Source organism: Mycobacterium sp. NGS29 (assembly GCF_059812965.1).
On record NZ_JCALDR010000001.1, the window covers coordinates 340856 to 456198 of the forward strand.

Annotated in this window: 110 protein-coding genes, 1 tRNA gene and 2 pseudogenes (2 of these 113 running past the window's edge); 83 read left to right on the forward strand and 30 right to left on the reverse strand. The window is 66.0% G+C overall.

Annotation, left to right across the window (positions count from 1 at the left end; translation table 11 throughout):
• Positions 1–342 carry the 5' portion of an alpha-(1->6)-mannopyranosyltransferase A gene (locus AC5Y5Z_RS01590; protein ID WP_499923053.1) on the reverse strand. Its footprint begins 1206 nt before the window's first position, so 342 of the gene's 1548 nt are visible here — the first part of the coding sequence; the start codon lies at positions 340–342; its stop codon lies beyond the left edge, outside the window.
• Positions 343–346: 4 nt separating this feature from the next.
• Positions 347–1408, reverse strand: a complete 1062-nt coding sequence (locus AC5Y5Z_RS01595; protein WP_463824464.1) for a polyprenyl synthetase family protein — start codon at positions 1406–1408, stop codon at positions 347–349.
• A gap of 233 nt (positions 1409–1641) precedes the next feature.
• Between AC5Y5Z_RS01595 and AC5Y5Z_RS01600 the strand changes: the two genes are divergently transcribed.
• The gene (locus tag AC5Y5Z_RS01600) at positions 1642–2550 is read left to right on the forward strand and encodes a mycobacterial-type methylenetetrahydrofolate reductase (RefSeq protein WP_499923055.1); all 909 of its coding nucleotides are present in this window, start codon (positions 1642–1644) and stop codon (positions 2548–2550) included.
• A 1-nt stretch (position 2551) separates the two neighbouring features.
• Here AC5Y5Z_RS01600 and lppM read toward each other — a convergent pair whose 3' ends face one another.
• A complete protein-coding gene (gene lppM / locus AC5Y5Z_RS01605; protein WP_463824914.1) occupies positions 2552–3199 on the reverse strand; it encodes a lipoprotein LppM in 648 nt (215 codons plus the stop codon).
• Positions 3200–3315: 116 nt separating this feature from the next.
• A complete protein-coding gene (locus AC5Y5Z_RS01610) occupies positions 3316–3921 on the reverse strand; it encodes a GNAT family N-acetyltransferase (protein WP_499923056.1) in 606 nt (201 codons plus the stop codon).
• Positions 3922–4204: 283 nt separating this feature from the next.
• Between AC5Y5Z_RS01610 and AC5Y5Z_RS01615 the strand changes: the two genes are divergently transcribed.
• The 20 genes from AC5Y5Z_RS01615 (at position 4205) to AC5Y5Z_RS01710 (ending at position 26774) form a co-directional block, all read left to right on the forward strand.
• Positions 4205–4609 (forward strand): SCO2097 family morphological protein, encoded by a 405-nt coding sequence (locus AC5Y5Z_RS01615; RefSeq protein ID WP_463824461.1) that lies wholly within the window; start codon positions 4205–4207, stop codon positions 4607–4609.
• 423 nt (positions 4610–5032) lie between these two features.
• On the forward strand, positions 5033–5464 hold the full coding sequence (gene mraZ, locus AC5Y5Z_RS01620; protein WP_463824460.1) for a division/cell wall cluster transcriptional repressor MraZ: 432 nt from the start codon (positions 5033–5035) through the stop codon (positions 5462–5464).
• A gap of 1 nt (position 5465) precedes the next feature.
• A complete protein-coding gene (rsmH, locus tag AC5Y5Z_RS01625; protein ID WP_499923176.1) occupies positions 5466–6638 on the forward strand; it encodes a 16S rRNA (cytosine(1402)-N(4))-methyltransferase RsmH in 1173 nt (390 codons plus the stop codon).
• Entirely contained in the window at positions 6635–7732 is a 1098-nt protein-coding gene (ftsL, locus tag AC5Y5Z_RS01630) for a cell division protein FtsL (RefSeq protein WP_499923059.1), read from the forward strand. The genes rsmH and ftsL overlap by 4 nt, the downstream gene beginning before the upstream one ends.
• Entirely contained in the window at positions 7729–9717 is a 1989-nt protein-coding gene (locus tag AC5Y5Z_RS01635) for a peptidoglycan D,D-transpeptidase FtsI family protein (RefSeq protein ID WP_463824457.1), read from the forward strand. Before ftsL ends, AC5Y5Z_RS01635 begins: the two co-directional genes overlap by 4 nt.
• Positions 9718–9767: 50 nt before the next feature.
• Complete coding sequence (locus AC5Y5Z_RS01640; protein WP_463824913.1) at positions 9768–11345, forward strand: UDP-N-acetylmuramoyl-L-alanyl-D-glutamate--2,6-diaminopimelate ligase; 1578 nt, start codon at positions 9768–9770, stop codon at positions 11343–11345.
• Complete coding sequence (locus tag AC5Y5Z_RS01645) at positions 11342–12841, forward strand: UDP-N-acetylmuramoyl-tripeptide--D-alanyl-D-alanine ligase (protein WP_499923060.1); 1500 nt, start codon at positions 11342–11344, stop codon at positions 12839–12841. The genes AC5Y5Z_RS01640 and AC5Y5Z_RS01645 overlap by 4 nt, the downstream gene beginning before the upstream one ends.
• Positions 12838–13938 (forward strand): phospho-N-acetylmuramoyl-pentapeptide-transferase, encoded by a 1101-nt coding sequence (gene mraY, locus AC5Y5Z_RS01650; RefSeq protein WP_499923061.1) that lies wholly within the window; start codon positions 12838–12840, stop codon positions 13936–13938. Before AC5Y5Z_RS01645 ends, mraY begins: the two co-directional genes overlap by 4 nt.
• Position 13939: 1 nt before the next feature.
• Complete coding sequence (murD, locus tag AC5Y5Z_RS01655; RefSeq protein ID WP_499923063.1) at positions 13940–15385, forward strand: UDP-N-acetylmuramoyl-L-alanine--D-glutamate ligase; 1446 nt, start codon at positions 13940–13942, stop codon at positions 15383–15385.
• Between the two features lie 5 nt (positions 15386–15390).
• The gene (ftsW, locus tag AC5Y5Z_RS01660) at positions 15391–16968 is read left to right on the forward strand and encodes a putative lipid II flippase FtsW (protein WP_499923064.1); all 1578 of its coding nucleotides are present in this window, start codon (positions 15391–15393) and stop codon (positions 16966–16968) included.
• Positions 16965–18167, forward strand: coding sequence for an undecaprenyldiphospho-muramoylpentapeptide beta-N-acetylglucosaminyltransferase (gene murG, locus AC5Y5Z_RS01665; protein WP_499923066.1), 1203 nt, complete (start codon positions 16965–16967; stop codon positions 18165–18167). Before ftsW ends, murG begins: the two co-directional genes overlap by 4 nt.
• A complete protein-coding gene (gene murC / locus AC5Y5Z_RS01670) occupies positions 18164–19621 on the forward strand; it encodes a UDP-N-acetylmuramate--L-alanine ligase (RefSeq protein WP_463824451.1) in 1458 nt (485 codons plus the stop codon). The genes murG and murC overlap by 4 nt, the downstream gene beginning before the upstream one ends.
• Positions 19622–19662: 41 nt before the next feature.
• On the forward strand, positions 19663–20580 hold the full coding sequence (locus AC5Y5Z_RS01675) for a cell division protein FtsQ/DivIB (protein WP_499923178.1): 918 nt from the start codon (positions 19663–19665) through the stop codon (positions 20578–20580).
• Positions 20581–21344: 764 nt separating this feature from the next.
• Complete coding sequence (gene ftsZ, locus AC5Y5Z_RS01680; RefSeq protein ID WP_463824450.1) at positions 21345–22487, forward strand: cell division protein FtsZ; 1143 nt, start codon at positions 21345–21347, stop codon at positions 22485–22487.
• A 100-nt stretch (positions 22488–22587) separates the two neighbouring features.
• Positions 22588–23295, forward strand: a complete 708-nt coding sequence (gene pgeF / locus AC5Y5Z_RS01685; RefSeq protein ID WP_499923067.1) for a peptidoglycan editing factor PgeF — start codon at positions 22588–22590, stop codon at positions 23293–23295.
• A 5-nt stretch (positions 23296–23300) separates the two neighbouring features.
• Complete coding sequence (locus AC5Y5Z_RS01690) at positions 23301–24089, forward strand: YggS family pyridoxal phosphate-dependent enzyme (protein WP_499923069.1); 789 nt, start codon at positions 23301–23303, stop codon at positions 24087–24089.
• Positions 24090–24153: 64 nt separating this feature from the next.
• Positions 24154–24837 (forward strand): cell division protein SepF, encoded by a 684-nt coding sequence (locus AC5Y5Z_RS01695; RefSeq protein ID WP_463824447.1) that lies wholly within the window; start codon positions 24154–24156, stop codon positions 24835–24837.
• 192 nt (positions 24838–25029) lie between these two features.
• Positions 25030–25323, forward strand: a complete 294-nt coding sequence (locus tag AC5Y5Z_RS01700; protein WP_499919284.1) for a YggT family protein — start codon at positions 25030–25032, stop codon at positions 25321–25323.
• A gap of 254 nt (positions 25324–25577) precedes the next feature.
• Entirely contained in the window at positions 25578–26381 is an 804-nt protein-coding gene (gene wag31, locus AC5Y5Z_RS01705; RefSeq protein WP_463824445.1) for a DivIVA-like cell division protein Wag31, read from the forward strand.
• Positions 26382–26495: 114 nt separating this feature from the next.
• A complete protein-coding gene (locus AC5Y5Z_RS01710) occupies positions 26496–26774 on the forward strand; it encodes a hypothetical protein (protein WP_499923070.1) in 279 nt (92 codons plus the stop codon).
• 8 nt (positions 26775–26782) lie between these two features.
• Here AC5Y5Z_RS01710 and AC5Y5Z_RS01715 read toward each other — a convergent pair.
• Positions 26783–27496: pseudogene (locus tag AC5Y5Z_RS01715) on the reverse strand (phosphoribosyltransferase); the annotation flags it as partial.
• A gap of 205 nt (positions 27497–27701) precedes the next feature.
• Between AC5Y5Z_RS01715 and AC5Y5Z_RS01720 the strand changes: the two are divergent.
• Both AC5Y5Z_RS01720 and AC5Y5Z_RS01725 read left to right on the forward strand, forming a co-directional pair.
• Positions 27702–28526, forward strand: coding sequence for a PPE family protein, SVP subgroup (locus tag AC5Y5Z_RS01720; protein ID WP_499923071.1), 825 nt, complete (start codon positions 27702–27704; stop codon positions 28524–28526).
• A 26-nt stretch (positions 28527–28552) separates the two neighbouring features.
• Positions 28553–29698 carry a PPE family protein gene (locus AC5Y5Z_RS01725; protein WP_499923073.1) on the forward strand — a complete coding sequence of 382 codons (1146 nt, stop codon included), beginning with the start codon at positions 28553–28555 and terminating at the stop codon, positions 29696–29698.
• A 409-nt stretch (positions 29699–30107) separates the two neighbouring features.
• Here AC5Y5Z_RS01725 and AC5Y5Z_RS01730 read toward each other — a convergent pair whose 3' ends face one another.
• Genes AC5Y5Z_RS01730 through AC5Y5Z_RS01740 form a run of 3 tightly spaced genes read right to left on the reverse strand, consistent with a single transcriptional unit; the run spans position 30108 to position 33312 of the window.
• Positions 30108–30686, reverse strand: coding sequence for a carboxymuconolactone decarboxylase family protein (locus AC5Y5Z_RS01730; protein ID WP_014382408.1), 579 nt, complete (start codon positions 30684–30686; stop codon positions 30108–30110).
• Between the two features lie 35 nt (positions 30687–30721).
• Positions 30722–31822, reverse strand: coding sequence for a zinc-dependent alcohol dehydrogenase (locus AC5Y5Z_RS01735; protein ID WP_017205332.1), 1101 nt, complete (start codon positions 31820–31822; stop codon positions 30722–30724).
• The gene (locus AC5Y5Z_RS01740) at positions 31819–33312 is read right to left on the reverse strand and encodes an acetyl-CoA acetyltransferase (RefSeq protein WP_024445489.1); all 1494 of its coding nucleotides are present in this window, start codon (positions 33310–33312) and stop codon (positions 31819–31821) included. The genes AC5Y5Z_RS01735 and AC5Y5Z_RS01740 overlap by 4 nt, the downstream gene beginning before the upstream one ends.
• A 51-nt stretch (positions 33313–33363) precedes the next feature.
• Between AC5Y5Z_RS01740 and AC5Y5Z_RS01745 the strand changes: the two genes are divergently transcribed.
• From AC5Y5Z_RS01745 to AC5Y5Z_RS01760, 4 genes are all read left to right on the forward strand, one after another.
• Positions 33364–34050: a TetR/AcrR family transcriptional regulator gene (locus AC5Y5Z_RS01745; RefSeq protein ID WP_011560606.1), complete on the forward strand. Its 687-nt coding sequence runs from the start codon at positions 33364–33366 to the stop codon at positions 34048–34050.
• A gap of 45 nt (positions 34051–34095) precedes the next feature.
• Complete coding sequence (locus tag AC5Y5Z_RS01750; protein WP_011560605.1) at positions 34096–34533, forward strand: PaaI family thioesterase; 438 nt, start codon at positions 34096–34098, stop codon at positions 34531–34533.
• Positions 34533–35444: an alpha/beta fold hydrolase gene (locus tag AC5Y5Z_RS01755; protein ID WP_011560604.1), complete on the forward strand. Its 912-nt coding sequence runs from the start codon at positions 34533–34535 to the stop codon at positions 35442–35444. Before AC5Y5Z_RS01750 ends, AC5Y5Z_RS01755 begins: the two co-directional genes overlap by 1 nt.
• A gap of 90 nt (positions 35445–35534) precedes the next feature.
• Positions 35535–36116, forward strand: a complete 582-nt coding sequence (locus AC5Y5Z_RS01760; protein WP_005110548.1) for a TetR/AcrR family transcriptional regulator — start codon at positions 35535–35537, stop codon at positions 36114–36116.
• 16 nt (positions 36117–36132) lie between these two features.
• On the opposite strand, the gene AC5Y5Z_RS01765 is transcribed toward AC5Y5Z_RS01760, so the two are convergent.
• The 3 genes from AC5Y5Z_RS01765 to AC5Y5Z_RS01775 are packed head-to-tail and all read right to left on the reverse strand — an operon-like array spanning position 36133 to position 39068.
• Positions 36133–37332, reverse strand: coding sequence for an NAD(P)/FAD-dependent oxidoreductase (locus AC5Y5Z_RS01765; RefSeq protein ID WP_011560602.1), 1200 nt, complete (start codon positions 37330–37332; stop codon positions 36133–36135).
• Entirely contained in the window at positions 37329–38717 is a 1389-nt protein-coding gene (locus tag AC5Y5Z_RS01770; RefSeq protein WP_011560601.1) for a cytochrome P450, read from the reverse strand. Before AC5Y5Z_RS01770 ends, AC5Y5Z_RS01765 begins: the two co-directional genes overlap by 4 nt.
• A gap of 30 nt (positions 38718–38747) precedes the next feature.
• A complete protein-coding gene (locus AC5Y5Z_RS01775) occupies positions 38748–39068 on the reverse strand; it encodes a 2Fe-2S iron-sulfur cluster-binding protein (protein ID WP_011560600.1) in 321 nt (106 codons plus the stop codon).
• Positions 39069–39182: 114 nt separating this feature from the next.
• Between AC5Y5Z_RS01775 and AC5Y5Z_RS01780 the strand changes: the two genes are divergently transcribed.
• The 11 genes from AC5Y5Z_RS01780 (at position 39183) to AC5Y5Z_RS01830 (ending at position 48318) form a co-directional block, all read left to right on the forward strand.
• Entirely contained in the window at positions 39183–40187 is a 1005-nt protein-coding gene (locus tag AC5Y5Z_RS01780) for a helix-turn-helix domain-containing protein (protein WP_011560599.1), read from the forward strand.
• 280 nt (positions 40188–40467) lie between these two features.
• Entirely contained in the window at positions 40468–41634 is a 1167-nt protein-coding gene (locus tag AC5Y5Z_RS01785) for a thiolase family protein (protein ID WP_011560598.1), read from the forward strand.
• Positions 41631–42068 carry a Zn-ribbon domain-containing OB-fold protein gene (locus AC5Y5Z_RS01790; RefSeq protein ID WP_011560597.1) on the forward strand — a complete coding sequence of 146 codons (438 nt, stop codon included), beginning with the start codon at positions 41631–41633 and terminating at the stop codon, positions 42066–42068. Before AC5Y5Z_RS01785 ends, AC5Y5Z_RS01790 begins: the two co-directional genes overlap by 4 nt.
• Entirely contained in the window at positions 42065–43108 is a 1044-nt protein-coding gene (locus AC5Y5Z_RS01795) for an LLM class flavin-dependent oxidoreductase (protein WP_014382413.1), read from the forward strand. The genes AC5Y5Z_RS01790 and AC5Y5Z_RS01795 overlap by 4 nt, the downstream gene beginning before the upstream one ends.
• A complete protein-coding gene (locus AC5Y5Z_RS01800) occupies positions 43101–43559 on the forward strand; it encodes an FAS1-like dehydratase domain-containing protein (RefSeq protein WP_011560595.1) in 459 nt (152 codons plus the stop codon). Before AC5Y5Z_RS01795 ends, AC5Y5Z_RS01800 begins: the two co-directional genes overlap by 8 nt.
• Positions 43556–43981: a dihydroxy-acid dehydratase gene (locus AC5Y5Z_RS01805; protein ID WP_011560594.1), complete on the forward strand. Its 426-nt coding sequence runs from the start codon at positions 43556–43558 to the stop codon at positions 43979–43981. Before AC5Y5Z_RS01800 ends, AC5Y5Z_RS01805 begins: the two co-directional genes overlap by 4 nt.
• Before the next feature lie 32 nt (positions 43982–44013).
• Positions 44014–44505, forward strand: coding sequence for an FAS1-like dehydratase domain-containing protein (locus AC5Y5Z_RS01810; protein ID WP_017205330.1), 492 nt, complete (start codon positions 44014–44016; stop codon positions 44503–44505).
• Positions 44502–44972 (forward strand): hotdog family protein, encoded by a 471-nt coding sequence (locus AC5Y5Z_RS01815; RefSeq protein ID WP_011560592.1) that lies wholly within the window; start codon positions 44502–44504, stop codon positions 44970–44972. The genes AC5Y5Z_RS01810 and AC5Y5Z_RS01815 overlap by 4 nt, the downstream gene beginning before the upstream one ends.
• 43 nt (positions 44973–45015) lie before the next feature.
• Entirely contained in the window at positions 45016–45783 is a 768-nt protein-coding gene (locus tag AC5Y5Z_RS01820; protein ID WP_011560591.1) for an enoyl-CoA hydratase/isomerase family protein, read from the forward strand.
• Position 45784: 1 nt separating this feature from the next.
• Entirely contained in the window at positions 45785–46597 is an 813-nt protein-coding gene (locus AC5Y5Z_RS01825; protein WP_011560590.1) for a TIGR03084 family metal-binding protein, read from the forward strand.
• Positions 46594–48318 (forward strand): acyclic terpene utilization AtuA family protein, encoded by a 1725-nt coding sequence (locus tag AC5Y5Z_RS01830; RefSeq protein WP_011560589.1) that lies wholly within the window; start codon positions 46594–46596, stop codon positions 48316–48318. Before AC5Y5Z_RS01825 ends, AC5Y5Z_RS01830 begins: the two co-directional genes overlap by 4 nt.
• Here AC5Y5Z_RS01830 and AC5Y5Z_RS01835 read toward each other — a convergent pair.
• The 6 genes from AC5Y5Z_RS01835 to AC5Y5Z_RS01860 all read right to left on the reverse strand — a co-directional run bounded on the left by AC5Y5Z_RS01835 (position 48315) and on the right by AC5Y5Z_RS01860 (position 56575).
• Positions 48315–48908, reverse strand: a complete 594-nt coding sequence (locus AC5Y5Z_RS01835; protein WP_011560588.1) for a TetR/AcrR family transcriptional regulator — start codon at positions 48906–48908, stop codon at positions 48315–48317. The two genes, AC5Y5Z_RS01830 and AC5Y5Z_RS01835, sit on opposite strands and share 4 nt — an antisense overlap.
• Positions 48909–49127: 219 nt before the next feature.
• The gene (locus AC5Y5Z_RS01840) at positions 49128–50681 is read right to left on the reverse strand and encodes an acyl-CoA synthetase (RefSeq protein ID WP_011560587.1); all 1554 of its coding nucleotides are present in this window, start codon (positions 50679–50681) and stop codon (positions 49128–49130) included.
• Between the two features lie 26 nt (positions 50682–50707).
• Positions 50708–51862 carry an acyl-CoA dehydrogenase family protein gene (locus tag AC5Y5Z_RS01845; RefSeq protein WP_011560586.1) on the reverse strand — a complete coding sequence of 385 codons (1155 nt, stop codon included), beginning with the start codon at positions 51860–51862 and terminating at the stop codon, positions 50708–50710.
• A 54-nt stretch (positions 51863–51916) separates the two neighbouring features.
• On the reverse strand, positions 51917–53950 hold the full coding sequence (locus tag AC5Y5Z_RS01850) for an ATP-binding protein (RefSeq protein ID WP_005116476.1): 2034 nt from the start codon (positions 53948–53950) through the stop codon (positions 51917–51919).
• 5 nt (positions 53951–53955) lie between these two features.
• Complete coding sequence (locus AC5Y5Z_RS01855) at positions 53956–55557, reverse strand: acyl-CoA carboxylase subunit beta (RefSeq protein ID WP_011560585.1); 1602 nt, start codon at positions 55555–55557, stop codon at positions 53956–53958.
• Between the two features lie 343 nt (positions 55558–55900).
• On the reverse strand, positions 55901–56575 hold the full coding sequence (locus AC5Y5Z_RS01860; protein WP_011560584.1) for a TetR/AcrR family transcriptional regulator: 675 nt from the start codon (positions 56573–56575) through the stop codon (positions 55901–55903).
• A gap of 69 nt (positions 56576–56644) precedes the next feature.
• Between AC5Y5Z_RS01860 and AC5Y5Z_RS01865 the strand changes: the two genes are divergently transcribed.
• A complete protein-coding gene (locus tag AC5Y5Z_RS01865) occupies positions 56645–57514 on the forward strand; it encodes a metal-dependent hydrolase (RefSeq protein WP_011560583.1) in 870 nt (289 codons plus the stop codon).
• A 181-nt stretch (positions 57515–57695) separates the two neighbouring features.
• Here AC5Y5Z_RS01865 and AC5Y5Z_RS01870 read toward each other — a convergent pair whose 3' ends face one another.
• Positions 57696–58328, reverse strand: coding sequence for a TetR/AcrR family transcriptional regulator (locus AC5Y5Z_RS01870; RefSeq protein WP_005086596.1), 633 nt, complete (start codon positions 58326–58328; stop codon positions 57696–57698).
• A 128-nt stretch (positions 58329–58456) separates the two neighbouring features.
• Between AC5Y5Z_RS01870 and AC5Y5Z_RS01875 the strand changes: the two genes are divergently transcribed.
• The 14 genes from AC5Y5Z_RS01875 (at position 58457) to AC5Y5Z_RS01940 (ending at position 75146) form a co-directional block, all read left to right on the forward strand.
• Positions 58457–59311, forward strand: a complete 855-nt coding sequence (locus tag AC5Y5Z_RS01875) for an SDR family NAD(P)-dependent oxidoreductase (RefSeq protein ID WP_011560581.1) — start codon at positions 58457–58459, stop codon at positions 59309–59311.
• Positions 59312–59324: 13 nt separating this feature from the next.
• Entirely contained in the window at positions 59325–60248 is a 924-nt protein-coding gene (locus AC5Y5Z_RS01880) for a hypothetical protein (RefSeq protein ID WP_005086594.1), read from the forward strand.
• Positions 60245–61738, forward strand: a complete 1494-nt coding sequence (locus AC5Y5Z_RS01885; RefSeq protein WP_011560580.1) for a flavin-containing monooxygenase — start codon at positions 60245–60247, stop codon at positions 61736–61738. Before AC5Y5Z_RS01880 ends, AC5Y5Z_RS01885 begins: the two co-directional genes overlap by 4 nt.
• A 44-nt stretch (positions 61739–61782) precedes the next feature.
• Complete coding sequence (locus AC5Y5Z_RS01890; protein WP_011560579.1) at positions 61783–63300, forward strand: flavin-containing monooxygenase; 1518 nt, start codon at positions 61783–61785, stop codon at positions 63298–63300.
• On the forward strand, positions 63297–64262 hold the full coding sequence (locus AC5Y5Z_RS01895) for an alpha/beta hydrolase (protein ID WP_012296509.1): 966 nt from the start codon (positions 63297–63299) through the stop codon (positions 64260–64262). The genes AC5Y5Z_RS01890 and AC5Y5Z_RS01895 overlap by 4 nt, the downstream gene beginning before the upstream one ends.
• Before the next feature lie 76 nt (positions 64263–64338).
• On the forward strand, positions 64339–65838 hold the full coding sequence (locus tag AC5Y5Z_RS01900) for a flavin-containing monooxygenase (protein ID WP_017205328.1): 1500 nt from the start codon (positions 64339–64341) through the stop codon (positions 65836–65838).
• A 145-nt stretch (positions 65839–65983) separates the two neighbouring features.
• Entirely contained in the window at positions 65984–67441 is a 1458-nt protein-coding gene (locus AC5Y5Z_RS01905) for a cytochrome P450 (protein ID WP_011560575.1), read from the forward strand.
• Positions 67438–68091: a transglutaminase-like domain-containing protein gene (locus AC5Y5Z_RS01910; RefSeq protein WP_011560574.1), complete on the forward strand. Its 654-nt coding sequence runs from the start codon at positions 67438–67440 to the stop codon at positions 68089–68091. Before AC5Y5Z_RS01905 ends, AC5Y5Z_RS01910 begins: the two co-directional genes overlap by 4 nt.
• A gap of 26 nt (positions 68092–68117) precedes the next feature.
• Positions 68118–69737: a fatty acid--CoA ligase gene (locus tag AC5Y5Z_RS01915; protein WP_017205326.1), complete on the forward strand. Its 1620-nt coding sequence runs from the start codon at positions 68118–68120 to the stop codon at positions 69735–69737.
• Between the two features lie 38 nt (positions 69738–69775).
• Positions 69776–70921 (forward strand): acyl-CoA dehydrogenase family protein, encoded by a 1146-nt coding sequence (locus AC5Y5Z_RS01920; protein WP_005086582.1) that lies wholly within the window; start codon positions 69776–69778, stop codon positions 70919–70921.
• A gap of 49 nt (positions 70922–70970) precedes the next feature.
• Positions 70971–72029: a BtrH N-terminal domain-containing protein gene (locus tag AC5Y5Z_RS01925; protein ID WP_005086581.1), complete on the forward strand. Its 1059-nt coding sequence runs from the start codon at positions 70971–70973 to the stop codon at positions 72027–72029.
• A 91-nt stretch (positions 72030–72120) separates the two neighbouring features.
• Positions 72121–72531 carry an SCP2 sterol-binding domain-containing protein gene (locus tag AC5Y5Z_RS01930; RefSeq protein ID WP_005110592.1) on the forward strand — a complete coding sequence of 137 codons (411 nt, stop codon included), beginning with the start codon at positions 72121–72123 and terminating at the stop codon, positions 72529–72531.
• A gap of 148 nt (positions 72532–72679) precedes the next feature.
• Positions 72680–73786, forward strand: coding sequence for an NDMA-dependent alcohol dehydrogenase (locus tag AC5Y5Z_RS01935; protein WP_011560572.1), 1107 nt, complete (start codon positions 72680–72682; stop codon positions 73784–73786).
• 160 nt (positions 73787–73946) lie between these two features.
• Entirely contained in the window at positions 73947–75146 is a 1200-nt protein-coding gene (locus tag AC5Y5Z_RS01940; protein ID WP_011856018.1) for an acyl-CoA dehydrogenase family protein, read from the forward strand.
• A gap of 40 nt (positions 75147–75186) precedes the next feature.
• Here the strand turns inward: AC5Y5Z_RS01940 and AC5Y5Z_RS01945 are convergent.
• A pseudogene (locus tag AC5Y5Z_RS01945) lies at positions 75187–75630 on the reverse strand (DDE-type integrase/transposase/recombinase); the annotation flags it as partial.
• A gap of 68 nt (positions 75631–75698) precedes the next feature.
• Here AC5Y5Z_RS01945 and AC5Y5Z_RS01950 point away from each other — a divergent pair.
• From AC5Y5Z_RS01950 to AC5Y5Z_RS01985, 8 genes are all read left to right on the forward strand, one after another.
• Positions 75699–76861, forward strand: a protein-coding gene (locus tag AC5Y5Z_RS01950) for an IS3 family transposase (protein WP_225323256.1) whose coding sequence is annotated in 2 segments (ribosomal slippage) — positions 75699–75983 and positions 75986–76861 — 1161 coding nt in all. Because the reading frame shifts where the segments join, the coding sequence is not laid out codon by codon here.
• A gap of 614 nt (positions 76862–77475) precedes the next feature.
• The gene (locus tag AC5Y5Z_RS01955; protein WP_017205323.1) at positions 77476–78387 is read left to right on the forward strand and encodes a hypothetical protein; all 912 of its coding nucleotides are present in this window, start codon (positions 77476–77478) and stop codon (positions 78385–78387) included.
• On the forward strand, positions 78384–79127 hold the full coding sequence (locus AC5Y5Z_RS01960; protein ID WP_011560566.1) for a nucleotidyl transferase AbiEii/AbiGii toxin family protein: 744 nt from the start codon (positions 78384–78386) through the stop codon (positions 79125–79127). Before AC5Y5Z_RS01955 ends, AC5Y5Z_RS01960 begins: the two co-directional genes overlap by 4 nt.
• A gap of 177 nt (positions 79128–79304) precedes the next feature.
• On the forward strand, positions 79305–80420 hold the full coding sequence (locus AC5Y5Z_RS01965) for a CBASS cGAMP-activated phospholipase (RefSeq protein ID WP_011560565.1): 1116 nt from the start codon (positions 79305–79307) through the stop codon (positions 80418–80420).
• The gene (locus AC5Y5Z_RS01970) at positions 80407–81420 is read left to right on the forward strand and encodes an SMODS domain-containing nucleotidyltransferase (protein ID WP_005110610.1); all 1014 of its coding nucleotides are present in this window, start codon (positions 80407–80409) and stop codon (positions 81418–81420) included. Before AC5Y5Z_RS01965 ends, AC5Y5Z_RS01970 begins: the two co-directional genes overlap by 14 nt.
• Positions 81417–83192, forward strand: coding sequence for a ThiF family adenylyltransferase (locus AC5Y5Z_RS01975; protein ID WP_011768281.1), 1776 nt, complete (start codon positions 81417–81419; stop codon positions 83190–83192). The genes AC5Y5Z_RS01970 and AC5Y5Z_RS01975 overlap by 4 nt, the downstream gene beginning before the upstream one ends.
• Positions 83189–83431, forward strand: a complete 243-nt coding sequence (locus tag AC5Y5Z_RS01980; protein WP_005110614.1) for a hypothetical protein — start codon at positions 83189–83191, stop codon at positions 83429–83431. The genes AC5Y5Z_RS01975 and AC5Y5Z_RS01980 overlap by 4 nt, the downstream gene beginning before the upstream one ends.
• A 349-nt stretch (positions 83432–83780) precedes the next feature.
• A complete protein-coding gene (locus tag AC5Y5Z_RS01985; protein ID WP_005110615.1) occupies positions 83781–84317 on the forward strand; it encodes an HD domain-containing protein in 537 nt (178 codons plus the stop codon).
• Positions 84318–84325: 8 nt separating this feature from the next.
• Here AC5Y5Z_RS01985 and AC5Y5Z_RS01990 read toward each other — a convergent pair whose 3' ends face one another.
• Both AC5Y5Z_RS01990 and AC5Y5Z_RS01995 read right to left on the reverse strand, forming a co-directional pair.
• Entirely contained in the window at positions 84326–84793 is a 468-nt protein-coding gene (locus tag AC5Y5Z_RS01990) for an NUDIX hydrolase (RefSeq protein ID WP_005110618.1), read from the reverse strand.
• A gap of 6 nt (positions 84794–84799) precedes the next feature.
• Positions 84800–85600: a hypothetical protein gene (locus AC5Y5Z_RS01995; RefSeq protein ID WP_011560562.1), complete on the reverse strand. Its 801-nt coding sequence runs from the start codon at positions 85598–85600 to the stop codon at positions 84800–84802.
• A 253-nt stretch (positions 85601–85853) separates the two neighbouring features.
• On the opposite strand from AC5Y5Z_RS01995, the gene AC5Y5Z_RS02000 reads away from it, so the two are divergent.
• The 4 genes from AC5Y5Z_RS02000 (at position 85854) to AC5Y5Z_RS02015 (ending at position 91076) form a co-directional block, all read left to right on the forward strand.
• Entirely contained in the window at positions 85854–86198 is a 345-nt protein-coding gene (locus tag AC5Y5Z_RS02000; protein WP_011560561.1) for an SCO3933 family regulatory protein, read from the forward strand.
• A 92-nt stretch (positions 86199–86290) separates the two neighbouring features.
• Entirely contained in the window at positions 86291–87736 is a 1446-nt protein-coding gene (locus AC5Y5Z_RS02005) for an FtsK/SpoIIIE domain-containing protein (RefSeq protein WP_017205322.1), read from the forward strand.
• Between the two features lie 4 nt (positions 87737–87740).
• Positions 87741–89240, forward strand: coding sequence for a replication initiator (locus AC5Y5Z_RS02010; protein WP_011560559.1), 1500 nt, complete (start codon positions 87741–87743; stop codon positions 89238–89240).
• A gap of 189 nt (positions 89241–89429) precedes the next feature.
• On the forward strand, positions 89430–91076 hold the full coding sequence (locus AC5Y5Z_RS02015; protein ID WP_011560558.1) for a recombinase family protein: 1647 nt from the start codon (positions 89430–89432) through the stop codon (positions 91074–91076).
• Here AC5Y5Z_RS02015 and AC5Y5Z_RS02020 read toward each other — a convergent pair.
• A tRNA-Leu gene (locus AC5Y5Z_RS02020) sits at positions 91058–91143 on the reverse strand. The genes AC5Y5Z_RS02015 and AC5Y5Z_RS02020 overlap by 19 nt on opposite strands.
• 110 nt (positions 91144–91253) lie before the next feature.
• On the opposite strand from AC5Y5Z_RS02020, the gene AC5Y5Z_RS02025 reads away from it, so the two are divergent.
• The 3 genes from AC5Y5Z_RS02025 to AC5Y5Z_RS02035 are packed head-to-tail and all read left to right on the forward strand — an operon-like array spanning position 91254 to position 93730.
• A complete protein-coding gene (locus AC5Y5Z_RS02025; protein ID WP_499923084.1) occupies positions 91254–92594 on the forward strand; it encodes a M20/M25/M40 family metallo-hydrolase in 1341 nt (446 codons plus the stop codon).
• A 19-nt stretch (positions 92595–92613) separates the two neighbouring features.
• The gene (locus AC5Y5Z_RS02030; protein WP_463824435.1) at positions 92614–93141 is read left to right on the forward strand and encodes a YbhB/YbcL family Raf kinase inhibitor-like protein; all 528 of its coding nucleotides are present in this window, start codon (positions 92614–92616) and stop codon (positions 93139–93141) included.
• 28 nt (positions 93142–93169) lie between these two features.
• Entirely contained in the window at positions 93170–93730 is a 561-nt protein-coding gene (locus tag AC5Y5Z_RS02035) for an alpha/beta hydrolase (RefSeq protein WP_463824434.1), read from the forward strand.
• Here AC5Y5Z_RS02035 and AC5Y5Z_RS02040 read toward each other — a convergent pair.
• The 3 genes from AC5Y5Z_RS02040 to AC5Y5Z_RS02050 are packed head-to-tail and all read right to left on the reverse strand — an operon-like array spanning position 93727 to position 96019.
• A complete protein-coding gene (locus AC5Y5Z_RS02040) occupies positions 93727–94803 on the reverse strand; it encodes a quinone-dependent dihydroorotate dehydrogenase (protein ID WP_499923182.1) in 1077 nt (358 codons plus the stop codon). The genes AC5Y5Z_RS02035 and AC5Y5Z_RS02040 overlap by 4 nt on opposite strands.
• 2 nt (positions 94804–94805) lie before the next feature.
• Complete coding sequence (locus tag AC5Y5Z_RS02045) at positions 94806–95048, reverse strand: DUF5703 family protein (protein WP_463824433.1); 243 nt, start codon at positions 95046–95048, stop codon at positions 94806–94808.
• On the reverse strand, positions 95045–96019 hold the full coding sequence (locus tag AC5Y5Z_RS02050) for a YncE family protein (protein WP_499923183.1): 975 nt from the start codon (positions 96017–96019) through the stop codon (positions 95045–95047). The genes AC5Y5Z_RS02045 and AC5Y5Z_RS02050 overlap by 4 nt, the downstream gene beginning before the upstream one ends.
• A 157-nt stretch (positions 96020–96176) precedes the next feature.
• Between AC5Y5Z_RS02050 and AC5Y5Z_RS02055 the strand changes: the two genes are divergently transcribed.
• The 9 genes from AC5Y5Z_RS02055 (at position 96177) to AC5Y5Z_RS02095 (ending at position 104015) form a co-directional block, all read left to right on the forward strand.
• Complete coding sequence (locus AC5Y5Z_RS02055) at positions 96177–96479, forward strand: hypothetical protein (protein ID WP_463824432.1); 303 nt, start codon at positions 96177–96179, stop codon at positions 96477–96479.
• A gap of 63 nt (positions 96480–96542) precedes the next feature.
• Positions 96543–97373 (forward strand): undecaprenyl-diphosphate phosphatase, encoded by an 831-nt coding sequence (locus tag AC5Y5Z_RS02060; protein ID WP_499923185.1) that lies wholly within the window; start codon positions 96543–96545, stop codon positions 97371–97373.
• Positions 97370–98092: a histidine phosphatase family protein gene (locus AC5Y5Z_RS02065; protein ID WP_463824431.1), complete on the forward strand. Its 723-nt coding sequence runs from the start codon at positions 97370–97372 to the stop codon at positions 98090–98092. Before AC5Y5Z_RS02060 ends, AC5Y5Z_RS02065 begins: the two co-directional genes overlap by 4 nt.
• Positions 98093–98156: 64 nt before the next feature.
• Positions 98157–98744 carry a DUF3090 domain-containing protein gene (locus tag AC5Y5Z_RS02070; protein ID WP_463824430.1) on the forward strand — a complete coding sequence of 196 codons (588 nt, stop codon included), beginning with the start codon at positions 98157–98159 and terminating at the stop codon, positions 98742–98744.
• The gene (locus tag AC5Y5Z_RS02075) at positions 98728–99543 is read left to right on the forward strand and encodes an SCO1664 family protein (RefSeq protein WP_463824429.1); all 816 of its coding nucleotides are present in this window, start codon (positions 98728–98730) and stop codon (positions 99541–99543) included. The genes AC5Y5Z_RS02070 and AC5Y5Z_RS02075 overlap by 17 nt, the downstream gene beginning before the upstream one ends.
• Before the next feature lie 17 nt (positions 99544–99560).
• Positions 99561–100349 carry a 3'(2'),5'-bisphosphate nucleotidase CysQ gene (locus tag AC5Y5Z_RS02080; RefSeq protein ID WP_463824428.1) on the forward strand — a complete coding sequence of 263 codons (789 nt, stop codon included), beginning with the start codon at positions 99561–99563 and terminating at the stop codon, positions 100347–100349.
• A gap of 320 nt (positions 100350–100669) precedes the next feature.
• A complete protein-coding gene (mshC, locus tag AC5Y5Z_RS02085) occupies positions 100670–101905 on the forward strand; it encodes a cysteine--1-D-myo-inosityl 2-amino-2-deoxy-alpha-D-glucopyranoside ligase (protein ID WP_499923086.1) in 1236 nt (411 codons plus the stop codon).
• Between the two features lie 24 nt (positions 101906–101929).
• The gene (locus AC5Y5Z_RS02090; protein ID WP_499923088.1) at positions 101930–102832 is read left to right on the forward strand and encodes an SDR family oxidoreductase; all 903 of its coding nucleotides are present in this window, start codon (positions 101930–101932) and stop codon (positions 102830–102832) included.
• 4 nt (positions 102833–102836) lie between these two features.
• Complete coding sequence (locus AC5Y5Z_RS02095) at positions 102837–104015, forward strand: FAD-dependent monooxygenase (RefSeq protein WP_499923089.1); 1179 nt, start codon at positions 102837–102839, stop codon at positions 104013–104015.
• A 12-nt stretch (positions 104016–104027) separates the two neighbouring features.
• Here AC5Y5Z_RS02095 and AC5Y5Z_RS02100 read toward each other — a convergent pair whose 3' ends face one another.
• The gene (locus AC5Y5Z_RS02100; RefSeq protein WP_499923091.1) at positions 104028–104918 is read right to left on the reverse strand and encodes a PAC2 family protein; all 891 of its coding nucleotides are present in this window, start codon (positions 104916–104918) and stop codon (positions 104028–104030) included.
• Positions 104919–105268: 350 nt separating this feature from the next.
• Between AC5Y5Z_RS02100 and metH the strand changes: the two genes are divergently transcribed.
• The 5 genes from metH to AC5Y5Z_RS02125 all read left to right on the forward strand — a co-directional run bounded on the left by metH (position 105269) and on the right by AC5Y5Z_RS02125 (position 112219).
• Positions 105269–109060: a methionine synthase gene (gene metH / locus AC5Y5Z_RS02105; protein WP_499923092.1), complete on the forward strand. Its 3792-nt coding sequence runs from the start codon at positions 105269–105271 to the stop codon at positions 109058–109060.
• A 73-nt stretch (positions 109061–109133) separates the two neighbouring features.
• On the forward strand, positions 109134–109415 hold the full coding sequence (locus AC5Y5Z_RS02110) for a phosphoribosyl-ATP diphosphatase (protein ID WP_463824908.1): 282 nt from the start codon (positions 109134–109136) through the stop codon (positions 109413–109415).
• A gap of 2 nt (positions 109416–109417) precedes the next feature.
• Entirely contained in the window at positions 109418–110263 is an 846-nt protein-coding gene (hisG, locus tag AC5Y5Z_RS02115; RefSeq protein ID WP_463824422.1) for an ATP phosphoribosyltransferase, read from the forward strand.
• A gap of 106 nt (positions 110264–110369) precedes the next feature.
• A complete protein-coding gene (locus tag AC5Y5Z_RS02120; RefSeq protein ID WP_499923094.1) occupies positions 110370–110852 on the forward strand; it encodes a DUF4126 domain-containing protein in 483 nt (160 codons plus the stop codon).
• Entirely contained in the window at positions 110849–112219 is a 1371-nt protein-coding gene (locus AC5Y5Z_RS02125) for an FAD-containing oxidoreductase (RefSeq protein WP_499923095.1), read from the forward strand. Before AC5Y5Z_RS02120 ends, AC5Y5Z_RS02125 begins: the two co-directional genes overlap by 4 nt.
• A 79-nt stretch (positions 112220–112298) precedes the next feature.
• On the opposite strand, the gene AC5Y5Z_RS02130 is transcribed toward AC5Y5Z_RS02125, so the two are convergent.
• Both AC5Y5Z_RS02130 and AC5Y5Z_RS02135 read right to left on the reverse strand, forming a co-directional pair.
• A complete protein-coding gene (locus AC5Y5Z_RS02130) occupies positions 112299–113096 on the reverse strand; it encodes a thioesterase family protein (protein WP_499923096.1) in 798 nt (265 codons plus the stop codon).
• Positions 113093–113944, reverse strand: a complete 852-nt coding sequence (locus tag AC5Y5Z_RS02135) for a RecB family exonuclease (protein ID WP_463824418.1) — start codon at positions 113942–113944, stop codon at positions 113093–113095. The genes AC5Y5Z_RS02130 and AC5Y5Z_RS02135 overlap by 4 nt, the downstream gene beginning before the upstream one ends.
• An 84-nt stretch (positions 113945–114028) precedes the next feature.
• On the opposite strand from AC5Y5Z_RS02135, the gene trmI reads away from it, so the two are divergent.
• Positions 114029–114871, forward strand: a complete 843-nt coding sequence (gene trmI / locus AC5Y5Z_RS02140; protein ID WP_499923098.1) for a tRNA (adenine(58)-N(1))-methyltransferase TrmI — start codon at positions 114029–114031, stop codon at positions 114869–114871.
• 21 nt (positions 114872–114892) lie between these two features.
• On the opposite strand, the gene AC5Y5Z_RS02145 is transcribed toward trmI, so the two are convergent.
• Positions 114893–115189, reverse strand: coding sequence for a DUF503 domain-containing protein (locus AC5Y5Z_RS02145; protein ID WP_463824416.1), 297 nt, complete (start codon positions 115187–115189; stop codon positions 114893–114895).
• 6 nt (positions 115190–115195) lie between these two features.
• Positions 115196–115343: the 3' end of a lipoprotein LppK gene (gene lppK / locus AC5Y5Z_RS02150; RefSeq protein ID WP_499923099.1), read on the reverse strand. It continues 467 nt past the right edge of the window; only the last 148 of its 615 coding nucleotides appear in the window; the start codon falls outside the window, past its right edge; the stop codon is at positions 115196–115198.

Sequence of the window (115343 nt, forward strand, 5' to 3'; positions counted from 1 at the left end):
CATGGTGAACTCGTCGGCCGCGCCGGCGAGCACCCGTCGACCCAGCCGCACCCAGGCGATCAGCATCAGACCCACGCCGACCCACAGCACGATCGACGAGAGCACCAGCCCATGGCCGAACCGCAGCCAGGACATGTGGATCGCCTCCAGCAGCGGGTCGTGCTGGCGGGTGCTGCCCGCACCCAGGCCGCCCAGGGTGATCAGCACGGACCCCACGAACCCCAGTCGCGCCGGCCCGCCCTCGGAGCCGGTAGCGACCGTGCGGAAGCGGGAAAAGCGTTGACCCACGGTTACTTTCAGAGCCGTGGTGTCGGCGGCCGGGGTCGGCGTCGGAGCGCTCATCGATTCAGGCGGACCGGTCGGTGGCCACTCGGGCCAGGTCGGTCAACCCTGCTTTGGCGCTCGCGCTGATCGGCGCCGAGGCCAGCGTGGTCAGCGCACGTTCGGTGAGTTCGGTGATCCGGTTCTCCGCGGCGGCCAGCGCGCCCACCCCCTCGATCAATTGCCGTAGTTCGCGCACCTGGGCGTCGGTCAGGTCGGTGCCGATCGATTCGCGCAACAGCCGGGCCGCCGCCGGATCGGACGTCTCGGCCAGGCGGGTGGTCTCGGCCAGCAGCACGGTGCGCTTACCCGACCGCAGATCGTCCCCGGACGGCTTGCCCGTGACCTCGGGGTCACCGAACACCCCGAGCACGTCGTCACGCAGCTGGAACGCCACCCCCAGATCGGTGCCGAACGCCTCGAAGACGGCGGCCACCTCCGGACGGTCGGCGGCGGCGGCCGCCCCGAGCTGCAGTGGACGGGTCACCGTGTAGCAGGCGGTCTTGAAGGTGGCGACGGTCATCGCGGCGGCCAGCGATTCGTCAGCCGAAGCCGATACCGAGGCTTCGGCGACCACGTCGAGGTACTGGCCGCCGAGCACCTCGGTGCGGATCGCCGTCCAGACCCGCTCGACCCGGTCCCGGGCCTCGGCGGTCAGCGGCGCACGGGACACCACATCGTTTGCCCACGTGTGGGTGATGTCGCCGAGCAGGATCGCCGCCGAGATGCCGAACTGGTCGGCGGACCCGCGCCACCGGCGCGCGCGGTGCAGCGCTGCGAAGTGCATGTGGGCGGTCGGCTTGCCGCGGCGGGTGGCCGATGCGTCGATCACGTCGTCGTGGATCAGGGCGAAGGCGTGCAGCAGTTCCAGCGCGGAGAACAGCAGCAGCGCATCGGGATCGGGCGCCCGGCCGGCGACCGCGTCCCACCCCCAGTAAGCGAACACCGGCCGCAGGCGCTTGCCGCCGGTGAGGACGAAGTCCGCCAGCCAATCGGTCAGGGAGTCGAACTCGGCTCCGAGGTAACCGGATTCACCGCGCCGGTCGTCCAGGTACCGCCGCAGTTGTTCGGTGACAGCGCCGGCCACCTCGACGGTCGCCGACGTTGCCGATGCTTCCAGACTCAGCGCGGCGCCCCTTTCCGATTCGGTGTGCCTCTGGCCCGACAGTGTATGCCGCCGCGGTGTTTGCCGGAGTACGCGGAGCCGCAGCCACCGGCGGCTCGGAGCCGCTGACTACGCGCCCCTATGCTGTCGTGGGGTCTGTCCAAGCTTTGCGCGACGGAGCGCGAGAACAACTTGTCTGCAGAATGAGGGGCCGCGTGACGCTCAACACCATCGCGCTGGAATTGGTGCCACCGAATGTGGACGACGGCCGCGAGCGGGCTTTGGAGGACGCGCACAAGGTGGTGCGGTACGCCGCCGAGTCGGGCCTGGACGGGCGGCTGCGGCACGTGATGATCCCCGGCATGATCGCCGAGGACGACGACCGTCCGGTGCCGATGAAGCCCAAGCTCGACGTGCTGGACTTCTGGTCGATCATCAAGCCGGAGCTGCCCGGGTTGTACGGCCTGTGCACCCAGGTGACCGCGTTCCTGGACCAGCACACCCTGGGCGAGCGCCTGGCTGCACTGACGGCGGCCGGCATGCAGGGCGTGGTTTTCGTCGGGGTGCCGCGCACCATGAACGACGGCGAGGGCTCGGGCGTGGCGCCCACCGACGCGTTGTCGATCTATCGCGACGCGGTGACCAATCGCGGCGTGATCGTGATTCCGACCCGGGACGGCGAACACGGCCGGCTGAACTTCAAATGCAACCAGGGCGCGACCTACGGCATGACCCAGTTGCTCTACTCCGACGCCATCGTCGGGTTCCTGACCGATTTCGCCAAGGAGACCGACCACCGGCCGGAAATCCTGCTGTCGTTCGGCTTCGTGCCCAAAGTGGAGAGCCGGGTCGGGCTGATCAACTGGCTGATCCAGGATCCGGGTAACTCCGCGGTGGCCGAGGAGCAAAAGTTCGTCAAGAAGCTGGCGGCCAGCGAGCCCGCGGACAAACGCGCTCAACTCGTCGACCTGTACAAGCGGGTGGTCGACGGGGTCGCCGACCTCGGTTTTCCGCTGAGCATCCACCTGGAGGCCACCTACGGGGTTTCCGGGCCGGCTTTCGACACCTTCGCCGAGATGCTCGCCTACTGGGCGCCCTCGCCGGAGACAGTGGGCGGGCAGTAACTCAGGCCGACGACGACTGGTCGGTGGGCGCGGTGAACCGCGGCGAGCGGTCCCGGCTGACCCACGCCAGCATCGCCACCACCCCGGCGACCGCGAATGATGCGATGCCCAGCCAGATGCCGGCCCCGGTGAACGAGCGGGTGTTGGGGTCGGTGTAGCGGGCCGTCGCGGTCATGGTGCTGACCACTCCCGGTTTGAGTTTCCACTGCACGACTTCGGGCTCGATCCGGTCACCGTTGGTGGAGGTGACGGTGCCCGGGAAGGCGACGGTCAACCCGACTTCGGCGTCGGGGTCGGTCACCGAGGTCAGATCGGCGCGACCTTCCAGGATCACCAGGTTGCCGTTGCGGCGCATCGACAGGTTGACCCCCGCGGCGTCGGGGTTCATGTGGGCGAGCTGGGGCAACTCGGCGAAGGTCAGATCGGAGAACACCGCCTGTGAGCCGACGTAGCCGTCGCTGTCGTAGTTCGAGATCGCGACTTTCTGACCGAACGGCAGGTTCGAGTCCAGTTGCGGCCCGGTGTCCTTGTTGTTCTTCGGTTTGGCGGCCGCGATGATTTCGCCGGACACCAAATCGTCGGGCGAGACGGTCAGCGAGGCCCGGACCCGCAGGCATCCGGTGGCCAGCGGCACCACCATCAGCAGCATGACGATGGCCAGCAGCTTGCGGCTCCGGCGGGAGCGCAGCGGGGAAAGTGGGGGAGAGCTGGCGCGCACCAGGTCATCGTGCCAGACCCGGTGTGCCGCACAGCTGCGCCATCCGGTCATAGCGGCAGGGCGCGTCCGAGAATGGCGAACGCGCGCGGATCACCGGCGAAGTAGTAGCTGCGGATGACGTCGGTGAAGCCCAGCCGTCGGTACAGCCGCCAGGCCCGGTTGGACTCGCCGTTGGTCTCCGGCGTGGACAGCAGGACGTTCGCCTCGTGGCGACCCGCCAGCAGCCGGCGGGCCAGCGCCTCGCCGAGTCCCCGGCCCTGGGCGCGGGGGTGAATGTGCAGTTCGGTCAGTTCGAAGTAACTGGTCATCAGCCGGTCGATGGCCGCCGGCGCCAGACAGCTGCGCTGCAACCCCAGGATGACCTGCTGTTGCCACCACTGGCCAGGGGCGCCCGGGTATCCGTAGGCGATGCCCACCAGCGGTGCGTTGCGGAGTTCGGCCGCCGGGGGTGGCGGGCCGTCCGCGGCCCGCTTGCCCACCTCGACCGCGGCCACCGCCTGCCAGCCGGGCCGGCGGGTGTGTTCCAACCACATCGCGGCACGCTGGTTCTCGGTGCCGCGCGGGTAGCGCATCGCGTCGACATACACCCGCAGCGCGTCGGTGAGGCGGCGCTCCATTTCGGCAGCCGGCAGGTCGACGAGGAAGATCGCCACGTCGCGGTGTCCTCCTCAGCGTGGTCGGGGTCGGATCGGTGGGTCCAGTATCGGACGCGGGCTCGGCTGCGCGACAAGCAGTCTTGCCGAGCCAGGATGTGCGGCGTGGCACCCGGTGCTGTCGCGGGCCGTATCGCGGCGGCGGTCGTAGCCGGGATAGAATCGCGGGCGAATCAGTGGTACCGCACTAAATGACCTCGTATCATCGGAGTTAATTGCCCCGCAACGGGCTATATGTGTGCTATCGGTGATGACGTCACAATCTTTCGGCAAGGAGGGACGAATGCCACTCTCCGATCATGAGCAGCGAATGCTCGATCAGATCGAGAGCGCCCTCTACGCCGAGGATCCCAAGTTCGCGTCGAGTGTCCGCGGGGGTGGCTTTCGTGCCCCGACCGCGCGGCGCCGTCTGCAGGGCACCGCGTTGTTCGTGGTCGGCCTGGCCATGCTGGTCTCCGGGGTGGCATTCAAAGCCACGATGATCGGGACCTTCCCGGTGTTGAGCGTGCTGGGATTCGTGGTGATGTTCGCCGGTGTGGTGTACGCGGTCACCGGTCGGCCGTTGCCCGGCAAAGCGGATCACGGGGTGTCGCCGCCGAGTGCGTCGCGCTCGCGTCGCGCCAAGGGCGGCGGTGGTTCGTTCACCAGCCGCATGGAGGACCGGTTCCGGCGTCGCTTCGACGAGTAGTCCTGCGCGCCAACACATGACGGGGTAGCCGAGCGGCTGCCCCGTTTCTGTTCGCCGGCCTGCCCGTGCCGGTCGGTGCCGGAGCGTCCCGCGCCGGGTCGACGGACACAGTGGCAGATTCCGGACCGCCGGACACCCACAACGCGGCGTACGAAGCCATTCCGTGCCGAACTCGTAGCGAACTTGTGTCCAGTGCCCCCCACCTCGCCCCACCACCGTTTCGGCGCCACCAAATAGGCTCTGAAATGCGCTTTTCTGGGTCTTCGAACCCTGTCTGCGGCAGTCTTGCGCACCCCGATGGCGACCCGGTTCGGTGATTCGCCGCTTCGACACTCGCGGAAGGGGTGTTTATGGGGAGAAGTGGGGGATTGTGGGGTATGGTGGCCGAAGTGTTTGGGTGAGAAGCAAGTTGGAGGTGCCGCCGTGTTTCTCGGCACCTACACGCCCAAGCTCGACGACAAGTGGCGGCTCACGCTGCCGGCCAAGTTTCGCGACGCGTTGGCAGGGGGGTTGATGGTCACCAAGAGCCAGGACCACAGCCTCGCCGTCTACCCGCGCTCGGAGTTCGAGCAGCTGGCACGACGGGCCAGCAAGGCGCCCCGCAGCAACCCCGAGGCACGGGCCTTCCTGCGTAATCTCGCCGCCGGCACCGATGAGCAGCACCCCGACGCGCAGGGCCGCATCACGTTGTCGGCCGACCACCGTCGTTACGCCGGGCTGTCCAAGGACTGCGTGGTGATCGGTGCGGTCGACTTCATCGAGATCTGGGATGCGCAGGCCTGGAACAACTACCAGCAAATCCACGAAGAGAACTTCTCCGCGGCCAGCGATGAAGCACTCGGCGACATCTTCTGAGGTGCATGCCGGTGCACCGTGGTCTCTGCCCGAACCGACCCTGGCGTACTTCCCCAACGTCAGGTGCGTGCTTTCGGTCAGAGACCACGGTGCACGGGCGACCAGGCCGGTAATTCGGTGCGGCCCGAACCGGGGAGGTGTCCAAGTGCCTGACCCGGATTCCGGCGAATCAGGAAGCAGCGCAGGTGATTTCGGACATGTGCCGGTGCTGGCGCAGCGGTGCATCGAATTGCTCGACCCGGCGCTGACCCGACACCACTCCGACGGTTCCGGTGCCGTCCTGGTCGACGCGACGCTCGGGGCCGGTGGGCATGCCGAACGGTTCCTCACCGCCCTGCCGGGGCTGCGACTGATCGGGCTCGACCGCGACCCGACCGCGCTCGACATCGCCGGCGCCCGGCTGGCCCGCTTCGCCGACCGGATCACGCTGGTCCACACCCGCTACGACGGCATCGACGCCGCTCTCGATGAAACCGGTTGTGGCGCAACAGACTCCATCGACGGAGTGCTGTTCGATCTGGGCGTGTCCTCGATGCAGCTCGATCGGGCCGAGCGGGGCTTCGCCTACGCCAAAGAGGCACCGCTGGACATGCGGATGGACCCGTCGTCGCCGCTGACGGCAGCCGACGTGGTGAACACCTACCCCGAAGCGGAGCTGGCCGGCATTCTGCACCGCTACGGCGAGGAGCGCTTTGCCCGGCGCATCGCGGCCCAGATCGTACGGCGACGCGCCCGCACCCCGTTCACCTCCACCGCCGACCTGGTCGCGCTGCTCTACGAGGCGATTCCGGCGCCGGCCCGGCGGACCGGCGGACACCCGGCCAAACGGACCTTCCAGGCGCTGCGCATCGCGGTCAACGACGAACTGGGGTCGTTGCGCAGCGCCATTCCCGCCGCACTGGACGCACTCGCGGTGGGTGGCCGGATCGTGGTGCTGGCCTACCAGTCGCTGGAGGACCGGATCGTCAAACGCGCCTTCGCCGACGCGACGGCCTCCCGGACACCACCGGGGTTGCCGGTCGAACTTCCCGGCCACGAGCCGCGATTCCGGTCGCTGACGCACGGCGCCGAACGTGCCGATGCGGCCGAGATGGAGCGCAACCCCCGCAGCACCCCGGTGCGGTTGCGGGCACTGCAACGAGTAGAGCGGGCAAGCGGGAAGGGCTATGCATGAGCACACAGCGCGAGGCGTCGAAACGTCACGACACCGATCGTCGCGGTCGACGTGCGGCCCGGACCAGTGCCCGCAACGCGGCTGACGCGTCGCAGCGCCGCAATCCGTCGCGCACGCCGGCGGGTGCCAACCGCGAAGCCCGGGTGCCCAGATCGGGGCCGCAGACCAGCCCGATAACCCGACCCGCGGAACGGCCGGGCCGGGCGAAGAACACCAGCCAGGCCAAGGCTCGGGCCAAGGCCCGGAAAGCCAAGGCGCCCAAGGTGGTACGGCCCAAACTCACCGAACGGCTGGCCGCCCGGCTGGCCGAGATCGACCTGCGGCCACACACGCTGCTCAGCCGTATTCCGTTCGTGGTGCTGGTCATCGGTTCGCTCGGAGTGGGGCTGGGACTGACGCTGTGGTTGTCCACCGACGCGGCTGAGCGCTCCTATCAGCTCAGCGATGCCCGGGAGCGGACCCGGATGCTGCAACAGCAGAAGGAGTCGCTGGAGCGCGACGTGCGGGAGGCGGAATCGGCGCCGGCGCTGGCCGAGGCGGCGCGCAAGCAGGGCATGATCCCCACCAGGGACACCGCCCACCTGGTTCAGGCACCGGACGGCACCTGGGTGGTGGTGGGCACACCGCGGCCCGCCGACGGCGTGCCGCCGCCGCCGTTGAACGCCAAACTGCCCGACGCGGCGCCCCCGCCACCCCCGCCACCGCCGGTGGTGAGCCCACCTGAGGTTGCGGTCCGGGTCGCACCGGGCACCGGGGACCCGACGCCGCCGCAGGTCTTGCAGCGCGGGCCGAACGGCGCAACCACCCTGGACGGCCCCCACCTTCCCGGTATGACACCGGGGGCTCCGACGACCGTGCCGGGTGGTCCGCTACCCGTGCCGGGATCGGCAGTGCCCACCCCGGCGCCCAACTCCGTGCACGCCGACCTGCTGCCGTCCAACGGGTTCGCGCTCCCGGCGCCCGCCGCGCAGCCGCCGGTGCTGGTGCCCACACCGCAGCCACCGGGCCTGGTGACCACCCCGCTGCCGGCCAACCCCGAACAGTTCGGGCCCGTCATACCGACGGCGCCCGCGGCCCCCGGGGCCACCCGATGAACCGCGGCGAGGAGCGGCGCACTCCCCGCAAAGCCCGCGACGCCCAGGCGGTGCGGCAACCCAAGCGATCACGGAAAGCCGCCGACGCCAAGCGATCCCGGGCGACCGCCCGGCCCGAGGCAGCGCCGGCAGGACACTCGGCGCGCGCTCGACGCACCCGCCAGGCGGCCGAAGTCACCACCCGGGGCGCCTCGTTCATCTTCCGGCATCGCGCGGGCAACGGCATCATCTTCGTACTGATGCTGGTCGCCATCGCTCAGCTGTTCTACCTGCAGGTGTCCAACGCCTCGCAGCTCAACGCCCAGGCCGCCGGCCAGCTCAAGGTCACCGACGTCGAACGGGCGATCCGCGGCGCCATCGTGGACCGCCACAACGACCGGCTCGCGTTCACCATCGAGGCCCGCGCGCTGACCTTCCAGCCCAACCGGGTCCGCCAGCAGCTGGAAGAGGCCAAGAAGAAGTCGTCGCGCGCACCGGACCCCCAGGAGCGGCTCGCCGCCATCGCCAAAGAGGTGGCCGGCCGACTGAACAACAAGCCCGACGCGGCGACCATCCTGAAGAAGCTGCAGAGCAACGAGTCGTTCGTCTACCTGGCCCGCGCAGTGGATCCCGCTGTCGCACACGCGATCTCGGCGAAGTTCCCCGAGGTCGGCTCCGAGCGCCAGGACCTGCGTCAGTACCCCGGCGGGTCGCTGGCAGCCAACATCGTCGGCGGCATCGACTGGGACGGCCACGGTCTGCTGGGTCTGGAAGATGCGCTGGACGCCATGCTGGCCGGCACCGACGGTGCGGTCACCTACGACCGCGGGTCCGACGGCGTCGTGATCCCCGGCAGCTATCGCAACCGGCACAAGGCGGTGCACGGCTCGACCATCCAGCTCACCCTCGACGACGATATCCAGTTCTACGTCCAGCAGCAGGTGCAGCAGGCCAAGAACGCGTCCGGCGCCCACACCGTCTCGGCGGTCGTGCTGGACGCCAGGACCGGCGAAGTGCTGGCCATGGCCAACGACAACACCTTCGACCCGTCCCAGGACCTCGGGCGGCAGGGGGAGCGGCAACTGGGCAACCTGCCGGTGTCCTCGCCATTCGAACCGGGCTCGGTGAACAAGATCATCACCGCGTCCTCGGTCATCGAGTACGGCCTGTCCAACCCCGACGAGGTGCTGCAGGTGCCCGGCACCATCTCGATGGGCGGGGTCACCATCCACGACGCCTGGGAACACGGCGTGATGCCCTACACCACGACCGGCGTCTTCGGGAAGTCGTCCAACGTCGGCACGTTGATGCTGGCGCAGCGCGTCGGTCCGGAGCGCTTCTACGACATGGTGCGCAAGTTCGGCCTCGGTCAACGCACCGGCGTCGGGTTGCCCGGCGAGAGCGCGGGCCTGGTGCCCCCGATCGACCAGTGGTCGGGCAGCACCTTCTCCAATCTCCCGATCGGACAGGGTGTTTCGATGACCCTGCTGCAGATGGCCGGCATGTACCAGGCCATCGCCAACGACGGGGTGCGCATCCCGCCGCGCATCCTGAAGGCCACCGTCGCACCGGACGGCACGCGAACCGAGGAACCCCGCCCGGACGGCATCCGGGTGGTGTCGGCGCAGACCGCGCAGACGGTGCGCAACATGTTGCGCGCGGTGGTGCAGCAGGACCCGATGGGTTACCAGCAGGGCACCGGACCCGCAGCGTCGGTGCCCGGCTACCAGATGGCCGGCAAGACCGGCACCGCGCAGCAGATCAACCCGAGTTGCGGGTGCTATTTCGACGACGTCTACTGGATCACCTTTGCGGGCATGGCCACCGTCGACAACCCGCGCTACGTCATCGGCATCATGATGGACAACCCGCAGCGCAACGCCGACGGCACCCCGGGGCACTCCGCCGCGCCGCTGTTCCACAACATCGCCGGCTGGCTGATGCAACGCGAGAACGTGCCGCTGTCACCGGATCCGGGCCCACCGCTCACCTTGCAGGCGATGTAGCCGACTTCCGCACCCGCACCCGAGGGGTGTGGCTAGGTAGGGTGTCATGGCTGATCATCGCGATCACGCGACGTCGTACGGAGGTGGTGACTGTGGCGTTGGCCCCCACGGACCTGCGTCCCAGCACCGGCGCCGGGATCCCGCTGGATGTGTTGGCCGCCCAGGTCGGCGCGGTGCTGCCGACGGGCCCCGATCGACCAGATTGCGTCCCAGACCTGCCGGTCACCGGGGTGACGTTGCGTGGTCAGGACGTGCGGCCCGGTGACCTGTTCGCGGCCCTGCCCGGTTCGGTCACCCACGGCGCCCGGCACGCCGGTCAGGCGATCGAACGCGGCGCGGTCGCGCTGCTCACCGACGCCGCCGGCCTGGCCGAGATGGGTGCTGTCGAGATCCCGGTGCTGGTGCATCCGGCGCCCCGCAGCGTGCTCGGCGGCCTGGCAGCCACCGTCTACGGGCGGCCGTCGGCGCGGATGGCGGTGGTCGGCATCACCGGTACGTCCGGCAAGACCACCACGACCTATCTGGTCGAGGCCGGGCTGCGGGCGGCCGGTCGGATCGCCGGGCTGATCGGCACCATCGGCATCCGGATCGACGGCACCGACATCCCCAGCGCGCTGACCACGCCGGAGGCACCCGCCCTGCAGGCCTTGTATGCGGCGATGGCCGAGCGCGGGGTGGACACCGTGGTGATGGAGGTGTCCAGTCACGCGCTGAGCCTCGGCCGGGTGGACGGCACCGAGTTCGCGATCGGGGCGTTCACCAACCTCTCGCGGGACCATCTGGATTTCCACCAGACCATGCAGGAGTACTTCGAAGCCAAGGCACTGCTCTTCGACCCGGCCTCGGCGCTGCACGCCCGCCGCGCCGTGGTGTGCATCGACGACGACGCCGGACGCGCGATGGCCGGGCGGGCAACCGATCCGATCACCGTCAGCGTCACCGGCCGGCCCGCGCACTGGCGCGCCGCCGACGTCACGCCAGTGGGACCGGCCGGGCAGGAGTTCACCGCCATCGACCCCGCCGGCGCGCAGCACCGCGTCGGGATCGACTTGCCGGGCCACTACAACATCGCGAATTGTCTTGTCGCACTGGCGATTCTGGATGCGATCGGGGTGCGGCCGGAACAGGCGGCGCCGGGGTTGCGCCTTACCCGGGTACCCGGGCGGCTCGAGTTGGTCGACCGCGGCCAGGATTTCGTCGCCCTGGTCGACTACGCCCACAAACCCGAAGCGCTGCGTGCGGTGCTGAGCACCCTGCGGCACCCGGATCGGCGATTGGCGGTGGTGTTCGGCGCCGGGGGCGACCGCGACCCCGGCAAGCGGGCGCCGATGGGCGAAATCGCCGCCGAACTGGCCGATCTGGTGATCGTCACCGACGACAACCCGCGCAGTGAGGATCCCGCCGCGATCCGCCGCGAGATCCTGGCCGGCGCCGCCGGCGGTAAGGCCCAGGTGCTGGAGCTCGGCGACCGGCGCGCGGCGATCCGGCGCGCGGTGGCCTGGGCAGCGCCCGGTGACGTGGTGCTGATCGCCGGCAAAGGACACGAAACCGGTCAGCGCGGTGCCAGCGAGGTGCGCCCGTTCGACGACCGCGTCGAACTGGCCGACGCGCTGCAGGACCGCGTGTGATCGACCTGACCGTCGCCCGCATCGCCGAGATCGTCGGCGGCACCCTGGCCGACATCTCCGCCGAGCAGGCCGCGGCCACCCACGTCACCGGGACGGTGGAATTCGACTCGCGTGCCGTCGGCCCCGGCGGACTGTTCCTCGCCCTGCCCGGGGCGCGCGCCGACGGTCACGACCATGCCGGGGCGGCCGTGGCCGCCGGCGCGGCGGTGGTGCTGGCCGCCCGCCCGGTGGGCGTACCGGCCATCGTGGTGGCGCCGCGTCCGGCGCCGGACGGCCGGGCCGGCGTCCTCGAGCACGACGTGGACGGTTCCGGCGCGGCGGTGCTGGCCGCGCTGGCCAACCTCGCCGCTGCAGTAGCTGCCGAGCTGGTGGCCGGCAAGCTGCGGATCATCGGCATCACCGGATCGTCGGGCAAGACCTCGACCAAGGATCTGGTGGCCGCCGTTCTGCAGCCACTCGGCGAGGTCGTCGCTCCGCCGGGATCGTTCAACAACGAACTGGGCCATCCCTGGACGGTGCTGCGGGCCACCCGCGACACCGACTTCCTGGTGCTGGAGATGTCCGCGCGCCACCCCGGCAACATCGCCGCCCTGGCCGAGATCGCCCCGCCGTCGATCGGCGTGGTCCTCAACGTCGGCACCGCGCACCTAGGCGAGTTCGGCTCACGCGAGATCATCGCGCAAACCAAATCGGAGCTGCCGCAAGCAGTTTCGCCCGACGGGGTGGTCATCCTCAACGCGGACGACCCGATGGTCGCCGCGATGGCGCACGTGACCGCGGCCCGCGTGGTCCGGGTGAGCCGGCACCGCGACGCCGACGTGTGGGCTGGCCCGGTCGCCCTCGACGAACTGGCGCGTCCCCGCTTCACCCTGCACGCCGGCGGCGCGCACGCCGAGATCCAGCTCGACGTCTCGGGCGATCATCAGGTGGGCAACGCCCTGTGCGCGGCTGCCGTCGCCCTCGAATGCGGCGCCGACGTCGCACAGGTGGCCGCGGTGCTCGCCGGTGCCGGGCCGGTGTCGCGGCACCGCATGCAGGTCAGCACCCGCTCTGACGGGGTGACCGTGATCGACGACGCGTACAACGCCAACCCCGACTCGATGCGGGCCGGACTGCAGGCGTTGGCGTGGATGGCGCACGGCGCGGCCGATCAGACCGGTGATCGGCGGCGCAGCTGGGCGGTGCTGGGGGAGATGGCCGAACTCGGCGACGACGCGATAACCGAGCACGATCGCATCGGCCGGCTCGCGGTGCGATTAGATGTGTCTCGACTTGTAGTCGTGGGAACCGGGAGGTCGATGAGCGCCATGCACCAGGGTGCGGTGATGGAGGGCTCGTGGGGATCGGAGGCCGTCCAGGTACCCGACCGGGACGCCGCCCTGGCGCTGCTGCGCGCCGAGCTGCGAGCCGGCGACGTGGTGCTGGTCAAGGCGTCCAACTCGGCCGGTCTGGGCGCGATGGCCGACGCGCTCGTCGCCGAAGGTGACCCCGCGTGAGACAGATCCTGATCGCCGTCGCCATTGCGGTGACCGTGTCCATCCTGCTCACCCCGGCGTTGATCCGGCTGTTCACCCGGCAGGGTTTCGGTCACCAGATCCGCGAGGACGGCCCGCCCACCCACCAGAGCAAACGGGGCACGCCGTCGATGGGTGGGGTGGCGATCCTAGCCGGTATCTGGGCCGGCTACCTGGGCACGCACCTGTTCGGCCTGCTCTTCGACGGCGACGGCGTGACCGCCTCCGGCCTGCTGGTGCTGGGGCTGGCCACCGCGCTGGGCGGCGTCGGTTTCCTGGACGACCTGATCAAGATCCGCCGTTCGCGCAACCTGGGGCTGAACAAGACGGCCAAGACCGTCGGGCAGATCACCGCCGCCGTGCTGTTCGCGGTGCTGGTGCTGCAGTTCCGCAACGCTGCCGGCCTGACGCCGGGCAGCACGGATCTGTCCTATGTCCGTGACATCGCCACCATCACCTTCACCCCGGCCATGTTCGTGCTGTTCTGCGTGGTAATGGTCAGCGCCTGGTCCAATGCGGTCAATTTCACCGACGGGCTGGACGGGCTGGCCGCGGGCTGCATGGCGATGGTCGCGGGCGCCTACGTGCTGATCACCTTCTGGCAGTTCCGCAACGCGTGCGCGTCGATGGCGTTGCTGGGGCCGCAGACCTGGCTGCAGGGCTGTTACAACGTGCGCGACCCGCTGGACCTGGCATTGGTGGCGGCGGCCACCGCCGGAGCCTGCATCGGTTTTCTGTGGTGGAACGCCGCCCCGGCCAAGATCTTCATGGGCGACACCGGGTCGCTGGCGCTGGGCGGCATCATCGCCGGGCTGTCGGTGACCAGCCGCACCGAAATCCTCGCTGTGGTGCTCGGTTCGTTGTTCGTCGCCGAAGTCACCTCGGTGGTCCTGCAGATCCTGGCCTTCCGCACGACCGGGCGCCGCGTCTTCCGGATGGCGCCGTTCCATCATCATTTCGAGTTGTCCGGCTGGGCGGAAACCACAGTGATCATCCGGTTCTGGCTGCTCACGGCGATCACCTGCGGGTTGGGCGTGGCCCTGTTCTACGGCGAGTACCTCTCCACGATCGGTGCGTGACGTGCTGGGCCCCTTGACGGCGGGCGCGCCCGTCCTGATCGCCGGTGCGCGGGTGACCGGTCGGGCGGTGTTGGCGGCGCTGCACGGGTTCGGCGCCGCCCCGACCCTCTGCGACGACGACCCCGCCATGCTGCGCCCGTACGCCGACCGGGGCGTGGCCACTGTGGCTCCGGCGGCCGCGATCCGGCAGATCGCCGACTACGCGCTGGTCGTCACCAGTCCCGGTTTCCAGCCGAGTACTCCGGTGCTGGCGGCTGCCGCGGCGGCCGGTGTGCCCATCTGGGGTGACGTGGAACTGGCCTGGCGGCTGGACGCATCAGGCCACTACGGGCCGCCGCGGCGCTGGCTGGTGGTGACCGGCACCAACGGCAAGACCACCACCACCTCGATGCTGCACGCCATGGTGACCGCCGGCGGGCTGCACAGCGCCCTGTGCGGCAACATCGGCGACCCGGTGCTGGACGTGCTCGACAAGCCGTCGGACGTGTTGGCTGTCGAGTTGTCCAGCTTCCAGCTGTTCTGGGCGCCGTCGCTGCGGCCCGAGGCGGGCGCGGTGCTCAATGTCGCCGAGGACCATCTGGACTGGCACGGCACCATGGCCGACTACGCCGCGGCCAAGGCGCGGGTGCTCACCGGCCGGGTGGCGGTGGTCGGCCTCGACGACGCCCGCGCCGCGGCATTGGTCGACACCGCGTCGCAGCGGGTGGGTTTCCGCCTCGGCGAACCCGCTGCCGGGGAGTTGGGCGTGCGCGGCGGGTTCCTGGTGGACCGCGCTTTTGCCGACGACCTGCCGTTGCTGGCGGTCAGCGCGATACCGGTGCCCGGCCCGGTCGGCGTGCTCGACGCGCTGGCGGCGGCCGCGCTGGCCCGCGCGGTGGGCGTTGCGGCCCCGGCCATCGAGTCGGCGATCTCGGCGTTCCAGCCCGGCCGGCACCGCTCGGAGGTGGTCGCGGTGGTCGACGGCATCACCTACGTCGACGATTCCAAAGCCACCAACCCGCACGCCGCCGAGGCGTCGGTGCTCGCCTACCCCCGGGTGGTCTGGTTGGCCGGCGGACTGCTCAAGGGCGCGTCGGTGGACGCCGAGGTCGCCCGCATCGCATCCCGGCTGGTCGGGGCGGTCCTGATCGGCCGGGATCGCGGCGAGGTTGCCGACGCGTTATCGCGACACGCGCCCGATGTCCCCGTCGTACACGTCGTCACAGGCGAGGATGATGTGATGCATGAGACTGGTGGGGCATTTGTTACTAATGTGACGCAAGTTAATAACGACGACGAGACCATCGGCACCCGGGTGATGACCGCAGCGGTGGCCGCGGCCCGCGAACTCGCCACACCCGGCGACACCGTGCTGCTGGCCCCGGCCGGCGCCTCATTCGACCAGTTCAGCGGCTACGCCGCCCGCGGTGACGCCTTTGCCGCCGCCGTCCGCGCCGCGGTCCGGTAGGCGGCGTGGCTATCGCGCTGACCCGGCTGCTGCGCCGGGACAAGACCGTCGGCGACGAGAACTCCGATGCCGAAGGCGCGGCCGAGGCGGCCGAGCAGGATCCGGCCGGCGCTGACCAGCCCACCAAGAGCCCCGCGCCGCCGTCGGGCCCACGCACCCGGTTCGGCACCTGGCTGGGGCGGCCGATGACCTCGTTTCACCTGATCATCGCCGTCGCGGCATTGCTGACGAGCCTGGGCCTGATCATGGTGCTGTCCGCCTCCGGCGTCGAGTCCTACGGCAACGACGGGTCGGCGTGGATCATCTTCGGCAAACAGGTGATGTGGACGATCGTCGGCCTGGTCGCCTGCTACGCCGGACTGCGGATGTCGGTGCGCTTCATCCGCCGGATCGCCTTCACCAGCTACGCCGTCACCTGCATCCTGCTGGTCCTGGTGCTCGTTCCTGGCATCGGCAACCTCGTCAACGGGTCGCGGAAGTGGTTCGTGATCGCCGGCTTCTCGATGCAGCCGTCGGAGTTGGCCAAGATCGCGTTCGCAATCTGGGGGGCCCACCTGTTGGCGGCGCGCCGCGCCGAGCGGGCCGGGCTGCGCGACATCCTGGTGCCGCTGGTACCGGCCTCGCTGATCGCGCTGGGGCTGATCATGGCCCAGCCCGACCTCGGACAGACCGTCTCGCTCGGCATCATCCTGCTGGGCCTGCTGTGGTACGCCGGCCTGGACCTGCGGGTGTTCATCAGCGGTCTGGTCATGGTGGTCATCGCCGGGGCGATCTTCTCGATGTCGGCGGGCTACCGCTCCGACCGGGTGCGGTCCTGGCTGGACCCGGAGAACGACCCGATGGACACCGGTTACCAGGCGCGCCAGGCCAAGTACGCGCTCGCCCACGGCGGCATCTTCGGCGACGGGCTGGGCCAGGGCGTGGCCAAATGGAACTATCTGCCCAATGCCCACAACGACTTCATCTTCGCCATCATCGGCGAGGAACTCGGACTGATCGGCGCGGTCGGATTGCTGGGCCTGTTCGGACTGTTCGCCTACACCGGGATGCGGATCGCGCGCCGCTCGGCCGACCCGTTCCTCCGGTTGCTGACCGCGACCACCACGCTGTGGATCCTGGGCCAGGCGTTCATCAACATCGGCTATGTAATCGGTCTGCTGCCGGTCACCGGATTGCAGCTGCCGCTCATCTCAGCTGGTGGAACATCAACGGCAACAACGCTTTTCATGATCGGCATCATGGCCAACGCAGCTCGCAACGAGCCCGAAGCGGTGGCCGCGCTGCGCGCCGGGCGCGACGACAAGGTCAACCGGCTGCTGCGGCTGCCGGTGCCCGAGCCGTACGCACCCACCCGTCTGGAAACATTCCGCGACCGCAAACGCGCCAAACCGCAGCCCAAGCCGCCGGTCCGCCGCGCCGCCACCCCGCCGCGGCAGGCGTCGGCGCGCACCGCGGAACGGTCGGGTCGCCGGTCTGCGGGCAACGCGCACTTGCAGAAGAGGCATCATGGATCTGGCCAGCAATACGCCGGCCGGCGCCGCACGGGGCGCGCTCCCGCATTGGAAGGTCAGCGTTACGGGTGAACGACATGGTCAGCGAGTCCACCGGCGGGTTGGGGGCAGCGCCCCTGCCCGCCGGTAGCGCGTTGCCGTCCTTATCGGTCGTGTTGGCCGGAGGCGGGACCGCCGGGCATGTGGAACCCGCGATGGCCGTCGCCGACGCGCTGACCTCGCTGGACCCCCAGATCCGGATCACCGCGTTGGGCACCGCGCGCGGGCTGGAGACCCGGCTGGTGCCCGCCCGCGGCTACCACCTCGAACTGATCACCCCGGTGCCGCTGCCCCGCAAACCCAGCGGTGACCTGGCCCGGCTGCCACCGCGGGTGTGGCGCGCGGTCCGAGAGGCCAGGGCGGTGCTCGACGACGTGCGCGCCGACGTCGTCATCGGCTTCGGCGGCTACGTCGCGCTACCGGCCTACCTGGCCGCCCGCGGCAGCCGGGTCTCGGGACGCCGACGCCATCGCGTCCCGGTGGTGATCCACGAAGCCAACGCCCGGGCGGGACTGGCCAACCGGGTCGGTGCCCGCTCGGCCGACCGGGTGCTGGCCGCGGTGCCGGGGTCGGGTCTGCACGGTGCCGAGGTGGTCGGGGTGCCGGTGCGGGCGGCGATCACCGCACTGGACCGGGCCGCGCTGCGCAGCGAGGCGCGCGCCTACTTCGGTTTCCCCGAGGACGCGCGGGTGCTGCTGGTCTTCGGCGGTTCCCAGGGCGCGGTCTCGCTCAACCGGGCGGTGTCGGCGGCGGCCGCCGGGCTGGCCGGCGCGGGGGTCTCGGTGCTGCACGCGCACGGCCCCAAGAACACCCTGGACCTGCGCACCCCCGAACCGGGGGACCCGCCCTACGTCGCATTGCCCTACCTGGACCGGATGGATCTGGCGTACGCCGCGGCCGACATGGCGATCTGCCGGTCCGGGGCGATGACGGTGGCCGAGGTGTCGGCCGTCGGGCTGCCGGCCATCTACGTGCCGCTGCCGATCGGCAACGGCGAACAACGGCTCAACGCGCTGCCAGTGGTCAACGCCGGCGGCGGCATGGTGGTCGCCGACGCGGCCCTGACGCCGGATCTGGTGGTACGGGAAGTCGCCGGGCTGCTCAACGACCCCACGAGGCTGGCGGCCATGACGGCGGCGGCTGCGCTCGTCGGGCATCGCGACGCCGCGCTGCGGGTGGCGCAGGCGGCGCTGGATCTCGCGCGCTCGGCCTCCTCCGGAGGACGGCGGTGAGCGCCGAACAGCTGCCCCCGGAGCTGCACCGGGTGCACATGGTCGGCATCGGCGGCGCCGGCATGTCGGGCATCGCCCGCATCCTGCTGGACCGCGGCGGGCTGGTCTCGGGGTCCGATGCCAAGGAGTCGCGGGGTCTGCATGCGCTGCTGGCCCGCGGCGCCAAGATCCGCATCGGGCACGACGCGTCCTCGCTGGATCTGCTGCCTGGCGGGCTCACCGCCGTCATCACCACCCACGCCGCCATCCCGAAAACCAACCCCGAGCTGGTCGAGGCCCGACGGCGTGGCATCCCGGTCGTGCTGCGGCCGGTGGTGCTGGCCAAGCTGATGGCCGGGCGCACCACGCTGATGGTCACCGGCACGCACGGCAAAACCACCACCACGTCGATGTTGATCGTGGCGCTGCAGCACTGCGGGCGCGACCCGTCATTCGCGGTCGGTGGCGAACTGGGGGAGGCCGGCACCAACGCCCACCACGGCAGCGGTCACTACTTCGTCGCCGAAGCCGACGAAAGCGACGGCACGCTGCTGGAGTACACACCCAACGTCGCGGTGGTCACCAACATCGAGTCCGACCACCTGGACTTCTACGGCAGCACTGACGCCTATGTCGGGGTATTCGACGCGTTCGTCGAGCGGCTGGCGCCGGGCGGCGCGCTGGTGGTGTGCACCGATGACCCGGGGGCGGCGGCGCTGGCCCAGCGCACCGCGGCGCTGGGTATCCGGGTGCTGCGGTACGGGTCCACCGGCGACGACCTGGCCGCGACCCTGTTGTCCTGGGAGCAGCACGGCACCGAGGCGGTGGCCCACCTGCAACTTCGCGGCGAGGCGCAGCAGCGGGTGATGCGGCTGTCGGTGCCGGGACGGCACATGGCGCTCAATGCGTTGGGGGCGCTGCTGGCGGCGACCGAGATCGGCGCGCCGGTCGAGGAGGTGCTCGACGGGCTGGCCGGTTTCGAGGGGGTGCGGCGCCGCTTCGAACTGGTCGGCACCGCCGACTCGGTGCAGGTGTTCGACGACTACGCCCACCACCCAACCGAGGTCGCGGCCACCCTGGCCGCGGTGCGGTCGGTGGTCGAGCAGCGCGGCGGCGGGCGCTCGTTGGTCGTGTTCCAGCCGCACTTGTATTCGCGGACAAAGGCTTTTGCCCACGAATTCGGTCGGGCACTGGATGCCGCCGACGAAGTGTTCGTGCTCGACGTCTACGGTGCCCGCGAGCAACCCTTGGCCGGGGTGAGCGGAGCCAGCGTCGCCGAGCACGTGAGTGTGCCGGTGCGCTACCTGCCGGATTTCTCGATGGTGGCCGGCGAGGTGGCGGCCGCAGCCGGTCCGGGTGACCTCATCGTCACCATGGGCGCCGGTGACGTGACGCTGCTGGGGCCCGAGATCGTGGCGGCGTTGCGCTCCCGGTCGAACCGCAGCGCGCCGGGTCGCCCGGGAGTGTTGCAGTGAGCGAGCCCGACTCCGAGGAGTCCGCGTCCCGCGGAGCCGACCTGGTCGACGGTCCGGCCGAAGCGGTACCTGAGTCCGGCGCCACCGAACCTGTTGCGACCGAACAACCCGCGCTGCCGGAGGAAACCTCCGAGCCGGACGATTTCGAAGGTCCACGCCGGCGCGAGCGCCGGGAACGCGCCGAGCGGCGCGCCGCCCAGGCCCGGGCCGTCGCGATCGAACAGGCCCGCCGGGAGGCCAAGCGGCGCGCCCGCGGCAACGTCCTGCCCGAGCCCAAACCTGTTGCGCGCGGCGTGGTCCGCGGGCTCAAGATGCTGCTCGCGACGGTGATCATGGTGGTCGTTGGCGTCGGGCTGGGGCTGATCCTGTACTTCACGCCGGCGATGTCGGCCCGCAATATCGTGGTCACCGGGACCGGAGTGGTGACCCGCGAGGACGTCCTGAACGCGGCGCAGGTGCGAGTCGGGACGCCGTTGCTGCAGATCAACACCAGCCAGGTCGCCGAGCGGGTGGCCGCGATCCGGCGGGTGGCCAGCGCCCGGGTGCAGCGCGAGTACCCGTCGGCGCTGCGCGTCACCATCGTCGAGCGAATCCCGGTGGTGGTGAAGGATTTCCCGGACGGACCCCATCTGTTCGACCGCGATGGCGTCGATTTCGCGAACGACCCGCCGCCGCCGGCGCTGCCGTACATCGACGTCGAGAACCCCGGCCCTACGGATCCGCCTACGCTGGCGGCGCTCAAGGTGCTGATGGCCCTGCGACCCGAGGTCGCCGGGGAGGTGGGCCGTATCGCGGCCCCGTCGGTGTCCTCGATCACGCTGACACTCTCCGACGGCCGGGTGGTGATCTGGGGGACCACCGACCGTGCGGAGGAGAAGGCGGAGAAGCTCGCGGCGCTGCTGACCCAGCCCGGCCGCACCTATGACGTGTCCAGCCCTGACCTGCCGACCGTCAAGTAGCCGCCGGGTCCACCCCGGGATTGCCACGCCCGCGTGACGCTCGGCGCGCGGTCCCCGCGTTTGTCACGCTGGTGTGATGCTCGGCGTCGAACGTTGCGCTGGCGTGACGCTGGGTGGGGCGCTGGCCGGGGCGGGTGCCAAATCAGTCGCGGGTGTCACGCTGGTGTGACGCTGGGCGTCGAACGTTGCGCTGGCGTGACGCTGGGTGGGGCGCCGGCCGGGGCGGGTGCCAAATCAGTCGCGGGTGTCACGCTGGTGTGACGCTGGGCGTCGAACGTTGCGCTGGCGTGACGCTGGGTGGGGCGCCGGCCGGGGCGGGCGCCAAATCAGTCGCGGGTGTCACGCTGGTGTGACGCTGGGCGTCGAACGTTGCGCTGGCGTGACGCTGGGTGGGGCGCCGGCTGGGGCGGGCGCCTAATCAATCGTGGGTGTCACGCTGGCGTGACGCTGGGCGTCGAACGCTGCGCTGGCGTGACGCACGGTGGGACGCCGCCCCAGGCTCGGCGGCCAGGCCTACCGCGGGTGTCGCGCTGGCGTGACGCTCGGCGACCACGCTCACGCTCGGCGAAGACACAGCACAAAAATCACCCGCGGCGCGTCGGCGCGCCTGCGGCGTTAGTGCCCGTCGTACCCATACGGTTCTGGTTACGCGGAACTACTTGACATAACTCTAACTCTATGGTTGAGGTTGAGACTTTTGCAAGTAGACACACCGCACCGAAGACATTCAGGGGAACGTGAGCCCTCAGGGAGGAAGACGAATGATGACCCCCCCACATAACTATCTGGCCGTCATCAAGGTCGTGGGCATTGGTGGTGGCGGCGTCAACGCCGTCAACCGGATGATCGAACAAGGCCTCAAAGGCGTGGAGTTCATCGCGATCAACACCGATGCGCAGGCCCTGTTGATGAGCGACGCCGACGTCAAGCTCGACGTCGGCCGCGACTCGACGCGTGGCCTGGGCGCCGGTGCCGACCCCGAGGTCGGCAAGAAGGCCGCCGAGGACGCCAAGGAGGAGATCGAGGAGCTGCTGCGCGGCGCCGACATGGTCTTCGTCACCGCGGGTGAGGGTGGTGGCACCGGCACCGGCGGCGCGCCCGTCGTGGCCAACATCGCGCGCAAACTCGGCGCGCTGACCGTCGGTGTGGTCACCCGGCCCTTCTCCTTCGAGGGCAAACGGCGCAGCAATCAGGCCGAAAACGGCATCTCGGCGCTGCGGGAGAGCTGCGACACGCTGATCGTGATCCCCAACGACCGGCTGCTGCAGATGGGTGACGCCGCCGTGTCGCTGATGGACGCCTTCCGCAGCGCCGACGAGGTGCTGCTCAACGGCGTGCAGGGCATCACCGATCTGATCACCACACCGGGCCTGATCAACGTCGACTTCGCCGACGTCAAGGGCATCATGTCCGGCGCGGGCACCGCGCTGATGGGCATCGGCTCGGCTCGCGGCGAGGGCCGCTCGCTCAAGGCCGCCGAGATCGCGATCAACTCACCGCTGCTGGAAGCGTCGATGGAAGGTGCGCAGGGCGTGCTGATGTCGATCGCCGGCGGCAGTGACCTGGGGCTCTTCGAGATCAACGAGGCAGCCTCGTTGGTGCAGGACGCCGCGCATCAGGACGCGAACATCATCTTCGGTACCGTGATCGACGACTCGCTCGGCGACGAGGTGCGCGTCACCGTCATCGCGGCCGGCTTCGATGCCGGGCCGGGCCGCAAGCCGGTCACCAGCGCCACCGAGACCGGCGGCGCCCACCGGATCGAGACCGCCAAGGCCGGCAAGCTCACCTCCACGTTGTTCGAGCCGGTCGACGCCGTCAGCGTGCCGGTGCACACCAACGGTGCGACGCTGAGCATCGGCGGTGACGACGATGACGTCGACGTGCCGCCCTTCATGCGCCGCTGAGGTCTCGATTTGCTTGCCACTGCGCGACGAACCGGCCTCGAAACATAATGGCCTCACGTCGAAGCACTCTGGCGGGCAACCGATTCCAGATACTGGGCAGGTGAGCGTTCGCATCCGTCGGGTGACCACCACGCGGACGGGCGGTGTGTCGAAGCCGCCGTTCGACAGCTTCAATCTCGGCGACCACGTCGGTGACGACCCGTCGGCCGTCGCTGCCAACCGTGCCCGGCTGGCTGCGGCCGTCGGCCTGCCCGACGAGCGGCTGGTGTGGATGAACCAGGTGCACGGTGACCGCATCGCGGTGGTCGACGAGCCGCGACACGCGGCGATCGACGACACCGACGGGGTCGTGACCGGCACGCCGGGCCTGGCGCTGGTGGTACTGACCGCCGACTGCGTGCCGGTCCTGCTCGCCGACGCGCGCGCCGGTGTGGTCGGGGCGGTGCACGCCGGTCGGGTCGGGGCCCAACATGGCGTGGTGACCCGCGCGGTAGAGGCCATGGTGAGCCGGGGTGCGCGGCCCGGCGACATTTCCGCACTGCTCGGCCCGGCGGCCAGCGGCAGTCGCTATGAAGTGCCCGCCGCGATGGCCGACGAGGTCGAGACGACGCTGCCGGGCAGTCGAACCACGACCGCCGCCGGAACGCCCGGACTGGACCTGCGTGCCGGAATCGCTTGCCAGCTCCGCGATTTGGGAGTGACTTCGATCGAGGTCGATCCGCGCTGCACCATTTCCGACGCGACGCTGTTCAGCCACCGGCGCGGTGCGCCGACCGGACGGCTGGCGTCGTTGGTGTGGATGGAATGAGTGTGATGGCCACGGAGAACCCGGTGCGGGGAGGCGGCGGCGACCGCCAGACGGAATTGACCACGGCCCTGGGGGCGGTGCGATCCCGGCTGGCTGCGGCCGCCGCGGCCGCCGGCCGCAATGTCGCAGAAATTGAGCTGCTCCCAATTACCAAATTCTTCCCAGCAACCGACGTAGCGATTTTGTCCCGATTAGGTTGTCGGGCCGTTGGCGAATCGCGCGAACAGGAAGCTGCGGCGAAGGTGAGTGAAGTCACCCGGCTGTTGACGGCCGCTGCACAACACACCGGATTGCGGGATTTGCATTGGCACATGGTCGGTCAGATTCAGCGCAAAAAAGCCCGGTCCCTGGCGCGCTGGGCGCACACCGTCCACTCCGTCGACAGCATGCAGTTGGTGACCGCGCTCGACCGGGCGGTGACCGGTGCGCTGGCCGGGCACGAGCGGGAGAACCGGCTGCGGGTCTACGTCCAGGTCAGCCTCGACGGCGATGTGTCGCGCGGTGGCGTCGACATGGACGAACCCGGTGCGGTGGACCGGATCTGCGCCCAGGTGCAGGACTCGCGCAGCCTGGAACTGGTCGGTCTGATGGGCATCCCGCCCGTGGAATGGGACCCGGAACAGGCCTTTGACCGGCTGCAATCCGAGCACCAGCGGGTGCGCGCGGCGTTCCCGACGGCGGTCGGGCTGTCGGCCGGCATGTCGGGTGACTTCGAAATCGCCGTCAAACATGGTTCGACGTGTGTGCGTGTCGGTACCGCGCTATTGGGTCAACGGCGGTTACGGTCACCGTGAATAGTCACTGTAGTCACATCTTCATCACAGGCAACAGATATCCCAGGCTAGAAGGGGTCGTACGATGAGCACACTGCATAAGGTCAAGGCCTACTTCGGGATGGCTCCGATGGAGGATTACGACGACGAGTATTACGACGACCGCGCGCCATCGCGCGGTTATTCGCGGCCGCGATTCGACGATGAATACGGTCGTTATGAGGACCGTGACCGCGATTACGACGATCCGCGCAGAGACCCCCGCGCCGACCCGCGCGGCGACCTGCGCGGTGAGCCGGCCGACTACCCGCCGCCCAGCAGTTACCGCGGCGGCTATGCCGACGAGCCGCGCTTCCCGACGGGCGGGTTCGACCGTGCCGACCTGGCTCGGCCGCGGCTGGGTTCGTGGCTGGGACGCGGCGGCGCCACCCGCGGCGCGTTGGCGATGGACCCGCGCCGGATGGCGATGATGTTCGAGGAAGGCCACCCGCTGTCGAAGATCACCACGCTGCGTCCCAAGGACTACAGCGAGGCGCGCACCATCGGCGAGCGGTTCCGCGACGGCACTCCGGTGATCATGGACCTGGTGTCGATGGACAACGCCGACGCCAAGCGGCTGGTCGACTTCGCCGCGGGCCTGGCGTTCGCGCTGCGCGGCTCGTTCGACAAGGTCGCCACCAAGGTGTTCCTGCTCTCACCCGCGGACGTCGACGTGTCCCCGGAGGAACGTCGCCGGATCGCCGAAACCGGTTTCTACGCTTACCAATAAGCTCACCGGCAGAGGCTTGCGCCGAATAGTTTCCGCACCGCCCGGTAGGTCACCAACTGGCCGACCGGGCGGTGCGCTGTCGACAGCCCACCAGGGGAACGGGGCGGGTCGGTAGGCTTGCTGTCGCCGCTACGCCGGCGGCGACGGACATTCTCATCAACGTCATCGTGAAGGTCGGGACTCTCGTTGGTTGTGTTGCTGTACATCGTCGGGTACACCCTGCTGGCCTTCTGGTTGCTGCTGGTCTTCCGGGTCGTCATCGAGTGGATCCGCTCGTTCAGCCGTGACTGGCGGCCCACCGGCATCACTGTGGTGATCCTGGAGATCATCATGTCGATCACCGATCCGCCGGTGAAGCTGCTGCGCCGACTCATCCCGCCGATCACCATCGGCGCCGTGCGCCTGGACCTGTCCATCCTGGTGCTGCTGTTGATCGCCTTCATCGGCATGCAACTCGCGCTCGGCGCAGCCGACGGCGCCACGTAGGCGACCCGAGTTGGTCTTTTAGAGACGGTTCGGCCACGATTTGGCGTCAACTCAGGCGCGTGTTTTTTGAAATCTAAGGAATGTGATTTATTGGCTGCAGAGCTCTAAAAAGAATGAAATCTGTCCTTATTTATTACTCCAATCGGCAACCGCCGAGTCTGGTGTGACAGGATGGGCGGCAGTTGCGCGACGGCTACCGCACCGTTCTACACTTTCAGATTGTTCGACCGTCCAGGAACTCGAGGGGACAAAGAATGCCGCTTACACCTGCCGACGTCCACAATGTGGCGTTCAGTAAGCCGCCTATCGGCAAGCGCGGGTACAACGAGGACGAGGTTGACGCCTTCCTTGACCTGGTGGAGAACGAACTGACCCGACTGATCGAGGAGAACTCCGATCTGCGGCAGCGGATCGCCGAGTTGGACCAGGAGCTGGCCGCGGGAGGCGGCGCCTCCGGTGCCGCGCCCACGGTGGCCCAGCCGATCCCGGCCTACGAGCCCGAGCCCGAGCCGGTCAAGCAGGCCGCGCCGACCCCGGCGCCGGCGCAACCGAGCTCGTCCAACGAGGAGCAGGCGCTCAAGGCGGCCCGCGTGCTCAGCCTGGCCCAGGACACCGCCGACCGTCTGACCAGCACCGCCAAGGCCGAGTCGGACAAGATGCTGGCCGATGCCCGCGCGAACGCCGATCAGATCCTCAGCGAGGCGCGGCATACCGCCGAGACCACGGTCTCCGAAGCGCGGCAGCGCGCGGACGCGATGCTGGCGGATGCCACGGCGCGCTCGGAGAGCCAGTTGCGCCAGGCGCAGGAGAAGGCGGACGCGCTGCAGGCCGATGCCGAACGCAAGCACTCCGAAATCATGGGGACCATCAACCAGCAGCGCACCGTGCTGGAAGGCCGTCTCGAGCAGTTGCGGACCTTCGAGCGCGAGTACCGGACCCGCCTGAAGACCTATCTGGAGTCCCAGCTCGAAGAACTCGGCCAGCGCGGATCGGCGGCTCCGGTCGATTCCAGCGCGGACGCCGGCGGCTTCGAACAGTTCAACCGCGGCGCCAACTGACCGCTGGGCGGCAACCTGCCCGGAACGCGACGCCGGACACGCGCCAGGCGCGAGTTCAGCGTCATCGACCCTGGTAGGTTTGGCAGTCGCGCCTCGCGGCTGGAGGGATGACCGATGTTGATCATTGCGCTGGTATTGGCCCTGATCGGGCTTGTGGCGCTGGTGTTCGCGGTAGTGACCAGCAACGTGCTGGTTGCCTGGGTGTGCATCGGCGCCAGCGTGGTGGGCGTGATCCTGCTGATTGTGGACGCGGTCCGGGAACGTCAGCAGCGGGATGCGGCCGTCGATGAGGACGCCGATGCGGACGCCGAGTCCGAGAACACCGTCGACTATCCGGACGAAGACGTCGAGGCGCCCGAGGAACCGGCGCGGCGTGACGAGGACGCCAAGTAGCGGTCGGTCTACCGCGGTTCGGTCGCAGTGGACAGCAGGGCGCGCACCTCGTCGTCGCTGACCTGATGGAAGTCGGCATAGACCTGCCCGACGGCGTTGAAGTCCCGGGGCATGGTTGCGCACACCACGTCGTCGGCTTCGCGCGCCAGCATCCGGCACGCTGAGGCCGGCCCGACGGGAACCGCGACTACGACCGCCTGCGGCCCGGCGGCGCGCACCGCCCGCACCGCGGCCAACATGCTGGCGCCGGTAGCGATGCCGTCGTCGACCAGAACCGCAATCCTGGCGCGCGGGTCGGCGCCGGGACGCCCGCCGCGGTAGGCCAGTTCGCGCCGCCGCAGTTCGGCCGATTCGGCCTCGATTACCCTGTGCACCTGCTCGTCGGAGATGCGCAGGCTGGACAGCACGTCCTCGTTCATCACCACCCGGCCGCCGCTGGCCAACGCCCCCATCGCCAATTCCGCTTGCGTCGGGACACCCAGCTTGCGCACCAGAAACACGTCGAGGTCGGCGTCCAGCGCGGCGGCGACTTCCCATCCCACCGGGACGCCACCCCGGGCGAGCCCGAGGACCAGCAGATCCGGCTTGCCGCGGTAGGCGGCCAGGGAGTCGGCCAAGACGCGGCCGGCTTCGCGTCGGTCGCGAAACGTGCGGGTCGGCGTGCGCCGAAACAGGGCTCTCGATGGGGTCCGCGGTGGGTTCATGGGTCGCACTCCGCCCTGTGCTGGCAACCACCAAAGCCTACTGACTCACCGCGCCGCTGGGCAGTCAGCAGCAACTCGGTTGCTCGTTACAGCGGGATTACCAACGTATTTCCGAAACATTGCCGAAATTCCTGGTTCCCGTGCTGGCAGGGGCGCTTAATAAACGGGTCATCCACCGCCGGCCGACCTCCGAAACGGGCGGCGCTGTCGATAGGAGAACCCGATGTCCTTCGTGACCACGTACCCCCAGGCATTGACGGCCGCAGCGGGCGCACTGCAACACCTCGGGACGGCCATGGCCGCCGAGGATGCCGCCGCCGCGCCACCGACCACCAGCGTCGTCCCGGCCGCCGCCGACGAGGTGTCCGCACTGCAGGCTGCACAGTTCGCGGCCTACGGCACCTGGTATCAGCAGGTCAGCGCGCAAGCCAGAGCCGTGCATCAACAGCTGGTCACCACCCTCGGGTCCAATGCCGACGCCTACGGCGAGACCGAGGGGGCCAATCAGAGCGCGGCCGGCTCGGAATCGGTGTCCGGCCTCACCAACGCGGCATCCGCGGCGGCCGCCAGCCCGGCGGAGGCGGCCGCGTCCGACGACGCGATCATCGGCACGCCGTTCAACTGGTTCCAGAATGTCGGCGCCGCGGCGTCGAACTTCATCGCGCTCGGCCAGGGGCAGTTCCTGCCCGGTTCGGTGACTTGGAATCCCGCGATGGCCGATTTCCCGCCGCTGGGCGTCGGTGCGGCGCCCGCGTTACCGATCTCGGCTATCGCTGGACCACCGGTGGCGGCAAGTGTCGGCGAGGCCGTGTCGATCGGGGCGATATCGGTGCCACCGAGTTGGGCGGCCGGCATGCCTGTTGCTGGCGGAACGCCGGCAACGCTGACGGGCGCGGGCTGGACCAGCGCCGCGGCGCATTCCGCGCCGATCACGACGGTGCCCGCCGGCCTGCCGGCGATCGCATCGGCCGACCGTTCGAGTGCCGGATTCGGGGCGCCGCGCTACGGCCTCAAACCGATCGTCATGCCCAAGCCGACCGTTGTCTGAACCCCCACTTCATTAAGGACCGAGAAATGCCTTTTGATTTTGGCGCGCTGTCCCCGGAGATCAATTCAACCCGTATGTACACCGGCCCGGGAGCGGCGCCGCTGATGGCCGCCGCCGCGGCCTACAGCAACCTGGCTGCCGAACTGAGCAGCACGGCGACGGCCGCCGAGTCGGTGATCTCGACGTTGACCGAGGACGAATGGCGGGGCCCGTCCTCAGCGACGATGGCCACCGCCGCCGCCCCCTATGTGCAATGGCTGCTCACCACCTCTGCGTCGCTGCAGCACGCGGCCGACCAGGCGATGGCGTCGGCGGCCGCCTACGAGGCCGCGTACGCGATGACGGTGCCGCCGGCGGTCGTCGCGGCCAATCGCGCCCAGCTGGCAACACTCGTCGCCACCAACATCGTGGGTCAGAACACGCCCGCGATCGCGGCCAACGAAGCGCTCTACGGCGAGATGTGGGCCCAGGACGCCGCCGCGATGTACGGCTACGCCGGATCGTCGGCGCTGGCCGGGCGACTGGACCCGCTGACCGCACCGACTCCGGCCGCCAACTCCGCGCCGAGCGCCACGGCGGATCAGGCCGCCGGCACCTCGACAGGGCTGTCCGCCTTGGTGTCCAGCACGCCGAGTGTCGTTCAGTCGCTGGCAAACCCAGCGGCGGCGGCGCCGGCATCGGCCGTCGGCGACTTCTTCAGCGACAGCCTGGTGCAGAACATCCCCAACGGCATTATCGACATGGCGGCCTGGAACGGTTTCAACGCAATTGTCACTGCAGTGCTGTACTCGCACACCTTCGACGCGGGCCTGATCGCGAGCCAGTTCCCGCCGGATTTGGGCGCCATCGGGATCGGGCCGGCGCAAATGGCTGCGGGTCTGGGTTCCGGCGGCGCGAGTGCTGCGTCGGTATCCGCGGCGGCCGGCCAGGCGACGACGGTCGGCAAGCTCTCGGTGCCCGCCTCGTGGTCGGCCGCCACCCCGGCCACGATGGCAGCGTCCACCGCGCCGTTGGCCGGTTCGGGCTGGACGGTGCCGGCAGAGCAGGGTGCTGGGGTGATGAATGTGGCCACCGGGATGCCGGCCTACGCCTCGGCGGGCCGCGGCGGCTACGGTGTTGGCCCACGCTATGGGATTCAGCCGACCGTGATGCCCCGGCAGGTCCTCGTGTAGGTGTGTTCGCGGCTGCGCCGCTCAACACACTGCACCGGCTTGTCGGAGGTGTGTTCGCGGCTGCGCCGCTCAACACACTCCCTCGGCTCGGAAATGAACGCGAGCGTTCATTTCGCTCGCCTCAGTCGGCTTGTCGGAGGTGTGTTCGCGGCTGCGCCGCTCAACACACTCCCTCGGCTCGGAAATGAACGCGAGCGTTCATTTCGCTCGCCCCTCAGTCGGCTTGTCGGAGGTGTGTTCGCGGCTGCGCCGCTCAACACACTCCCTCGGCTCGGAAATGAACGCGAGCGTTCATTTCGCTCGCCTCAGTCGTGTGTCCGAGGGGGGACTTGTCCGTCTACGACACGGGTCGTGGTCTGGCGATTGGGGCGCTGACCGCTTCGGTCAAGCACCGGTCCACGTTTTTCGCTCAATCGCAACCCTGAGGAGCTCGCCCATCGGGCGGCCAGCCGTCGGTACCGGACTCAAGCGGAATATTCAGAGATCGAAGCAGGATCGAAAAGAGCCGCCAATTGGCGATTGCTCCGACAAGTTCGACCAAAACGGCGTGATCGCTATTGAATGCCTTCTGGCACCCAGCCCAGTTTTCCTCGGAGATGACCCCGTCGCGTACCACATCATCGGTCGCTGCGAGGACCGCACGCTCGACTGGCCCGAGGCTTTCGGAATTCTGCCAGTCGCGCACCGCCAGGAGATCATGCTCAGGCACGCCGAGCAGTGTGGCGATTCGCCAATGTTGAGTCCATTCGTATTCGGAGCCAGTAATCCAGCCGATGCGCATGATGACCAGCTCGCGTAGCCGCGCGTCAAGGGAACCGCGGAAGAGTAACGCGTCTAGCAGCCCATACAGCGCAACCGCCACACGCGGCTGATGAAGTGCCACGCGGAATACCGACAGGTCTGCCAACTCTTCGGGCAACCCACATTCGGCAGCTCGCAGCTGGGCCTGCTCACGGTCGAGCATCGGTACGCGTTCCGCCATGGTCACGGGTGGCCCTCTCTGTTGAACCTCTGCCCACGCCGTTAGGGCGTGGGCAAAAAGACGTTGTGCAGCGCCCCACTTGATCGGGCACTTTCATCTGCAAGCGAAGTGAGCAGCTGCGCGAGCCCAGCGAATCCGGTTGATTCTCTGGTGATCCGGTCGAACGGCCAGCGGCCCAGGGCGAGAATCTCGAGGGCTGCCCGGTGGGCGGGATACTCCACGCCGAGTGCGCCTACGACGTGTAATTCTTTATAGACCAACAAGTCTGGTTCAAACCGGGGCGTGCCGCCTCCTCCACGGGTGCCGGCCACCACAATTGTGCCGCCGGGCCTGGCAAGGCCGACGGCATCGGCGAACGCGGAGGGTGCTTTAGCGGTGACGTCGACGACCACGTCGGCAAGCCGTCCGCCTGTCTCACGCTGGAGCGCGGTCACTGCATCGTCCTGCGATACATCGATGGGCAGGTCGACACCGAATGATCTGGCTATGGCCAGTCGTTGTTCGTCGCGTGGGCCTACGCCGGTCATCGCGACGAACGCGGCTCCCGCCTCTTTGGCCGCCACCGCCGCACAGATTCCGCGGATGCCGGGCCCCAGGATCGCTACGACGTCCCCGGCCTTGGTGTCGGGAAGAGTCGCCCCCCACTGGATACCGGCCCCGAGAGGGTTGAACAACGTGGCGAGAACGGGGTCCATGTCTTCGGCAATCGGGAGCAGCATCGCGTCCCACGGAAGCTCCACATGGGTGGCGTATCCGCCCCATAAGCCCGCGCCGACCTCCACGTCGACAAACCCGAACATGGTGGCGATGCCGTTCACCGCGCACCGCCGGTATTCGCCGCGGCGGCACTCGGGGCAGTCTCGGCAGGACCGGAACACCTCAACGGCCACGCGCTGGCCGGCTTGTACACCCCAGCGTTGGCCAGCCGCAGCGCCAACATGTTCGACGATGCCGACGATTTCGTGCCCTGGAACGAATGAGAAGCCGGCAGGCAGGTGTCCGGTGAATTGTTCGTGATCTGTTCCGCACAGACCGCATGCTTCAACTCGCAGGATCGCACCCCGGTCGCCGACGTCGGGGATGGTCATCTGGCGCCGCTGCAGACTCCGCGGTCCGGTCAGCACCATCGCCTCGGCGATCATGGAAGCTCGAACCCGGTGAACGACCCTGTGTTTCGGAGGCACACCGTTTTACCTACGTACATTTCCGCGCCCATCGCCTCGGCGATCTGCGGATCGTCGCTGCGTGCGACGACTCTTTGCCCGTCGGACAGGTGCGCGATGATCGGAGTCCATCGAGGTTGGCCGTCTCGGTCGTAGACGACGGTGTATCCGTCGACTGTCGCGCAACCGGTCGCCTCGTCGGCGCCTGCGACGGCCAGCCGCGATGAATCGATTTGAGCTTGTTCGACCGCCGTGTCGAGCAGTCGCCACCCGGCTGGTGGCGGGGTGGCCGACCACACACCGACCGAATGCTTCGTCGAATACCACCCGAGGCCGGTGACGAGTCCGGCATCGGTTGGGTCGCGTCGGCACCGTCGGACCATCTCCACGATCGAGTGGCTGACGTAATTGTTTCCGGGACCGCCGTGATAAGGCAGGCCTCCGGTTACTGTGAGGCCTCTGTCGTCGAGGGGGTCCAAGTCGAGAGCCTCGGCAGCCATCTCAATTGCCGACGGGAAGCAGGAGTAGAGGTCGAACCACCGGATGTCGTCGGTGGTCAACCGGCCCGCATCGAGAGCCTTCCGTGCCGCTACCTCGATACCCGATGAGCGGCTGAGGTCCGGCCGTTCCACGGGGAAGTACACGTCGTTGCAAGTCGCTGCTGACCAGGGAAAGACCCAACGATCGCGCGCGACGCCTAATTCGTCCGCCACCTCGGCCGCCATGAGAATGAAGGCGGCAGCCATGTCGACGGACATGATGCTGTTGAGCAGCTTGGGATAGGGCAAGCAGACCATGCGGTTTTCCGCGGTGACTTCGCTGAGTTCGGTGGCACTTCGTGCGCGTGGGAACCAGGCCTGTTCCGGATGGCGTGCCGCCTCGGCTGTGAACGGGGCCATCAGCGTGCCCAGCCACTCCCGTTGAGCATCGAAGTCGCGGCCGTGGCGCGCGGCGATCGCGGACTCGAAGATGGGATACACCTCGTGCGGCCAACTCAGACCCACCGACAATTCGGCTTGACTCAGCCCGGGGCGGGCGTCGCCCAGGGATTCGTCGTCGGAGCGGGGTGGGGGCGGCGAGTCGAGAAGTGCCCCGCCCTGAAGCTTGCGTGCGGAATGCCCGCTCTCCGCCCCGACGACCAGGACGACATCTGCACGGCCTTCGCCTATTTCGCCACCCAACACTTCGACGAGATACTGCGGGGTGTTTCCGCCGACGGGACAGCTGATGCGGCGGGCGGGACTGATGTGCATCGCTTCGGCGATCCTGCTGGCGGGATTGTCGCGCGGTATGACCAGGATGCCCGGAGTCGCGACGGTGTCGATGCGCCGCTCGACCGGGCGACTTGCGTCTTTGACCGCGCGGCGTGCGGCTTCTACCGCCAAGTCGATCGGGTCCACGAAGTCGTTCCCGCGATGGGTAACTTCGCCCACGCCGACGACAACCGGGGTACGCGCTTCTACCAACATCGGCATCGGCATCCGCTCAGGGCCACGGGGCTGACTTGAGACATAACTGCGATGGTGTCATGTGCGTGGGCAAGTCACAATGGTGTGCGCTCGCGGCATACTGGCTGTGTGTCGACGAGGTTGTTGAGATGGGGCGCCGCCGCGCCGACAGATCGTGGGTCCGCTCGCGACCGGTTGCTCGATGCTGCCGAGCGGTGCCTCGAGAGTTGCGGTGTGGTGGGCACGACCATGGAGGACATCGGCAGAACAGCGGGTGTGTCCAGGGCAACGGTGTATCGCTACTTCCCCAGTCGGGAGGCGGTGATGTCGGGTGTCATCATTCGCGCCGCCGAGCGCTATCTCGACCGCATCAGCCCGCGGATCGCGGCGCACGCCGACCTGGGCTCCGCGCTCGTCGATTTCGTGGAATACACGGTTGAGGCCGCGCGCCGCGAAGAGATCATCGGATTGTTGTTCGGCAGCGACGAGGAACTCGCCGGCGTGGGTCTCGCGGCGGGGACCTCGACGTCCCTCTTCGAAATCGTCACCGAATTTCTGCGTCCCATCTTCACCAGACACTGGAGTTGCGTGGAACCGGGCGTCTCCGTCGACGACGCCGCCGAGTGGGTTGTCCGCACGATATTGAGCCTGCTGACTGTTCGAGGGCCGCGGGAGCGCAGTCGTGACGGACTCCGGGCGTTTCTGTCGAGGTTTCTCCTTCCGGCGATCCTGGCGGGTGACCACGCTCGACCGATGTGACATCTATGGCGTAATGTCTCGACGGCAGATGAGGTAGGAGGGCCTGTGCAATTCACCACGTTCAACGAACAGGTCGCTGAGCAACTAAAGAGCGCAGCAGAAACCACGGGCGGGTTGGCCGGTTACCTCGGCTTCCGTCACACCGAATTCACTGCGGGACGGCTCGTCGCGGAGATGGACGCACGCGACGACCTGAAGACGCCTTTCGGGAACCTGCATGGGGGCTGCTTATCGGCCATGGTCGACCACTGCCTCGGAGTGGTGTTTTATCCCGTGATTCCACTGGGATCTTGGGTCGCGACAACGGAGTTCAAACTGAATCTGCTTCGTCCGGTCTCTAGCGGCACCTGTGTAGCCACAGCCGAGATCATCTCGCTGGGCAGAACCAGCGGTGTGGCGCGTATCGACATCTGCAACGACGGCAGAGCGGTGTGTGCGGCCCAGGGAACCGTCACCGTCGTCGCACCGAAGACGAGCTCCTGATGTCGGCAAAGAGAACAGGCGATTCGTCGGCTCCTGTGGTCGAGCGCGTGCCCACGGCGGACGGGCTGACGCTGGCGGTCGACCTCTACCGCTGTGATGCGCCGCGGGCGGTCGTGTTGCTCCTTCACGGCGGAGGTCAAAGCCGACACGCCTGGGACGTCACCGCCCAACGCCTGCACCAGCGGGGCTACACGGTGGCCGCGTACGACACCAGGGGACACGGGGACAGCGACTGGGACCCCGACGGACGCTACGACGGGGACCGGCTTGGATCCGACCTATTGGCCGTGCGCTCATACGCCGATTCCGGCCGCCCCGTCGCCGCGATCGGCGCCTCTCTGGGCGGCTTGACCATTCTCGGAACACACTTGCTCGCCCCGCCGGACCTATGGCAGGCCGTCGTCCTGGTTGACGTCACTCCGCGAATGGAGATGGAAGGCGCCCGACGAGTCGTAGCGTTCATGTCGGCACACCCCGAAGGTTTCGACAGCCTAGAGTCGGCCGCTGACGTGATCGCCGCCTACAACCCGCACCGCCCTCGCCCCGAAAACCTCGACGGCCTCCGAAAAGTCCTCGCCCGTCGCGAAGACGGTCGCTGGGCCTGGCGATGGGATCCAGCTTTCGTGACGTCGAATTTCCAGTTCCTGCAGGGTGATCCAGACGAAGGCGCTAAAGACTTCGACATGATGAGCGCGTTCCTTCTTGATGGTGCGAGGCAGGTGTCCGCGCCAACGCTGCTGGTCCGGGGCCTACTATCTGACATGGTCTCCGAAGAGACAGTAAAGCATTTCCTGACCGTCGTTCCGCACGCGCAAACCGTTGACGTATCGGGCGCGGGACACATGATTGCCGGCGACAACAACGACGCATTCTCGACGGCGGTCGTCGAATTCCTCGACAGGACCACATGAACCCTGCTGTCGGTTGACTGCCCATGTAGGGCTGGCGCCTATCCTGCTCCTATGCCAACTGAACCAGCGCGGGTGTCTTTCCGCCGGCATGTGCGCGAAAAGGTTTTGAGGGCGACACGAGAACTCGCCATCGAGAAGGGCTGGGATCAGGTCCGGATGAGCGAGGTTGCCGAATCGGTCGGCGTCTCCCGCCCGACGTTGTACAAAGAGTTCGGCGACAAACAGGGGCTCGGCGACGCGCTTGTGGTGTCGGAGGGCCAGCGCTTTATGGAAGGCATTCTTGCCGTCCTTGCCGAACACGTGGGCGACGTGCGGGGCGGCATCACCGCAGCGGTGCAATTCACCCTCTGTGAAGCAGAAGACAGCCCGCTCCTCAAGGCAGTTCTGACGTCCAACCCTTCGGGGAATGATCGCGGTGGCTCGTCGTCTACTGGAGTCCTACCTCTTCTGCCGACGTCGGCTTCCCTGCTTCAGCTCTGCTCCGCGGCTCTGATCACGTGGTTTAACGACCACTTCGACGATCTCGATCCCGAAGACGTTGAGGAGGTCGCAGATGTTCTGGTGCGACTGACAGTGAGTCATGTTGTACTCCCAGCCGCGGACATCGCCACCACCGGTGAGCGGATCTCCCGCGTAGCACTCAGGTACCTGGGAGTTGTCCACAGTTTGTAACTAGCAAGCTCTCGTGTCAGATCGAGCCGGCGAGGAGCTCTGAGCGGTCAACTCGGAGCTGCTGGCTGATGGCCCGCTTACTGAACATGAAATCGCGAGGACGGTTGACGCAGTCGGCGGCGATGAGTTCACGATCGCGGAAGTAGAAGCAGCTGAAGTCACGGTCACGCGACGGGTCGCCGCTGAAGACCACTTCGTCGTATCCGGTGTTGAGACCGGCGATCTGGAGTTTGAGATCGTACTGGTCGGACCAGAACCACGGAAGCGCAGCGATTGCGCTGTGTTTTCCGCAGATTGTCGCCGCAGCGATCTTGGCCTGCTCGCCGGCGCTCGATACGGATTCCAAACGAATACGCGAGCCGTATCGAGCCATGGTGTGGCTGGTGCAGTCGCCGGCGGCCACGATGTCGGGGTCGCTGGTGCGGGCCTGGTCGTCGATCACGATGCCGTTGTCGACGGATAATCCTGCGGCCGAGGCGAGCTCGGTGTTCGGCACCACACCGACGCCGACGATGACCAAGTCGGCGGGGATCGGTTCGCCGCCTGCCAGCACGACCTCCTGCACTCTGCCGTTGCCGGAGAAGGCTTCGACGAGAGCGTGTGTTCGGATCTCCACTCCCTCGCCGTTGTGGATTCGGGTGTAAAACGCGGAAACCTCCGGCGCGGTGACCCGTTCGAGTACACGCTCGGTTGCCTCGAGGACGGTGACGTTCATGCCGAGCGAACACAGCGAGGCCGCCGTTTCCAACCCGATGTAACCGCCGCCCACGATCACAACCCTCCGACCCGGTGTAGCGGCGGCACGGATCAACTCGACGTCTGCAGCGGTACGCAGGTAGTGAATTCCGGGAAGATCCACCCCTGGTGTGGGGAGTCGTCTGGCCCTTGCGCCGGTGCACAACGCGAGCTTGGTGTACGTCAGCGTGTCGCCGGTGCTCAGAGACACACGCTTGGCACTCCGGTGGATCGCCTCCACGGTCGCATTCAAGAGTCGAATGTGCTGCTTTTCGTAGAAATCAGCGCCGCGAATCAGGAGGTCGTCGAGGCCGTTCTTGCCGGCCAGGTATCCCTTCGACAACGGAGGCCGGTGGTAGGGCAGTCCCCCCTCGTCGCCGATGAGCACGACCTCCCCAGACCACCCCTCCCTTCGAAGATTAGCTGCCAACTGCGCGCCGGCGTGGCTCGCGCCGACGATCACCGCTCGTTCGGGAGTCACGCACTTGGCCTGGGAGTGAGGCGAACCATCAGCTTGCTGATACCCCTGACGAAATTCGATTGCACATACTCGGGTTCGCCGACCACCTCGATGTTCTCAAAGCGAGGGAGCAATTCCTCCCACAGGATTCGAAGCTGCAACTCAGCAAGTCGGTTTCCCATGCACCTGTGCACGCCGAACCCGAACGAGATGTGATTGCGGGCGTTGCTCCTATCGATGATCAACTCATCGGCCCGCTCGAAGACACGCTCATCGCGGTTACCAGAGGCGTACCACATCACGACCTTGTCGCCCTTGCGGATGAATTGCCCGTTCAACATGATGTCTTTTTTCGCGACTCGGCGCATGTACGCCAACGGGGTCTGCCAGCGAATGATCTCGGATACCATGTTGGGAATCAGGTCAGGGTTCGCCTTCAACTTCTCGAACTGATCGGGGAACTGGTTCAAGGCGAGAACCCCTCCGCTCATCGAGTTGCGAGTCGTGTCGTTTCCCCCGACGATCAGCAGTACCAAATTGCCGAGGAATTCCATCGGGCGGTCGATGAGATCCTTAGTGTCCTCGTTGGCCTGCAGCATCGTGATCAGATCGAAGCCCGGTCGCTCCCCGTTGGCGGTACGGGCCGCCTTGTCATGCCAGAGAGCGCTGAGACCCTTCGCCATGTCGACCATGCCACGAAACACTCTGTCGTTGTCGGAAGGACCACCATTGGCTTGCTCCATGGAGGTGGCGAGGTCCGACCATTCCACGAGCTTGTGCCGCTGCTCGTACGGGAAGTCCAGCAGGGTCGCGAGCATGCGCGCTGTCAGTTCGATGGAGACGTGGTGCACCCAATTGAACGGCTGATCCACCGGTAGATCGTCCAGCACTTCCTGGACACGCGAGCGGATCAGCCCCTCCATCTCGCGCAGGTTCTTCGGCGCGACAACCCCTTGGACGGAAGCGCGCTGCAAGTCGTGTTGTGGCGGATCCATCGCGATGAACATGGCGATGTCCATGAAGCGGGGCGGTCTCCCGATGATGATGAACGGCTCTGCGGAGAAAGCCTCGTGGTTCTTGTCGACGGCGATGATGTCCGCGTGGCGGGTCACCGACCAGAACGGGCCGAACGCACTGTGAGCCTGGTAGTGCACCGGCGCCTCGTTGCGCACGCGTTCGAAGTAGGACTTCCAGCGGCCTTGGCGGTAGAGGAACGGGTTGCTGAGATCGATGTCGGCGATATCAACGTCCTCGACCGGAGGAATGGGCGTCTCGGTGAAGATCTTCTTACCATTGGTTCCGGTTACCCACCGGCGTGTCTTGTCGTAGAGGTGTGCGCCGCGGATTTGCAGCTCCAGAGGCACGGCAGACTGGGCTTTGGCGGCCACTGCCGCGGGAATACTCATTATTGTTTCCTCCAAATCCATGACGTTGTTTCAGAGCTGGAACTCAGGTAGCTCGACCGTCAAGCCATCCCATGCCTCGGAGGCGGACATCTGGCAAGACAGCCTCGACGTCCGCTGACGCTCGGGGTTCATCGCGAGCATCTCCTCTTCGTTGGCGCCGCAGAGTCCCACCGTGTCCGACCACTCGGGAGCGACGATCACGTGGCACGTTCCGCATGCGGCTTCCCCTCCACAATCGCCGTCGATGCCGGGCACCGCGTTGTTGACCGCAACCTGCATCAAGGACTGCCCTTCGGCCAAGGGGGCTTCGTACTTCTCGCCGTCGTGAGAGACGAAGGTGACGACTGCCATGATTAACTCTCCTCAATTTGGAACTCCTCTATTTAGCGTTGTCGCGCGTGACCAGCGTCGCTAGGCTCGCAGGAGTCAAAAAGTTGTGTTTTTAGCTCACGCGCAGGGAGGCACGTGAAACTCGACGACTCGGGTATGCCAGCGCTGGCTTTCCTGCAGATGCTGGACAGTGAGGCGCTGGGGCATGACGCCAGCATTGCGCTCCGCAGCATCATGGTTCGCGAGCACGTTACCGAGTCGATGTTGGTGGGTCGCGACGCGCAGGTCCCCTTACGGTGGTTCAGGGAGATATATTCCGATTTCGATTGTGATCAGGGAACCCGTCTGGGTTTCGCGTTCGCTGAACACGCCAAACTGACGTCCTTTGGGGCACTCAGTGTTCCCTTGGTCAGCGCGGGCTCGGTAGCCGAGGTTGTCGAGTTGCTTGCTTATCTGCCGGTGATCACCACAGCCCTCAGCCCGACGTTCCATTCGACGGAACGCGGCCTCACGATCGGGCTCACCGGTCGCACCGGTGACGCGGGCCTGAACTGCCTGGCCGTCACCTACGGTGGGCTGGCGCTGTTGCGTCTGCTCGACATGCTCGCGGGTGCCGTACCGAATATTGAACTGCATTTAAGTCATTCAGCGCCGGAGTCGTGGGTTCTTCATGACGAAGTGTTGGCGGGTCGGATCTTCTTCGACGCCCCCAGCTCGTTCGTCCACGTTCCCGCGGCTTCGCTCGAGGAGGTCTGTCGATTCTCCGATCCTGTGGCGTACCGGATTGCCGTCACCGATTTGCAGCGAACTCTCGATCAACGACGTGACACGTCGGTCTCCGAAAAAGTAAGGGACCTGCTCGAAAAAGATCCCGGAAAAACGAACATCAGCCGGACGGCGGGCGAGCTTTCGATATCCCCGAGCACGTTGAAGCGGCGCCTCCGCGAAGAGGGGACCACCTTTCGCGAATTGCGTCAGTCGTTCTTGCGGGAGCGAGCAATTCTGCGACTTCTCGACAGATCGTTGTCTGTAAGCGAGATCGCGGCAGAACTCGGGTACGCGGAGCTCACGAACTTCACACATGCCTTCAAACGGTGGACCGGTCGTTCACCGCGCCACTTCAGAAAAACGCGCGACTGAGGGCTATAGATCCGCCCCGGCGTGTGCCGGGCGACCATCGGAACCAGCGGGCTTCACGATCGGCCTCATCTGTCACCTGGACATCGTCGAGAAACGACACGATCGGCGCGGGTTTCGGTCATCGCAGCACCCTCTTGGGAAGAGGCGCAAGGACATTCCAGAGAATCCATACCGCGCTAGCGGCGGGTGCGGGCGGGGGTGACGCGGACCTCTAGGCACGCTATGCTAACCGTCGTTCACGTCGGGACCGGCGTTGGACGCGTGGTCGAGAGGAGTCCGGATGCCACACGACCAGCCGGCCATCATCGGTGCCGCCGAACTCGCTCCAGGGAGAAACGTTCCGTACACCTCCACTGAATTGCATGTGCGCGCCGCGGTCGCGGCTCTCGCCGACGCAGGGGTGGTCCCAGACGAGGTCGACGGTCTGGTGTGCGCCGGGCCGATGACGAACGAGGGTTCGATCTTCCTGTCCGAGGACCTCATGGACTATCTCGGGCTGCACAATCTGAAACTTCAGATGACCTGTCAGCTTGGCGGCGGGACCCATCTCGCCATGACGCGCATGGCGAGTAACGTCATCGCCCGGGGCGAGGCCGAGACGGTGCTGGTCGTGTCGGCGGGCAAGTTTCCACCGATCCGCGATGGCGGGCGCGAACTGATGGCGCTGGTGTGTGACCACGCGTTCGAGATGCCCTATGGACCGTCCGTGCCGGCGCTCTACGGTTTGATCGCGCAGGCCTGGATGCACGAGACGGGACAGGGCAAGGCGGACATCGCCGAGGTCACCGTGTCGCAGGACCGTTGGGCCGCACTGAACCCCGCGGCTATCGCGCACGGCGCTCAACGCCTGACTGTGGAGGACGTGCTGGCGTCCCGGCCGATCGCCGGGCCGTTCCACTTCTACCACTGCTCGATTCCCTGCGAGGGCGGTGGCGCGCTGGTGCTGGGCTCGGCCCGCCGGGCTCGCGCGGGCAAGCACCGGCCGGTGCATTTGCTGGGCTTTGGAGAGGGTCACACCCACGGTTTTCTGACCTCGCTGGCCCGGCCGGGTCGTACCGGGGCCGCCCGTTCGGGTCCGATGGCCTTTGAGCGCTCCGGACGGGCGCCGGCCGACGTCGACATCGCTTTGCTCTACGACGCCTTCGCCTCCAACCCGGCGATGATCCTTGAGGAGGCGGGTTTCGTGAAGCCCGGTGGGGCAGGCGATTTCTACCGTGACGGCTGCGCCGATCCGGGGGGCGACCTTCCGGTGAACACCGACGGCGGCCTAATCCGGTTCGGGCACACCGGGACCTCCTCTGGCATTTCGCAGATCCTTGAGGGTTACTGGCAGTTGTCCGGTCGCGCCGAGGGCCGTCAGGTGCCCGGGGCGGATACCGCGTTCGTGCACAGCTACGGCTCGATGCTGTGCAGTCACGTCAGCATGGTGATGGAGGGAGCGTCATGACCGCAGCTTCGAGTTCTCTCGACGGTCTGCACGATCCTGAGGCGCTGCCGCCGCTGACCGATGTCAACCGTCCCTACTTCGCAGCAGCGGCCCGCGGTGTACTCGTCTTCCAGCGGTGCGCGAACGACCACCCTTTCCTCTACCCGCGGCTGGTGTGTCCCGTCTGCCATGACGGTGAGTTGGCCTGGGAGACCGCGGCGGGTACTGGTGAGATCGTCAGTTTCGCGCCGGTGTACCGCCCCCCGTGGGACTCGTTCCCGCGCAGCGAGCCGTACGTCGTCGTGCTCGTTCGTCTGGACGAGGGGCCGCAGTTGTTGGCCAGTCTCGAGGGCGTGGCCCCAGATGAAGTTGCGATCGGGGCGAGAGTGCGCGCAGTGTTCGAGCGGGTGAACGAGGACCTTGGGCTGGTCCGATTCAGGCTGGCGGCGTCGTGACCACGTACGGGGTCTCGGTGCTCGGCGCGGACTTGGCCACCCTTGTCGAGACCGCCGAGGCTACCGACCTCGCCGGCTTCGACGCCGCCTGGGCCTCGGAGTTCTACTCGCGCTCCGGCTCGATCTCGATGGCCGCGATGGCCGCGCGCACAAAGCGCTGCCGCATCGGGTCGTCGATCCTGTATGGCGTCGGGCGCAGCCCGCTCGTGCTCGCCACCGAGGCGCGTGACCTCGACGAGCTTTCAGGCGGGCGCGTCGTACTCGGGCTCGGCAACGGTACACGCCGCATGATGAGCGACTGGCACGGCGTGGAGGACACCTCCGCTCCCGCTCTGCGCATGGAGGAGCTGGTCCCGCTCGTGCGTCGGATCTGGAACCTGCACGAGGGCCCCGTGCGCCATGAGGGGCGCTTCTACCGGATGAATCTCGTCCCAACCGGCGACGTCGCGCCGCCGAAGCGAGCGATCCCGATCATCACCGCGGGCGTGCGTCCGCGGATGTGCGAGGTGGCAGGGCGCGTAGCCGACGGGTTGGCTGGTCATCCGCTGTTCACCACGACTTACGTCGAGGAGGTCGCCCGCCCAGCCGTCGTGCGCGGTGCGGAGCGGGCCGGACGCGATCCCGCCGACATTGAGATCGTCTCGATGGTCATCTGCGCGGTGCACGACGACCCACAGATCGCACGTCGTGAGGCCGCGCAGCAGATCGCGTTCTACTCCTCGGTGAAGACCTACGAGCACGTGCTCGACGTCAGCGGTTTCGCCAGGCAGGCAGCGGCCATCCGCGACGCGTTCGCACGGCGTGACCTGCCGGCCATGTTCGCCGCGGTCACCGACGACATGATCGACGCGATGGCGGTGGCCGGCACCGCCGCCGAGGTCCGAGAAGGGCTGCGCCGCTACGAGGGCGTGCTGGACCACATCGTTCTCTACTCACCCTCGATTGGTCTCGCGCCCGAGCGCATCGCCGAGAACCTCGGCAGCCTCATTCGCGATTGTGCGCCGGCCTTCGCCGGCGGGAAAGGTGACCAGAGTGGCTGACGCATCGCTCATCGGGACGCAACTCGGGAGGACCACGTTTCCCGTCGACCGGTCCAAAGTGCGCGAGTTCGCACTTTCGCTCGGCGACCGCGACCCGATCTACCAGGACGTCGCGGCCGCCCGCGCCGCCGGCTTCGGCGCGATCCCCGCTCCTCCGACCTTCGTCGTCTCCTCGGCTCACTGGCGCGCCGACGACGACATGTTCGGCGCCCTCGGGCTCGACCTGCGACGCGTACTGCACGGTGAGTGCGGCTGGGAGTATTTCGCGCCGGTGTTCGTCGGCGACGAGCTCACCGAGACTCGTCGGGTGTCGAACGTGACCAGCCGCGAGGGGAAGCGCGGCGGCATCATGACAATCGTGACGATCGAGACCGACTTCACCAACCAGCGCGACGAACTCGTCGTGCGCCAGACCGACGTCTTGATCGAAACCGGAGGCTCCACCCAATGACGACATCCCCCGCGCCGGTGGCGTTGGCCATCGGCGACGAGATGCCGACCTCACAGTTCGGCCCGCTGACGCGCTCGCACATCGTTCGCTACGCCGGCTCCGGCGGCGACTTCAACCCGATCCACCACGACGAAGAGTTCGCCCGCGCGGCCGGCATGCCCGGTGTGTTCGGCATGGGACTGCTGCACGGCGGTGTGCTCGCGCAGCGGCTGACCGCCTGGGTGGGGCTGGCCAACATCCGCTCGTTCCGCATCCGGTTCACCGGTCAGGTATGGCCCGGTGACCTGCTCAGCTTCGGCGGCAGGGTCACCGGCGTGCGCGAGGCCGGAGGGCAGCAGGTGGCAGACCTCGAACTCGTGGTCACGCGCCAGACCGGCGAACCCGCGATAAAGGGGAGCGCCGTCGTGCAGGTGACCCGGTGAGCGCGCCAACGAGCGACGTCACCGGCCTCGGGATGACGTTCGGGACCTTCGACGAAGGCCGGGCGTGGGTCGGTCATCGCTCCGAACCGCGGCATGCGTGGTTCCCGATCGACCGCTCGATGGTGTTGTACTACTGCTCGCTCGTCGAGGACGCGAACCCCCGTTACTGGGAGGGTGAGGACTGCCCGCCCGGGCTGCTGATGAGCCTCGGCTTCGCGCCGCAGTGGGTGCCCGGGTACCTAGCGCGTGCCGACATGATGTTCGCGCTCAGCGTCCCGTTGCCGGGCCACCACATCATCAACGCCTCGACGACGACGGAGTTCGAACGCCGGCCCCGGGTAGGCGATCACGTGTCGATCGTGGAGGAGATCGCCTCGATCTCCGAGCCCAAGACGACGCGGGTGGGCACCGGTGTGTTCATCACCACGGTGAGCACCTTCTCCGACCAGCACGGTGAGGTCATCGGCCGCAACACCAACGTGCTCTTCCGATACGACACCGCCGATAGTGAAGGCGCATCATGAACGACTCCACCGAGCGCAGCATGGTCCGCGTCCCCGTGCGGTTCGAGGACATCGCCGTCGGCGACACCCTGACGCCCGTCTCGATCGAGATCAGCTACAAGCGCATCTGCATGAACGCGGCTTCGACATGGGACTGGTTCCCCGGTCACCACGACCCCGACTACGCGCGCAGCCAGGGCCAGCGCACGATCTACCTGTCAACCCTCTTCTTCCATGGCTTCATCGACCGCGGCCTCAACGAATGGGCCGGACCCGACGCGCTCATCCGGCGCCGCAGAATCTCAATGATCCGGTCGATCTATCCGGGCCAGACCGCAACCCTGAGCGGCAAGGTCGTGGCCAAACGCGACGATGGCGGACGGCGCCTCGTCGACCTCGAGTTGCTCGTCTCGAGCGAAGATGGTCCGTGCGTGCCGAGTGAAGCCACCGTTGAGCTGGCCGACCCGTTTGTCGAGGTGCCGGGGTGAGCTGCCACTCACATGCGAGGCGACGGTGAGGGACGGAGGCTCGGTGGCCGAGCAACCGGTTCGCTACGAGGTCGTCGACAGCGTGGCCTGGCTGACGATCAACCGGCCCGAGGCGCGCAACGCGCTGAACAACGCTGTGCGCACGGGGCTTTTCGACGCGGTACGCCGCTTCAATGACGACGACGCGGCGAAGGTGCTCGTCCTCACCGGCGTGGGCGATAAGGCGTTCTGCGCCGGCGGGGACTTGAAGGAGATGGCGCAGAACGCGCTCAAGGTGCCCCCGAAGGACTTCGCTCCGCAGTTCGGCCGCAACATCGATGTCGCGAAGCCGACGATCGCGGCCGTCAACGGTGTCGCGTTCGCCGGGGGCTTCCTGCTCGCGCAGCAGTGCGACCTGGTCGTGGCTGCCGAACACGCGACCTTCGCCGTCAGCGAGGTCAAAGTCGGCCGCGGGTCGCCGTGGGCGGCACCGCTATCGTGGCTGGTGCCCCCACGCGTTGCCATGCAGATCCTGCTGACCGGCGACCCGATCACCGCCGAGCGCGCCCACCAGGTCGGCTTAGTCAATGAGGTGGTGCCGGCCGATCAGTTGCGCGAGCGTACCCGGCAGTTGGCGCTCAGCATCGCCGCGAACGCACCGCTATCGGTGCTTGCGTCCAAGCGCACCGTGTACCTCTCGGCACAGCACCACCTCGCCGCCGCCTACGACCTGGCCGACGAGATATGGGAGCCGGTCTATCTGAGCGACGACGCGCAGGAAGGCCCGACGGCGTTCCGCGAGAAGCGCGCACCACAGTGGAAGGGACGCTGACATGGCGGTGACCATGCAGTCGGTAATCGCCGACATCGAAGCCGAAACGGCCGCGTTGCGCGAACTCATCGCACCGCTGCCCGAAGGTCCGCGCGGCTGGGACGCGCCGACTCCGGCCGTGGGCTGGGCGATCCGCGACCAGATCAGCCATCTGGCGTTCTTCGACGACGTGGCGGTGCGCTCGGCCACCGACCCCGACGGTTTCAGCAGCGACTACCTGCCGATGATGGCCGACGGAAGCATCTCACCCGACGTCATCGCTGAGCGCTACCGTCAAATGCCGGCTGCCGACCTGCTCGCGTGGTTCGACACGTCGCGTGCAGCCCTCGTTGCGGCGTTCGCGGACATTGCCCCGGCGACCCGCCTGCCGTGGTTCGGGCCGACGATGAGCGCGGTCTCGTCGCTGACAGCGCGACTCATGGAGACCTGGGCGCACGGCCAGGACATCGTCGACGCGCTCGGCGCGACCCGCGAGGCCACGGCACGGCTGCGGCACGTGGCCCACATCGGGGTGGGTGCGCGCGCTTTCAGCTACCTGGCCAACGGTCTGGACCTCCCCGCGGACCCGGTACGCGTCGAGCTGACCGCTCCGGACGGCAGCGTCTGGACGTGGGGGCCAGCCGACGCCGCCAACCGCGTGAGCGGGCCGGCGCTGGACTTTTGCCTGTTGGTGACCCAACGCCGCCACCGCGACGACACCGCTTTGGTCGCCGACGGACCGCTGGCCGACCAGTGGCTCGCGATCGCCCAGGCCTTCGCGGGGCCCCCTGGCGGCGGGCGCGTGGCGGGCCAGTTCGCAGGGGGTCAGCGGTGAGCGTCCCGGTCCGCATCGGCAACTGCTCCGGCTTTTACGGCGACCGCATCGCCGCAGCCCGCGAGATGGTCGAGGGCGGACCGATCGACGTCCTGTGCGGTGACTATCTGGCCGAGCTGACCATGCTCATCCTGGCCAAGGCCCAGGCCAAAGACCCGTCCGGCGGGTACGCGCGGACTTTCCTCACCCAAATGGAACAGGTGCTGGGCACCTGTCTCGATCGTGGCATCAAGGTCGTCGCGAACGCGGGCGGGCTGAATCCCGCCGGCTTGGCCGCCGCGTTGCGCGAGCTGTCCGCACGTCTCGGCCTCACCGCGCGCGTCGCGCACGTCGAGGGCGACGACCTACGTGGCGACCTCCACGCAATCACGCCGCCCGTCGGCGACATCAAACCGGTGTCGGCCAACGCCTACCTCGGCGCCTGGGGCATCACCGAGGCGCTGCATTCGGGCGCCGACGTCGTCGTGACCGGCCGGGTCACCGACGCATCCCTCGTGGTCGGTCCCGCGGCCTGGTGGCACGCCTGGGCACGCGCCGACTGGGATCGGCTCGCGGGTGCGGTCGTCGCCGGGCACGTGATCGAGTGCGGCCCTCAGGCGACGGGCGGCAACTACGCGTTCCTCGACGAGATCACCGACCGCCGCTACCCGGGGTTTCCGATCGCCGAGGTCGCCGAGGACGGCTCTTCGGTGATCACGAAGCATCCCGGCACCGGGGGACTGGTCTCAGTCGGCACGGTCACCGCCCAGCTGCTCTACGAGATCGCTGAACCTGCCTACCTCGGCCCCGACGTCGTCGCCCACTTCGACACCATTCGCCTGGCTCAACAGGGTGAGCACCGTGTCGCGATCAGCGGTACGAAAGGCAGTCCGCCGCCGGACACGTTGAAGGTGGCGCTGAACGAGGTGGGCGGCTTCCGCAACACGATGACCATGGTGCTCACCGGCCTCGACATCGAGGCCAAGGCGGCCTTCGCCGAACAGCAGCTCTTCGACGTTCTCGGCGGACGCGACGCCTTCGACGAAGTCGACGTGCGACTGTTGCGTTTCGACGTCTCCGATGCGCCGACGAACGAGCAAGCCTGCGCGCACCTGCGTGTGACGGTGAAGGACGCCGACCCGCGAAAGGTGGGCCGAGCCTTCTCCGGCGGGGTCATGGAGATCGCCCTGGCTGGTTTCGCCGGCTTCCACACCACCACGCCACCGTCCTCGGAGACCGCGTTCGGCGTCTACCGGCCGGCCTACGTTCCGCGCTCGGCCCTCACGCACGTGCTCGTCGACGCCGACGGCAATCGGCACGTGATCCCTGACCCGCCGACCGGTGCGGTCCCGCCGGCTGGGATCGCCCCGCCCGCGAAGCTGCCGGCGCCATCCGGGCCGACGCGGCTCGCGCCGCTCGGGTCGGTACTCGGTGCGCGGTCCGGAGATAAGGGCGGCAACGCCAACCTCGGACTGTGGGCACGCGACGACCCCGGTTACGCGTGGGCGCGCGAGTACCTGAGCGTCGAGCGGCTGCGCACACTGCTCGGGCCGGAGACGGCGCACCTGCGCATCGAGCGCTTCGAACTGCCGAACCTGCGCGCGCTCAACGTGGTGGTGCACGGCTTGCTCGGTGACGGGGTGGCCTCCTCGACCCGGCCGGACGCGCAGGCCAAGGGGCTCGGGGAGTACGTGCGATCCCGAGTGGTGGACGTTCCCGAATCGCTGCTCGACACACACTAAATCCGGTGCGGGGCGCCGTCTACCTGCTGTGTAACCGCGCGGCTGAACAGCGCCGCAACGGCCGCGGCGGCCAGCATCGCCTCAATCGTCGCGTCGTCCAGCGACGCCGGCATGTACGCGGACGCGTTGAGCAATGACAGCACGGCGGCGACCAGGCCCTGTGCGCGCTCACGGTCCAGATCGCCCCGTGCTCGTACGAGCGCGTCGACCCAGAAGGACTCGTACCTGTGCTGTCGGCGTCGCAGGGCACGGGTCGCCAGCGGCGACAGCGAGCGGTGCTCGCGGGCGTAGACGGCCAACAGGCCGCGTCGTCGCGCGCCGAAGGCCGCGTGTAGGTCGACAAGGGCGTGCAGGACCTCCGTCGGTGTGCCGGCGTTGGTGGCGCGCCGGGCGCCGGCCAGCAGCTCAGTCATGGCGGCGTCGCATAACTCGCGCAGGATCGCGTCCTTGTTCTGAAAGTGCCGGTAGACGGCCGGCCCGCTCACCCCTGCTGCGGCACCGATGTCGTCGATGCCCACGGCGTGAAAGCCTTGCCGCGCGAACAGGTCGGCGGCGGCCTCGAGGAGCAGTTTGCGGCGCAAACCGGCCACTTTCAGGCCTCCTGTCGATTTGTGGTTACGTTGTTCGCCGTCCGATCCGCTGGGCCGGGCTGGGATCCTACCGGCGCTGGGGTTGCCTGCGTCGGCACCCGCCGCACCAAATCAAGGGAGGTGAACGAAACCGCTAGCCCCCGCCGATGCTGTCGCATCCTCTTCTCAGTTCATGATTTAGGGGCCCTGCTTCGAACCCGCGATGTGCAGCGGCACGACTCAGCGCAAAACGACTCCGCCCTCGATGCCCGTGAACTGCGCGCGCAGCTCGGTCTTGAGCAGCTTGCCGGTGGCATTGCGCGGCAGTTCGGCGACGAAGTGCACGTCACGCGGACACTTGAAGTGTGCCAGCCGCTCCCGGCACCACGCTACGATCTCCTCGGCGCTCGGCGCCTGTGTCGCCGGGTCGGCGACCACGACCGCGACGACGCGTTCGCCCCACTTCGCGTCCTTACCGCCGATCACGGCGGCGTCGAACACCGCCGGGTGGCGGAAGAGAACCTGCTCGACCTCGATCGGGTAGACGTTCTCGCCGCCGGAGATGATCATGTCCTTCTTGCGGTCGACGAGGGTGATGAAGCCCTCGGCGTCCATGCGCCCGAGGTCGCCCGTGTGGAACCAGCCCCCGCGTAACGCCTCGGCGCTCGCCTCGGCCTTCATCCAGTAGCCGGTGAACACATTCGGGCCGCGCACGATCAGTTCGCCCACGGTGTCGGTCGCGACGTCGCGGTCGTCGTCGTCGACGATGCGGGCGTCGACATGCATTGCGACGCGGCCGATCGACCCGGCCCGCGTGCTGACGTTCTCGGCGTCGAGGACGGTCACCAAGGGAGCGGTCTCGGTCATGCCGAAGCCCTCGGTGAAGGGCACGCCTCGCTCGCGCATGAAGTCGATGACCGTGAGGGGGACGGGCGACCCGCCGCCCATGGCGAAACGCAGCGCAGACAGGTTGAAGGAGTCGAAGTCGGGCACCTGTGTGAGTGCGGTCCACATGGCCGGCACCATGAACTGGACCGTGACGTGGTGGTCGGCCATCGCCTGTAACGTCGCTCGCGGCTCGAAGGACGGCATGATCACGCTGGTGCCGCCGACGTACAACAGCGGCAGGGTGTGTACTCCCAGCCCGCCGATGTGGAACATCGGCGCCACCGCGACGGTGACGTCCTCGCCCCGCAGGCCGATGTCGGTGCCGAGGACGTTGATCGCGTTCCATAGCAGGTTGTCGTGGGTGAGGATCGCGCCCTTGGGTCGGCCCGTCGTCCCCGACGTGTACATGATGAACGCGGGGTCGCGGCCGTCGACGTCACCGTTGAGCGGTTCGGGCGCGGCGCCCGAGACGACGTCTTCGTAGCCGAGCTCGCCCGGCGCCGGCACCCCACCGGCGCGCACGACATGGCGCACGCGGACTCCGGACTCGGTGACGGCGCTCCTGGCCTGCGCGGCGAACGGCTCGTGGAAGACCAGAACATCGGCGCCTGAGTCGGCCAGGATGTAGCCGATCTCGGGTCCGGCAAGGCGCACGTTGAGCGGAACTGCAAGTGCGCCGATTTTGGCGCAGCCCAGCAGCACCTCGATGAACTCGGTCGAATTGACCAGCAGCATCGCGACCCGATCGCCCTTGCGCACGCCGAGGGCGATGAGTGCGGCGGCGACCTGGTTGGTGCGCCGATCGAGGTCGGCGTAGGTGATGTGCGCGCCGTTGCTGATCAACGCGGTGCGCCCGCCGTTGAGGAAGGCGCGCCGGCTCACCCACTGACCGATGCCGAGTTGCATTCGATTCCCTTTCATTCCGCGGCGACTCAGTAGGACGCGGGCAGTTTCAGGCTGTGCTGCGCCACGAAGTTGAGGATCATTTCGCGGCTGATCGGCGCGGTGCGCATGAGCCGGGCCGGACCCCACAACGTGGCGAGGCCGTACTCGGTGGCCATGCCGTTGCCGCCGTGGGTTTGAATCGCCTGGTCGAGCGCCAGGATGCCCGCCTCGGCTGCGGCATATTTCGCCATGTTCGACGCCTCACCCGACCCCGGATCGCCGGCGTCGTGCAGGGAGGCGGCACGCTGAGTCATCAACCGGGCCAGCTCAACCTGGATCTTGGCGTGGGCGAGCGGGTGCGATACGCCTTGGTGCGAGCCGATCGGCGTTCCCCACACGTGGCGGTTGCGGGCGTAATCGGCGGCTTTATCCAGCGCGTAGCGACCGATGCCGTTGCCGAGCGCCGCCCCCATGATTCGCTCCGGGTTCAGGCCCATGAAGACCTGGCGCAGGCCCTCGTTCTCCGCGCCGATAAGGTTGGCGGCCGGCACGCGGACGTCATCGAAGAATAGAGTGAACTGCTTCTCTGGAGTGACCGCCTGCACCGGGATGAGTGACTTGGTGAGCCCGGGGACATCGGTGGGCACGACGAGCAAGCTGAGTAGTCCGCGACCACTGTCGTTGGTAGACGTTCGGGTGACGACCAGGATCGCTTCGGCTTCGTCGACACCAGAAATGTAGTACTTGGTGCCGTTGATGACCCAGTCGTCGCCGTCGCGTTTCGCGGTCGTGGAGATGTTGTGCGAGTTCGAGCCCGCGTCCGGCTCGGTGATCGCGAATGCCATGATCGTCTCGCCGCTGGCGATGCCCGGCAGCCACTGCTGCTTGAGTTCCTCACTGCCGAATGCCTGGATGATCGTGCCGCAGATGGTCGGCGAGACGACGGTCATCAGCAGCGGGCAGCCCGCCGCGGCGAGCTCCTCACCGACGATCTGCATGTCGTAGATGCCGCCGCCGCCGCCGCCGTACTGCTCGGAAAGGTTCACCCCGAGGAAGCCCTGTTTGCCCACGGCCTGCCACAGCTCGGTGCTCTTCCCGCCGGCCAGCGACTTTTCCAGGTAGTACTCGTGTCCGAAGTCCTTGGCGATCTCGGCGACCGCCTTGCGCAGGTCCTGACGTTCCTCTGTCTCGTGCAATTCCATGACACTCCTCACATCGGTATCGACGCGCCACCGATCGGGAGCGCGCCGGCTTCATTAGAGCTCCGTGGCGTCCGACGCCACTTCACCGCCGTCCACCGCCTCGACCACGGCGAGGACGTCACCGCTCGAGACCTGATGGCCGACCTGGACCGGCAGGGCGCTCAGCACCCCGTCGATCGGGCTCGCGACGGTGTGCTCCATCTTCATCGCCTCCAGGACGACGAGCGTTTGACCGGCTGACACCGTCTCGCCCTCGGCGACCGGTAGTCGGATCACCGAGCCCGGCATCGGCGCGGTGAGCGACCCGGGCGGGTTCAGAGTGCTCGGGTCGACGAAGCGTGGCGCCAGCCGCAGGGCGGAGTAGCCGGCGACCGAGTCGAGGTGGGCAACATCGCCGTCGAGGACGACATCATAAGTGCGGCGCACCCCGTCGACGCGCAGCACCACCCGCTCGCTACTGCCCTCGACAACCTCGACGTCGGCCAACGGCTCGTCGTCGACCTGCAGGCAGGTCCCTGTCGAACCTAACGTGTACCCGACGCGCACTTCGCGCCCGCCCTGGGTCTGCCAGGTTGTGGTCTGCGGCTGCGAAGGGTTGTTGCGCCAGCCGGCGGGCAACGTGGCCTGCAGAGTTGCGACGGCACGCCGCGCGGCCACCCCGGCCACGGTCGCCGCGACGGCGTGCAGGCGCTCGGACTGCGTGTCTGGGAGGGCAGCGCCGAGTTGGGCGACGTCGTGTCGGTCAAGGAACCCAGTGTCGGTGCCCCGCCCGGCGAACTCGTCATGGCGCAGGACGCGAACAAGCAGGTTGCGATTGGTGGTCACGCCGTGAATACGGGCGCCGGCCAGCGCCGCCGAGAGGCTGGCAAGTGCCTCGTCGCGCGTTGGTGCCCACGCGATGACCTTGGCCAGCAGCGAATCGTAGTAATGACTGATGACCGAACCGGCACGAAAACCCGAGTCAACCCGCACGCCGGCAAGCGCCGGGACATCCAAGGTGCGCAGGGTGCCGGTACAGGGCCGGTAGTCATCGGCCGGATCCTCGGCGCACAGCCGGGCCTCGACCGCGTGACCGCGAATTCGCGGGTTGTGCATCTCCTCAGGCAGCGGGCGGCCCATGGCTACGAGCAGCTGGGCACGCACCAGGTCGAGGCCGGTGATCAGCTCGGTAACCGGGTGCTCGACCTGCAGCCGGGTGTTCATCTCTAGGAAGGCGAAGGAGTCGGCTTTGCCATCCTGAGCGGCGTCGTAGACGAACTCGACCGTCCCGGCGCCTACGTAGCCGACGGCGCGCGCGGCGGCGATGGCGGCCTCGCTCATCCGAGCGCGCAACGCGTCGTCGACGACCGGTGACGGCGCCTCCTCGATCACCTTCTGGTGTCGACGCTGCACGGAGCACTCGCGCTCGAACAGAGAGACGACGTTTCCGTGCGTGTCGGCCATGATCTGGATCTCGACGTGGCGTGGGCGCTGGACGTAACGCTCGAGGAAGACGGTGCCGTCGGCGAACGCGGCGGCGGCCTCACGCGAAGCGGAGGTGACCGCTTCGTCGAGCTCGTCCGGCGACGCGACAATGCGCATGCCTCGGCCACCGCCGCCGGCGCTGGCCTTGACCAGCACGGGGTAGCCGACGTCGGCGGCCAGCTTCGCCAGCTGCTCGGCCGATAGCCCCGTCGTGTCGCCACCGGGCAGCACAGGCACCCCCGCGTCGGACATCGTCTTCTTGGCCTGCAGCTTCGAGCCCATCGCGTCGATCGCCCCGGGCGGCGGACCGATGAAGACGAGGTCGGCGGCGGCACAGGCGCGCGCGAACCCGGCGTTTTCCGAAAGGAAGCCGTAGCCGGGGTGTACTGCGTCCGCGCCGGTGAGCGAGGCAGCGGCGATGATCCGGTGGATGTCGAGGTAGGTCTCGGCGGCAGACGAGCCGGGAAGGTGCACGGCCTCGTCGGCGTCGGCGACGTGCCACGCGTCGGCGTCGGCGTCGGAATAGACCGCGACGGTGGCGATCCCGAGATCGCGGCAAGTGCGGAACACCCGCCGCGCGATCTCGCCACGGTTGGCGACCAGGACCTTGCGGATCTTGGGCATCGCCATCACATCCGGAACACGCCGTAGCCACGCTGGCCACGGACCTCGCCGTTGTGGATCACCGACAGGCAGAACCCGAGAACGGTCCGCGTATCGCGGGGATCGATGATCCCGTCGTCGTAAAGTCGGCCGCTGTTGGCCAGTGCGACGGATTCGCGCTCGATCTGTTCCTCGACGGCGGCGCGCATCTGGGCGTCGGCCTGCTCGTCGAAGGGCAGCCCGCGGTCGGCGGCGGACTCGCGCGCCACGATGGACAGCACTCCGGCCAGTTGCGCCGGACCCATCACGGCCGACTTCGAGTTAGGCCAAGCGAATAGGAAACGCGGTGAGTACGATCGCCCGCACATGCCGTAGTTCCCGGCACCGTAGGACGCACCCATGGTGATGGTCACGTGGGGGACCGTGCTGTTTGATACGGCGTTGATCATCTTGGCGCCGTCCTTGATGATGCCGCCCTGTTCGTACTCGGCACCGACCATGAAACCGGTGGTGTTCTGCAGGAAGATGAGGGGGGTGTCGATCTGATTTGCCAGTTGGATGAACTGCGAACCTTTCTCGGCCTCCTCACTGAACAGGATGCCCCGTGCGTTTGCGAGGATGCCGACCGGGAAGCCGTGGATCGAGGCCCAGCCGGTGACGAGTGACGTGCCGTAGAGAGGTTTGAACTCGTCGAAGGCCGAGCCGTCGACCACTCGGGCGATGACGTCGCGGGGGTCGAAGGGCACCTTCGGATCGACCGACGCGATGCCGAGCAGCTGATCGGGGTCGTGCACCGGTGGGTGCGGCGGCGTGGTGGGTCCGGGGCCGTTCTTCCGCCAGTTGAGCCGCGCCATGATGCGACGGCCGATGCGGATCGCATCCTGCTCGTCCTCGGCCATGTAATCGGCCAGCCCCGAGGTGCGGGCGTGCATGTCGGCGCCGCCGAGCGACTCGTCATCGGAGACCTCGCCCGTGGCCATCTTGACCAGCGGCGGACCGCCGAGGAACACCTTGGAACGGTTGCGCACCATCACGACGTAGTCGCACATGCCCGGGACGTACGCACCTCCCGCGGTCGAGTTGCCGAAGACCAGGGCCAGTGTCGGCAGCCCCGCTGCGCTGTGCTGGGTCAAGTCGTGGAACAGCTGTCCGCCGGGCACGAAGATCTCTGCCTGTGTGGGCAGGTCGGCGCCGCCAGATTCGACGATGTTGATGATGGGCAGTCGGTTCTCCCGCGCGATGGCCATGCCGCGGAACACCTTGCGGAAGGTATAAGGGTTCGATGCGCCGCCGCGGACGGTGGGGTCGTGGGCGATGATCATCGACTCGATGCCCTCGACCACGCCGATGCCTACCACCACGCTACCGCCGACGGGGAACTTACTGCCCCAGGCGGCGAAGGGGCATAGTTCGAGGAACGCCGTGTCGGGGTCGAGCATCAGCTCGATGCGCTCGCGGACAAGCAGCTTGCCCCGCTTACGGTGGCGCGCAACGTATTTCGCGCCGCCGCCGCCGTTGACCAGCGCCAGTTGCTCCGCGATGGTGTCGAGTTGCGCGCTCAGTCCTTCGCGGTTCTTGAGATAGCCGGGCGCGGTGTCGTCGACCCGATCGGGCAGGACCTGTACCAAAGTTTTCCTTCCGGGCGAGCATCGACGTCGATCTACTAGGCGCTGATGTTAGCCGCAATTAACATCAGGTGACAACGGCGCAGGCGGGCGTCGGATTTGTTCCGCGCCGTGGTTCCGTCGAATGGCGAGGATCGAAGCGGTGCGTTCGCTGCAGATCGAGCGATCGAAGGAATTGACTGGGGAGGGACGGCACACAGGGCCCGTGCGAGGTCGTATCGAGTTCCTCGTCCGGCGCGCGTGGAGTCTACGGTTCGCGATCTCGGGTGAACACCCGCAGCGATTGTCAGTGTCGCGCCATGCCCTTCAGCCAACCGAGTAGTGCATAACGCCGGTCGGCCAGAATCTATCGGGTCTCCTCGGCTTTGGCCAGCGGCGGAGCGGCCTGATCAGGCGCCTGTCCGAGGGTATACAGGCCGAGAATGCCGAGAAAACCCGCACAGTGCTCGATGAGCATTTCAGTCGAGAGGTTCAGTTGTCCATCTATCCAGCGACGGAGTATCTCGAACAGGCCCCCGACACCGTAGGTAGCGGCGAGATCTGCGACTTGGAGCACATCGCTGGGTATATCGAGGTGCAAGCGGGCCTCTCTGAGCACCAGCTCCGCAAAATCGGTCATCAGATCGCTTCGCAGCTGCCGAAGGAGGGGTTCTGCGCCCGACTCGACAAACAGTATGCGGGCCATGCGGGGATCGTTCTCGATCACCTGAACCAGGGCCTTGATCGGAGCGTAAGCCAGTTCTTGAGGAGCAACCGTGTCGTCCGGAATGGCGCTGGTTATCACCGCTTGGAAGGTAGTGGAGATCTTGGCAAATACCGCACGCAAGAGCGCGTCTCGATCGCGAAACTGTTGGTAGAAGTACCGGCTCGTCACTCCTGATTTCGCACACACGGCGGTCACGGTGCACGCGGTAGCTCCGTGGGTGCCCATGATTGAGACCGCGGCATCAATCAACATCACGCGACGCTGTGCATCGCGTTGAGTTGCGGACAGCCCGCCATAGACACGTGCTGGACTCATGTCCTACAGTCTGGCAGTCTTATCTGACAAGGCATAAAGTCAGATCCAAACTTCGAGGAAGGACCTCAAATGTCGGACGATCAAGCCCCGACCCCGACCCGGGTGCTGCCAAAACCCAGGCGCGTTCGGTTTCCGATGCCGACCTCCACGAAGCGGCAACATTTTGTCGATGGCGACCTGGTGATGAGCCATTTCATCTCGGTGCTTTCTGCGACGTTCCCGGAAGGCGAGGATTTCTTCATCCGCTCGGTCAGGAACTTCCAGAGTTCCATCGACGATCCCCAACTAGAGACAGCGGTCAAGGGTTTCATCGGACAAGAGGCCACACATCGACACCAGCATCGTCTCCTAAACGAGCGACTCCAGGTCATGGGTTATCCGACCGCGCGAATCGACCGTCATGTCGGACGCTTGATCAAGCGATTGGAACGGCGCTTTTCGCCGGAAATGCGGCTGTCCATGACCTCCGCGTTGGAGCACTACACCGCTACGCTGGCAGAAATCATTCTTACCAGCGAAGACGCCCAGAAGCTCATCGGCCAGACAGAGGTTCGACCGATTCTGCTGTGGCATGCCTTCGAGGAGTCGGAGCACAAAGCGGTTGCCTTTGATGTCTATCGGCTGGTGGGAGCAACCGAGCGCACCCGTGTACGGGGCATGCGGATCGCTTCAGTAATTCTGTTCGGCGAGCTCATTCTGCAGACTGCCTTGTCTATGGCCGCTGATAGAGCCTCATATAACCCGGTCACCCTGGTGCGCAGTCTGTACCGCTTTAGTCGCACCCCGATGTTCACCGCCGATGCGCTGCGGCGTTTCCGTTCCTACAATCGCCCGGGTTTCCATCCTGATGATTGGGACAGCGCCGCGGTCCTGGAGCATTGGAGCAAAGAACTGTTCGACCAAGACGGTTCACAGCGAGTTATCGCTTCGTCGGGATAGCAAAGATGCGGAAGTGCGGCGACGCAGGAGCACCGTTCCTGCGTCGCTCCTTCCGAACAGGGTGCGACGCGTCGGTGACTCACGGATTCGGTGCTCGGTGGCCGGTGAAGGTGGCGGTCGGACCCGCAAATGCGGTTCGCAGCGATCGCCACGGGGCTGGCTGGCCTGTTGTGAGCCTCGATCAGTCGCTGATGACATAGCGTTGAGCCAGGGTTTCAGCAAGTCTGCTGGTGTGCGCGACCACTTCTTTCTCGGTCACCGCAAGCAAACCGGAGTGCCAGGCGGTGATGACTTCGACGAATCCCCCGACAGCGATCAGGGTGTCCATGCGAAGGGCTATCTCGTCGGCATCTTGTCGGAGGTGTGGCCGGCTTGCCTCAACGACCAACTGCGTTGCTTCCTGTAGCGCCACGGCGCGGCGGTCTTGTAGCGGTGAGCTACCGACATGCTGAGCGAGGAGGATGCGTGCCCGGCCGGGATCGCGTGCGATCCGGTCGACCACGATGGTGATCGCCGCGGTGATGGTTTCGATCGGCGGCCGATTCGCACGCTCGTTGAAGAGCGCGGCGACCTCGCCGAGCATGTCATTGCGGACGCCATCCCACGCAGCAACGAGCAGCTCATCGCGCGTCTTGAAGCCCTCGTAGAAGTATCGATCGTTCAGCCCTGTGCGGGCGCATACGCCGCGCATAGTGACCGCGGCCCAACCGCTCTCACTCCAAATCTCGGTTGCGGCCTCGATCAATTGCTGCCGTCGCTCGGCACGACGCTCGGCCCCGGTCCGACCACCCCAGCGCTTGTTTCTCGACCGCACCTCTCCATCTTGACAAGGTGCTCGTTCCACCACCAAACTGGTGGCATGCGACACCAATGGTGGCTGGTGCCCCCAGATGAGAGTTTCCCCACAGCAGACGTCCATGTCGCGACCCGAAAGGCAGACGGATGAGATTGCTGCCCTTCGGCGGCGCACCAGGCAGAACGCACCGCGCCGATGCAGTCGTCACGGGCGCAGGAAGCGGTATCGGCCGCGCATTCGCCGTGGAGCTTGCGCGCCGAGGTGGACGCGTGGTGTGCGCCGACAAAGATCCCGTCACTGCAAAAGAGTCGGCAGAGTTGGTGAGGCAGGCTGGCGGCGAGGGCTTCGACATCGAATGCGATGTCACCGATCTTGAGCAGGTCCGCAACCTCGCTGATGTGAGCGAAGACTGGTTCGAGAAGGCTGCGAGCCTCGTCATCAACAACGCCGGAATCGGTGCGGGCGGCAACCGCATCGGCGCGACGTCGATCGAGGACTGGAACGCGGCGATTTCTGTCAACCTCTGGGGCGTTATCTACGGCTGCGAGACTTTTGTGCCTCGGCTCCGCAGCAATGGGCATGGCGGAGTCATCAATGTGGCGTCGGCAGCGAGCTTTGGCTCGGCCCCTCGGATGGCGGCTTACAACGTGAGCAAGGCCGGGGTGCTCGCTCTGTCGGAGACATTGGCGGCCGAACTGAGCGGTACTGACATCAACGTCACAGTGCTTTGCCCCACCTTCGTGAAGACGAACATCGTCAACAATCCTCAAATCGACGAGGCGGCTGCAAGACTCGCGGCCAACCTGATGAAATGGACCGGCATTTCGCCACAGCACGTTGCTCGAACGACGTTGAACGCGCACGATCGCGGACAAATTTATGTAGTACCCCAACTCGATGCCAAAGTCTTGTGGCAACTCAAGAGAGCCCTACCCGGCCCCTTTACTCGCACGCTGGGCCTCGTGGAGCGCATGGCCTCATGGAACGATTCAGCCGAGTAGAGGAGCAGGGAAAATGGCTTTCGCATACAGTGACATGCTCGAGACAATCAAAAACAAGCAATGGGCTCTTGCCGATATCGATTGGAACGCCCCTGGCGCGGAACTGATCACCGATGAACAGCGTCCCAAACTCAAGCAATTCATGTCCGACGTGGTGTGGATTGAGCATGTTGGAGCACGTGCCTTCGCCGCGATGGCTCCAAAGGCGCCATTCGAAGCGCTCGGAGACATTTACCGTTACTTTCACGCCGAGGAGCAGCGTCACGCCAATGCCGAACTTGCCTTGATGCGTCGCTGGGGCATGCTCGAGGAAGGCGAGAAACCGGTCCCGAACAAGAATATTCGGCTGGTCATCGAATGGCTGGACCGTTATGCGGAAGCCCTGCCCCTGACCGTCATCGGGGCCGCGATTCCGGCACTGGAGACTGCGCTCGATGGAGCGCTGCTGAAGTTTCTCCTCGATGAGGTTGACGACCCTGTGTGCGGGGAGGTGTTCAACAAGGTCAACAGCGACGAATCAAGGCATCTCGCGGTTGGCTTCCAGGTCTTGAATGACCTGGGCGCCAGCCCGATGCGAATCCACGCCATTCAAACTGCGGGTGCTCTTGTCGACCCGCGCATTCTCACCGGCGCGTTGCTGTATATCCCGCTCCTGACGCGCATGTTGATGAATCTCAACGCTATGGGTCTGTCCGAGGAGAAGTTATACAACGCAGTGACGCGGTATGCCAATGTCGGCGATCGCAGTGAGCATACGCGGAGGGTGCCCGGCTATCACATCTTGAAGGCGCACATGTCGTCGTCCATCAAGCGGTCCCAGCCTCTGCACTTCGTGTCTCAGCGCCTTGGCAATGCGATCGATGTTTTCCCTGTTCAGATTTTCGGTCGGCCGCCATCCTGGACGGACGAACTGACCTACGAACCGGTTGCCAAATGACAGGCACCACGACGACGTTGATCGTCGGCGCCGGGTTCGCAGGTATCGGTGCGGCGATCAGACTGCTTCAAGAGGGCACGGATGACTTCGTCATCCTGGAACGGTCAGATCGCGTCGGAGGCACCTGGCGAGACAATACTTATCCCGGTGCGGCCTGCGATATTCCCTCGCTTCTCTACTCCTACTCGTTCGAGCCGAATCCGGGCTGGACTCGTACCTACTCGGGGAGCGCTGAGATCCTCGAATATATCGACGATATGGTCGACAAGTACGATCTTGCCCGGTTCATCCAGTTTGATACCGACGTGACTGCCTTGGAATTCGATGAGAGTGCCGGCATCTGGATGGCCGACACGGCAGATGGAAAGCGGTATCACACCCGGTCAGTTGTGATGGCCAGTGGACCACTTGCCAACGCCAGCTTTCCCGATATTCGGGGTATTGACTCGTACGGTGGAAAAAAGATCCACAGCGCTCGATGGGACCATGGCTACGATCTCGGCGGTAAGAGGGTTGCAGTCATCGGGACAGGCGCGAGCGCGGTTCAGATCATTCCCGAGCTCGTAAAGTCGGCTGCCTCGGTCAAAGTCTTCCAGAGAACGCCCGGCTGGGTGTTGCCCAGGGTGAACTTCAGGCATCCGGCCTGGGCGCGTTCGACCTTCACACACCTGCCGGTGAGCGAACAAGCGCTCCGCGACGCGTGGTTTTGGGCCCACGAAGTGATGGCAGTGGGTATGGTCTGGAACACCGCCGCGACGTCCGCGATACAGCTGGCGGCCAAGGCTCATCTCCGTCGGCAGGTGAAAGACTCCTGGTTGAGACGTCAGTTGACGCCCCATTTCAGGCCTGGATGCAAGCGCATGCTCATGACCAGTGATTATTACCCTGCGCTACAGGCGGATAACTGCAAGCTGATCAGCTGGCCGATCGCCACATTGTCACCCAACGGTGTTCGGACCGCCGACGGTGTCGAGCACGAAGTGGACTGTATCGTATTTGCCACTGGCTTCGATGTGGCCAAACGTGGCACCCCGTTCCCGATTAGCGGCCTCGGCGGTCGGAAGCTCGGCGATGAATGGTCTCAGGGGACATTTGCCTTCAAGAGCGTGAGCGTGGCCGGGTATCCGAACTTATTCTTCACTTTCGGACCGAATTCCGGGCCAGGCCACAACTCGGCGCTCGTATATATGGAGGCTGCAATTGACTATATAGTCAAGGCGATCAAGCTCCTTCAGCAAAATGACATCGGCACTTTGGATGTGAGGGAGGATCGTCAGGACCGCTATCACTCCGAAATTCAGCGCCGCCTTCGACGAACGACTTGGAATTCGGGGTGCAGCAGTTGGTATTTGACCGAGGACGGCTACAACGGCACGATGTACCCAGGTTTCGCGACCCAGTTTATGAGAGAACTATCCCGCTTGGATCCTCATGATTACGTGATAACCCGGCGCGACGATACACACGTCGAGCTGACGCAATCACTCTGAATACAAGTTTGCAGGGCTGACCGTCAGAACGGTGAAATACAGGAATGGATCGCAAGTCCGACCGTAATTACGAGATAATTATCATAGGAGCTGGATTTTCCGGCATCGGGTCTGGCATTAGCTTGATGAAGGCGGGATTTACCGACTTCTTGATGGTTGATGACGCCGATGGCGTAGGTGGTACGTGGCACTGGAACACCTACCCGGGTATCGCTGTCGATATACCGTCGTTCAGTTATCAATTCTCATACGAAATGCGGCCCTCTTGGTCGCGCACGTACGCCCACGGCAATGAGCTCAAAGCCTATGCCGAGCGATGTGTTGAAAAGTATCGGCTCTGGGACCATATTCGTTTCAACACAACCATTACCGAGGCTTGTTTCGACGAGAACGCAACACGGTGGCATTTGACCAGTGCCAATGGTGAGGAGTTCACGGCACGCTTCGTGATAAATTGCTCCGGCGTTCTCAGTCGGCCAAAGTGGCCTGAAATCAAGGGGGTGCGAGATTTCGCCGGCGTTACGCTCCACACGGCTAGATGGGACAATGCCAAAGATCTCAGCGGGAAGAGGGTTGCAGTAATCGGTACCGGTGCATCGGCGGTGCAACTGATACCCGAAGTCGCAAAGAAAGCAGAGAGTCTGACGGTATTTCAGCGAACTCCAATTTATTGTCTGCCGAAGCCAGACTTCCCCATACCGACGTGGGGTGGAAGGCTTCTACATTTCCTGCCGGGGGCACAATTGGCGACCCGGACCGCCAGCCAGGCGTTCGTGGAAATCACTTTCCCAATCGCCGCTCACTTTCATACGGTGATACCGTTCGCCGATGTCATGGAGAGCGCCGCAAAGCGGTACATGCGGCGTGAGGTCCATGACCCGACGACGAGAGAACAACTCATTCCGCGCTACTCGTTGGGCTGTAAACGACCCAGCTTCCACAATTCCTATCTCGCAACGTACAACCGGTCCAACGTTTCGCTCGAGACGAGCGGCATAACCCATATCGACCATGCATCCGTCCATACTCGAGACGGCAAAGCTCATCCCATTGACGTCTTGATCCTGGCCACCGGCTTCAAAGTGATGGAGTCGGGCAACATGCCAACTTACGTATTGAAGGGACGCGGCGGGCTGGAGCAGGCTACATGGTGGGACGAGCATCGACTGCAGGCCTTCGAAGGGGTGAGCGTCCCGGGATTTCCGAATCATTTCAACATCTTCGGCCCGTACGGCTACAACGGTTCCTCGTACTTCACGCTCATCGAGGCGCAGAGTCGGCACATCGTCCGGTGTCTTCGTCGCGCGCGGGCGCTGGGTGCTAACTGCGTGGAGGTCAAGAAGGAGGCGAACGACCGTTATTTCGCCGAAGTGCTAAGGCGGCGTCACAGACAGGTTTTCTGGCAGCCGAGCTGTTCCAATGCCAACAGCTACTACTTCGACAGGCACGGTGACGTTCCACTCCGTCCATCAACGACTCTGGAGACCTATTGGCGGAGCCGCACCTTTCGCCTCTCGGACTACCGATTCGAGAATCGGCCCGAAGAGGTGTGTCCCCGGTGACCAGAATGGATGCCCCTGACTGGCAGCCCAGTCTTGCCAGTCATCTCGTCGCGATGTCCTCGCGAACCACGCTGCGGCCACTGGCGCAGCTGATGCCATCAAACGCCTACGGACTTGCGGTGATGGATCGCGTGCTTCGAACAGCGCTCGTAGCCTCACGGCCTCGGCGCGGCGTCACAGTGCGCAAGGTTGACACTGTATTCGCCGGAGGCCCGGTTCGTGGGGACTGGATCACCACGCCTGCCATTAATCCGCATGCCAACCCTTTGCTGTACATCCACGGCGGCGCCTATTCTATGTGCTCGCCGGAGACGCACCGCGGTCTTCTTGGTGAACTCGCCTCGGCGAGCGGGCGCCCCATCTTCGCAGTGAAGTATCGTCTTGCCCCGCGGTATCCCTATCCCGCAGCCGCGGACGATGCGCTGAATGCGTATCGCTGGCTTACCAGCGGAGGGTCCCCGGGTTCTTGTCAGCGCACCGTCGCGGTTGCCGGCGATTCAGCGGGCGGTCAGCTCACGATGGCCACGGCCTTGGGCGCACGTGCAGTTGGATTGCCGCTCCCTGATGCGATGCTGCTGATGTCTCCCGTCCTGGATCTCAGGTGCGAACTTGCCAGAGCGCGTGAAATTCGCCGCCGGGATCCTTTTGCCTCCGCTCAATCAGCGGCGCGCGCTCTTGACCTCTACGTAGGTGGCGCAGATCGCGGAGATCCGCGCCTCAGCGTGCTTGACGCGGACCTCACCTCGATGCCGCCGATCCTCATTCAGGTGGGCGGGAGAGAAATGTTGATCGATGACTCGCGCCGTCTCGCCGAGCGACTTCAATCAGCTGGATCCCACGTCGAGATCCAGGTATACCGGGGACAGATCCATGTATTCCAGGCTATGTTCCGGATTCTTCCCGAAGCCCGAGACGCGATTCATCGAGCGGGACGCTTCCTTGAAGCCTCGGAAGTCAGGTGAAAGTGTCCGAACAGGCAATGCTCCTACACCTACACCACCTCGACCGCCGCAGCGTGAAGTCAGTCGTCTCTGCCTCATGAGCAGCAACTTCGCGACGGCCTGTCGCGCATACGATCCGTCGATCGTGATCATCGGGGCCGGCTTCGCCGGGGTTGCGATGGCCCACCGGCTGAAGAAGGACGGGTTCACGAACTTCACGATCCTGGAAAAGGCTGCAGACATCGGGGGTGTTTGGCGTGACAACACCTATCCGGGAGCGGCCTGCGACGTGCCGTCAGCGTTGTACTCACTCTCGTACAAGCCCAATCCTCGTTGGTCACGGCGATATGCCGAGCAACCCGAGATACTCAAGTACCTCCAACAACTCGTGGAGAGTGGCGGACTGGCCGCGCATCTGCGTACCCAGACCGAAGTTGTCGCAATGACCTTCGATGACCAGCTAGGGCGTTGGACCCTGGTTACGAACTCGAACGAGACAATAACCTGCGATGTCGTCGTCTCGGCCGTGGGTCAGCTCTCCTTGCCCCACGTACCCGTTATTGCCGACGCAGACACCTTCCAGGGGCCGCGCTTTCATTCGGCGCGTTGGGACCGATCGGTTTCGCTTCGCGGCAAGCAAGTAGCCGTCATCGGCACAGGAGCTAGTGCCATCCAATTCGTGCCACACATCGCCCAGGAGGCGGAGCATGTCACGCTATATCAGCGCACGGCTCCGTGGATCTTGCCGAAGTGGGACAGCAGGTATGGAGTCCTTCACGACAGGGTGAGCGAGTTATTGCCGATGGCGCTGCGCCTCGAGCGTTTCGCGGTATGGCTAATTTTCGAGTTGCTCGCTGTGACGCTAGTCGACGCGAAGCCCCTCTCACGCGTCCTCGGTGCGATCGCGCGCCGCCACCTACATCGGCAGGTTGCTAGCCCATCTTTGCGCGAGCAATTGATGCCTTCGGACGCGCCAGGGTGCAAGCGAGTGCTGTTCTCGAATGATTACTATCCAGCAATCGCGAGTGATCGCGTGTCGTTGGTGCCGAAGGCTATCGCAGAGCTCTGCGACAACGGTGTCAAGACCGTGGATGGAGAGTTTCGTCCTGCAGATGTCGTGATCTACGGAACCGGGTTTCGCGCCACCGATTTTCTCGCCCCGATGTCCGTGCGCGGCTCTCGCGGAGTCTCCTTGGCCGAGGTGTGGAAGACCCAGGCGTACGCATATCTGGGCATCACTGTCCCCATGTTCCCGAACCTGTTCCTGCTTTATGGTCCCAACACGAATGTGGGCTCGGGGTCGATCCTCTACATGATCGAGTCACAAGTCCGTCACATCGCAACGCTCATCAAAGCCGTGGCTGCTCATCCGGGTCATGCGATCGATGTCAGGACGGAGAGCGCGCAACGCTACAACACGCGCTTGAGAAGGCGACTACGGAGGTCGGTGTGGGCGCTGTGTGCGAGCTGGTATCGAACCTCGAGCGGGGAAATCCCGACGAACTGGCCGGGGCCTACCTTGGTTTATCGACTCCTTACCCGGAAGCCGCACAGCGGCGATTACGTCTTGAGAAACGTCGGGCGTCTAAAGGTCTGAGACCCTGCAGAACCGAGCCTGGCCGACTAAGGGCACGAGACGCGCACTTAACCGCTAGGCCAATAATGTCTAGATATTGACATCAATGGCATCTTTGTAAAGACTGGTGGACGCCGTCAAAGCGGCCCAGCGTCCAGGAGGAACCATGACGAATCACCTTCTCGCACCTGCGCACCACGTGAAGGAGCGGTTGTCCTCTGTGATCATGGTCCCCGCGCCTCACGCCGTCGACGACAGATGGCGTCGATGGAGCCGGGACTGGCCGGTTCGTGAACTGGCACCGGCACCCGCGGGCAGTGGATTGAAAGCCGTCCGGGGGGATGCCGGACTGCCCTTCGTAGGTCACACGCTCGACTACATCCGATTCGGCTCGGATTTCAGTCGAGAGCGCTACGACCGTCTGGGTTCGGTGTCGTGGATGGGCGCGTTCGGCACCAAGATGGTGGTCATCGCCGGCCCTGACGCCACTCGAGAGGCGTTCACGAGCGAAGCGAAAGCATTCTCTCAGGATGGCTGGTCCTTCCTGATCGACGCCTTCTTCCATCGCGGTTTGATGCTCATGAGCTTCGACGAGCACTTGATGCACCGGCGCATCATGCAGGAGGCGTTTACGCGTCCGCGCCTGACCGGATACGTCGAACAGGTAACGCCATGCGTTCGCTCGGCAGTGCCTGCGTGGCCGGTGGGCCCGTCGGTTCGAATCTACCCACTGTTGAAGGAACTCACCCTCGACATCGCTACCGACGTCTTCATGGGCGGCCGCGGCAAGGACGAGAGCGATGCTGTCAACAAGGCGTTCGTCGCTACGGTCCGGGCGGCGAGTTCCCTTGTGCGTGCTCCGCTTCCGGGAACCAGATTCCGCGCTGGTGTGCAAGGGCGGCGCGTTTTGGAGGACTACTTCTTCCGGCATCTGCCGGCCGCGCGAGCCGGTGAAACGGAGGATCTGTTCGCTGCTCTCTGTCAAGCCACGACCGAAGACGGGGAGCGGTTTTCCGACGAGGATGTGGTGAATCACATGATCTTCTTGATGATGGCGGCCCACGACACCTCGACGATCACCACCACAGCGGTCACCTATTTCCTTGCCAAGTATCCGCAGTGGCAGGAGGCTGCGGCTGCGGAAGCCGCGGCCATCGGTGACGGGTTGCCGGACATCGAGGCCCTGGAGAAGATGACGGTCATCGACCTCGTGATCAAGGAAGCGCTCAGACTGCTTGCACCTGTTCCGCTGGTGATGCGCAAGACGGTTCGAGATGTCGCCATCGATGGATATCACATCCCCTCGAACACGTTATGCGCTATAACGCCTGCCGTGAATCACTTCGATCGAACGATCTGGAGTGATCCGGAGCGGTTCGATCCCTCACGTTTCGACGAGCCTCGGCGCGAAGACCAACACCACCGATTCGCCTGGGTTCCGTTCGGAGGTGGAGCGCACAAGTGCATCGGCATGCAATTCGGGACGCTCGAAGTCAAAGCAATCCTGCACAGGATGCTGCGTTCGTTCACTTGGAAGGTTCCGGAGAACTATCACGTCCGATGGGACAACACCTCGCTGCCCATTCCGGTGGACGGACTTCCGTTGGAGATGAAGCGCCGATGACCGTCGACCACAGCCCCTACCTCGAACCCACGGAGTTTCTTGACTGGCAACAAGATTCGGTACGTGACTTCGTGTCATCGGCGATCCGTGGTGCCTGCGGCGACACCGAGAAGGCCATCGCCATCTTCACCGCGGTCCGTGACTCCATTTGGTACGACCCCTACACGGTGACCGACAACCCGCACGCGTATCGCGCCAGCACCGTCGCGACCGCAGAACGGGCCTACTGCGTCCCGAAGGCCGTGCTCTTGACTGCAGCGTGCCGAGCGGCGGGAATCCCGGCGCGGCTGGGGTTCGCCGACGTCCGAAACCACCTCCAGACCAAGGCATTGCGCGAGCGGATGGGTGGTAGCGACGTTTTCGTCTACCACGGCTACAGTCTCATGTTCCTCAACGGTGCGTGGGTAAAGGCCACCCCGGCGTTCAATCGCGAGCTGTGCGCACGCTTCGGTGTCTCGCCGATCGAATTCGACGGCCGTAGCGACGCGCTACTCCATGGTTTCACCGCTGACGGCACCCAGCACATGGAGTATCTGCGCGACCGGGGAGCCTACGACGATCTACCCCTAGCAGACATCCTGCAAGCACTGAGAACGCATTACGGCACATTCATCGATCAGCCGAACAGCCGTCCCGACCTCTTCGCCTGAAAGGGCACTACACGATGCAAAGCACAATGCAAAATGTTCCGCTCACGGTGTCGGCGATCGTCCAGCATGCGGCAGCCATACACGGTGACAGCGAGGTCGTCACTCCGACCGGAAATGGATATCGGAGAACGCCTTACCGCATTGTGCTGGCGCGAGTGGCTCGCCTTGCCAATGCGCTGCGCAGTCTTGGCGTCACGGCAGACCAACGCGTGGCCACCTTCCAGTGGAGCAACCAGGAACATCTGGAGGCCTACTGTGCGATTCCCTCCATGGGCGCGGTCCTGCACACGCTCAACATTCGTTTGGCCCCAGAGCAACTGGCGTACATCGCCAATCACGCGAGCGATCAGATCGTCCTAGTCGACGCTTCGGTTGCCCCGTTGTTGGCGCGCGCGCTCCCAGCGATGGCGTCGGTGCACACCGTCATCGTCACCGGAGAGGGCGACCTTGCCCCGCTCCAGGGATGCGGGAAGACCGTTCTGCGTTACGAGGAAGTGCTTGCCGGCCAAGAAGAATCATTTGACTGGCCTGAGCTCGACGAGCTGTCCGCCGCGGCCATGTGTTATACGAGCGGTACCACCGGAGATCCCAAAGGCGTCGTCTACAGCCACCGTTCGACGTACCTTCACTCCCTGACCGCCTGCACAGCTAACGCTTTGTCAGTCAGCGAGGCCGACCGTGTGCTGGCCATCGTCCCAATGTTTCACGCCAATGCGTGGGGGCTTATTTACGCAGCGTTGATGTCCGGTGCGGATCTGGTACTGCCTGACCGGTATCTCCAAGCCGAACCGTTGGTGTCGATCATCGAAGACACCAGACCGACCTTGGCCGGTGCAGTGCCGACGATCTGGAACGATGTCGACCGATATCTGGATTCGCACCCTGAGCGGGACATTTCTTCGTTACGGCTGGTCGCGTGCGGGGGGTCTGCTGTTCCGCTTTCGTTGATGCGGGCATTCGAAGAGAAGTACGACGTGCCCATTGTGCAGGCCTGGGGTATGACCGAAACCTCTCCGTTGGCGACCGTTGCACGTCCGGCTCACAGAGCCGACGCGACGCGGCGCTGGGAGCTGCGCGCATCCCAGGGCCGACCGATCTGCGGTGTCGAAATCCGGTTGCGGGACGACGACGGGAAAGACGTGCCGTGGGACGGGCAATCAGTTGGGGAGATCCAGGCGCGCGGTCCCTGGATCACCGGGTCCTATTTCGGAAACAACGATACGGAGAAGTTCGACGAAGGATGGCTGCGTACCGGTGATGTGGGCAAGATCGACGCCGAGGGCTATCTGACACTGACCGACCGCTCGAAAGACGTCATCAAGTCAGGTGGCGAATGGATCTCCTCGGTGGAGCTGGAAAACACGCTGATCGGCCACCCTGCCGTGTACGAAGCGGCGGTAGTCGGCGTCGCGGACGATAAATGGCAGGAAAGGCCGTTGGCGCTTGTCGTCGTCCACCCCGGAACCGACGTTGACATTGACCAACTCCGATCGTTCCTTGCGGACAAAGTCGCCAAATGGTGGATTCCCGAGCGATGGAGCTTCGTGTCCGATATTCCGAGGACGAGCGTCGGAAAGTACGACAAAAAGGTCATCCGTGCGCGCCACTCTGCCGGCGAATACCTCATCGAAATCGAAACGTCATAACGTCAAATCCCTGGAATTCCAACAGTCGGAAGGTAATCATGTCCTCACCAATCTCTCCCTGGATGAATGCCGAATTACTCGAGCTTCGTGACCTCGCTGCGAAGTTCTTCTCGGCCGAATTGGCGCCGCATGCGAACCGCTTTGCAGACCAGCACCACGTCGACCGAGAACTGTGGAACCGAGCAGGCGAGCTGGGCCTGCTCTGCATGTCTATACCTGAGGAATACGGCGGAGGCGGTGGCACTTTCGCGCACGAAGCGGTCGTGCTTGAAGAGCAGGCCCGCATAGGTGACAGCTCATGGGGCGCGGGACTGCACAGCGGAATCGTCGCCCACTACATCCTGCAGTACGCGACTGAAGAGCTGCGCGCGCAGTGGCTTCCCAAGATGGCGTCCGGTGAAATGATCGGGGCGATCGCCATGACAGAACCGGGGACCGGGTCCGATCTGCAGAGCGTCAAGACAAAAGCCCTCCTGGACGGTGACGAGTACGTGATCACCGGCTCCAAGACTTTCATCACCAACGGCCAACAGGCCGACCTCATCATCGTTGTTGCCAAGACAGATCCGAGCCAGGGCGCTGCGGGCATCTCTTTGATCGTTGTCGAGGCTGACCGGGCGGGATTCCGGCGCGGCAAGGTTCTCGACAAAATCGGCCAGCGCGGCCAGGACACCTCCGAGTTGTTCTTCGATGAAGTGAGAGTTCCGCGCTCGCATCTACTGGGCCAGTCTGAGGGACAGGGCTTCATTCAGCTGATGACGCAGCTGCCACAAGAGCGACTCATCGTCGCGGTGGGGGCTGTCGCAGCGATGGAACTTGCCCTGGAGCAGACGCTCAAGTACACGCGTGAGCGGGAGGCGTTCGGTCGGCCTGTCTTTGGCTTTCAGAACACCAAGTTCACGCTGGCTGAAGCCGCGACAGAAACGCGCATCGCACGAGTGTTCCTCGACTACTGCATCGACCTGCACCTTGCGGGTCAACTCGACGTGCAGACCGTCGCCATGGCGAAGTGGTGGACCACTGAGCGAGCGATGAAGGTACTCGATGACTGTATGCAGCTTCACGGCGGATATGGCTACATGACCGAGTACCCCATCTCGAGGTTGTGGGTGGATCAGCGCGTGCAAAAAATCTATGCCGGCACGAACGAGGTGATGAAGGAAATCATCTCGCGTTCCCTATGACTCAGAGGAGTTGCCGCCCGCACGTTAGTCATCTAGAGGAGGAGGACTGATGGCATCGATGGTGGTGCCGTATCGCCACGACATGGGCGGCCACTGCGGATCGGGGGCTCTTCGGGATTTGACCGAATGGGCCGGGATCCGTTGGGGTGATGACACCCCGGACGAAGGCATCGTGTTTGCTCTCGGCGGGGCCCTCGACTTCTCGTATGTTCGCTCGGCCCACCTACGTCCACCGATCTACCTCGTTGGACGCAGCGCGGACCTCGAAGACGAATACTTGACCCGGTTGGGCGCGCGCTTCGAGTGTCGTTCGACAGACGACCCCGATCTCGGGTGGAAATGGGTGACCGAACAGATCGATGCCGGTACGCCGGTCATGGTGTGGACTGACATCGCCGAATTGCCCTATCTGAGAACGCGTCTGAGTATGAGCCGGCACGATGTCGTGATCGTAGGGTACGACGACGACGAGGAACTCGCCTTCGTGGTCGATAACGATCGCGATACACCTCAAGCCGTGCCTTACGAGAATCTACGGAAGGCGCGGGCATCGACGGGATTTCCCGTCCCCACGCGGCACACCACCTACGTAGTCGAGTGGCCCGGCGCGGCACCAGATCTCGGCAATGCTGCCCGGTCGGCCTTCCGTAGGTCCGCGGACGCGATGCAGGGTTCGTGTGTGAGCGCGCCGATCACCGAGGACTCCGATTGTGAAATTCAGGTGCGTGGGCTACCAGGGGTATCGACTTTTGTGGAGGATCTCAAGCGGTGGCCGAAGATCTTTGACGACGACACCCTCGACGGAGCCTTGTTTGCGCTGAGCGCCTTCATCGAAAAAGCCGGAACCGGAGGCGGTCTGTTCCGAGATCTGCAAGCACGTGGATGTCGGCGCGTCGCTGAAGAGTTGAGTTTCGAACCTGCGTTTAAAGCAGCGGAGGCTGCAAAGACCGCATCTGAGTTGTGGACCGCGGTTGCGCACGCCGCTTATGACCGCGGTGCAGATCCGCACCGAAGAGCGAGCGGCGCCGCGTCCGTGGCTGCGCAATTGCCGACAGCCGAACGTCGACTCGCGGAGGCGCTGAGGGAGGCAGGAGATCTACTCCTATGAGTTCTGATTGCTTCGGAGCAAGCCGAACTGGTTGCGACCCAGCAGATTTATTTGAGCGCTTTGAATTGTGTCATAGGAAGGGAGAATCACGATGGCTGTCTTCGCTGATGCGGAAGAGGTTTACCGCTACCTCGCCGGCATCTTTCGACGAGGTTTGGAGAACGAAGACCTTGCGAACAGACTTGCCGGGTCCGGGGTGGTGTTACGGATCCACTACACCGATCCGGATGCGGTAGTAACCGTGGATATGCCGGAGAAGGTCGTAGAGACCGGCGCGGACAGTGGCGTTACACCGAATGTCGAATTGTTCATGTCCGCGGATACCGGCAACAGGTTCTGGTTGGGGAAGGTGAACTTGACCATGGCGATGGCGAAAGGAACTGTACGAGCGAAAGGTCCTGTCACCAAACTGATCAAGCTCATACCGCAGGCAAAGAACCTCTTTCCGGAATACCGGGCAATCCTTGAGGCCGACAAGCGTCACGACCTGCTCAATGTGTGATGTCGGTGCGGTACCGCGCCCGGGCCCGGGTGAGCGGCGCGGGCCTCTGGGCGATGTGCCCGGAGATCATCCAGGACAGTTCGCGCGACCACCGTGCGCGGTCGGGATAACTACTCGAGAAGCGTAATTCGATAGAAGGGACTTCAACATGAAGACACGTGCGGCTGTTTTGTGGGGCTTGGAGCAGAAGTGGGAGGTCGAAGAAGTCGATTTGGATCCGCCAGGTCCCGGGGAGGTCCTCGTGCGGCTGGCGGCCACCGGCTTGTGCCATTCCGACGAACATCTGGTGACCGGCGACCTCCCGATCCCATTGCCGGTAGTGGGGGGTCATGAGGGTGCTGGCACAGTCGTGGAGTGCGGCGAAGGGGTTGAGGAACTGTCCGAAGGTGATTCTGTCATCTTGACCTTCCTTCCCTCGTGTGGGCGCTGCTCGTACTGCGCGCGCGGCATGGGCAATCTCTGTGAGTTGGGAGCGGCGCTCATGATGGGACCGCAGATCGACGGCACCTATCGCTTTCACGCACGAGGCGAGGACGTCGGGCAGATGTGTTTGCTCGGGACGTTTTCCGAGTACACAGTGGTGCCGCAGGCGTCCGTGGTCAAGATTGACGGCGGAATCCCCCTGGATCGGGCAGCCTTGATCGGTTGCGGCGTCACGACCGGTTACGGATCTGCGGTGCGGACTGGGGAGGTGCGCGCCGGGGACACCGTCGTGGTAGTGGGAGCGGGCGGAATCGGAATGAATGCGATTCAGGGCGCGCGAATCGCGGGAGCGCTGGCGATTGTGGCGGTCGATCCGGTGAAGTTCAAGCGAGAGCAAGCGAGCGGGTTCGGTGCGACGCACACCGCGGCCTCGATGGATGAAGCTTGGTCGCTGGTCAGCGATATGACGCTGGGCAAGCTGGCTGATGTCTGCATCCTCACCACCGATGTGGCTGAGGCCTCCTACACCGCGGAAGCGCTGGCCTTGGTCGGAAAGCGCGGGCGCGTCGTGGTCACGGCCATCGGGCACCCCGACGACTCATCGATCTCAGGATCACTGCTTGAAATGACGCTTTACGAGAAGCAGATTCGTGGCGCTTTGTATGGCTCATCCAATGCGCCGCACGATATTCCGCGACTGGTCGAGCTGTACTCCGCTGGGTTGTTGAAGCTCGATGAGTTGGTCACCCGCGAATACTCCCTCGACCAAATTAATGAGGGCTACCAGGATATGCGTTCAGGAAAAAATATCCGAGGGCTGGTCCGGTTCTGAAGAGCATCATGCCCACTGCTGGTCTCCATGTCCTTGCGTTGCTGCAGATCATGCGGCCGGGCCCCTTGGGTGGTTGGCGTCGGGTCCTTCTTTCCCGTCGTGAGGACGGCAAGCATCAGACACCTCATCGATCATCTATCACATTCTCTGGGAGGCTGAGATGACGGACGCTGGCACGACCACGGCAAGCAGGGATGGGGCTGCTCGTTTCGCTATCGCCCCGGAGGTGTGGACCACGCCGGAGCGACGAGCGCTGAGCCAAATGGCGCGGTCTTTCTCGGAACGTGAAATCGCGCCGAAGCTAGCGGAATGGGAGCACGTGGGTGAGATTCCGCGCGACCTGCATCTCAATGCTGCCGAGGTGGGGCTTCTCAGAATCGGGTTCCCGGAAGAAGTCGGCGGCAGCGGCGGCAATGCGATTGACTCTGCACTGGTCACTGAGGCCATCCTGGCCGCAGGCGGGTCCACTGGCGTCTGCGCCGCCTTGTTCACCCATGGCATTGCCCTTCCCCACATTGCCGCCAATGGCTCCGACGCCCTGATTCAACGATATGTCCGTCCTACGCTCGCAGGAAAGATGATCGGCTCGCTGGGCGTTACCGAGCCTGGGGCAGGCTCAGATGTCGCGAATCTGCGCACACGCGCGGTGCGCGAGGGGGACACCTACGTGGTCAACGGAGCAAAGACGTTCATCACCAGCGGAGTTCGAGCGGACTTCGTTACTACGGCGGTACGCACCGGCGGACCGGGTTACGGTGGAGTTTCATTGCTTGTGATCGACAAGAATTCGCCTGGATTCGAAGTGTCCCGCCGGTTAGACAAGATGGGGTGGCGATGTAGCGACACCGCCGAGTTGTCTTTCGTCGACGTTCGCGTACCGGCTGACAACCTGGTGGGGGCAGAGAACAGTGGGTTTTTGCAGATCATGCAGCAATTTCAGGCTGAACGGCTCGGCATCGCCGTCCAGGCGTACGCGACGGCGGGTCGGGCTCTCGACCTTGCCAAGAGTTGGGCGCGGGAACGTGAAACGTTCGGTAGACCCTTGACGGGGCGCCAGATCATTCGCCATAAGCTTGCGGAGATGGCTCGACAGGTCGACGTGGCGTGCACCTACACCCGTGCGGTCATGCAGAGGTGGCTAGCGGGGGAGGATGTCGTTGCCGAGGTGTCGATGGCCAAGAACACCGCTGTGTATGCGTGCGACTACGTGGTCAATGAGGCGGTTCAGATCTTCGGTGGGATGGGCTACATGCGTGAGTCTGAGATCGAGAGACACTATCGAGATTGCCGAATTCTCGGAATAGGCGGCGGCACCAACGAAATCATGAACGAGGTCATCGCCAAACGTATCGGACTCTAGCTACTTGATTGAATCGCCCTGACTTTCCCGGAGGCTCGGGTTATTGGATTCCGGCCAGGGGTTGGTCGGTCCCATGTGCATCGTGGAACGCGGCTTCGAACTCGGTGGGTGGGATGTCATTAAGGTAGCTGTGTAAGCGGCTGGTGTTGTGCCAGTACACCCAGCTCAGGGTCGCGAGTTCGACGTCCTCGACGGTCTTCCACGGCCTGGTGCGGACTGGCCCGTAGATCAGCTCCGCCTTGTAGTAGCCGTTCACCGTCTCCAGGGCATTATCGTAGCTGTCTCCGATCGTGCCGATCGAGCGGACCGCTCCGATCTCGGCGAGCCGTTCGCCATAGCGGATAGAGGTGAATTGCGATCCGGCATCGGAGTGACATGTCAAGCCCGGCAATGTGTTTCCGCGTGACCAACGAGCCATCTCCAACGCATCCAGCACCATGGTGGTACGCATGTGCGACGCTACCCGCCAGCCCACGATCATCGGGTCTGCTGCACCAATAGGTGACATCTGAGTTGGCTTGCCCAAAGCGGGCGGGCTGGAAGGATGTCAGTGTGCCTAGGCCCTACCCCCGTGAATTTCGCGACGACGTCGTCCGCGTTGCCCGTAACCGCGACGACGGGGTGACGATCGAGCAGATCGCCACCGATTTCGGCGTGCACCCGATGACGTTGACCAAGTGGATGCGCCAAGCCGACGTCGACGAGGGCGCCAAGCCAGGTAAGAGCACCAATGACTCCGCTGATCTGCGCGAGCTACGACGCCGAAATCGGTTGTTGGAACAAGAGAATGAAGTCTTACGGCGGGCAGCGGCGTACTTGTCGCAGGCCAATCTGCCGGGAAAAGGGTCTACCCGCTCGTAAGTGAGCTCGCCGCCGACGGGATTCCCGTCGCGGTGACGCGCCGGGTACTCAAGCTCGCCCGCCAGCCCTACTACCGCTGGCGGGCAAATCCCATCACCAATGCCGAACTCGTCGAGGCATACCGCGCCAACGCCCTGTTCGACGCGCACGGCGAGGACCCCGAGTTCGGCTACCGCTACCTCGTCGAGGAGGCCCGTGAGGCCGGCGAGCCGATGGCCGAGCGCACCGCCTGGCGCATCTGCTCACAGCAGCAGTTGTGGAGCGTGTTCGGCAAGAAGCGCGGCAAGAACGGCAAACCAGGACCGCCGGTGCACGACGATCTGGTCCAGCGCGACTTCACCGCTGAAACGCCAAACATGTTGTGGCTCAGCGACATAACTGAGCATTATACCGGCGAGGGCAAGCTCTACCTCTGCGCGATCAAGGATGCATTCTCCAACCGCATCGTGGGTTATTCGATCGACTCCCGAATGAAGTCACGCCTGGCGACCGCCGCGCTGCGCAACGCGGTCGGCCGCCGTGGGGTGGTCGCCGGCTGCGTGGTTCACACGGACAGAGGGTCGCAGTTTCGAAGTCGAAAGTTCGTCCAGGCCCTGCACCATCACGGCATGGTCGGCTCAATGGGACGTGTCGGCGCGGCCGGCGACAACGCGGCGATGGAGAGCTTCTTCAGCCTGCTGCAGAAGAACGTCCTCGACCGCCGCCGCTGGGCCACCCGAGAGGAGCTGCGGATCGCCATCGTCACTTGGATCGAACGCACCTACCACCGACGTCGCCGCCAAGGCGCCCTCGGCCGGTTGACCCCCGTCGAATACGAAGCCATCATGACCACGACGGCCAGTCAGGCCGCGTGACCGAAATTGTCACCTGATCGTGCAGCAGACCCACTTCCTGATAGAGCTTGGCACAGGCCTCTTTGGTAGGTGCACCGTCCTCGCGTGAGTCAGATGCATCGGGGTCGGGAGGCATATTAGACACGGCACGACCTTAGGACGGCGGTCTCACATGTCACGCCGACGCGCCGTTTGCTGTGGTGGGTCTGCTTCCGCAGCGCGGGGACAATATGGAGACCTTTCGGTCACATCGGTCACATCTGTCACAGGCAGCAAACACTCCGAAACGACAACAACCCTGCCTGAGCATTGCGTTTGCATGGTGCGCCGTCAGGGTTTCGAACCCCAGACCCGCTGATTAAGAGTCAGCGGCTGTCAGCGATGCCTGGGCTACCGGCGTCGCCGCGAAAACGTCAGAGTAGCTCTATCTGCTCAGGTTCCTCGACGCTAGGCCCGTTAAACTCCACCAGCGTATGACGGATCAATGGACGGTTTGTACGCCACTGGTTGGTCGAAGTCAAACAACCAGAACGCTATTTATCGACAATAGGTTGTTTGACAAGTAGTCACTGAGTAGAGTAACAGACGTGCTCTCTGCTTCGATTCCTGCCCGCTTGGTCGACGCAGGCGTGCGGATGGTGACTGGTGATGCACACAGCATCACATACCGAATCGATGGCCGCGCCGTAGTAGCGGACCTGGTTCTGGCAGAACGTGTGCCATCTCCGGCCGCAGTCCTTAGTCGTGTGCGCCGCCATCCAGGCCGCCGCGTATTCGTGGTGTGCGAGACCATCTCAGATGAGGCACGTTCAGCGCTCCTGGCTCAGGCTGACGTGGATCTCAGCGTCGGCAGCACCGGCGAACTGGTGCTCTCCGGGCGAACCTACCGAACGCCAACACCAGGACGGCCGCCCCGCGCCGCCAGCGAGCGCAGCTGGCGGCGGCGGGCGGCTGAACGGGTCTGTGTGCTTACGCGCGGTCACCTCCGCCAACGCGACATTGCCGCGGCCATCGGAGTTAGCCAGCAGGCGGTGTCCAAAATGACCGAGAAGGATCCGCTGCCGGACACGCCGATGACCGAGGCTGCGCGCCGGGAGCTCCTGGTGAAACTGGCATTGGTACCTGCGGACAGCGGACTTGTCGAAACGTACTGGTATGGAATGGATCCGGTAGTGGAGCAGGTGCGCAGTGCGACCCGACTCGGCGCCGAGCTCACCGTGCCGATCCTTGCTGGCGGCGAGGTCGCCGCCGACGTCCTGCGACCGTGGCAGGTACCAACCAGAGGTCTGGTCTATGCCAAAGAACTGGTCGACCTCTCCGAGTTCGGTTTGGTGGAGGCCACCGCCGAGGAAGCGACCTTGACTGTGCGGGTTCCCGCCGACCCGACCGTCTGGACGACCGCGGCCTGGTGGCGGCGGGTTCGTGATACGCAGCGTTCCGACATCATCACTGTGGATCCAGTGATTGCGCTTCAGGACCTCAGCGGCGGTGCCGATCTTGGCGACGGTGCACCGCAGCATCTCAGCGACTGGATCGTGCACCGGTGACCGGAACAGCATCGGTGCAAATCGCCTGCACTGCGGTGGCCGACGACAACGGAATGCGTGCACTGCGTGACGTGGCCGCAGTCACTGCCGACATCGAGTACCGCGTCATCGGCGGTCACATGGTGCGACTGCTGCGGCACGTCTACAACGTGTCGGGCATACCGCGACTGACCTCCGACGCAGACACCGGGATCGACGTCAACGTGGCGTCCACCGGGAACCTCCACGATCGACTCACCGCACTGGGGTACACCGCTGAGTGCGGCAACCGCTACGAGCGGGGTGAGCAAGCGGTCGACCTCTTAGTTCCCACCGCAGCCAAACCAGGCAAGCGGATCATCGGCGAACGAGCCTTCGACGGAGCGCCAGGGCTGCGGTTGGCGCTCGCCCTACCGCCGATCGAAGTCGCCGTCACAGCCCGACTCACCGACGGCGACACGGTTGAGTTCGAAATTCCGGTTCCCGACGTCGAGGCAGCATTCGTGTTGAAGATGCTGGCACGTACCGTTCGCGACTCCGAACGTGACCTCCAGGATATCGAGACACTACTGGAGATCGTCGCGTCACAACCCGATTACCACGCTTCGCCGTGGCGCCTGGGCGACCCCAAGATCACAAAGGCCGGCGAGCGCGGCGACGCTGCGCGTGTGGCAGCGCAGATGATCTCCAGTCCGCCGACGAGGGTGCCGGCCAGAGTGCGGGCGCTGCTCCGGCGCCATGTCGCCATCGTGTCGCGATGACGCACCAGCAGACAGTCGTTCGTTTCCGTGCGGCTACGCCGAGCGAAACGGTTTCGGTCTCGACGGAGCCGGCAAATGCTGAGCCGGAGCATTGACATGGCTGCTGGCTGCGCGGGTCCCCACGCCGGTGGCAATAACGGCTAGGTCGTTGTCGGCGGAGCGGCGTAGTCTAGTTACATGGATGTAGTTCCCGCGACGCCTGCCAACCTTGATAATGGTACGTCCTCGCCGGGACCTGGCGAATTCGCCGCGCAGGTCTATCCAGCAGCCGAGCGCGAGGCGGCTGGCCCGCGCCCCGAGCGCTTCCAGGTCCTCGCTCTCGATGGAGGGGGCGCCAAGGCGTTGTTCACTGCGCATGTGCTTGCACGTCTGGAGCAGGATCTGGGCGTTAGGATCACCGATTCCTTCGACCTCATTGCTGGCACGTCGGCGGGCGGCATCGTCGCACTGGGTCTCGGTGCGGGCCTCACGCCGAAGGAGATTGTCTCCCACTACGAAGAACTGGTCGAGAAAGTCTTTCCGGCGTCGAGGCGGCGAGGATGGCGCCGACCACGGCAGCTGAGATCGCCCATCTATGACGCAGAGGCGCTGCGGCAAGCGTTGACCGGCGTCCTCGGAGCCCGACTCCTTGGCGACAGCACGAAGCGACTCGTCATTCCCGCGTGGGATGTACAACGCGGGGCCGTGCACATCTTCAAGACTCCGCACCACACACGGCTGACCCGCGACTGGCGCATACCGATGGTGGACGTTGCACTGGCGACCTCGGCGGCGCCGCTGTACTTCCCCGCGGCGTACGTCGACGGACACAGGCTCATTGACGGCGGAGTATGGGCCAACAACCCGGCTGTCGTCGCGATCGCCGAGGCCGTCAGCATGCTCGGTGTTCCTCTCGACGCGATTACCGTCCTCAACGTCGGCACCATTGATCAGCTGACCGATCACCCCAAGCGCTTGGACCGCGGCGGACTCTTACACTGGGCAAGACCGATTGCCCCGCTGATCCTTAACGCCAGCAGCCGTGGCGGACAGGGCCTCGCCGAACACTTGATCGGCAAATCCAACTACACGCGCTTCGACGCTCTAGTGCCCGGCGGCCTCTACGCACTGGACTCGGCGGACCCAAAGGACGTGGCCGGCCTCGCTGCCTCAGTCAGCCGAGAACTCAGCCCTAGCTACACCGCGAAATTCGCTGACCACCAGGCGCCCGCATACACACCGGTGAACGGACGCCGACACCGCGACGATCCGGGCAGCATTTCACACACGGAGGCCCCCAATGCAACTCGCTGACCACTTCAACGTCTTGCTGAAAGACACGGTCAATCTCAGCCAGTTCAAACTGGACCTACTCAACCAGCGCGTCGAAGCCATCTACAAGGCACTCAAAGCCGACGTCGAAATCGGTGCGCTGATCACCGGCAAGACGCCGCAAGGCTCCTGGGCACACCGCACGATCATCAACCCCGTCGGTGACAACGAGTTCGACGCCGACTTCATGCTCGACATGAGCCAGAACCCGGACTGGGCCGACAACCCCAAGACCTACATCGATGAGGTCTACGCAGCCCTGCATCGGCACAGCACCTACGGCACCATGCCGCACTCACGTAAGTGCCGCTGCGCGCGGCTCGTCTACGCCAACTCCATGCACGTCGACATCGTCCCTCACCTCAACCTGGCCGACGGTCGAGAGGTCATCGTCAACCGCGACGACAACGAGTGGGAGCTGACGAACCCGCAGGGTTTCACCGATTGGATGAAGAAACAGGACTCTATCGCCAGCGGGAACTTACGCAAAGTGATCAGACTCATGAAATACCTTCGTGATCACAAGAATTCGTTCACCGGCACACGTTCAGTCCTGCTGACCACCATGCTGGGGGAGCAGGTAACAGACTTGCGCAAGCTCCTGGACCCGAGTTACTACAGCAACGTCCCCACAACTCTTCTTCATGTCGTGCAAGACCTCGACACCTGGTTGCAAGCGAACCCGATCAAGCCCTCCATCGCCGACCCGTCCGGTTCCGGCGTGACGTTCGACCACCGGTGGGGACCAGACCCCGAGAGCGCTCAGGCGACCTACAGCTACTTCCGTGACCGAATCCACGTGCATGCCGCCGACATCGAAGCGGCCTACGAGGAGAAAGACAAAGACCGCAGTGTCCAGCTGTGGCAGAACATCTTCGGCGACGGATTCAAGGCGCCGGCCACAACAACCGCTAGCGCGAAGTTTCCAGCAGCCACCTCTGCCGCGGACTCAACAGTGGGGCGCTCTGGTCGGGCAGGGTGACCAGACGCCACCAGCCCACGCTGACGGGCTGGCAGAAGCATCTCCTCGCCGAACTCAAAGCGCTAGCGCAACAACGTCCCAACGAAATCCAGGTCCGAGGAAGACCCACGCTCGACGCTAGCGGCGAGGCGTCGCTCCGCATCTCGCTACGCACGGCCGCCATCCCGCATCATCCGGGTGGCCTGCAACTTCAAGAGACCGAGGAGTTCATCCTTCAGCTTCGCCCCTCTTCGTACTCGCTACCGGCTATCGACGTTGATCACACTCGGTTTCTCGGCTACCCCCATGTGCTCGCGGGTCAACGACTATGCATCTATTTGGATCCTTCACGGGAATGGCAGCCGACGCTTGGTGTGGCCGGCCTACTCACCCGCCTTTGGGACTGGCTCGTCGACGCGGCCGCCGGAAACTTCGACGCCGCCACCGCCATGTACCACGCTGTTGGCGGAGTGCCGCATCAGGCACATGACACACCGACGATCGTTACCCGAGAACCCGGACCGGCGAAGCGCCACCAAACGGCTCACCTGATCGCCCGGTCAACGCACCGATACGACCTGACGTACTCGCCTGGAGCTGCCGGGCATCGCGTACCGGTAATTACCCTGGCCACCGCGCTGCCGTTCGGTGCCGCATCCACATTCGCGCTACTGCTTGCTCTCCTGGACGACCCCTACCTTGACCGCCTCGAAGGACGGGCTCCCCGGATCGCACCGCAATCGCCGGCGTTCCTCACCGCCCTCCTGGCGAGTGCGTTACGAAATCACCACGACGCCGAGCAATACTTCGTCCTCGCCGTGCCGCACCCCGCTGGAGGCCCACCCCACCTCTTGGGCGGACGGCTCCCCACCCCAACGGCGAATGCGCTCCGCGAGGTCGCGCAGCAACGGGGTGTGGGGGTTGTTCTCGACCCCGCGAAGATCAACACTGAAATCCCGATTGAGTGGTGCAGGATGTCCGACGAACGACCCGAAGTGACAACCCGCCGCGACGACGGCCGCCCCGTGAACGGATTTCAACGAAAGACTGTCCACATCTGGGGCTGCGGCGGGCTCGGATCATGGATCGCCGAATTCATCGCTCGCGCAGGAGCATCGGAGATCACCGTGTGCGACCCTGGCATCGTCACCGGCGGCTTGCTCGTCCGACAAAACTACGTCGAAGACGACATTGGCCGTTCCAAAGCCGAGGCACTCGCTGGACGGCTCCGCGCGATCCGTGATGACCTGACGGTCACCGTCGCAGAAGGGCACCTCCCAGAAGACCACACGTCATGCCTGGCAGCGGATCTCATCATCGACGCCACAGTGAACAACGGCATCACGAGCTGTCTCGATGCGTTGGCAACTGCGCCGACGCGAAAGGCATTGATCGCTCAGGTCGCCACAGACGCTCGCTCTGGCACGCTCGGCCTAGCCGTGCTGTGCGCCGCAAGCGCAACAGCGACAGTTTCCAGCATCGATCAAGACGCTGGCCGAACAATCCAGGGCGACAGCGGACTTGAGCTCTACCACACGCTGTGGCAAGAACCCAGCGATGACGAACTTATACCAACCAGGGGCTGCTCGGTCCCCACATTCCACGGCTCGGCAGCCGACCTCGTAGCGGTCGCAGCCACACTCGTCAACCTGATCGGAAGCCACCTCCAACAACCGGACTCCGCGGTTTCGGGCACACACCTCATCGCTCTGCCGCACGCGGCCAGCGGCCCCCGACACCACTTCCTCCCCGGTGTAACGCACCCCATGGATCACACAGCAGGGACAGAATGAGGGCAACGGAACGTCAACGCAATGCCCCATCAGAGGGCGTCATTGTCGAGCGTCTTCGCACCGAGGCAACCAACTGGATCAACGCCGTGGCGCTCCAATCAGGACGCATCGACCGACGCTTCAACAAGCGGCACGCCGACCACGTGGAACTCCAAACTCTTGAACGTGACCTGCACTTCTTCCTGTTAGCGGCGGTACGCCTTCGCCGCTGTATCGAGCAGGTGTCTCGATACCAGTAAAGAAAGTTCTCACATCGCAGGTCAGCGACGGTCAGGCTATTGGTCCGGCCTGCCGCTCGCGGCGTCTCGATGCGGCGAGCAGCGAGGGCAGCTGCGCCTCGTCGTGATGCCAGCGCTGTGGCCTGCGACTTAGTTCCGGCGCCGGTCGTGGGTGCATGCATGCGTGGCGGCGGACGGAGGGCGGAGCGCAGGGAGCGGCGCGGACGGGAGCGCCAGCGGACGGGAGCAGAGCGAGCGTAGCGAAGCCTGCTGGTGGCCGCCGGTTCCTGCGGGTCGCGGGTGTCCAGGATCTGCGCCATCAGCCGCGACGGGGCTGCGGCATGGTGCTGGGGCTCGTAGGCTGGCGGTTGTGAGCGTAGTTTTGGCGCAGCGTGCACGGCGCGAGGCCGAGGCGCGGCTGGCTGAGCAGCCGCGGCGGTTGGCGCATGTCCGGGGGGTCGCGACGACTGCCGAGCGGTTGAGCCGGCGTTTCGATGCTCAAACGGCGGACTGTCTGGTCGCGGCGGGGTGGTTGCACGATATCGGTTACGCACCGTCGGTGCGCCGGACCGGTTTTCATCCCCTTGATGGAGCGGAGTTCGTGCGATCGGCGGGTTTCGGGGAGCTGGTCGCTTCCTTGGTGGCCTTTCATACCGGAGCGCACGCGGAGGCTGCCGAGCGGGGCTTGTCGGGTTTGTCCGCGTTCAGCGATCCGCCCAGCAATGTCCTTGATGCGTTGACTTTTTGCGATCTGACGACTGGACCTGACGGGGCGCCGATATCACCGCGAGATCGACTACGCGACGTGTTGGCGCGTTATGGATCCGAGGACCCGGTGCACCGGGCGGTCGACGCGGGCCGCGACGAATTGTTGGCGGCGGTCCGGCGAGTACGCGACTGGCTGTAGCCCAGCGGTCAGCCGAGGTAGGGGCTGTCGCGGCGTTGCAGGTAGTGCTCGACGCGCAGTCGCATCGACGGATGCATATCCAGGCCAGCGATGTCGTCGGGGGCAGTCCAGGCGATGTCGGTGCTTTCGTGGTCGATGGCGAGGGTCCCGCCGAGCACCGTGGTGGCGAACAGTAGCGAGAATTGTTGGCGCACTTCGCCATCGGTGAACGCGACCACGTGGTGGGGGTTGGTGTAGACACCGACCAGACCCGTGACTTCGACGTCGAGCCCGGTTTCTTCTTTGACTTCCCGCACGGCGGTGTCGGCGATGGTTTCGCCGATGTCGTGTCCGCCGCCGGGTAACGCCCACAGGGTGTTGTCGCGGCGTTTGATCAGCAGAATACGACCTTGTTCGTCGGTGACGATGGCCGAGGCGGACGGAACGACACTGTTGGGCGCCGGGGCGTTGGGGTCATTGTAGTAGTCGGTGCGCATCGGGGGTCAGCCTTTCGCGGTCAGCGGTCTGGCGCGGTTCCAGACCTGGGTGAAAGCGTCTTCGAGGGTGGTCCAGAGCCTTGGCTCATGGTGACGTGACAGAACCAGCACAGGGTTGTTGCGCCCGGGTGAGCCGTAGATGTGGAAGTTGACAATCATGGCGTCATCGACCCGAAAGATCGACGTGTAGAGCGCGGTGTCGTGGGTGCGAATGTCCAGCCCCGGGGTACAAGCGTGAGGGGCGAGCAACTCCACCGACGTGCGGCAGCGGGCGATGACAGCCTCGCCGATCCCTTCCTCCTCACCGCGCAAGATCGTGGTCGCAGTGTCGGGATCCCCGACGAGAAACCGCACCGACACACCGCGGGCGGCGGCGGCGAGCAGGGTGTCGAGGAATCCGTCGAGGGTGTCGAACAGGAACGTGGCCGCGAGCACGAGGATGTCGATGCCGGTGGTGGCGTCGGCGAAATGCTGCTGCCACGTCGTGATCGGCAGCTGAGTACGGCTGGCATACAGGGTCGCGGTGAATGGCCCACCCGCAGACGCTGTTGTCACTGCACGGGGGGTAGCGGCCGGGTACTGCTTGGGCCACAGGTCATGCGGAGTGCAGTCGAGCACCTCGCTGGCGCTGCGGGCGTTGTGTTCGCGAATTCTGTAGTCGCTATCGGCCAGCCAGCGTCGCACCGACTTGATATCGACACCCACCGCGGTGGCGAACCGCTGCGAGGACAGACCTTTGGCCTGTAGCCGCTGCGCGAGGCGATCGTTGGGAGTGATGGCGGCCTCGGTGCCGTCCTGCTCGTCCATCGTGTCAGCGCACATCTTCCCGTGTCGTCCGTATCCATCCTTCAGCGCGTGGTGTCTAGTTTGCCATGCGATTGCCGCCACCCTGCGGCGATAGTGTCGGTGTGATGTCCGTGGGTATGTCCGGCCGTGTCCGAAATGCCCGTGGATGTGTCGGAAATGTCGGCACATGTCTCTCGCAACGTCCGTGATGTCCACGTGAACTGAATCCAGCGCCGGACCGGCGTCAACATCTCACGAAAGGACTAGTAGGACAATGCGTTTGAGAATCGATACGTCTGGAACTCGTTTTATCGTCACCCGCGCTCCGGAGCCACGGCTGAACTTCGAAACCGGCGCCCCGAAAGTCGACACCGCCACCGGGATGCCGATGTACGCCACCCAGGTCCTCGCGCTGGATGACTCCGGCGGCGAAGTACTCAATGTCACCGTGGCAGGAGACCCCAAAGTTACAGTCACGCAGTCTATTTCGGTGGTTGGTCTGGTGGCCATCCCGTGGGCCCAAGGTGATCGCAGCGGGGTGGCGTTCCGCGCTGATGCCCTCACCCCCGCCACCGCCAGTGGTGCTGCGCCGAGTGAGCAGACACGCCCGCAGAAGTAACCCCAAGCGGGTGTGGGGTGCGGTGAACCGATCACCGCACCCCGCCACCCCGGGCATTGCTGTTGACCACACGCTCACGGAGGGCATCTCTCATGACATCGAACAATAAGAACACCACCAACAGTGGATCAGGCGATGACGACTGGTTCGGAGAACTGGTCATGTCGCTGTTCACCGCAGCCGGGTATGTGCTCTGGTGGGCGGTGCTGTTCCCGGCGATCAACGTGCCCATCATCGCCAGCCTCGTGCTTGCCATCAGCCACGGCCCACGCGTGGGCCTGATCTGCGCGATCGTGTGCAGTGCCGGGTATGCGGGCTGGGCCTGGCTCCAACCGGGGTCATTTCGCGCCTGGGTGACCGAACCGGTACGGCGGCGCTGGCTCACGTGGTCGCGCTACACCCGCACCTGGGAATCGACCTGCACCTTGCACGGCCTGACGGCCACACTCGGCGGCCGCACCCTCACTCCCACCCTGCGCACGGTGACAATCGGTAAAACCACCGATGTGCTGGCGGTGCGCATCGTCACCGGCCAGTCCGTGGCAGATTGGCATAAACAGTCCGACGCGCTGGCCGCCGCGTGGCGCGCCGACCGCATCAGCATCACCGCCACCTCGCCTGGCGAACTGCGCATCACTTTAATGCGGGCAGACGTGCTCGCTGAACCGATCGTCCTGCCCATGCCCGCCCCGGCAACCCCGGTGGACCTGGCGCTGGTGCGGGTCGGGATCACCGAAACGCGGCATTGGTGGCAAGTGCCGCTGCTCGGTCACCATGTGCTGATCGCCGGGGCAACCGGCGCAGGTAAAGGCTCAGTGCTGTGGTCGTTGATCGCCGGCATCGCCCCCGCGGTGAAGACCGGACTGGTGCGGTTATGTGTCATCGACCCCAAAGGTGGCATGGAACTCGGTGCCGGAGCACCCCTGTTCACCGTGTTCACCCACGACGCCACCGACACCACCCTGGAGCTGCTACGCCAGCTCGTCACGGTGATGCACGCCCGGGCGAATCGTCTGCGCGGCCACACCCGACTACACACTCCCACGACGTCGGAGCCGTTGTTCGTGGTAGTGATCGATGAAATCGCAGCACTGAGTGCGTATGTGACCGACCGCAAGGTCCGCACCGAAATCGAACAACTCCTGGGCCTCCTGCTCTCGCAAGGCCGCGCAGTCGGCATCAGCGTCGTCGCCGCGGTGCAAGACCCCGCCAAAGACACCCTGCCGTTAAGGCAGCTGTTCACGGTGCGGATCGGGTTGCGCCTGACTGAAGCCACCCAAACCACTATGGTCCTGGGACAGGGAGCACGCGATGCCGGCGCCGAATGTGACCGCATCCCCGACGCGACACCGGGTGTTGGCTACATGATGGTTGACGGCACCGCCTACGCCCAGCGGGTGCGGGCCTTCCACGTCACCGACCACGACATCACCGCGCTGGCCACTCGGTTCCGCCGACCCCCGAGCCGACCGAACAAGACCCACCAGCCACACAACACCGATACCGGGCACACCGTGGGTGAGGGCAGCGGTGAATAGCTCCATGACATCGGCGCAGCTTGCCCTGCCGGGTGTTCCGGATACAGTTGATACCACCCGAGTGGTCGAGCAGATGGTGCGCCGGGCCGCGTCGATGGGATACCAATCCTGGTGGCGACGAGCAGAATCCGTCGGATTCTGCGCTCACCCCATCCAGCTGATCGGTACCGATGAGTACGGGCGTCAGCGGGTGGTGTGGACGCGGTGCAACAACCGTCGCGCCCACATTTGCCCGTCGTGTTCAGATCTCTACGCCCGCGACACCTGGCAACTCGTGCACGCCGGCGCTGCGGGAGGCCACCACGGCATGCCCACCGCGGTGGGCGATCATCCGCAAGTTTTCCTCACCCTGACTGCCCCCAGCTTCGGGGCCGTCCACACCGCCACGACGTCGGGGGACAAGAAAGCGCAGGTATGCCGAGACCAGCACCGGATCGGCGGCTACCGCCGCTGCCCGCATGGAAAACAATTGTGGTGCAGCATGTCCCATGATCATGGCGACGAGCGGGTCGGTCAGCCGCTCTGTCCGGAGTGCTACGACTATGCCGGGCATGTCCTGTTCGCCTGGCATCTTCCCGAACTGTGGCGACGCTTCACCATCACCATGCGGCGCACCCTCCGCAAAGAACTGAAAGCCACCGGTGTGGATCCGGATGCGGTGCGGGTGAGCTTCATCAAAATCGTCGAACTGCAAGCCCGCGCCATCCCACACATCCACGCCCTGATCCGCCTGGACCCCCAAGACGACCCCGATCAGACCGATTGGGAATCACCCATCGGTGCAGTCGAACTCGCCACCATCATCCAACACGCCGCCCGCACCGTCACGCTCACCATCGACGATCCGACCGCTGATACCGATGCGCGGACGATGCGTTTCGGCACACAGATCGACACCCAACCCCTCGCCGCATCCGCAAAACCAGTGAAAAGTGCTCCACCAGAACCAGAACCAGAACCAGGGTCAGGCTCAGGACGGTCCATGTCTGGCCGGCTGGTGGCACGCTATCTCGCCAAGTATGTCACCAAATCCTTGGTAGACCTCGGAATCAGCGCGCGCCGCCTATCTACGGAAGCCATACCCGACCTGGACGTGTCAGAGCATGTGCGGACCATCCTGACCACCATCAGCGATCTCGCGGACAAAGGACTGTCCGGCATCGGGCGGTGGTTGCACACCCTCGGATTCCGCGGCCACATCACCAGCAAATCCCGCCGTTATTCCACTACCATGACCGTGCTGCGCGAACAGCGCGCCATTTGGACGCGTGAAGAACGCTTGAAAAGCACTGCATACCAATACGATCCCAACTGTGACTTCGCCGGTCGCGATGATCTGGTGGCGTGGGAGTTCGAACGTGCCGGCCTCGGCAGCCTCGGCGATCGCAGTCTCGTCTATTCCGCGGCCCTCCAACGCATCCACTCCCGCCTCATCGGACTGGTAGAAGCACGTCGCCAAGCCCACAACGAACAATGGGATCCGCTAGGGGCAAGCGATGGCTGAAAGATGCCCGACTACGACACATGCTCGCTCCGAGTGTGACGTTCGAGTCGATGCTCCGAACATGTCAGAGGGAGGTGTTGAAATTGACCTGCCGAACCGGTATCGGCTCCCGCGCGAGGCCAACCGCGCGCTGGTAAACGTCATACTGGCTATGCGGGACCGGACGCCTAGATCAGGGAGGGGAGTGGCATGAGCCTCAGGTTCGCCTTCTATGGCCGAGTGAGTACCGAGGACGCCCAAGATCCGGAGGCGAGCCGCAGCTGGCAGAAACGTCGTGCCATCGATCTGATCAGTCCGCATGGCGGCGTCCTCGCCGCCGACTACTTCGATATAGGCCAGAGCCGGTCGCTTCCCTGGAAACGCAGGCCGGAGGCTTCACGTCTGCTCGCAGATGTCACTTCTCGTGGCCGTGGCTTCGATGCCGTCGTGATCGGGGAACCTGCTCGCGCGTTCTACGGACCGCAATTTGCGCTCACCTTCCCGGTGCTCACGCACTACGGGGTCGGCCTATGGGTGCCTGAAGTTGGCGGAGCGGTTGATCCCGGATCCGAGGCACACGACCTCGTGATGACGCTCTTTGGCGGAATGAGCAAGGGAGAACGTGCGCGAATCCAGATGCGCGTGCGTACCGCGATGTCGGCACTCGCGCAGGACACAACCAGATACCTCGGCGGTCGCCCACCGTACGGTTATCAACTCGTCGATGCCGGCCCGCACCCAAACCCCGCCAAGGCAAGTCTTGGGCAGCGTCTTCACCGCCTGGAGCCTGACCCCGAGACCGCCCCGACCGTCGAGCGGATCTATCGCATGTATGCCGATGGTGCTGGCTTGCGCTTCATCGCACAGCAGCTCACCGACGATGGAGTGCCATCACCGAGCCAATACGACCCGGCACGGAACCGGCATCGTGACCCACGTGGATGGTCCCATTCGGCGATCCGCGCCATTCTCGACAACCCTGCGTACCGCGGTATCCGTGTCTGGGGCAAGCAGGAGAAGTATGAGGTCCTTTTGAACCCCGATGATGTCGCCGCGGGATATGAGACTCGCATGCGGTGGCGCGATCGGGCCGACTGGATCGCACCCGATCGACGCACGCACGAAGAGCTGATCCCTGATGAGCTGGCGCAGGCTGTTCGTCTCCGGATGCAGGCGCGGCGTGGTCCCGGTCGCGTGTGCAGCAGAGAATCGACAGTGCCGTATGCGCTGCGTGGGCTGCTGTTCTGCGCCGCATGTGGACGGCGAATGCAGGGCGCCGCCCGGCCGGGGAAGCAAACAACGCGGATCCTCTACCGTTGTGAGTTCGGCAAGTCACGTTCTGTACCTGTGGACCTGAGTGATCATCCGCGCACCGTCTATCTCCGCGAAGACGCAGTGACAGCGCGACTCGACGAATGGATCGCCACTCTGGCCGATCCAGAAGACCTCGCACGCGGGCAAGACGTGGACCCGGCGGCCGGACCTGGCTACGCCGCCTTGCAGCGCCAGCTGAGCGAGGCGAATGCCAAAGTGGCTGCCTTGATCACCGCCGTGGAGTCTGGCGTGGCCGTTGAGGATCTAACTGCTGCGTTGCGTCAACGTACCGCCGAGCGCGACGAGCTGAGGGCACGCGTTGAGCGAGTGGAGCGGCCCCGCGCCATGTGTGCCGCCGAGATCAGTGAGTTAGTTAAGGAGTTAGGCGGACTGTCGGTCATCCTCGGCGCGGCAACCGGAGCTGAGCGCGCCGAGGTGTACGCAAGCTTGGGCCTGCGTCTCGACTACGACCCGCATCTTCGGCGAGTCACGGCGACTGCCGACCTGAGTCGTGTCGCCGGATGTGTCCGAGGGGGGACTTGAACCCCCACGCCCATTAGTAGGGCACTAGCACCTCAAGCTAGCGCGTCTGCCATTCCGCCACTCGGACATAACCAACCGCAAGAGTTGGCAGCTAAGGCTATCGGATCGGTCCGCCACGACCCAATCGGCCCAGCACGGGCGGCGGGAGCGCGCTGCGGAGTGGTAGGAAAGGAGACTGTGACCCTTCCCGCTGACCAGGTTTTCGTCGACGACGTGGCTGAGGTGGTCAGCACGCTGATCCGGTTCGACACCACCAACACCGGCGATCTGGCGACCACCAAGGGCGAGGCGCAGTGTGCCCAGTGGATAGCCGGGCAACTGGCCGAGGTCGGCTACCGGACCGAATACGTCGAGTCCGGAGCGCCGGGTCGCGCCAACGTGTTCGCCCGGCTGCCGGGGGCCGATCCGTCCCGGGGGGCGCTGATGATCCACGGGCACCTCGACGTGGTGCCCGCCGAACCCGCCGAGTGGAGTGTGCATCCGTTCTCCGGCGCCATCGAGGGCGGCTACGTTTGGGGCCGCGGCGCGGTCGACATGAAAGACATGGTGGGCATGACGTTGGTGCTGGCCCGCCATCTGCGCCGGACCGGCATCGTCCCGCCGCGCGACCTGGTGTTCGCATTCCTCGCGGACGAGGAGAACGGCGGCAAGTACGGGGGACAGTGGCTGGTGGACAACCGCCCCGACCTGTTCGCCGGGGTGACCGAGGCGATCGGCGAGGTCGGCGGCTTCTCGCTGACCGTGCCGCGCCGCGACGGCGGGGAGCGCCGCCTGTACCTGATCGAGACCGCCGAGAAGGGCATCTCCTGGATGCGGCTGACCGCGCAGGGCCGCCCCGGGCACGGGTCGATGGTGCACGACCACAATGCGGTCACCGTGTTGGCCGAGGCGGTCGCCCGATTGGGTCGCCACCAGTTCCCGCTGGTCATCACCCCCACGGTCGCGGAGTTCCTCGCCGCGGTCGGCGAGGAGACCGGACTGGTCCTCGACGTCACCTCGCCCGATCTCGACGGGGTCATCGACAAGCTGGGCCCGATGGCCCGCATGCTCAAAGCGGTGCTGCACGACACCGCCAACCCGACCATGCTCAAGGCCGGGTACAAGGCCAATGTGGTGCCTGCGACCGCGGAGGCGGTGGTGGACTGCCGCGTGCTGCCGGGACGGCAGGCGGCCTTCGAAGCAGAGGTGGACGCGCTGATCGGGCCCGACGTGACCCGAGAATGGATCCGCAGCCTGGACTCTTACGAGACCACTTTCGACGGCGACCTGGTCGACGCGATGAACGCCGCGGTGCTTGCCGTCGACCCGGACGGGCGGACGGTGCCCTACATGCTCTCCGGCGGTACCGATGCAAAAGCGTTCGCGCGCTTGGGAATTCGTTGCTTCGGGTTCAGTCCGCTGCGGCTGCCGCCGGAGTTGGACTTCTCGTCGCTGTTCCACGGCATCGACGAGCGGGTACCCATCGAAGCGCTGCGGTTCGGCACCCAGGTGCTGGCGCACTTCCTCACGCACTGCTGATCACACGAAAGGACTGTTCATGACTGTGCCCAATCCCTATGACGCGTTGCCCGACCTGCCGTCGTTCACCCTGACCTCGGAGTCGATCACCGACGGAGAATCGCTGGCCAACGCTCAGGTCAGCGGAATCATGGGCGCCGGCGGTGAGGACGTGAGCCCGCAACTGAGCTGGTCGGACTTCCCGGCGGAGACGCGCAGCTTCGCGGTCACCGTCTACGACCCGGACGCGCCCACCGCCTCCGGATTCTGGCACTGGGCGGTGGCCAACCTGCCGGTCGACGTCACTGAACTTCCGGCCGGCGCCGGCGACGGCAACAACCTGCCGGGCGGCGCGCTGACGCTGCTCAACGATGCCGGGCAGCGACGCTACATCGGCGCGGCCCCACCGCCCGGGCACGGGCCGCACCGCTACTACGTCGCCGTACACGCGGTGGATGTCGACAAACTCGAACTCGACGAAGACGCCAGCCCCGCCTACCTGGGTTTCAACCTCTTCCAGCACGCGATCGCCCGGGCCGTGATCCACGCGACCTACGAGCAGAAGTAGGCGCCGGGCACGCTCGATGCGCGGCTGCGTGCTGGTGCTGCCGGGTGGGCAGGTCCGCAGCGAGCAAACGTTTCGGTGGTGGCAGCCGGCCGGGTTGCGGATGGCTTTCCTTGTCTACGCCCTGCGGCGTCGGCTCGGACGCGGTGTCAAAGTGGTTCTGGTGCGCTACCGGCTGCGGGGGTGGAACAGCCCACGCCAGGATCCGGTAGGTGACGCCCGGACCGTGCTCCGTCTGCTCCGCGCCCGCTGCGAGCCGGAAAAGGTTGTGCTGGTTGGACATTCGATGGGCGGGCGGGTCGCGGCGCACCTGGCCGCTGAGGGTGGCATCGATGCGGTGGTGGCCTTGGCGCCGTGGTGGCATGGCGACAAGGGCGATCTGATCCCGGTCGGTACGCGGCTGCTGGTGGTGCACGGCAGCGCGGATACTCGCACCGACCCGCAGATCTCCCGTGCGCAGACGCAGCGCGCCCGGCAGCGCGGGGTGGACGCCCAGTGGGTGGGCATCGAGGGGGTCGGCCACCACATGATCCGGCATTGGCGCGAATGGCACTCGCGCACCGCCGATTTCATCGCCGACCAGTTGAGCTAACCCGGCGGTGTCTCTCTGCCGACCGCGGATCCGACGGCGTCACCCAGCCCGCGGAAGCCGCCGTCGCGCAACCGCTGGGCGAGGCCGTCGTGAATGTGCTTGGCCCACAGGCCTCCTCCGTAGACGAAGCCGGTGTAACCCTGCAGCAGCGAGGCTCCGGACACGATGCGCTCCCAGGCGTCGTCAGCGGTCTCGATGCCGCCCACGCTGATCAGCGCCAACCGATCCCCGACACGCGCATACAGTCGGCGCAGCACCGCCACAGCGCGTCGCGCCACCGGCGGGCCGGAGATGCCGCCGGGGCCCAACTCGTCGACGCCGGGCGTGCGCAGGCCGTCCCGCGACACAGTGGTGTTGGTGGCCACGATGCCCGCCAGACCCAACTCCACGGCCAGATCGGCGATGTCGTCGATTTCGGCATCGGCGAGGTCGGGAGCGATCTTGACCAGCACCGGCGTCGTGGGGGCTTCGGCCAGCACGGCCGAGAGCACCGGCCGCAGGGACTCCACCGCCTGCAGATCACGCAGGCCCGGTGTGTTTGGCGAACTGACGTTGACCACCAGATACGACGCCAGCGGCGCCAACAGCCGGGCGCTGGCCCGGTAGTCTTCCACCGCGTCGGCGGCGGTCTTGGTCTTGCCGATGTTCACCCCGAGCGGCACCTCGGGCACCCACTGGGCCAGCCGCGCGGCCAGCGCGCCGGCGCCGTGGTTGTTGAAGCCCATCCGGTTGAGCAGGGCGCGATCCTCGGGCAGCCGGAACAACCGCGGAGTCGGATTGCCGGGCTGCGCGTGGGCGGTGACGGTGCCGATCTCGGCGTACCCGAAACCCATTGCGCCCCAGACTGACAGGCCGGTCCCGTCCTTGTCGAAGCCGGCCGCCAACCCCAGGGGCGCCGGAAAACGCACCCCGAACACGGTGCTGGCCAGGATCGGATCCGTCGGGGCCAGTCTCCGGCTCAGCGCGCGGCGGGCCGGCCCGCCGGCGGTGGCACCGCGCAGCGCAGCAAAGACCAGGGTGTGCACGCGTTCGGCCGGCACCTGGAACAGCACGCCACGCAGCAGACCGTACACGCTCACGGTTCCGACGGTTCGGTTACACGAATCTTCTTGCGCCGCAACAATACCCGCCTGCTGCCATCGGTGTAGAGCCGCACCCGGGTCAGCTCCCAGCCGCGGTACTCCGCCTCGATCGACAGCCGGGTGGACGCGCTGAGCCGGGTGACATCCGGCGGCAGCCGCAGCGGGGCCCACTCGTACTCGTCGGACATGTCCGCTTCCCACCCGGCGGGCAGTCGGCTCCACCGCGGCGCCGTCACTGCCGGCCCGCCGCGTGCTCGATGACCTGAACTCCCGCACCGGACGCGGACACCACATACAAGGTGTCCGACGCCTCGTCGAAGGCCAGCGAGTTCGGTTGCTGCACGGTTGGGTAACGCACCTTTTCCACGGGGATTCCGGTGCTCAGATCGTAACCAACGACCTCGTTGGACGCCGTCTGGGACACCCACGCCAAGGTGTTGGACCCGACCAGACCGTAGGGCGCCCGGCGCACCGGGAACGCCTGACGCAGGATCAGCGGGTTCACGCCGTACACCAGCAGCAGGCCGCCGCGGGTGTCGGCGACCAGCACCCGGCCCGCCGGGTCGACGGTGAGCGTCGTCGCCCCCTCCCCGGCCCGCAGCGCCTGCTCGGCGCGGCCGTCGGCGCCGATCGACGTCACCGAGGTCTGCCCGCAGTCCAGCACAACGGTCGTATCGCCTTGTGTCGCAAGCGCATCGACGCGCGCGAAGATCTTGGTGCGGTTGGCGATGTTTGTTGGCCGTACGCCGCCGTCGAGCGTGTATACCGCGCCGTCGGCGCTGCCCAACACCAGCCTGCCGTCGGCACGCCGCGCGATCGCGGTGAAATCCACCCGCTCGGCGACGCGCACCGCGGTGCTGGTGCCGCGCGCCAGGTCGACGGTCAGGTAACCGCCCGAGGTCGCCAGGTAGGCCGTCCCGCGCCCGTCGCCGGCCAACGCGGTCGCGGGTCCGGGCAGTGGGATCTCGCGCGGTGCGGCCTGCGCGCCGATCAGGGCGATGCTGGCGGGTGCGGCCGGGTCGGGGCCGGGGGACAGGACCACCAACTGGCCGGTGCCGGCGTCGAATACGGCGCGTTGCGGGTGCCCCCCGAGTGGTCGCACCGTGCCGGCCGGATTCGCAGCGGGCGGTGCCACCGCGGGACCGGCGGGTTGGATGGTGGGTGGCGCGGCCGTCAGCCCATCTGACGAACACCCAGCCACCAGCATCAGCAGCGTCAGCAGCGCCACCGCGCACCGATTCGGTGACCTCAACCGACCACTCCCGCGACGTCGGCGGCAACCCTGGCTTGTCGAAGGAACGGCACCGCGCTCAATTCCGTCATTTTGGCGGTGTGAAACGGTACGGCGGGGGTATTCTGCCCGTATGACCGTCATCGTTGACCGGCATATTGCAAACCATGAGTTTGTTTTCGAGGACATCAGCGCTGGAATCTTCGCCAGCGGGTATGGACAGGTCGGGGATGGCCGCAGCTTCTCCTTCCACATCGAGCACCATGCGCTCGTCGTTGAAATCTACCGGCCCCGCCTCTCGGGACCCGTTCCGCAGGATGAAGACGTGGTGGCGCGCGCTGTGCGCAGCGTCCGCGACATCGACCTCACCGATGAACGCAGCCTAGCCGCCGCGGTACGCGACTCCGTCGCCCACGCGGTACCCGTCGCGCGCTGAACCGGTCTCCGCAAGCTCCACCCTCAACCAGGTACGGTCGTCGTCGTGTCCGCCGTCGTGCCCATGTCCTGGGGACAAGTCGTCGTCCTTTCCGTGGTGCAGGGACTCACGGAGTTTCTGCCGGTCTCGTCCTCGGGGCATCTGGCGATCGTGTCGCGGGTGTTCTTCAGCGGGGACGCCGGTGCGTCGTTCACCGCGGTCAGCCAACTGGGGACCGAGGCCGCGGTTCTGCTCTACTTCGGGCGCGACATCGTGCGCATCCTGCGTTCGTGGTTCAACGGGCTGATCGTGAAGTCTCAGCGCGACGCCGACTACCGGCTGGGCTGGTACGTCATCATCGGCACCATTCCGATCTGCGTGCTGGGCCTGCTGTTCAAAGATCTGATCCGGTCCGGCGTGCGCAATCTGTGGGTGGTGGCCGCGGCGCTGGTGGTGTTCTCGGGGGTGATCGCGCTGGCCGAATATCTGGGCCGGCAACGACGCGACATGGAACATCTGAACTGGCGTGACGCCGTCATCGTGGGCGGCGCGCAGTGCCTGGCGCTGGTACCGGGAGTGTCGCGCTCCGGGGCGACCATCAGCGCGGGGTTGTTCCTGGGGCTGGAACGCGAACTGGCCGCCCGCTTCGGTTTCCTGCTGGCCATCCCGGCGGTGCTCGCCTCCGGCCTGTTCTCGCTGCCCGACGCTTTCCACCCGGTCACCGAAGGGATGAGCGCCACCGGCCCACAGCTGCTGGCATCGACCCTGATCGCGTTCGGGATCGGCCTGGCCGCGGTGTCGTGGTTCCTGCGTTTTCTGGTGCGGCACAACATGTACTGGTTCGTCGGGTATCGGGTGCTGGTCGGTGGCGCAGTGCTGATCCTGCTGGCGACCGGGACGGTCGCGGCGACATGACCGTGCTGCTGGTGCGTCACGGCCGGTCCACGTCGAACACAGCGGGGACCCTGGCCGGCCGCTCCGAGGGCGTCGACCTCGACGACAAGGGACGCCAGCAGGCCGCCGGGCTGGTCGATCGGATCGGTGATCTGTCGATCCAAGCGGTGGTGACTTCGCCGCTGCTGCGGTGCCGTCGCACCGTGGAGCCGCTGGCTGAGGCGCTGTGTCTGGAGCCGCTGGTCGAGGACCGGATCGCCGAAGTCGACTACGGCGAATGGACCGGCCGCAAGATCGGCGAGCTGGTCAGCGAGCCGCTGTGGCGTGTGGTGCAGGCCCATCCCAGCGCGGCGGTGTTTCCGGGCGGGGAAGGCCTGGCACAGGTCCAGGCTCGCGCGGTGGCCGCCATCCGGGAGCACGACCGCCGCCTCGGCGAGCAGCACGGCGGTGACGCGCTGTGGGTGGCCTGCACCCATGGCGACGTCATCAAAGCGGTGATCGCCGACGCCTACGGGATGCACCTGGACAGCTTCCAGCGCGTCAACGCTGATCCGGCGTCGGTGAGCGTGGTGCGCTACTCGCCGCTGCGCCCGTTTGTGTTGCACGTCAATCACACCGGGGCGCGGCTGTCGGCCGGCCTGCACGCGGCGCCTCCAGCTCAGCCGGAGGAAAAGCCCGCGGAGGCGTCGGACGGCGAAGTGGCTTCCAGCGACGCCGTGGTGGGTGGCTCCACCGGTTAGCGGGGCGCGCCCTGGGAATACGAGTCGCACAGCGACATCACCTGCACGGTATTTTGGAAGAGCCATGGCCCGCGCAATTCACGTATTCCGTACACCCGACCGCTTCGTGGCCGGGACCGTCGGGCAGCCCGGAAACCGCACCTTCTACATCCAGGCGGAGCACGACTCCCGAGTGGTGTCGGTGGTGCTGGAAAAACAGCAGGTCGCGGTGCTGGCCGAACGGATCGGCGCGCTGCTGCTCGAGGTCAATCGGCGCTTCGGCACGCCGGTGCCCCCCGAACCCACCGAGGTCGACGACCTGAGCCCATTGACCATGCCGGTGGACGCCGAATTCCGGGTCGGGACGATGGGGCTGGGCTGGGATTCCGAGGCGCAGACCGTGGTGGTCGAGCTGCTGGCTGTCACTGATGCAGAGTTCGACGCTTCAGTGGTGCTCGACGACACCGACGAAGGTCCCGATGCGGTGCGGGTGTTTCTGACCCCGGAGTCGGCCCGCCAGTTCGCGACCCGGTCCAACCGCGTCATCTCGGCCGGCCGTCCGCCGTGCCCGTTGTGCGATGAACCGCTGGATCCCGAGGGACACATCTGCGCACGCACCAACGGCTACCGGCGCGACGCGCTCTTCGGGTCCACCGATGAACCCGAGGTCTGACGAACGCGAGGCGCTGCGGGACGGCGAACTGACAGTCCTCGGCCGGATACGCTCGGCGAGCAACGCCACCTTCCTCTGCGAGGCAGCGCTGGGTTCGGTGGCCGTGCACTGCGTCTACAAGCCGGTCGCCGGGGAGCAACCCCTGTGGGACTTTCCCGACGGCACGTTGGCCGGCCGCGAACTCGGGGCCTATCTGGTATCGCAGGCGCTGGGGTGGAACATTGTGCCGCACACCATCATTCGCGACGGGCCCGCCGGTCCCGGCATGCTGCAGCTGTGGGTGCAGCAGCCCGGCGATGCCGCCGACTCCGATCCGCGGCCCGGCCCCGACCTGGTGGATCTGTTTCCCACCGGCAAACCGGAGCCCGGTTACCTGCCGGTGCTGCGGGCCTACGACTATGCCGGTGACGAGGTGGTGCTGATGCACGCAGACGACGCGCGACTGCGGCGCATGGCGGTCTTCGACATCCTGGTCAACAACGCCGACCGCAAGGGCGGCCACGTCCTGCACGGACTGGACGACAACGTCTACGGGGTCGACCACGGCGTGAGCCTGCACGTGCAGGACAAGCTGCGCACCGTGCTGTGGGGGTGGGCCGGCAAGCCGATCGACGAACCGACGCTGGAAGCGGTCGCCGGGCTGGTCGACGCGCTGCGCGGCCCGCTGGCCGCCGAGCTGCGGGGCCGGATCACCACCGCAGAGATCGCGGCGCTGACCCGCCGCGCGCACGCGTTGCTGGACGATCCGGTGATGCCCAGCCCGAACCGGCACCGCCCGATTCCGTGGCCGGCGTTCTGACCGGCGATACTGGGGCGGTGAACCCGGCCGCGAGCGACCTGACGGACGCCGCGCTGGCCGCGGAGCTGGCCGTCGACGCGGGAAAGCTGCTGCTCAAGGTGCGCGACGAGGTCGGTTTCGACTACCCCTGGGAGCTGGGCGATGCCGGTGACCGCCGGGCGAACTCCCTGATCTTGCGTCGCCTTGCGGTTGCGCGGCCCGAGGACGCAGTGCTCAGTGAGGAAGCTCACGACGACCTGGTCCGGCTGAAATCCGACCGGGTGTGGATCATCGACCCGCTGGACGGCACCCGCGAGTTCTCCATGCGGGGCCGCGACGACTGGGCGGTGCACATCGCGCTGTGGCAACGCCCGTCCAATGGCAGGCATCAAATTACCGACGCCGCGGTGTCGCTGCCGGCGCGCGGCAACATCGTGTACCGCACGGACACCGTCACCGCGGATGCCGCGCCCGTCGGCGTTCCCGACGTCATCCGCATCGCTGCGAGCGCCACCCGCCCGCCGGCCATCCTCTACCGCATGCGTCAGCTCATCGACATCGAGCTGGTGCGGATCGGGTCGGCGGGCGCCAAGGCAATGGCGGTCATCGACGGGGTGGCCGACGCCTACGTGCACGCCGGCGGGCAGTGGGAGTGGGATTCGGCCGCGCCGGCCGGTGTGGTGCTGGCCGCCGGGATGCACGCCTCGCGCCTGGACGGCTCGCCGTTGCTGTACAACCAGCTGGACCCCTACCTGCCGGATCTGCTGATGTGCCGCAGCGAGGTGGCGCCGATCCTGCTGGACGCGATCCGCCAGTCGTGGTGGTGACCCTGGTTCGGTCACCGGGCGAGCCGACGGCGTTGGGTGTGAGCTGACGGCCTTGAGTGTGAGCCGACGGCGTTGAGTGTGAGCGCAGTGCGGCAGAATCGCGAAAGAAGCGCCCTCAGCTCACTCTAAAATCCGTGTCTTCACACTCAATTGCCGGCCCGCGCTGCTCATGAACGGCTGCATCGTCCGGCGGGATTGATTGCGCGCCTCCTTCTCAGCCCGCTGCGCGGGCTGCATCGTCGCCACGCGGGGTCTGATTGCGCGCCTTCTTCTCAGCCCGCTGCGTGGGCTGCATCGTCGCCACGCCTAAAGTACGAGCCATGCGGTCGTGGTCTTCTCCGCCGGTCCCGGCCCTGCCGGGACGCGGCCCCGAGCTGCGGCTCTATGACACCGCCGACCGTCAGGTCCGACCGGTAACCCCCGGCCCGAAAGCGTCCATGTACGTGTGCGGCATCACGCCCTATGACGCCACGCATCTGGGCCACGCCGCCACCTACCTCGCCTTCGACCTGATCCACCGGCTGTGGCTCGACCTGGGCCACGATGTGCACTACGTCCAGAACATCACCGACGTCGACGACCCGCTGTTCGAGCGCGCCGACCGCGACGGCGTCAACTGGCGCGATCTCGGCGACCGGGAGACCGAGCTGTTCCGGCAGGACATGACCGCGCTACGGGTCCTGCCGCCGCACGACTATGTCGCAGCCACCGAAGCGGTCGCCGAGGTCGTGGAACTCGTCGAGAAGATGGTGGCAGCCGGCGCAGCCTACGTCGTGGACGGCGAGTACCCCGACGTCTACTACCGCGCCGACGCCACCCTGCAGTTCGGCTACGAGTCCGGCTACGACCGCGACACCATGCTGGAGCTGTTCGAACAGCGTGGTGGCGACCCGCACCGCCCCGGCAAGACCGACGAACTCGACGCGCTGCTGTGGCGCGCGGTGAGGCCCGGCGAGCCGTCCTGGCCCTCGCCGTTCGGGCCGGGCCGCCCGGGCTGGCACGTCGAGTGCGCGGCGATCGCCCTGAGCCGCATCGGCAGCGAACTCGACATCCAGGGTGGCGGCAGCGATCTGATCTTCCCGCACCACGAGTTCACCGCCGCGCACGCCGAATGCGTGACCGGTGAACGCAGATTCGCGCGCCACTACGTGCACGCCGGGATGATCGGCTGGGACGGGCACAAGATGTCCAAGAGCCGCGGCAACCTGGTGCTGGTCTCGAAGTTGCGAACCCAGGGGGTCAACCCCTCTGCGGTGCGGTTGGGCCTGCTGGCCGGCCATTACCGTGCCGACCGATATTGGAGCCAGGCGGTGCTCGACGAAGCAGAGAGTCGCCTGAACCGTTGGCGCTCGGCGACCGTGCTGCCCGCCGGGCCCGACGCCGCCGACGTGCTGGCCCGGGTGCGCCGCTACCTGGCCGACGACCTCGACACCCCCAAAGCGGTTGCCGCACTTGATGGTTGGACCACCGATGCGCTCGACTACGGCGGTCACGACGAGGCGGCGCCAGGATTGGTGGCGACCGCGGTGGACGCCCTGCTGGGAGTGGACCTGTAAGTCCGCGATGGTACGTTTTCGGCCATGACTCGGGTGCAGGGCACAGTGCAGGACAAAGTCGTTCTCATCACGGGCGCCGGGCGGGGGATCGGCGCGGAAGTCGCCCGTCGCCTGCACCGCAAAGGCGCCAAGCTCGTGCTCACCGATCTGGGTGAAGAAGAGCTGACGACGATCGCGAGCGAACTCGGCGGGGACGAGCGGGTGCTGACCGTGGTCGCCGACGTGCGGGACCTGCCGGCGATGCAGGCGGCCGTCGCTCAGGGAGTCGAGAAGTTCGGCGGCATCGACGTGGTCATGGCCAACGCCGGCATCGCCAGCTACGGGTCGGTGCTCAACATCGACCCGGAGGCCTTCAAGCGGGTGATCGACGTCAACCTGCTCGGCGTCTTCTACACCGTGCGCGCCGCCCTGCCGGCCATCATCGACCGCCGCGGGTACGTGCTGGTCGTCTCGTCGCTGGCGGCGTTCGCCGCCGCGCCGGGGATGGCCGCCTATGACATGTCCAAGGCCGGCAACGAACATCTGGCCAACGCGTTGCGCCTGGAGGTCGCGCCGCTCGGCGTCGCCGTCGGTTCGGCGCACATGTCGTGGATCGACACCGCGCTGGTCCGCGACACCAAGGGCGATCTGCCCGCGTTCGGCGAACTGCTCGCCAAATTGCCGTTCCCGCTGAACAAGACGACCTCGGTCGACAAGTGCGCCACGGCGTTCGTCAAAGGCATCGAAGGCCGCAAGGACCACATCTACTGCCCGGAATGGGTCGCGGGATTCCGGTGGCTCAAGCCGGTGCTGACCACCCGGCTCGGCACCCTGCCGACCAGCCGGGCCGCGGTCGAGGTGGTGCCCAAGATGGACGAGCAGGTCGCCGCGCTCGGGCGTTACACCAGCGCCTACACGCAGGGTCTGGAGAAACCGCCGAATCCATGACGCCGTGAAGGTCATCATTTGCGGTGCCGGCATCGCCGGGCTGGCCGCGGCAGAGCGCATGTCGAGCCTGGGCGCCGACGTCGTCGTGCTGGAACGAACGCCCGAGCCTGACGAGCGGGGCTACCTGATCGACTTCTATGGCGCCGGATACGAGGCTGCCGAGGCGATCGGCGTGCTGCCCGCCGTCAAAGACGTCTCCTACCGCATCGACGAGGCCACGCTGGTCGATGAGCAGGGTCGCCGGCGGGCCGACCTGCCGTACAACCAGATCGCCAAGGCGCTCGGCGGCCGGGTGTCCAGCATGTTGCGGGCCGACTTGACCAGCGTGTTGCGCGGCAATCTGCCCGAGGCCGTCGAGGTGCGTTTGGGCACCTCGCTGTCCGCGGTGACCGACAACGACGACGGCATCTCGGTGACGCTGGACAGCGGGGAGCAGCTGGTGGCCGATCTGCTGATCGGCGCCGACGGCATTCACTCGACGGTGCGGGCGATGGTGTTCGGGGCCGAGTCGGATTACCTGCGCTATCTCGGATTTCACTGCGCCGCTTTCGTGTGCGACGCCACCGACATCGGCCGTCAGGCCGATGTCGAGCAGATCGTCCTGACCGACACCCTCGAACGCCAGCTGGACACCTTCTTCCTTCCGGACGGTCGCGCCGCAGTGTGCGGGACATTCGCCGCTGCCGACCCGACGCTGGCCGACGACCCGCGCGGCGTCGTCCGGGAGAAGTTTGCCGGGATGGGGTGGTTGGTGCCGGCGATTCTGGACCGTTGCCCACCGTCGGAGCAGATCTACTACCAGGCGGCCGCTCAGGTCATCATGCCCCGCTGGAGCAAGGGCCGCGTGGTGCTGATCGGTGATGCTGCCGCCGCGGTCTCACCGCTTGCCCCGCACGGCCCGTCGCTGGCGGTGGCCGGGGCCTACGTGCTGGCCGAGCAGCTGCGCACTACCTCTACGGTTGAGCGGGCGCTGGACTTCTACGAGAAGCTGTGGCGGTGGGTGGTTGAGGATAAACAGAAGGTCACCCGCGATACCGGCTGCTGGACGCTGCCGACCTCGCGTCGCGTTGCGTTGCGGTTCACCGCACGCCCACTGATCAACCGGTTCATCTCCACAGCGCTGGCCGGCGAACCGACGACCGTCGTCGCGATGCTGCGCCGGGGCACGACTGAGCCCAACTGAGCCCGACTGAGGCTAGCGCCCGAATCCCGGCCGGCGCCGCTTCAGATACCGCTCGAATTCGGCGGCCAGCGCGTCGCCGTCGATCTGGCCGAGCGCCTCGTTGACGTCCACGGCGGCGTCGCCGTGCTGTTCGAGCGACTGCACGTATTCGGCCAGTTCCTGGTCGTCGGAGGCCATCTCGGTGATCTCCTGCTCCCACGCCTCGGCCTGCGCGGGCAGGTCGGCCAGTGGCACCTCGACGTCGAGTACCTCCTCGACGCGGTGCAGCAGCGCCACCGTCGCTTTCGGATTGGGCGGGTGGGACACGTAGTGCGGCACCGCCGCCCAGAACGTGACGGCCGGGATACCGGCCGCGACGCAGGCGTACTGGAAGACGCCGGCGATGCCGGTGGGCCCCTCGTAGCGGGTTTCCTCCAAGCCGAACAGCCGCGCCGACTCCGACGAATATGCCGCCCCCGAGACCGGCACCGGCCGGGTGTGCGGCGTGTCGGCCAGTAGGGCGCCGAGGATCACCACGGTGTCGACGTTGAGCTTGTCGATCACCGCCAGCAGTTCGTCGCAGAAGGTGCGCCACCGCATGTTCGGCTCGACCCCGGACATCAGCACGACGTCGCGGTCGCTGTCAGGGGGGCGGCAGTGCGAAATCCGCATCGCCGGCCATTCCAGCTCCCGGGTGACGCCGTCGACCTGGCGGATCACCGGCCGGTTGACCTGGTAGTCGTAGTAGGCCTCGTCGTCGATCTCGACGATGGGAGCGGCGTCCCAGATGTCGAACAGGTGAGCCACCGCGTCGCTGGCCGCGTCACCGGCGTCGTTCCAGCCTTCGAACGCCGCCACCACGACGGTGTTCTGCAGGCGCGGCAGCGTGTCGCCGCCGTCCTGGTCACCGTCGGGAAGTGTCATCCAGTCAGCCTAACGGCGTTGCGGGTGCCATACCGATCCGGACGTGCGGTGCGCCGGGACCGATCGCCTTAAGCGAGGATGGTCCTGCTGCGCTGAGCGCCTCCACATGTGCGGCAAATCAGCCCTCAGACCGGCATTGTGAGGACGCTCGTGGCGGAAATAGCTGCGACGGTGAGCTGGTTGACCCTGGTGACAACGACATTGCCGATAAGATCCGGGTCGGGTCTAGCTGGGCGTCCAGATGTCGGAAGACCGACGTAGACTTGCCGGGTCGAGAGGCGTTGCAACGGAGTCCGGGGTCAGCACCGGCCATCCGCCACGCTCGGCAGATCTCAAGGACGCCTTCCGCTGTGGAAGGAACGTACGTGAACGCCGCTCAGTCGAATAACGCCGCGTCGAACATTTTCGAGCCGAACATCCGCCCGGACTGCACCGACGAGCTGGCGGCCGCCCTGCGCCAGCGGATCCTGGTGATCGACGGCGCGATGGGCACGGCGATTCAGCGCGACCGCCCGGACGAGGCCGGATATCGCGGCGACCGGTTCACCGAGTGGCCGACCGCTCTGCAGGGCAATAACGACCTGCTCACGCTGACCCAACCGCAGATCATCGAGGGCATCCACCGCGAGTACCTCGAGGCGGGCGCCGACATCCTGGAGACCAACACCTTCAACGCGAACGCGATCTCGCTCGCCGACTATGACATGGCGGACCTGAGTTATGAGCTGAACTACGCCGGTGCGGCGCTGGCCCGCAAAGCCGCTGACGAGTTCAGCACGCCGGACAAGCCCCGCTACGTGGCTGGTGCCATCGGCCCGACGACGCGCACCGCGTCGATCTCGCCGGACGTCAACGACCCCGGCGCCCGCAACGTCTCCTACGACCAGCTGGTGGCCGCCTACCTCGAATCGGCCAACGGCCTGGTCGACGGCGGTGCCGACCTGCTCATGATCGAGACGATCTTCGACTCGCTGAACGCTAAGGCGGCGGTGTTCGCGGTCGAGACACTGTTCGAGGAACGTGGTCGCCGCTGGCCGCTGATCATCTCGGGCACCATCACCGATGCCTCTGGGCGGACCTTGTCCGGGCAGGTCACCGAGGCGTTCTGGAACGCGATCAGGCACGCCAGGCCCATCGCGGTCGGCCTCAACTGCGCCCTGGGTGCGCCGGAGATGCGGCCCTACATCGCCGAGGTGTCGCGGATCGCGGACACGTTCGTCTCCTGTTACCCGAACGCCGGCCTGCCCAACGCCTTCGGCGAATACGACGAGTCCCCGGAGCGCCAGGCCTCCTACATCGCCGAGTTCGCCGAGGCCGGGCTGGTCAACCTGGTCGGTGGCTGCTGTGGGACGGCGCCGCCGCACATTGCCGAGATCGCCAAGGTGGTCGAGGGGAAATCCCCGCGTGAGGTGCCGCAGATCCCGGTGGCCACGAGGCTGTCCGGGTTGGAGCCGCTCAACATCACCGACGATTCCCTGTTCGTCAACATCGGTGAGCGCACCAACATCACCGGCTCGGCCCGGTTCCGCAACCTGATCAAGGCCGAGGACTACGACACCGCCCTGTCGGTCGCCCTGCAGCAGGTCGAGGTCGGTGCGCAGGTCATCGACATCAACATGGACGAGGGCATGATCGACGGCGTCGCCGCGATGGACCGGTTCACCAAGCTGATCGCCGCCGAACCAGACATCAGCCGCGTGCCGGTGATGATCGACTCCTCCAAGTGGGAGGTCATCGAGGCCGGCCTGAAAAACGTGCAGGGCAAGCCGATCGTCAACTCGATCTCCATGAAGGAGGGCGAGGAGAAGTTCATCCGCGAGGCACGGTTGTGCCGCAAGTACGGCGCGGCCGTCGTCGTAATGGCCTTCGACGAACAGGGGCAGGCCGACAACCTCGAGCGTCGCAAGGAAATCTGCGGGCGCGCCTACCGGATCCTGACCGAAGATGTCGGCTTCCCGGCCGAAGACATCATCTTCGACCCGAACTGCTTCGCGCTGGCCACCGGCATCGAGGAGCACGCGACCTACGGCATCGACTTCATCGAGGCATGCGCCTGGATTAAAGAGAACCTGCCCGGGGTGCACATCTCCGGCGGCATCTCGAACGTGTCGTTCTCGTTCCGCGGCAACAACCCCGTGCGCGAGGCGATCCACGCGGTGTTCCTGTTCCACGCCATCAAGGCCGGCCTGGACATGGGCATCGTCAACGCCGGCGCCCTGGTGCCGTATGACTCGATCGATCCCGAGCTGCGGGACCGGATCGAAGACGTCGTGCTGAACCGTCGCGAGGACGCCGCCGAGCGGCTGCTGGAGATCGCCGAGCGGTTCAACAAGACGGAGAAGTCCGAAGACCCGAAGGCCGCTGAATGGCGCAGCCTGCCGGTGCGCGAGCGGATCACGCACGCCCTGGTCAAAGGTATCGACGCCAACGTCGACGACGACACCGAAGAGCTGCGTGCCGAGATCGCCGCGGCAGGTGGTCGCCCGATCGAGGTGATCGAGGGCCCGCTGATGGACGGCATGAACGTCGTCGGCGACCTGTTCGGCGCAGGCAAGATGTTTCTGCCTCAGGTGGTGAAGTCGGCCCGGGTGATGAAGAAGGCCGTGGCCTACCTGCTGCCGTTCATCGAGCAGGAGAAAGCGGACTCCGGGGCCGCCCAGGATGGAAAAGCCGGCAAGGACACCAACGGCACCATCGTGATGGCGACCGTCAAGGGTGACGTGCACGACATCGGTAAGAACATCGTCGGAGTCGTGTTGCAGTGCAACAACTTCGAAGTGATCGACCTCGGGGTGATGGTGCCCGCCGAGAAGATCCTGGCCGCGGCGAAGGAGCACGACGCCGACATCATCGGGCTGTCCGGATTGATCACCCCGTCGCTGGACGAGATGGTCAACTTCGCCGTCGAGATGGAACGCGAGGGGCTGGAGATCCCGCTGCTGATCGGTGGTGCGACCACCTCGCGCGCGCACACGGCGGTCAAGGTCTCACCGCGTCGCAGTGGACCGGTGGTCTGGGTCAAGGACGCCTCCCGGTCGGTGCCGGTCGCCGCCGCGCTGCTCGACGACAAGCAGCGACCGGCCCTGTTGGAAGCCACCGAAAAGGACTACGCATCGCTGCGCGAACGGCACGCCCAGAAGAACGAGCGCCCGACGCTGACCCTGGAGAAGGCCCGCGCCAACCGGACGCCGATCGACTGGGACGGTTACACGCCGCCGGTACCCGCCGCGGGCCTCGGGGTCCGCGAGTTTCTCGATTACGACCTCGCCGAGCTGCGCGAATACATCGACTGGCAGCCGTTCTTCAACGCCTGGGAGATGAAGGGCCGGTTCCCCGACATCCTCAACAACCCCGCCTCGGGTGAGGCGGCCCGCAAGCTGTACGACGATGCGCAACAGATGCTCGACACCCTGATCAAGGAGAAGTGGCTGACCGCCAACGGGGTGATCGGCTTTTTCCCGGCGAATGCAGTCGGGGACGACGTCGAGGTCTACACCGACGACACCCGTACCGAGGTGTTGACCACGTTGCACAATCTGCGTCAGCAGGGTGAGCACCGCGACGGCATCCCCAACCGGTCGCTGGGCGACTTCATCGCCCCGAAGGAAACGGGCCTGCGCGACTATGTCGGCGCCTTCGCCGTCACCTCCGGGCTGGGCGGCCAGGAAAAGATCATGGAGTTCAAAGAGGCTCTCGACGACTACAGCGCGATCCTGCTGGAGTCGATCGCCGACCGCCTCGCCGAGGCGTTCGCCGAACGGATGCACCAGCGGGTCCGCGAGGAATTCTGGGGATACCAGCCGGACGAGCACCTGGACAACGAGGCGCTCATCAGCGAGAAGTACCAGGGCATCCGGCCCGCCCCCGGTTACCCGGCCTGCCCGGAGCACACCGAGAAGGTGACGCTGTGGAAGCTGATGGACGTCAAAGAACGCACCGGCATCGAACTCACCGAGTCGATGGCGATGTGGCCCGGTGCCGCGGTCAGCGGCTGGTATTTCTCCCACCCGCAGTCGCAGTATTTCGTGGTCGGCCGGATGGCCCAGGACCAGGTCGCCGACTACGCCAAGCGCAAGGGTTGGACCCTGCGGGAAGCCGAGCGCTGGCTGGCCCCCAATCTCGGCTACAACCCGGAGGACTGAACTTGGGCGAGCAGACGCAAAAGCGCCCTTAAACCCGGCGTATCGGGTGCTTTTGCGTCTGTTCGGCACGGACGTGGAACAATCGCTGGCCGTGAAGACCTTCGAAGATCTGTTCGCCGAACTCGGCGAACGCGCCCGCACCCGGCCGGCGGGCAGCGCCACCGTGGCAGCGCTGGACGCCGGCGTGCACGCGCTGGGCAAAAAGATCTTGGAGGAGGCCGGCGAGGTGTGGCTGGCTGCCGAGCACGAACCCGACGCGGCGCTGGCCGAAGAGATCAGCCAGTTGCTGTACTGGACGCAGGTATTGATGATCGCCCGCGGCCTGTCCCTCGATGACGTCTACCGGAAGCTGTGAGCATGCTGCGCGTGGCGGTACCCAACAAGGGCGCGTTGAGCGAACCGGCCGCCGAGATCCTGTCTGAGGCCGGCTACCGCCGACGCACCGATCCCAAAGACCTGACCGTCATCGATCCCGCCAACAACGTCGAATTCTTCTTCCTGCGGCCCAAGGACATCGCCATCTACGTCGGTTCCGGGGAACTCGACTTCGGCATCACCGGACGCGATTTGGCGCTGGACTCCGACGCGCCGGTGCGGGAACGGCTGGCGCTGGGCTTCGGGTCGTCGAGGTTCCGCTATGCCGGCCCGGCCGGGCTGGACTGGACGACGGCGGATCTGGCGGGTAAGCGCATCGCCACCGCCTACCCCAATTTGGTGCGAAAAGATCTGGCCGACAAAGGCATTGATGCCACTGTCATCAGACTCGATGGCGCCGTGGAGATTTCCGTGCAACTGGGGGTTGCCGACGCCATCGCCGATGTGGTGGGCTCCGGACGCACCCTGAGCCTGCATGATCTGGTGGCTTTCGGTGAGCCGCTGTGCGATTCGGAAGCGGTGCTGATCGAACGCGCAGACAGCCAATCCGGCGCTGCCAGTGACCAATTGATCGCCCGGGTGCAGGGCGTGGTGTTCGGTCAGCAATACCTGATGCTCGACTACGACTGCCCGCGCTCGGTGCTGGACAAGGCGACCGCGATCACCCCGGGTCTGGAGTCGCCGACCATCGCCCCGCTGGCCGACCCGCAGTGGGTCGCGGTCCGCGCGCTGGTGCCGCGCCGCGACGTCAACGGAATCATGGACCAGCTGGCCGTGATCGGGGCCAAGGCGATCCTGGCCTCAGACATCAGGTTCTGCAGATTCTGACCCGCTGCCCGGACGTTAGCTGTGCTAGCGTCCCGCTGGAACCCGTGCATCCACGGAAGTCCGGCCGCCGTGTCCAGGCGCTACGTCTGTCCCAGGAGGGATTGCTGTGACGCAAGTTACTGTCCTGCTGCTGGCCATGCTCATCGGTGTCGTGGCGGGTCTGCGATCCCTGACGGCGCCTGCTGCAGTCGCCTGGGCGGTGGCGCTGAGCTGGCTCAACCTGACCGGAACCTGGGCTGCCTGGGTCGGCAACCTGGTGACCGTGGTGATCCTGAGCCTGCTGGCAGTCGCCGAGCTGGTCAACGACAAACTGCCCAAGACGCCGCCACGCACCGCGACACCGGTGTTCGCGGTCCGGCTGATCACCGGCGGGTTCGCCGGCGCGGTCCTCGGCACCGCGTGGGGGCACAAGTGGGCGGCTCTGGGGGCGGGCATCGTCGGGGCCGTGCTCGGCACCATCGGCGGCTACCAGGCCCGGCGCGCGCTGGTGGCCAAGAACGGCGGCCACGACCTGCCGATCGCCCTGCTCGAAGACGCGGTTGCCGTGCTGGGCGCGTTCGCCATCGTCGCCGTCGCGGCAGCTTTGTGACGCAGACGTTCGACGCGATCGTCATCGGCGCCGGCCAGGCCGGACCGCCGTTGGCCGGGCGGCTGACCGCCGCCGGACAGCGGGTCGCAGTCATCGAGCGCCAGCACGTCGGCGGCACCTGCGTCAACTACGGCTGCATCCCCACCAAGACCCTGGTGGCCAGCGCCCATGCCGCGCACCTGGCGCGGCGTGGCGCGGATTACGGAGTCGGGACCGGACCGGTCACCATCGACATGGGCAAGGTCAAAGCCCGCAAAGACGACATCATGCTCAAGGACCGCCACGGCGTCGAATCCTGGTTGGACGGCATGAAGGGCTGCACCGTCTTCCGCGGACACGCACGATTCGAGGATCCGCACACCGTGCGGGTCGGGAACGAACTGCTGCGCGCCGACCGGATCTTCCTCAACGTCGGCGGCCGTGCGGTGGTGCCGGACATCCCCGGCTTGGCGGAGGTCGACTACCTGACCAATGTTTCGGTGCTCGACCTCGACACGGTGCCCGAGCATCTCGTGATCGTCGGCGGTAGTTACATCGCGCTGGAGTTCGCGCAGATGTACCGCCGCTTCGGTGCCCGGGTGACCGTCGTCGAGCGGGGGCCGCGGTTGGCCGCCCGTGAGGACGAAGACGTGTCGGCGACCATCCGCGAGATCCTGGAAGCTGAAGGCATCATCGTCGTCACCGGCGCCGACGGTGTACGAGTCAGTAAGCGTGACAACGGATTTGAACTCACGCCGAGTGCCGGTGCCGATGCGATCGCGGGGACTCATCTACTGATTGCGGTGGGCCGCCAGCCCAACACCGACGAACTCGGCCTAGACGCGGCCGGTGTGCAGATCGACGCGCGCGGCTACATCGAAGTCGACGACCAACTCAAGACCAACGTCGACCACATCTGGGCGCTGGGGGACTGCAACGGCAAGGGTGCTTTCACCCACACCTCCTACAACGACTTCGAGATCGTAGCCGCCAACCTGCTCGATGACGACTCCCGCAAGGTCAGCGATCGCATCACCACCTACGCCCTCTACATCGACCCGCCGCTGGGGCGCGCCGGTATGACCGTCCGGCAGGCCTGCGACTCGGGCCGCACGGTGCTGGTCGGCAAGCGGCCGATGACGCGGGTCGGCCGGGCCGTGGAAAAGGGTGAGACACAGGGGTTCATGAAGATCGTGGTCGACGCCGACACCGACGAGATCTTGGGCGCGGCGATCTTCGGTGTCGGCGGTGACGAGGCCGTGCACTGCGTCTTGGACGTCATGTCAGCCAAAGCGCCGTACACCACGCTGTCGCGCACCATGCACATCCATCCGACGGTCAGCGAACTGATTCCCACGGTGCTGCAGGAGTTGACGGCGCTGGACTAGGGGATCTGCAGGTCAGATCCCGGCACCGCACGGCCCGCGCCGCCGGTGGCTGAGAGAGGCCAGCGCCTGCGCCGCTGCGCTATCGCCGTTGGATCAACAGCGTCTGCGCGGAGGTGCCGATGAATCCCGCGGTATCGAAGATCTCGCCCGTGGTCACCCCGGCGCCGTCCGGGCCGACGGACGCGCGGGCACGCAGCGCGAAGTCGTTGCCGACGGGCAGTCGATGCAGATGCACCACGGTGTCGGTGTTCATGAACGCGAATTCGCCCGGATCCAGAATTTTGCCGACCCCGTTCGCGCAGTCCACCACGGCGGCGAGGCGCTGCAGGGCCGTCGTCTCCTCGGCGTCGACGATGTGCACGATCGGACTGAACCAGGACAGCGCCTCGGCGCCGTCGTCCACGCGCTGCGGGCGCCAGGTGATCGCATCGAAATAGCCCCCGGCATCGGCGAATACGTCCGGGACGGGCTGGGCGGGACCTTCTGGTACCGGCGGATAGCGGTCCGAGGCGGCGTCGGCGGTGTCGGATACCGCGATCAACCACGCGGACAGGCGCGCGACGGCGCGGGTGGAGCCATCCGTCCGGTCGACGTGCATCTCAGCCGACATCATCGCCACCCGCGATCCCGGCCGCTGCATCCAGGCGCGGGCACGCACCGGGGCGACCGGGATTGCGCCCAGAATGTCCAGGCTGAGTCGGCCGATTCGCAAGCCTGATCCCGCCGAGAGTTCTTCCACCAGCTTGGTCAGCAGCGCCATCGGCGGAGACCCGTGCTGCAGATCCGGCCCCCAGTTGCTGCGCGTGAATTCCGTCGATTCAAACCGTTCATCGCCGTCGCCGAGTCGGGGTAGACGGCGGTAAAAGCTGCCGCTCATGCCGCCGGTTCGGTCGGCCAGCCCGGGTAGGGCGGCGGGGTGCCACCGAAGGCTGGGCAGTGCACCTGGTGGGCACACCAGTTGCACAACCGCGATGGGCTGGGCCGGAAATCGCCTGTCTGGCCGGCAGCTTGGATCGCGCGCCACATCGCCATCAGTGTCTTCTCGAATCGCAGCAGTTCGTCACGGTCCGGCGTGTAGTCCAGCAGTTGACCGTCGGCGAGGTAGATCAGCCGCAGCCGGGTAGGCAGCACGCCACGCGAGCGAAACAACGCCACCGCATAGAACTTCATCTGGAACATGGCCTTGAATTCGGCCAGGGCGCGCGCTTCCGGCGGCGCCTTGCCGGTTTTGTAGTCGACCACGCGCAGCTCACCGGTGGCAGCGACGTCGATCCGGTCGATGTAGCCGCGCAGCAAGGTGCCGTCGGCCAGTTCGACCTCGACCCGCTGCTCGCAGCACTGCGGGTCGAAACGGGTCGGATCCTCGAGCCGGTAGTAACCCGCCAGCAGCGCCCGCGCCTCGTCGAGCAGCTGGGTCCGCTGATCGGGTTCCAGTCCGGCGAGCAGGTCCGGCTCGCGGGCCAGCACCTGCTCCCACGCCGGCTCGACCAAAGCGCTGGCGGTCTGCGGATCGCGCTGCCCGGCGGGCAAGCCGTACAGCCGCTCCAAGGCGGCGTGCACCAAGGACCCGCGCAGCTGGGGTGTGGACGGCGCCTCCGGTAGCCGGTCGATCGCCCGGAACCGGTACAGCAGCGGGCACTGCTTGAAGTCCGCAGCCCGCGACGGGGACAACGCCGGCCGCGAGCTGTGCGCAACCGGCGGGGCAGCCGCCAGCTGATTGGTCATATTCGCAGCTTATGACCGGCCTACGACAAATCGTGGTCAACCCCGATAAACGTGGTCGGCGAGTCGACTGGCACGCTGGACGGCGTGTCAGCCACCGGTCCGTTCACTGTCGGCGAGCGCGTCCAGCTCACCGACGCCAAGGGCCGCCACTACACCATCACGCTCACGCCGGGCAGCGAATTCCACACTCATCGCGGCCGCATCGCCCACGACACGATCATCGGACTGGAGCAGGGCAGCGTGGTCAAGTCCAGCAACGGCGCGCTGTTCCTGGTGCTTCGCCCGCTGCTGGTCGACTACGTCATGTCCATGCCGCGCGGACCGCAGGTGATCTACCCCAAAGACGCCGCCCAGATCGTGCACGAGGGCGACATCTTTCCCGGCGCGCGGGTGCTGGAAGCCGGCGCCGGTTCCGGTGCCCTCACCCTGTCGCTGCTGCGGGCGGTCGGCCCCCGAGGGCAGGTCGTGTCCTACGAGCAGCGCGCCGACCACGCCCAACACGCCCGGCGCAATGTCGGCAGCTACTACGGCGAGCTGCCGGACAACTGGCAATTGATCCTCGGTGACCTCGCCGATTCCGACTTGCCCGACGGATCCTTCGACCGCGCGGTGCTGGACATGCTGGCGCCGTGGGACGTGCTTGATGCGGTGTCGCGACTGGTGGTCGCCGGCGGCGTGCTGGTGATCTACGTCGCCACCGTCACCCAGCTCTCCAAGACGGTGGAGGCGGTGCGCGCCCAACAGTGCTGGACCGAACCGCGGTCCTGGGAGACGTTGCAGCGCGGCTGGAATGTGGTCGGGTTGGCGGTGCGGCCACAACACACGATGCGCGGGCACACCGCCTTCCTGATCGCGATGCGCCGCTTGGCGCCCGGCACGGTTGCGCCGATGCCGCTGGGTCGCAAGCGCGAGGGTCGCGACGGCTGATCGGCAACAGACCGAGCTGGCCTAGTCGTCGTCGCTGCGGTGCAATCCTCTGCGCGCCGAGAGCAGCTCGAATTCCGGGTGTGCCGCGACCAGCCGTTCGGCCCGGTCGAGAACGTCGAGCGCGTGCGCCCGATCGGCCGACACCACCGCCAACCCGATCCCCGCGCGACGATGCAGATCCTGTGACCCGGTCTCGGCGGCGGACACGCTGAACTTGCGGTGCAGTTCGGCGACGACCGGGCGGATCACCGAGCGTTTCTGCTTGAGGGAGTGCACATCACCCAACAGCAGATCGAATTCCAGCCAGCCGATCCACACGGTGCGCTACGGCGTCGGCGACGGGCTGGCGGGCGGCGCGGGTGCCGGGCTGGGTTCTGAGCCGGGTGCCGGGGGAGGTCCGGGCGGCGGCGGCGACGTCGGGGGCAGCGTTCCCGCATTCTGCATGGCCAACAGCATCTCCGCGGTCTTGCGT

What these genes read in the sequence shown, in the direction of transcription:
- lppM (WP_463824914.1), bottom strand. Translation starts at nt 3,199, where the DNA reads ATGCTGCTGATGGTGGTGCCGCTGGCCACCGGATGCCTGCGGGTCCGG.
- AC5Y5Z_RS01615 (WP_463824461.1), top strand. Translation starts at nt 4,205, where the DNA reads ATGCCACTCTCCGATCATGAGCAGCGAATGCTCGATCAGATCGAGAGC.
- ftsL (WP_499923059.1), top strand. Translation starts at nt 6,635, where the DNA reads ATGAGCACACAGCGCGAGGCGTCGAAACGTCACGACACCGATCGTCGC.
- AC5Y5Z_RS01635 (WP_463824457.1), top strand. Translation starts at nt 7,729, where the DNA reads ATGAACCGCGGCGAGGAGCGGCGCACTCCCCGCAAAGCCCGCGACGCC.
- ftsZ (WP_463824450.1), top strand. Translation starts at nt 21,345, where the DNA reads ATGACCCCCCCACATAACTATCTGGCCGTCATCAAGGTCGTGGGCATT.
- AC5Y5Z_RS01690 (WP_499923069.1), top strand. Translation starts at nt 23,301, where the DNA reads ATGGCCACGGAGAACCCGGTGCGGGGAGGCGGCGGCGACCGCCAGACG.
- AC5Y5Z_RS01695 (WP_463824447.1), top strand. Translation starts at nt 24,154, where the DNA reads ATGAGCACACTGCATAAGGTCAAGGCCTACTTCGGGATGGCTCCGATG.
- wag31 (WP_463824445.1), top strand. Translation starts at nt 25,578, where the DNA reads ATGCCGCTTACACCTGCCGACGTCCACAATGTGGCGTTCAGTAAGCCG.
- AC5Y5Z_RS01710 (WP_499923070.1), top strand. Translation starts at nt 26,496, where the DNA reads ATGTTGATCATTGCGCTGGTATTGGCCCTGATCGGGCTTGTGGCGCTG.
- AC5Y5Z_RS01720 (WP_499923071.1), top strand. Translation starts at nt 27,702, where the DNA reads ATGTCCTTCGTGACCACGTACCCCCAGGCATTGACGGCCGCAGCGGGC.
- AC5Y5Z_RS01725 (WP_499923073.1), top strand. Translation starts at nt 28,553, where the DNA reads ATGCCTTTTGATTTTGGCGCGCTGTCCCCGGAGATCAATTCAACCCGT.
- AC5Y5Z_RS01735 (WP_017205332.1), bottom strand. Translation starts at nt 31,822, where the DNA reads ATGATCGCCGAGGCGATGGTGCTGACCGGACCGCGGAGTCTGCAGCGG.
- AC5Y5Z_RS01740 (WP_024445489.1), bottom strand. Translation starts at nt 33,312, where the DNA reads ATGTTGGTAGAAGCGCGTACCCCGGTTGTCGTCGGCGTGGGCGAAGTT.
- AC5Y5Z_RS01745 (WP_011560606.1), top strand. Translation starts at nt 33,364, where the DNA reads ATGGTGTCATGTGCGTGGGCAAGTCACAATGGTGTGCGCTCGCGGCAT.
- AC5Y5Z_RS01755 (WP_011560604.1), top strand. Translation starts at nt 34,533, where the DNA reads ATGTCGGCAAAGAGAACAGGCGATTCGTCGGCTCCTGTGGTCGAGCGC.
- AC5Y5Z_RS01770 (WP_011560601.1), bottom strand. Translation starts at nt 38,717, where the DNA reads ATGAGTATTCCCGCGGCAGTGGCCGCCAAAGCCCAGTCTGCCGTGCCT.
- AC5Y5Z_RS01775 (WP_011560600.1), bottom strand. Translation starts at nt 39,068, where the DNA reads ATGGCAGTCGTCACCTTCGTCTCTCACGACGGCGAGAAGTACGAAGCC.
- AC5Y5Z_RS01785 (WP_011560598.1), top strand. Translation starts at nt 40,468, where the DNA reads ATGCCACACGACCAGCCGGCCATCATCGGTGCCGCCGAACTCGCTCCA.
- AC5Y5Z_RS01790 (WP_011560597.1), top strand. Translation starts at nt 41,631, where the DNA reads ATGACCGCAGCTTCGAGTTCTCTCGACGGTCTGCACGATCCTGAGGCG.
- AC5Y5Z_RS01805 (WP_011560594.1), top strand. Translation starts at nt 43,556, where the DNA reads ATGACGACATCCCCCGCGCCGGTGGCGTTGGCCATCGGCGACGAGATG.
- AC5Y5Z_RS01810 (WP_017205330.1), top strand. Translation starts at nt 44,014, where the DNA reads ATGACGTTCGGGACCTTCGACGAAGGCCGGGCGTGGGTCGGTCATCGC.
- AC5Y5Z_RS01815 (WP_011560592.1), top strand. Translation starts at nt 44,502, where the DNA reads ATGAACGACTCCACCGAGCGCAGCATGGTCCGCGTCCCCGTGCGGTTC.
- AC5Y5Z_RS01825 (WP_011560590.1), top strand. Translation starts at nt 45,785, where the DNA reads ATGGCGGTGACCATGCAGTCGGTAATCGCCGACATCGAAGCCGAAACG.
- AC5Y5Z_RS01840 (WP_011560587.1), bottom strand. Translation starts at nt 50,681, where the DNA reads ATGCAACTCGGCATCGGTCAGTGGGTGAGCCGGCGCGCCTTCCTCAAC.
- AC5Y5Z_RS01845 (WP_011560586.1), bottom strand. Translation starts at nt 51,862, where the DNA reads ATGGAATTGCACGAGACAGAGGAACGTCAGGACCTGCGCAAGGCGGTC.
- AC5Y5Z_RS01850 (WP_005116476.1), bottom strand. Translation starts at nt 53,950, where the DNA reads ATGCCCAAGATCCGCAAGGTCCTGGTCGCCAACCGTGGCGAGATCGCG.
- AC5Y5Z_RS01860 (WP_011560584.1), bottom strand. Translation starts at nt 56,575, where the DNA reads ATGAGTCCAGCACGTGTCTATGGCGGGCTGTCCGCAACTCAACGCGAT.
- AC5Y5Z_RS01865 (WP_011560583.1), top strand. Translation starts at nt 56,645, where the DNA reads ATGTCGGACGATCAAGCCCCGACCCCGACCCGGGTGCTGCCAAAACCC.
- AC5Y5Z_RS01875 (WP_011560581.1), top strand. Translation starts at nt 58,457, where the DNA reads ATGAGATTGCTGCCCTTCGGCGGCGCACCAGGCAGAACGCACCGCGCC.
- AC5Y5Z_RS01880 (WP_005086594.1), top strand. Translation starts at nt 59,325, where the DNA reads ATGGCTTTCGCATACAGTGACATGCTCGAGACAATCAAAAACAAGCAA.
- AC5Y5Z_RS01885 (WP_011560580.1), top strand. Translation starts at nt 60,245, where the DNA reads ATGACAGGCACCACGACGACGTTGATCGTCGGCGCCGGGTTCGCAGGT.
- AC5Y5Z_RS01890 (WP_011560579.1), top strand. Translation starts at nt 61,783, where the DNA reads ATGGATCGCAAGTCCGACCGTAATTACGAGATAATTATCATAGGAGCT.
- AC5Y5Z_RS01900 (WP_017205328.1), top strand. Translation starts at nt 64,339, where the DNA reads ATGAGCAGCAACTTCGCGACGGCCTGTCGCGCATACGATCCGTCGATC.
- AC5Y5Z_RS01905 (WP_011560575.1), top strand. Translation starts at nt 65,984, where the DNA reads ATGACGAATCACCTTCTCGCACCTGCGCACCACGTGAAGGAGCGGTTG.
- AC5Y5Z_RS01910 (WP_011560574.1), top strand. Translation starts at nt 67,438, where the DNA reads ATGACCGTCGACCACAGCCCCTACCTCGAACCCACGGAGTTTCTTGAC.
- AC5Y5Z_RS01915 (WP_017205326.1), top strand. Translation starts at nt 68,118, where the DNA reads ATGCAAAATGTTCCGCTCACGGTGTCGGCGATCGTCCAGCATGCGGCA.
- AC5Y5Z_RS01920 (WP_005086582.1), top strand. Translation starts at nt 69,776, where the DNA reads ATGTCCTCACCAATCTCTCCCTGGATGAATGCCGAATTACTCGAGCTT.
- AC5Y5Z_RS01925 (WP_005086581.1), top strand. Translation starts at nt 70,971, where the DNA reads ATGGCATCGATGGTGGTGCCGTATCGCCACGACATGGGCGGCCACTGC.
- AC5Y5Z_RS01930 (WP_005110592.1), top strand. Translation starts at nt 72,121, where the DNA reads ATGGCTGTCTTCGCTGATGCGGAAGAGGTTTACCGCTACCTCGCCGGC.
- AC5Y5Z_RS01935 (WP_011560572.1), top strand. Translation starts at nt 72,680, where the DNA reads ATGAAGACACGTGCGGCTGTTTTGTGGGGCTTGGAGCAGAAGTGGGAG.
- AC5Y5Z_RS01940 (WP_011856018.1), top strand. Translation starts at nt 73,947, where the DNA reads ATGACGGACGCTGGCACGACCACGGCAAGCAGGGATGGGGCTGCTCGT.
- AC5Y5Z_RS01955 (WP_017205323.1), top strand. Translation starts at nt 77,476, where the DNA reads ATGGTGACTGGTGATGCACACAGCATCACATACCGAATCGATGGCCGC.
- AC5Y5Z_RS01965 (WP_011560565.1), top strand. Translation starts at nt 79,305, where the DNA reads ATGGATGTAGTTCCCGCGACGCCTGCCAACCTTGATAATGGTACGTCC.
- AC5Y5Z_RS01970 (WP_005110610.1), top strand. Translation starts at nt 80,407, where the DNA reads ATGCAACTCGCTGACCACTTCAACGTCTTGCTGAAAGACACGGTCAAT.
- AC5Y5Z_RS01980 (WP_005110614.1), top strand. Translation starts at nt 83,189, where the DNA reads ATGAGGGCAACGGAACGTCAACGCAATGCCCCATCAGAGGGCGTCATT.
- AC5Y5Z_RS01990 (WP_005110618.1), bottom strand. Translation starts at nt 84,793, where the DNA reads ATGCGCACCGACTACTACAATGACCCCAACGCCCCGGCGCCCAACAGT.
- AC5Y5Z_RS01995 (WP_011560562.1), bottom strand. Translation starts at nt 85,600, where the DNA reads ATGGACGAGCAGGACGGCACCGAGGCCGCCATCACTCCCAACGATCGC.
- AC5Y5Z_RS02000 (WP_011560561.1), top strand. Translation starts at nt 85,854, where the DNA reads ATGCGTTTGAGAATCGATACGTCTGGAACTCGTTTTATCGTCACCCGC.
- AC5Y5Z_RS02005 (WP_017205322.1), top strand. Translation starts at nt 86,291, where the DNA reads ATGACATCGAACAATAAGAACACCACCAACAGTGGATCAGGCGATGAC.
- AC5Y5Z_RS02010 (WP_011560559.1), top strand. Translation starts at nt 87,741, where the DNA reads ATGACATCGGCGCAGCTTGCCCTGCCGGGTGTTCCGGATACAGTTGAT.
- AC5Y5Z_RS02015 (WP_011560558.1), top strand. Translation starts at nt 89,430, where the DNA reads ATGAGCCTCAGGTTCGCCTTCTATGGCCGAGTGAGTACCGAGGACGCC.
- AC5Y5Z_RS02030 (WP_463824435.1), top strand. Translation starts at nt 92,614, where the DNA reads ATGACTGTGCCCAATCCCTATGACGCGTTGCCCGACCTGCCGTCGTTC.
- AC5Y5Z_RS02050 (WP_499923183.1), bottom strand. Translation starts at nt 96,019, where the DNA reads ATGCTGGTGGCTGGGTGTTCGTCAGATGGGCTGACGGCCGCGCCACCC.
- AC5Y5Z_RS02055 (WP_463824432.1), top strand. Translation starts at nt 96,177, where the DNA reads ATGACCGTCATCGTTGACCGGCATATTGCAAACCATGAGTTTGTTTTC.
- AC5Y5Z_RS02060 (WP_499923185.1), top strand. Translation starts at nt 96,543, where the DNA reads ATGTCCTGGGGACAAGTCGTCGTCCTTTCCGTGGTGCAGGGACTCACG.
- AC5Y5Z_RS02065 (WP_463824431.1), top strand. Translation starts at nt 97,370, where the DNA reads ATGACCGTGCTGCTGGTGCGTCACGGCCGGTCCACGTCGAACACAGCG.
- AC5Y5Z_RS02070 (WP_463824430.1), top strand. Translation starts at nt 98,157, where the DNA reads ATGGCCCGCGCAATTCACGTATTCCGTACACCCGACCGCTTCGTGGCC.
- AC5Y5Z_RS02075 (WP_463824429.1), top strand. Translation starts at nt 98,728, where the DNA reads ATGAACCCGAGGTCTGACGAACGCGAGGCGCTGCGGGACGGCGAACTG.
- mshC (WP_499923086.1), top strand. Translation starts at nt 100,670, where the DNA reads ATGCGGTCGTGGTCTTCTCCGCCGGTCCCGGCCCTGCCGGGACGCGGC.
- AC5Y5Z_RS02090 (WP_499923088.1), top strand. Translation starts at nt 101,930, where the DNA reads ATGACTCGGGTGCAGGGCACAGTGCAGGACAAAGTCGTTCTCATCACG.
- AC5Y5Z_RS02100 (WP_499923091.1), bottom strand. Translation starts at nt 104,918, where the DNA reads ATGACACTTCCCGACGGTGACCAGGACGGCGGCGACACGCTGCCGCGC.
- hisG (WP_463824422.1), top strand. Translation starts at nt 109,418, where the DNA reads ATGCTGCGCGTGGCGGTACCCAACAAGGGCGCGTTGAGCGAACCGGCC.
- AC5Y5Z_RS02130 (WP_499923096.1), bottom strand. Translation starts at nt 113,096, where the DNA reads ATGAGCGGCAGCTTTTACCGCCGTCTACCCCGACTCGGCGACGGCGAT.
- AC5Y5Z_RS02135 (WP_463824418.1), bottom strand. Translation starts at nt 113,944, where the DNA reads ATGACCAATCAGCTGGCGGCTGCCCCGCCGGTTGCGCACAGCTCGCGG.